The organism is Streptomyces sp. NPDC003248 (genome assembly GCF_055563235.1).
Map to the genome: position 1 here is coordinate 220,017 of NZ_JBVHDT010000011.1, position 93,659 is coordinate 313,675.

Genomic DNA, 93,659 nt, shown 5'->3' on the forward strand with positions numbered 1-93,659 from the left:
AACGCTGCCGGGCCAGCAGGCCGAGGCCGCCCAGACCGGCCACCGCGCTGGTGATCACCAGTGGCAGTGCGCGGTGGGTCAGTCCGTGGAACAGTTCGGGGGCGTCCGCGTGCAGCACCGCGATGCCCGCGAGGGCCACGACCCCCGCGACCAGGCCGCTTGTCACCGCGTCGCGGGTGAACGCCGCGGCCAGCTCCGGCCGGCCCTCGCGGTTCGCGTCGGCGCACAGGTACACCGCCGCCAGGTGCGCGCAGGTCACCACGGCCAGCACCCCGCCCAGCAGCGAGGTCGGGTTGAGCCAGCTGGTGACCACGTCACCTTCGGCGAGCCCTGGCGGCACACGGCCGGAGGCGACACCGCCCGCCACCGTGCCGAGGAAGAACGGCGTCAGCAGCGAGGACAGTGCGAAGCACGCGCCGAACAGCCGCTGCTGCCACAGTTCGGTACTCGCTTTGCGGAAGGCGAAGGCGGCGCCCCGGGCGATGATGCCCAACGCGGCCAGGGTCAAGGGGATGTACAGGGTGGACATGACGGCGGCGAACACGGGCGGGAAGGCCGACCACAGCATCACGACCACGAAGATCAGCCACACATGGTTGGCCTCCCAGACCGGCGCGATACTGTGCTCGATGAGAGCGCGCCGGGCCCGGCCCCGCCCGGCGCCGCCGGCCAGCAGGTCCCAGACCCCGGCGCCGAAGTCGGCTCCTCCGAAGAGGGCGTAGCAGGTCAGACCCACCCACATCACGGCGAGCGCCGCGTCAGCGAGCACGGTCACCTCCAAGGTCTTGGAACGGGCGTTTACGGGTCAAGGGAGCGTCAGACGACGGGATAGCCGGTGACGTCCTCCTCCTGCGGTGCCCGTGGCACAGGGGTGCCGCGGGCGAGGCGTCGCAGGACGTAGACGGTCGCGACCGTCATGGCGGCGTACACCCCGAGCACCAGCCACAGTCCCACCGCCAGGCCCGGTGCGGGGTTGACGGCGTCGCGCACGCTCATCACGCCCCAGACGATCCAGGGCTGCCGGCCCAGCTCCGTGACGGTCCAGCCGCACTCGAGGGCCATCACCGCGGCCGGGCCGCCGATCGCGGCCGACGCCAGGAAGAGGCGGGGGGTGGACAGCGCGCCGCCGGTGCGGCGCCGGCGCCACCACGCCCACAGCAGCCACAGACCCAGGGCGAGCAGGAAGAAGCCGACGGCGACCATGAGGTCGAACGCCCAGTGCACGCCCGTGACCGGCGGTCGCTGGGAGGGCGGTACCCGGTCCAGGCCCTGCACGACGGTGTCCGGGCGGTAACCGACCAGCAGCGACAGCCCGTTGGGGATCTCCAGGCCGTACTTGAGCCCGTTGCCGTCCCAGATGCCGCCGATCGTCAGCGGGACGTGCGAGCCGGTGCGGTAGACGCCCTCGACGGCCGCGAGCTTGGCCGGCTGGTAGTCGGCGAGGAAGCGTGCCGCCCAGTCGCCCACGACGATCTGGAACGGGGTCACGATCGCGCCCAGCGTGAACGGGATGAAGAACCCCACTCGGTGGTAGGTGTCGCGGCGCCCGCGCAGCATGGCCACGGCGTACACGGAGGCGGTCAGGAACGACGCGACCATGAAGGCGGCCAGGATCATGTGCACGGTCTGGGGCGGGCTGGCCGGGTTCAGCATCGCCGCCCATGGATCGACGTCGACGACCTTGCCGTCGCGCAGGGTGAAGCCGCGCGGCTGGTTCATCCAGGCGTTCGCGCACACGACGAAGAACGCCGACGCGGTGCCCGCGATCACAATGGGGAGGCCGGTCAGCAGATGGCGGCGGGGCGGCAGCCGGTCCCAGGCGTACAGGTAGATACCGAGGAAGATCGCCTCGAGGAAGAAGGCGATGCCTTCCAGCGCGAAGGGAAGTCCGATCACCTGGCCGAACGTTCCCATCAGGCCGGGCCACAGCAGCCCCATCTCGAAACTGAGGATCGTGCCGGACACGGCGCCGACGGCGAAGAGCACGCCCATGGCGCGTGCCCACCGGCGGGCCAGCAGACGGACCGCCGGGTTGCCGGTGCGGATGCCGTACCACTCGGCGAGCAGGGTCAGCGCCGGGAGTCCGACCCCCAGACAGGCCACGACGATGTGCCAGGCGAGGGAGAAACCCATCTGTGCACGCGCCGCCGCGAGATCGCCCTCCGACACATGGTCGGCCGCGTATCCGGCAAGCACCCACGGATCGGTGAGCAGAGTGTGCTTCATGACACCGGTTGGTACCCGGTTCGGGCGGTGGGAACCGGTGTCCGCCGAAGAAGCAACCCGAAGGCATCACAGGCGCCGAGACGCACGCAGCAGCGTTCTCGTGGACGCGGGAGCCCGCAGGGAGAACGCAGCCGCGCGGCGCTGACGTGCTGGGCGCGCCGTCGGGGATCCGGCCGGACGACCGCAGCCGTCTTTCTTCTCCTGGGGAGCTTGTCGGCTCCGGCGAAGGCGCCGAGGACGAAGGCCTGACCGCCGGCGCACCCAACGGCGGTACTCCGACGGTGTCCACCCCGGCCACCGCCCGCTGCCGGGCAGCGCGGGCGACGCGGACCGCCGGAACGGCTGACCGAGCCACCACCGCCTCCCGCCCAGGCCGAGGCCGGCCGATGCGGCGCCTGGGAGCTCGATCAGGTTCCGGACCGGGGAGGGAGCGCCGGTGGACGCCGCGCCGCGGCGACGCGCCCGTCCCGACGCTCACGGGCGGTGTACCAACCGATACCGAGTACCGAGGCCAGGGCCACTTCGGCCGCGTCGCCGCCGTAGTACATCAGGCGGGCGGCGCTGTGCAGGTCGCCGACGGTGAAGGCGGTGCCGGGCGGCGGTGAGCTGTAGAGGGTCCTGGCGAGGACGGCGTGTGCGGCACCGGCGGCGAGCAGCGTGCCTCCGCGGACGGCGGGGCTCCAGCGGCGGCGCAGCGGATCGAGCTGGCACACGGCGAAGGCGAACAGCAGCCCGGCGGCCACCACATGCACGTGGACCAGGGCGTGCAGGAAGCAGCTGTGCTGCGTGGCGGTGAACAGCCGGGTGCGGTACTGCAGCCACAGGCCGCCGACGTCCAGCAGCGCCGCCAGCGGCGGGAAGACGAGGCACCTCACGGGCCGGGAGTGCGCGAGGGCGAGCAGGCCCCGGCGGGCCGGGCCGGCGGGAAGCGCGCGCAGGGCCAGGGTGAGGGGCCGGGCCAGGCAGATCAGAAAGGGGCCGGCCATGCCGGCGAGGAGGTGCTCGGCCATATGCCCGCTGAAGGAGCCTCGCGGCGTCGGTCCCGCCGTCGCCCAGGCAAGGGCGAGGACGCCCGCGGCGAAGGACGCGTCCCGCCCGCGGGGCCAGGCGTCTCCCCGGCGCCGCAGCCGCGCTGCTCCCGCCCCGTAGGCGGCGGCCACCAGCAGCCCCGCCACCATGCACAGCCCGGCCGCACCGGGACCGATGGCCGCGTCCGGGTGGACATGCGCGAGCCTCACGCCGCCGTACCGGCCCTGTCGCGGCGGACCGCACGCAGGACGAGGACCACTCCGACGAGCAGCAGGGCGAGGCCGGCGAGGTTCCACGCCCAGTCGTACGGGGTGACGTCCACGCCGTAGCGGATCTGGTGCACGCGCAGCAGCTTGTGGTCCACGATCCCGTCGAACAACTGGAACACCCCCAGCCCGAGGAAGAACCCGGCCCATGCGTGGGCCGGGGCCCGCGCCCGGCGGCGGCGCAGGTCGGCGTAGAGGAAGAACCCGGCGACGAGCCCGAGCAACTCGGCCGTGTGCAGCAGCCCGTCGGACAGCAGGCCGACACCGGTGGTGGACCGGTCGTAGAAGTGGTGCCAGCCCAGCAGCTGATGGAAGACGATCTCGTCGAGCGCCGCCATCACCGCCGCCCCGATCAGCGCGCACACGACCGTCGACCTCGCACGTTCGACGGGCGCCTGCGGGGCAGGGGAGGGGCGGACCGGCTCGCTCATGGCTGGCTGTGCCTTCCTGATCGCTGGGGAACCTCGTCGGGTCGTCGGCTACGCCTACCCGCCGGCCGCTGTGGACCTGCCCGAGCGCGGCGGGCGGGTGAGCCGTCTGTCCGACGACGCGACGCGGGGTCTGCGACCGGGCGCGCGTGAAGGGAGCCACCGCCGGGTACCCGGCTGCGCATGATCGGACGTGCGCTGAGGCAGGGGCTGGTCGCCGGCACCGTCGGGGGCGTCGTGATGACCCTCGGCGAGAAGATCGAGCAGGCCGTCACCGGCCGGCCCGACTCCCATGTACCCGCGCGGGTCCTCCAACGCCTGACCGGGCGGCCCGAGCGCCCGGGCGCACAGCCGCTGCCGGCCAACTGGGCCATGCACTTCGGCCAGGCCGCCCTGCTCGGCGTCCTGCGCTCGCTCATGGCCCAGGTCGGCCTGCGCGGGCCGCTCGCCTCCGCCGAGTTCACCGTCGTCCGCCTCACCAACGACCAGATCCTGGAGAACGCGACCGGCGTGGGGGCACCTCCGACCACGTGGCCGCGCGCGGAACTCGTCGTCGACGTCCTGCACAAGGCCGTCTACGCCTTCACCACCGGCGCCGTCGCCGACGCGCTCGCCGCCCGGGGCGGACCCGGCCCCGGACAGGCCCACGCCGCACTGCGCGACGGCCGCCGCAGCGACATCGGCCCGCTGCCCCGCGGTGACGCCCACACGCGGTGACCGCCCAGGCCGGGCGGACCTCGCGCCGCCGATCGGAGCGCGGGCGACGCACCCCGCCCGCTCTTTCGCCTGTAGGCCGGGTGCTGCGCAGCCAAACGGCGATCCAGCCCATCTGCATGACGGCGTCGTAGAGGTACGTCAGGCGGATCCGTCCCTTGGGCACGTAGACCAGATCGACGGCCAGCAGGGTCAGCGCGGTGCCCACGCCGATGCGCCGGGCATGGGCCCGGCCCTGTGGGTTTGATGGCGCCGCGAGCTGGGAGAGCCCCGCGGAGACCAGCAGTGCCGCCCGTCGCCATCTGCCGCCAGCCGTCGGTCTTCCGCCCGAAGACCCACTCGAAGCTGCGCAGACGGACCAGCGGCCGCGGCCCGCCGACGACATCGGATGCGCCGTGCGCGACCACGATGCCCTTGGATTCCCGCGCTGTCGTCCAGCCAGTCCACGGCGCCGCCCTTCGCGACCATGGCCCGCCGGGTATGCCGGGTCGTACCCCTCACTCGGGGCCGAGGGCCACCGTCGTCGTCACCCGGGTGAGCGCGGGTTTCCTCGGCACCGAACCGAAGCCGAAGCGGACGGGAGGTTCGACGGGGGCCGTCACCCCCAGATCGACGCCTTCGAAGAACGCGGACACGACGCGGATCGGCCGCAGGTCCCGGGCGCCGTACCACTCACGGCGGCCCGCACGCGCACTGCCCCGGGTCCGCACTCCGGGCAGCAGCAACCGGGCCGGCCGGTCCGTGAACGCGCTCCACGCCGGACGGCGGGCGAGCGCGCCGGGCACGGCGCACAACAGCAGGCCCAGAGGCCCGCGCCGTCCGGTGACGAAGCGCACCTCGAGTGAGCCCGCCGTCACGGTCCACGTGTGGGCCGCGACGCCGACGCGCACCGGCACGACGCGCACGGTGTCGAAGACGTACGTGGCGCCGATGAAGTCCGCCGTCTCCCGGGTCGGGGCCAGCAGCAGCCGCTCACCGTCGGCCCGCTCCAGCATCACGTCGCTGAACGCGCCGAACGGTGACCGCTGCCAGTGTCCGAGCACGACGCGGGTTCCGCAGGAGGTGCCGATGCCCGCGATCCAGCCCTCGAAGCGCAGCCTGCGGCGGCGCGCGGCCGACATGTCACCTCGATTCATCGGCTCCGTCCCTCCGAGGCGGACCCGCACCGGGCCCCGCTCTCAGGTAGCGGTGGCCGTCGGCGGGCAGGGCAGCGAGGCCCCCAGCCGCACATGCCTGACACCTTCTGAGAAGTGCACGACCGGATCGCCGGTGGGGGCCGGAAGACCCGCCGAGGCAGTGAGCGTCTCCTCCAGCACGTCGACGCCGGCACTGGCCAGCGGCCACGGTTCGTGCTCCACGGGCGTCTGCCAGAGCATGCCGAGCCGACGCGTGTACGCCCGCCAGCGCGACGTCAGCCACACGTCCCGCTCCGTCGGCCGCTCGATGGGGACGCCGGGGCGCACGACCAGACGGTAGGAGGCTCCGCCCGCCCCTCTGCGCCCGGAGTAGACGAGGGCATCCCCCCGCCTGGTGACGTCGAGGGCGCCGGGACGGTACGGCGCGCCGATCCCGCGCGCCGCCAGCATCAGCGGGCAGGCGACCTCCAGGGAGAAGAACCACAGCCCGTCCCGGCCGCTGGGGTGGCGCACGTAAGTCCTCAAGTTGGTCTCCGGGAACGTGGGCAGCCCGGTCACCCCGGCCGGTACGCCGGGCAGGCGTACGTCCGCCATCACGAACGGCGTGAGCCCCACCCAGGCCACGCCCTCGTACTCGTCCACGACCAGGGGCTCGGGCATCAGCGCCTGGACCGCCTCCACCGGGAACGACCAGTGGACGAACGTCTGCGTCAGCCAGCCCGCCCGCAGCACCGGCAGCCGCACCCGCTGTTCCGCCCCGTAGGCCACCACGCACCGCGAGTCCCCTCGCCCGACCGGTGGAAACGCAGCGTGCGAGCACGGGGCCTGCGGACCCGTGCTCGCGAGGGTGCTCGCTCCGGTGCCCGCCAGACCGATCGGCGTGCGGCCTCGCGTCCGAACGGCGGACATCTGCGGCCGTCCCGGCGCGTGCGGTGGCCGCGGTCTCCGGATGGCTGAAACCTGGTCGCGGTGCCCTGGTACCCGACATGCAGTACGGCGTCGGGGGTACTGCGCCCGCCCGTCCTGCCACAAGGAGTGCCTTCCATGACCTTCAACCCCCTGGAACAGCGGGGCATCCCGCTGGACCGCCAACTGCGCAACTGGCGCGAGCTGAACGTGCAGCCCATCGACCCCGACCGCTGCGATCCGTACACCCGCTGCCGCATCATCACGATGAACGGCATCGAGGTGGAGGCGATCCTCTTCAGCCACCAGCTCGCCCGCAACACCGTCGACCCGGAGGTGAAGCGGCAGCTCGCCCGGACCCGCTACATCGAGGCGCAGCAGCAGAAGGTCGTGAACTGGCTGCTGCCCGGCGTGTCCTCCGTGCTGGAGACCACCATCGCCTATGAGCAGGTCGCGGTGGACCTGACGGCGTGGGTGGCGCGGATGGAGCCGGACCCGTACCTGAAGCAGGCGTACCAGTTCGGCGTGCTGGAGGACTTCGACCACCTGTACCGGTACGCCAATCTGTACGAGATGATCGAGCACCGCAAGGCGGAGTCGATCGTCGACAACCTCACCGAGGTCATGCCCGGCCGGCCGACGAAGTTCCACCACCGCGACCCGGTCGACAACGTCCGCGACCCCTATGCCAAGGACGGGACGGACCCGCTGTCGAAACTGCACGCGCTGACGATCATGTCGGCGGAGCAGCAGACCATGAACTTCTACATGAACACCGGCCCCACCTACATGGAGCCGATCGCCCGCCGGCTCTACCAGGAGATCGGGCTCATCGAGGAGGAGCACGTCACCCACTACGAGTCCCTCGTCGACCCGGGCGAGACCTGGTGGGAGCAGCTCGTCAACCACGAGTACAACGAGTGCTACCTCTACTACTCCTTCATGGAGCAGGAGAGCGACCCCAGGGTCAAGGCGATCTGGGAGCTGCACCTGAACATGGAGCTGGAGCACCTGCACACCGCCTGCGACCTCATGCGCCGCCACGACGGGCGCGAGCCGCAGGAGGTGCTGGCGCCGGAGTTGCCGAACGTGCTCACCTTCGAGCCGAACAAGCAGTACCTGCGGGAGCTGCTGGACACCCAGATGGACCTGACCACGCTCGGCGCCGGCTATGTGCGCGAGGCGCACGAGCGGTTCGAGAAGATGCAGGAGCGGATCCACGGCGGGGAGGAACCGCCCAGCGAGCAGGTCATGGCGGAGCACGGCGAGATGTTCGGCCGTGAGTACCGCGTCGAGTCCGAGGGCGAGCACCCCGACCCCGCGATGCGCGAGAAGTGAGGGGATCGGGTATGTCCGAGTTGCGCACCCCGCAGGCCGGGGACGACCAAGCCGCGGACACGGACGTGGTGGCACTGCTGATGCGCCAGCACGGGGACATCCGCAACCTCTTCGACGAGGTCGAGCAGCGCGAGGGCGAGGAGCGCCGCGAGGCGTTCCGCCATCTCGTCCGCCTGCTGGCCGTGCACGAGACCGCCGAGGAGGAGGTCGTGCACCCGTTCGTGCGGCGGGCGGTGGACGGCGGCCGGCAGGTCGTCGAGGACCGTCTTGCCGAGGAGAAGGCCGCCAAGGAGACGCTGACGGCCCTGGACCGGATGGACACCGACGATCCGCAGTTCATGCCACTGCTGAGGCAGCTGCGCACGGACGTGCAGGAGCACGCGCGGGCGGAGGAACGCTACGAGTTCTCCCACATCCGCCGCAGCACCGACCTGACGAACCTCGCCGCCATGGCCAAGGCGGTCAAGGCCGCCGAGGCCGTGGCTCCGACCCGGCCCCACCCCGGGGTCGAGTCCGGCGCGGCCAACGTGGCCCTCGGGCCGGTGGCCGCCCTGATGGACCGCACCAAGGACGCCGTCCGCAAGGCCATGGGCAACGGCTGACACAGGCCGGCACAGCGCAGCATCCACGCCTGGGGGTGCACCGTCCTCGTGCGGTGCGCCCCCGGGCCGACGTCATCGAGGTCGTCCAGCCGGGCCGGGAGAAGCGATGCCGAAGTCCCTCAAGGATCAGACGCTCCAGGAACTGGGCGGTCAGAGCAGTGTGCTGGCGCGACAGCGCCGTGATCACGCGGAGATCGACCGTCTGATGGAGCTGTACCGGCGCAGCGCCGGCCAGGAACGGGAGAGGGCGTTGAAGAACGTCGTCCAGCTGGTCTTCAGCCACGCCTTCGCGGAGGAGACCGTGCTGTGGCCCGCCGTACGGCGCTCCGTCCCGGACGGAGAGGAGCTGACCGCCCGGGTCGAGGAGGAACACCAGCAGATCAACGATCTCGTGGCCGACATCGAACGGCTGTCCGTCGGCGATCCGGAACGCGAGGACAAGGTGGAGCGGGCCTTCGCGCTGATCCGGCAGGACATCAGAGACGAGGAGGACCTCCTGCTCCCACGGTTGCAGGACGCGGTGGGCACAGCCCGGCTGCGGCGCCTCGGCTCCCTCTGGGAAACAGTACGCCGCACCGCCCCCACGCATCCCCACCCGGTCGTCCCCCGCCGCCCACCGGGCAACGCCCTGCTGGGCGTGCCGCTGAGTCTCTACGACCGCGTACGGGACACGCTCGGTGGCACGCGCTCGGACCGGGGAGGCGGCGGGGCGTCCAGCCCTGACAGCTGACCCGGTTGGCCAGCTCCCGCTCTCTGGTGCTACGGGCGGCCTTGGCCCACAACGTCCCGGGCTGCGGTGAAGTCGCCCAGCGGCAGCCCGTACAGCTCCTCGGCGACAGCGTCCGGATCCGCCCTTCCCTCCCGCCCGCCACCACAGGGCCACCGGCAGCTGCGGCGGATCGGCGCGCCGCCTGGGCAGCGGTACGGGCCACCGCACCTGGGCGACGGACCTTCCGTATGCCTCGCCGATCTCGGCGAGCAGCGGGTTGCTGAACAGGTCGTTCTTCCCTTCGGCGAAGCCGTCCCAGGACTGGTTCCGCACCCGTGGTCGCGCATAGGTCCTGGTGGTCGACGCGCTGGAAGAAGGGGTGGGTCTCGATCTGGTTGACCTGCGGGGTGGTCTCGTTCTTGAGGATCAGGTCGATCAGGCGGTCGGGGGAGAAGGTGGCGACGGCGATCGCCTTCGCCGCGCCCTCGCGGTTGAGGGCTTCCATGGCGCGCCACTGGCCGTACACGTCGCCGAAGGGCTGGTGCATCAGGTACAGGCCGAGGTGGTCCAGGCCCAGCTTGGCCAGGGAGTCTCGAACGCGCGGCGGGTGTTGTCCTGGGCGGGAGCGCCCTTGACCCACAGCTTGGTGGTGACGAACAGTTCCTCGCGCGGGATGCCGCTGGACTTGATGGCGCGGGCCTCATCCCCGGCGGGGATCCGGTAGACGCCGAAGCCGAGGAGCGGCATCTCGACGCCGTTGTCGCGGGTGACGGTCTGCATGAGCGGGATGTCCTTCGCTGTGCGGGTGGAGGCGGTTGGTCAGGGGCCGGATGAGGGCCTTGAGGACCTGGCGGTCGGCCATCGCCCGGTAGGCGTCCGCGGCCGTCCGTGGTCAGGATCGCGCCAGCCGGTCGGGGTGGGTGCGGCAGTCGGCGACGAAGCCGAGGCCGCCTTGGGGCAGGGCCCGCTGCACCTGGAGGCCGTCGGAGACGGCGAGGATCTCACGTGCCACCTGGCCGGGATCCGTCCCGGGCCTGAGCCGGCCGGCGGCGAGCGCTCCGCGCAGGCCCGCGGCCAGGGCGCGGGAGGCTCCTTCGCAGCGGGTGGTGAAGCACGCGTGGGCCGGTGGGCGGCGTCGGTCGCCTCCGCCGAGAGCCTGGCGAAGAGTTCGATGAGGCCCGGTTCGGTGAGGTTGTGCGCGGTCGGCGCCGGGACGGCGCGGAACTGCTCGCGGACGTCGTCGTGCGGCACCGCGCCGCGCCCCGTGGGCCTTGAGGTGGTTGCGCTCCTCGCGTGCCTGGAGCACCGCCATCAGCAGTTTTCTCCTTGCTGCCGAAGTGGTGCGGGAGCACGGTCACAGGGGGGTGTGCGGCCGTCGCTGCCGCCGGTGCGAGCCGGGCCCGTCACCTCACGCCGCCGGCGCGCTGCTGTGCCGGGCGCTGTGCCCTGACGGGTCCCCGCGCGGATCGCCCGGCGGCCCCGGCTTCCTGCCCCGGCCTGGCGCGGCCCTGCCCCGGCCTGGTGCGGGGCTCCGGCTCCTCCGGTGTGGCGCGGGCGCGTTCTCCGGTGCCCGTCCCTGCTCCGGCCCCGGGCGCGGCCGGGCTCTCGGAGTGGCGGGGGCCCGGTTCCGGGTCCGGCCTGGCGTGGGGGCGGTCCCGGCGCCTGGGGGTGGTGCGGCCTGGCCGCCGCCTTGCCGTGCATCCGTCCGTCGCCCGCCCGCGGCGTCGGATCGAGAGGAGCGGGTGATGCAGTGTCATGTTTCGGATGGTGTGTCCGGGCCCGGCGGCGGGGGTGAGGCGGGGCGCGCCTGGGGGCCGGCGGCCCGCGGAGAGGGGGAGCGGGTGAAGGAACTCGCCCGGTGCTTGGGCCGGCCTGCGGTGTGTCCCGGCTGCGGGATCCGGCCGGTGGCGTTCACCGTGCCCCGTGTGGATGCCTGCTTCACCTGTCTGGCCGGGGGAGCGCACGCGCTGCTTCTGTGCATGGTGTGCGGCAGGAGCGGGTTCTTCTGCCGTCAGCCCCTGTGCACCGGCGGCCCCCCGCACTCCGCCCCCGACACCCGGGCCGGGTGCGTCGGCGGCCGCTGGACGGCCTGCCGCTGGTGCCGCGGCAGGCAACGTCCGCCCGCCACTCGTTCTCTCATGCCGGGGTGGTCGTGGACAGCCGGGCGGTGATCTCGTCGGCGGTCAGCACGAGGGCGAAACCCTTGCGCAGGACTGCGAGTTCAGGTTCCTGCCGGGACTCGTCGTCGGTGGCCGTGACGTCGGATCCGAAGACGACCCGGTAGCCGCGTTCGTATGCCTGCCGAGCTGTGGTGCCGCAGCAGTAGTTGGTGAGCGTGCCCGTGACGATGACCGTGTCGCGGTCCAGGTTGCGCAGCATCGTGTCGAGCGGGGTGTCGTAGAACGCCCCGTAGGACGGCTTGCGGATGACGGCCTCGTCGGGGCGGCGGCCCATCGGGGCCCACACCTCGGCAGGGCCCGGTCGGCGCCAGTCGGTGTCGGCATGCGGGAGGAACCGCAAGGCGTGCGGCCGGTCCAGTCCGAGATGGGTGTCGTCGAAGACGGTCCACAGCACCGGGACAGAGGCCGTCCGGCATTCTTCGACCAGTTGGTGCAACCGGGGCGCCATCCGGGTGGCCGCGGGCACCCAGTAGGGGCTCCAGCCGGGCCGGACGAATTCGTCCTGCATGTCGATCACCAGCAGCGCCGCCCGTTCGGGCTGTACGTCGAACGACGCCCGGCCACGCTCGTAAGCGTTGCGCGCCCGTGTGGTCACCCATTCCTCGGTGTACGCCATTCCCGCTCCTGCCTCGATTCGAGGTACCTCGCTTCGATGTGCGAGAGTAGCAGCATGCTCGAACTCGCGATCCTGGGATTCCTGGCCGAGGGACCGCTGCACGGCTATCAACTGCGCCACCGGATAGAGCACTTGTCCGGCCACGCCCGGCCGGTCAGCGACGGCAGCCTCTACCCGGCGATCAACCGGCTGGTCAGTGCCGGGATGCTCGACCGGCGGACCGAACCGGGCTCCTCGGCCGCTCGGCGGCACACCCTGATCCTGACCGACGCCGGCCACTGCGAGCTGCTGCGCCGACTGCGGGATGCCAACGGTCTGGACATCAGCGACAGCACCCGATACTTCACGGTCTTGGCCTTCCTGTCCCACCTGCCCGACACCGCTGACCAGCACGTGGTACTGCGTCGGCGACTGGATTTCCTGGAACAGCCCGCAAGCTTCTTCCACGCCGGTGACCGCCGACTGGGCGCCGACGACACCGACGACCCCTACCGGCGCGGCATGCTCACCATCGCCCGCGCCACCAGCCGCGCCGAAAGGGCCTGGCTTCGGGAAGTGTTGGCCTGAACACCGCACCCGCAGACCCCTCGCCCGTTCTGCACCCGGACGCCTCTTCTCCCCGAAAAACTGTGCCGGCGGCCGGGCCAGGCACAGAACCGTTCGAAGCGATCCGTCGCGACCACCGCGCGGGCGACGGGCTGCCCCGCTCCCTGGCTGCCCGGCACGGTGTGGCCAGAGCGACGGTCAAGGAGGGATATCGACTGTGCTGCCCCTGCCGCATCCCCTCCCGGCCGACGAAGAGGGCCTGGGTGAGGCCCGTGAGTTCCTGGATACGCTGCTGGAAGAGAAACCAACGAGAGGCATGGCCTCGGCGGGTTTTGCCGCCCGACTTCACCGGCTACCACGACGGGGCCGAGGTCTCCCTTCCGGTCGCGCTGGAGCTGGTCCGGGCCATGCTCCGCGATGAGGGTGCCTGGTGCCGGCTGGAGGTGGGAGATGTGTTCACCGTGCATGCCGAGCACTCGGGCCAGTTCGTGTGCTGCGGCCCCGGGCGGTGACGACCTCGAACGTCTGAAGCCACGGCCGGGGGGCAGGTCGATGCTCGGCCGGTCGGCCCGTTCGAGCAGGTGTTGCCGATGGCCACCGTCGACCCGGATCTTCCGCAGTCGCCGGTGCTTTCGGGATGCCCGTTTGATCGGAGGCATCCCGGAGGTGGGGGGCCTGCACGCTGGCGGTGGTGACCAGAACGAACAGCAGCGGGCCGAACGCGGTGATCGGACCGTCACCGGGGCCGGCGCCCTCACCCGCGACGCCGAAGGGACGGCCTGCACCGAGGACGTCACCAAGGCACTTGTCGATGCCGTGAACGACTGAGACGAGGCATGGCTGCCGGCCCGGCGTTCGGAACGGCCGGAGCGGTCAGGACGCGGCCATGACCGCTTGGTGCTGGCTGCCCAGTCCGTCGCTGCCGGAGGTGAGCGTGTCACCGGGAGAGAGGTAGCGGGGCGTGTCGAGGTCTTTGCCCGCGCCCGCCGCACGGGTTGAAGGTGGGCGCGGATTTGCCCTTGAGTCACTGTCCGCCGCGTTCCTTGTGGAACGTCCGCTCGCTGAGGTCGTTGACGAGGAGTTTCCGGCGATGGCGGCGGTGGCGGCGTCGTCGGCGAGGTAGTGGCTGCGCGTGCCGGCGACGACGCCCAGTTCCACCTCCCAGTCGGTGTGGAGCGAGCACCGGGGGATGAGGACGGGGTCGTACGGGCCGCAGAGGGAGTTGGGTGTCTTGGAGAAGACGAGCGGGTCGGCGGGGACGGGGGCGTCGGTGCCGGGGGTGCGGTAGTTGGCGCCGATGCCGAGGATCTGGTGGGGCCGGGCGATGGGGGCGCCGATCCGTTCCCCGGCGAAGCGGCGGCCGGGGCCGGCGGTGGTTCAGTGGAACTGCCCCACCTCGTAGTCCCCGGCCGGCTGCCGGGTGATGACGTTCAGCCGGTTCACCGTGTTCATGAACGAGATCAGGATCACCAGCGCGGTGAGCTGTTCCTCGTCGTAGTGCTCGGCGGCCCGTGCCCACACCTCGTCGCTGACGCCGTCGGCCGCGTCCGCAACCCGGGTCCCCTGCTCCGCCAGCTCCAGCGCGGCACGCTCGGCCTCGGTGAAGACCGTGGCCTCCCGCCACGCCGAGACCAGGTTCAGCCGCACCGACGCCTCGCCCGCGGCGGCAGCCTCCTTGGTGTGCATGTCGAGGCAGACGGCGCAGCCGTTGATCTGGCTCACCCGCAATGCCACGGGTTCCTGCGTGGTGGACGACAGGGGTGATTCTTTGAGCTCCCGGCCTGCCGTCAGGAAGTATTTGAGGGTCTTGCCGGCGGTCGGGCTGGCGAAGTAGTCGAGTCGCGTGTCCATCGTGTGCTCCTCCGTGCTCGTCGGTGTTTTCACTCCCCGAGGCGAGACGGCCCGCGTCCCTGTGACACGGGGAGGTGTGACCCACGTCTCCTCACGGGCCGGTTGCGGACATGTCACAGGCCGAGTCGCCGTCCCGTCTCCTGGTCGCGGCCGGCCTGGCCCTTCCCGAAGTGTGGTTTTCGTCGACTGCGGGGTGAAGGGTCCACGACGTGTTCTCCGGCCTGCGTACCGGGACCACACGGGCTCCGGCGGGCGTCTGCCGGCGTTCGTGGAGACGTCCGATGACCTCCTGGCCGTCGGGGAGGACCACGGTGATGGGCGGCGGCTCGGGCGGGGTGTCCGCCACGGCTACGCCGCCTCCTGGGCTTCGCTGTCCCCGCTGCGAGGGCGGGCTCGAGCTGGGAGCGGGCATCAGGCCGTTCGGGTCCGGAGGCCTCGTTCCGGACGCCACGGCCCAAACGGTAGTTCGACCCGCAATCGTGCCGACTGAGGCGCGGTCTCTGCAGGGGTGTGGGGCCCGGTTCAGCGCGCTGGGACGGGAAGGATCCCGTGAACGACCAACTGTCGGCTACGGGGTGGGCATCGGCTGCATCTGGACGCCGGTGCGCAGCGGCTTCACGGAGAACTTGCAGCCCTTGAGCGGGCCGTGGCAGATGAACCCGGCCGGGTGGGGATGCCGATGCCGTCGGGGGAGAGGGTGAAGCCGAGCCCGGCGTTTCTCGTTGCTGGGTGGTGAGCCGGTCGAGGGCCTCCAGGACGGTCTGAGACGTGAGGATGCGGTCGACGGCGTCGTGCACCGGCAGGTTGATGTAGTCGGTGGCGCAGGCCTCGGGCGGGCGGATGGTGCGGGCGCGGTGGTCGTCGATGACCAGGTTGCGTACCACGGTGAACAGCCAGGGGCGGATGGCGACGGGGTCGTGGCCGTGGTCGTGGTCGTCGGTGGTGAAGTGTTTCCGGGCGCGGGCGGTCGCTTCCTGCAGCAGGTCCTTGCCTGGTGCCAGTCGCCGTCCAGGAGGCGGGTGGCTGTGTCGGTCTTCACCGATGTCGTTCCGAGGCGGAAGCGGGAGTCACCGGTGGACGCCGTCCAAGACCAATGACACTGGGGGCGGGAGTCACCTTGGCATTGCCGCAGGCGACTTTGCCTCTCCGGGTGGCATCCGGTCTCGTCGTGGTTCGTGGTTGCCGCACTCAAGCGACATCCGCTGAGGCCTCGGAACGACTCCCGCTGCGAGATGCGTAGCCAAGCATCGCGCCGCTCACACCTGCTGCCGTCCGGAGCGGGCGGGGGGCACGGTCACCCGCTCGTGCAGCGGGGCATCCAGCGGAGCCGACAGGGAACCGCTCCAGAGCGCATGCACGACCACAGGGAGGACCTCGGCCAGATCCCCGGGTTCGCCCACCCCTTCGATCAGTTACCCAGCCAGGCACAGAACTGTTCGAAGCTATCCGCTACGACCACCGCTCGGACGACAGGCTGCCCCGCTCCCTGGCTGCCCGGCACGGTGTGGCCAGAGCGACGGTCAAGGAGGTGATAGCGACCGTGTCGAAGCGCTTGAGCAGGTCCGGGTGATCGCCGCAGGTTTCCGCGGCCCAGTCGAGTGCCTCGTGCAGAAAATCGCCAGGACGCTTCCACAGAGCGCGGGCGGTATCCAGGCCGATGACCGGGCGGCGGCGCAGCGTGTTGGTGTCGCAGAGTTCGCGTAGTTCCGGCTGGCGGCCCAGTCAGCGCGGCTACCAGGCGGATCATCTCCTCGTGCGGAGCACCCAGCTCCGCGGCCGGCACACCGGGCAAGCCGTAGCGTTCGCACGCGGCCTCGGTGAGCACCAGCAGCGGGTCGGTGTCCTTGCCCGAGCCGTGCAGCCTCTCCGCCCCGAGCAGCGCCTCGGCCAGCGTCCACTCGATCAGTGCGGGCAGGGACTTGGCAGCCACGTCCAGGATCAGACCGCCGACGCCGTAGCCGGTCACGTTCCGGTCGGCGTCCGCGTCGAGGACGAGCAGCGGGCCGTGCGCGTACCCGCCGACGGTCGCCCGCCGCACATTCAGCGCGGCAGCCACCTCGCGAGGGTGAGCGCGTGCGCCTGCCGCAACCGCCTGCGCTCCGTCGGCGGCGGCAGCGGGGACCGGGACGCGACCAGCGCGTCGACCGCATCGAACGACTCGGACATGGCACACCTTCACCTCCCGCTATCCCATGACCGTACCTATCACGCAGGGAACGCCTGCATGTCTCGTACGGATGGCGTTCGTGGGCGGTAGCGGTGCCCGATCGAAGGAAGCCCTCGGGCGTTGCAGGCGCCCTGTCTCTGTGATGTGTAGGTAGTCGCGCTCTTCTGCAGACATGCACGGCACGGACCAGCGTCCTCGACTGGTCACGCTGCCTCCGATTGGGTGGGAGACGATCGGGGGCAGACGGAGCTCTTGGTTGACCTTCACCTTGGGGGAGCCCACAGCATCAGTGGGGCCAGGCGACGTGCCTGGCATGAGGAGGAACGAGCATGGAGTTGCTGACCATCGGGATGTTCGCGAAGGCGTCCCGGCTGTCGCCGAAGGCGCTGCGTCTTTACGACGAGCTCGGCCTGCTGACTCCCGCTCGCGTCGACCCGGTGACCGGCTACCGCCTCTACGCACCGGAGCAACTGGATCAGGCCCGGCTGGTTGCCTGGCTCCGACGGCTCGGGATGCCTCTCGCCCGCGTCCAGCAGGTCTGCACCCTGGCGGCAGGTCCGGCGGCCGAAGAGATCCGTGCGTTCTGGGCCCAGGTCGAAGCCGACACGGCCGCACGGCGGGACTTGGCCACCTTCCTCATCGACCACCTCTCCTGGAAGGACCCTGCCATGTCCCCCACCGCCAGGCCCCTGGGCATCCGTTACGCCGCCCTTTCCGACACCGGCCTTGTCCGCGAGAGCAACCAGGACACCGCCTACGCGGGGTCCCGCCTGCTCGCCGTCGCCGACGGCTACGGCAGCGCTGGTGCCCCCGCGAGCGCCGCCGCTGTGGACGCGCTCAAGGGTCTCGAAACCGGCAGCATCCCGGCGGGCGATCTCCTCAATGTCCTCCAAGACGCGATCGACCAGGCCAAGCAGGCCGTGCACGGCATCTCCGGACCCGGCCCTTCCGCCGAGAACGCCGGGACCACGCTCACCGCGATGCTCTGGACCGGCTCGCAGCTGGCCCTCGTCCACATCGGCGACTCCCGCGCCTATTTCCTGCGAGAGGGAGAGCTGTTCCGGATCACCCACGACCACACCCTGGTGCAGTCGATGGTCGACGAAGGGCGCCTCAGCCCGGAGGAAGCCGCCTCCCACCCCCAGCGGTCACTGCTGATCCGCGCCCTGGGCCAGGGAGCCGACTCCACACCCGACATGCGTCTGCACGACGCCCAGCAGGGAGACCGCTACCTGCTCTGCTCGGACGGCCTGTCCACCGTCGTGTCGACCGGAGAAATCCGCCGAGTGCTCTCCGGCATCAGCGAGCCTGAGCAGGCGGCCGGCGAACTCATCGCTCTCGCCAACGGCTTCGGCGGTCCCGACAACGTCAGCTGCGTGGTCGCCGACGTCATGGAGCTCCAGCAGTAGGAGCGAGCGGCATGCACTTCGAGTTGCACCAGGTCCGCTCTCACGAACTCATCCGCGAGGCGGACGAATACCGACTCGCCCAGCAAGTCGGGAAAGCCCAATCGGCCCCCCGATCCACGCCGGCCGGCACATGGCGACCAACTCTGCGGCGCCTACTGGCTCGGCTCCGCGGGTGAACCATCATGCTGCCTACGGTCGAGCGGAAAACCGACCGCCGACTTGTTCCACTCGACCGTAGGCACCGCAGGCCAGAGCCCCGACCTGCCCACACTTATCTGGGACCGGACAGCAGGCTGATGTCGGAGGCGGTGGCCAGGGTGCGCTGCCATGGACGCTGCTGATCTTGGCTACCGGACCCGGACGTTGTCCGGCTGTATTCCTCCGCCCCTGGTCTCCCGGCTTCTTGAGCTCGATCACGGCAAGGAGGTGGAGTTCCAGGCCCGCCGTGGGGAACGGTTCTGCGCACGGGAGTGGGCGCGGCTGCTGGGTGGCCAGGGCCGCGAGGCCGAGGCGTTGGACGTGCTTGCTCCGTCGCCACGGGCTGGTGGCCGGCCGCCCGGACCCGGGCCGAGCTGCTGGAGAGCCGGGGGCGGGCAGAGGAGGCGATGGCACTGGCCCGGCCGTACTACGCACAGACTGGAGGGCTCGCGCTGGAGAGGACATCGCCGTCATGCGGTCCGCCGTCGTGCGGCTGCTGCCCGTCACCCGCCAGTGGGGCGAAGAGGCACTCACCGCGCACTGCGCCTTCCACCAGGCGCTGTACCGGGCCTCGCACAACGATGTCCTCGTCCGTCTGCTGGACGACCTGTGGGACAAGTCCGACCGCTACCGGCGCCTCGGTCTCGACCTCCCGCCCGGCGACGAGCCCCGCACCCGCGACCTCCGGGAACACCACCGGCTCGTCGACCTCGTCGAGGACGGCCGGGCCGCCGAGGCCGCTCAGCTGATGCGCGACCACATCACCCACAGCCTCACTGCCACCGCCATCAGCGCTCTGGAGGGCCGCGAAGGCGCCCGCACGGGCTGAGGCGCCGATGGACATCCGCCGGCTGGAGTACTTCCTGGCAATCGTCGACTCGGGCGGCTTCGACCGGGCCGCCGCCTGTACGTCTGGCAGCCGTCCGCGTCCCAGGCGGTGCGGGTGCTGGAGCACGACCTGGGCTCCGAGCTCTTCCACCGGTTCGGCCGGCGGGCGGTGCTCACCGGGGCGGGCCGGGCGCTGGCCGGACCGGCCCGGGCTGCTGTCCGCTGCCTGGAGACCGGACCGCGTGGGCGAGCGTCGCCTCCGTCCACGAACTGCGTACCGGCCGTCTGGTCGTGGCGTCCGTGCCGTCCCAGGCGGTGGAGCCGCTCACCATGCTCATCGGTGCCTTCTGCGGCCGTCACCCCGGTGTGGTCGTCGCCGTGAAGGCGGTCTTCACCACGCGGGACGTCATCGACGCGGTGCGCACCGGCGTCGTGGAGGTGGGTCTGCTGGCCGTGTCGGGGCGGCTGCCGGAGAAGGAGGTCGCCACCGTCGCGCTCGGGGAGCAGCGCTTCGTGTTCCTCGTCCTGCCCGGCTCCCCCGCTCGCGGGGCGGGGGAGCGTGGCGTGCGAGGAGCTGTCCGGACGGCGGCTGATCGTGGGCCGGCCCGGGACGGGGATGCGTGCCTGCGTCGACTCGCTGCGGGAGCGGGGTGTCGCCTACGACGTGGCGGCGGAGACCGGGCACCGGGTGGCCCTGCTGCCCCTGGTGCTCGCCGGGGTCGGCCTCGCGGTGGTCACGGAGTCCTGGTGCCGGCTGGCCCGGCAGGCGGGCGCCCGCGTCCTGGACATCGAGCCGGCCACCGCCCTCGACGTCGGCCTGGCCAGTCGCCGGGGTCCGCTGTGCCCGGCCGCGGCGGCGTTCCTGGCCGTGGCGGGCGGAGCCCTGACAGACGCTGGTGAGCGCGGCTTGTGAGCGAGATCCGATCTGCGTCTTGGACGCACGGTCCTCGTTGCTGCAATCGACGCCGTGACGGACCACCGCATCGCCCTGATTCCCGGCGGCGGTATCGGCGCCGGGGTACTGCCCCCTGCCCAGCAGGTCCTCGACGTCCTCGGCCGCCGCCACGGCTTCACCCTCAGCTGCACCTCCTACGACGACTGGTCGTGCGAGCGGTGCCTGCGCGAAGGCGCGATGACGCCGGAGGACGGCATCGACCAGCTCCGCGACGAGGACGCCGTCCTGCTGGGCGCGGTGGGCTGCCCCGGAGTTCCCGACCACGTCTCGCTGTGGGGCCTGCTCATCCCGATCCGCCGCGGCTTTCCGCCAGTACGTCAGCCTCCGGCCCATCCGGGTCTTCGACGGCATCGACGGCCCGGTGCGCGGCGCGGTGGCGGGCGACGTCGGCTTCGTCGTGGTCCGCGAGGACGTCGAGGGCGAGTACAGCGAGGTCGGCGGCCGGCTCAACCGGGGCTTCGAGGACGAGATGGCCGTACAGGAGGCCGTGTTCACCCGGGCCGGTGTCACCCGTGTACTGGACTACGCCTTCGACCTCGCCGCCCGGCGCGGGGGCCGGCTGACCTCCGCCACCAAGTCGGACGGCATCGTGCACACCATGCCGTTCTGGGGCCGGCCGGTCGCCGAACGCGGCGCGTGCTTCCCCGACGTGACCTGGCCACCAGGAGCACATCGACGCCCTCGCGGCCGAGTTCGTCCTGGAGCCCGCCCGCTTCGACGTCGTCGGCTCCAGCCTCTTCGGCGACATCCTCAGCGACCTCGCCGCCGCCGTCGCCGGCTCCATCGGCGTCGCCCCGGCCGCCAACCTCAACCCGGAGCGGGAGTTCCCCTCCATGTTCGAGCCGGTGCACGGCTCCGCGCCCGGCATCGCGGGTCAGGGCATCGCCAACCCGCTGGGCGCGATCCGGTCGGCGGCCATGATTGCTCGACCACCTCGGACACCCCCAGGCTCGGACACCCCCAGGCGGCCGAGGACATCACCGACGCGATCGCCGCCGTGCTGGCCAGGACCGACGTACGCACCCGCGACCTCGGCGGCACCGCCACCACCGCGGAGTTCACCGACAAACTGCTCGAACTGCTCTGGAGCGTCGGTCCGACGGCAGGGTCCGACCGCCACCGCGGACCGGTGGCCGCGGTGGCACGGACGATGCCGCCGCGGCCCCCGGGCGCCCGCCGCCCCACCCTTCTGCGAGCCGCGCGTCCCCCACCGCCGCTCCCGCTCAGGGAGCCGGCCCGCGTCCCGGCTGCGCCCCGTTCCTCGATGAGGAGAAACGACATGGCAGCACCCGCGACCCCCGCACCACCGTCCCCCACCGACGAGCCGAAGAAGCCCTGGTGCCGGCAGCTGTACTCCTGGGTCCTGACCGCCATCGTCACCGGTGTCCTCACCGGCTGGCTGTGGCCCTCGGCCGGCACCGCCCTGGAGCCGGCCGGCACCACCTTCGTCGCCGCCGTCAAAATGCTGGTCACGCCGATCGTCTTCCTGACCATCGTGGCCGGCATCGGCGGCGTGGACAGCCTCGGCAGGGTCGGCCGCGTCGGCCTCAGATCCCTGCTCTCCTTCCAGGCCGGCACCCTGGCCGCCCTGCTGGCCGGCCTCCTCGCCGTCAACCTCTTCCAGCCCGGCGCCGGCGTCCGCGCCCACCCCGGCGCCCTCCACCGGGAGGGCGACGCGAGCCAGTACGTCAAGGACGGGCAGGACCAGGACGGGTGGCTTTCCCTCACCGACCTCGTCCCCACCAGCGCGGTCGGAGCCCTCGCCGAGGGCGACCTCCTCCAGGCCGTCTTCTTCTCGGTCCTCTTCGGCATCGCCCTCAAAGCCGTAGGCCCCGCCGGCGAACCGATCGCCGACGCCGTCCGACGCCTCAGCACCGTCGTCTTCCAAGATCGTGCACTACGTCATGCTCGCCGCCCCCGTGGGAGCCTTCGGCGCCATGGCCTGCACCATCGGCGAGTACGGGATCTCCACCCTCACCAGCCTGGGCCGGCTCATCGGACTCTTCTACGGCACGTCCGCGTTCGTCGCCGTCGTCGTCCTGGGCGCCGTCACCGCCGCCCTGCGCATCAACATCTTCCGGCTGCTGCGCTACCTGCGCGAGGAATCCGTCCTGGTGCTGGGCACCTCGTCCTCCGCGAGCGCCCTGCCGCGCCTGATGGCCAAGCTCGAAGGACTCGGCATCCGAGGCGACATCGTCGGCCTGACCGTCCCCACCGGGTACCCCTTCAACCTTGACGGCAGTTCCCTCTACCTCTCCCTGGCAGCCGTCTACATCGCCCAGGCCACCGACACCCCGCTCGGCATCGGCCAGCAGCTCGGCCTTCTGGCCGTCATGATCCTCACCTCCAAGGGCTCGGGCGGCATCACCGGCGCCGGGTTCATCGCGCTGGCCGCCACGCTCTCCACCGTCGGCACCGTTCCCGCCGCCGGCATCATGCTGAACTTCGGAATCGACAAGTTCATGTCCGAGTGCCGCGCCCTGGCCAACCTGGCCGGCAACGGTGTCGCGACGCTGGTCGTCGCCGGCTGGGAGAAGGCCCTCGACACCGCGCACGTCAACGAGGTCCTGCACGCCCGCAAGAAGTCACCGCCGGCCGAGGAGGAACGGCACCCCGGTCCTGGTGACGTGGCGGACCGGCTGCCCACGGGAGCCTGACCGCAACCGAATGTCTCCCGGGCCTCCGTCGCGCCGCTCCGGGAGGGGCATGCGCCAAACGCGCATGCGGGTCCGGGCCCGGCGGTCTTCCCGCCGGGCCCGGAGAGACAGCCGGGCCCGGAGTCCGGCGCCCGTCAGCCGAGCGGCAGCCGGACGTCCACCTCACCCGGGCCGACGGTGATGCCCCGAGCGTCCTCACAGCGCAGGCGGACGGCGACGAGACCGGTGTCGGTGTCGGCGGCGGTCCCGCGGACGGTCACGGTAGTGCCCACCAGGTTGCAGCGGCCCGTGCGCAAGCCGCGCCCGGAAGTGTGCAGGCCGCCCGGCTGGGCGGACCCGCGCGCCCCGACGTACTTCCTCCGCTCCGGCCCGGCCGCTGCCTGGCTCCAGGCCGGCGGGCGCTGGAGCGCGCGCACGCCAACCAGGAGGCGGCGGCCGGCACCGGCCCGCCCGGCACCGCTGAGCGCGCCGCGGCACTCGCCGGCCTGGAGCTGGAGGAGACGGTCGCCCGGCAGACGGCCGGCCTGCCCGGCCACGACGTGGCGGGTCTGCTGCGGGAGTTGGCGGTGACCGTCCATGGCGCCGCCTGCGGCCCGTTCCGCTGGGCCCGCGCCGTGCGCGGGGCACTGGCGGGCCTGCTGTACGCCGCGGCGGCGAGGCGGCCGCGCCCGCCGCGCGGCACCTGCTCTTCGGCGTCACCTGGACGAGGTCCGCCTCGGTGACCCGGCGGCCTTCGTCGGGCCGCTGCCGGCCCGCGCGGTTCCCGGCCTCGCCGCGGGCGGACGCCGCGGCCGGCCTCCGCGACCTGGCTGGGGTGGTGCAGCGTCCCGTCCGGGTTCGCGCTCAGGTCGACCAGCAGGCTGCGGTCGACGAACCGCCGCACCACGAAGGCCGTGACGTTCGCCTTCTCGCCGATCACGTTCGGGGTGCCGAGCGCGTCGGCGATCCGGTCCGCCGCCGCGCCGCCGCCAGGGGATGCCGGTGCCGGCGGCTGCACGATCGTGCTGCACCGCCTCGCCGCGGCCGCCCCGGCCGCCTGGACCGCCGGCGTTCCCCGAGTGCTCGCCGCCCTGGTCCGGGCGGAGTCCGGCGCGCTCCACCTCCCCGCCGCCGCGGCCGCCGCGCACCGTACCGGCGCCCTCCCGGCCGGCCCGGCCCCGGCGGCACTGGCCGCCCTCGCGCTGCGCCGACCTTTGCCCGCCCCGCCCCGCCCCGCCCCGCCCCGCGGCCGGCCGACCGGCCCCCACCGCGGTCCCCGTTCGCCGGCCAGGCGCTGTTCGACTGCTGACCCCGGTGCGGCGCACCGGCGCCGGCCTCGCCGACGATCTGCCGGCCGTCCTGGACCACCTGCACCGTCCCGCCCGGGCCCCTCACCCCGCCCCGCCGCCCCGCCGCCTCGCCGCCTCGCCGGCCCGCCGTGCCCGCCCGGCCCGGGCACCGCCGCCTCGGCGCCCGTGGTTGAGGCGCGGTCCGATGCCCCGGTCGCCGGCGAGGAACACGGCCCGGCGGGGGTCCTGCTGGGCCCGGCCCCGGCGGTGCGCGCTGCAATGCCTGCTGGGGTACGCCGCCGCCCCGGCCCGCACGGGCGGCGCGATGCCCGACGACGTCCTCCACCTGGTCGCCGGCGCGCTGGCCGCGTCCCGCCGGCGACGAGGCGGTCGCCACCGCGACCGGCGTGCGCCTGCCGGTCCTGCACCGCCACGCCGGCGAGTTCACTGCTGCGCGCCCTGAGCTGTACGCCCTCACCCCCGGCCGGCCGTCGCCGGCCGCCGCGCGTGGCTGCGCCGGGCCGCCCTCCTGGAGGCGGTTCGCCGCATCACTGCTCCCCGCGCCGGTGCACAGCGGGACGATACGGACGCGTGACGAGGGGCGGGCGGTCGTGGCGCCGGCCTGCCGGCTGAGCGTGGAAGCGCCGTATCCGGCGGCCCTGGAGGACTCCTGCGAGATCCTGGTTCGGCTCAAGCAGTGCCGGACTGGCGTACGCAGTGACCAGATCGCCGTCAGCGGCGGCAGTGCGGCGAGGTGCGCGTTCCGGGGGCCGAGGTACCCGATGATCTACGACCGCAGGACACCATCGTGGTGGGACAGCAGCCGGATGCCGTACGTGGCGCTGGCGGCCGTGGTGGAGGTCACGGCCCAGAAGCCGAGGGTGAAGGGCAGCCGCAGGTGGACGGGAACGAAGGAAAAAGTGGGGCAGCAGCAGGGCGGCCATCGTGCCGAGCAGCATCCGGTCGACTGCGCCGGGCTGTCCCGCGGTCACCGCCCACCAGGCGTTTCCCGCGACGGCGGGCGGCGCGGAGAAGACGGCGAGGGCCGGCAGCAGCGGCGGGGCAGTGGTGGGCCCCATGACGAAGCGGGTCAGGAGGACCGCGGGACCGCGCCGATGAGCAGCCAAGAGAGCAGGTCGGCGGGAGAGCGCTCGGCGGCGGCGCGGTGGCCGGGGTGATCGCCGGCGACTGGGCGAGATCGGCGAGGCGGCGACGGCGGGCAGCACGTGTCCGCCGCGCAGGGCGGCCGGTTCACGGGGGAGGGTCAGCAGTCCGGCTACGAACCATGCGCCGAAGGCGACGCTGAGGGTGAACATGCACCAGACGAGGACTTCGCCCGAGGCCAACGAGTTCCTGGACCGCTGACGGGCGTGCCGGGTACCCGCGACCGCGGGTACCCGTCAGGTGATCTCGTCCATGTGGTCCTCCACCCAGCCGCGCAGCTGCGCCAAGGGCTCCGCCACACTGCGTCCGAGGTCCGTCAGTTCGTACTCGACGTGCAGCGGTACCGCGGGGTAGACGGTCCGCTCCACGAAGCCCCGGTCCTGAAGGCGGCGCAGTGTCGCGGTCAGCACCTTGGGGCTCACCCCCTCCAGCCGCCTCTGCAGGGCTCCGAAGCGCTGCGGTCCGTCCTCCATGGCTCCGATGGCCAGCGCCGACCACTTGTTGGCCAGGAGGTCGAGCACGTCCCGGCACGGGCATTGGGCGGCGTACACGTCGTGATGGTCGTGCCGCTGGGACTCGCAGAGCGTCACCATGTGGTCTCCCCTTCCTACTTCACCTCTCCCACCAGGTTACTTCCCCATAGATAGCAGTGTCCCTTGCGGGTTACTACCTCCTCAGAACTACGTTGGTGGCACATCGGAAGCCCGCCGCGCCACCCTCAGGAGGAACAGTCATGAGCCAGCTCCCGCAGACCATGCCCGCCGTCGCCTACCGCAAGAGCCTGCCGGTGGACGACGCGGAGAGTCTCGTGGACACGACCCTGCCGCTACCGCAGCCAGGGCCACGCGACCTGCTCGTGCGGGTCGAGGCGATCGCGGTCAACCCGGTCGACTACAAGATCCGGCAGAGCAACGACCCGGGCGGCGAGCCCAAGGTCCTCGGCTGGGACGCGGCGGGGAGCGTCGTCGCCGTCGGCGAGGACGTCGAGTCGTTCCAGGTGGGCGACGAGGTCTTCTACGCCGGAGCCCTCGACCGGCCGGGCGCCAACTCACTCTTCCACGCGGTGGACGAGCGGATCGTCGGCCACAAGCCCGCCTCGCTCTCCTTCACCGGGGCTGCGGCGCTGCCGCTCACGTCGCTGACCGCCTGGGAAGGCCTCTTCGAGCACCTCGGTCTGCACACCGACGCCCTCAGGCAGACGGGCACTCTGCTGGTCACCGCCGCCGCTGGTGGTGTCGGTGCGATGGTCTCCCAGCTGGCCCGCGCCCTGACCAGCCTCACGGTGATCGGCACCGCGTCCCGCCCCGAGACCGCCGAGTTCGCCCGGCGCTTCGGCGCCGCACACACCGTCGACCACCGCAAGCCCCTCGTCCCGCAGGTGCGCGAAGTCGCCCCCGGCGGAATCGACTTCGTCTTCGGCACCGCCGCCACCGACCGGAACCTGGCCGCCTACGCCGACCTCGTCAAGCCCTTCGGCCACATCGTGGCCATCGACGACTTCGGTCCGCTCGAGATCGGCCTGCTGAAGTCCAAGAGCATCTCCTTCCACTGGGAGTTCATGTTCACCCGCTCCCTGCACCGGACCGCCGACCTGGCGGAACAGGGGCGCATCCTCGACCAGGTCGCCCGGCTGGTGGACGCCGGGATCCTCACCACCACGGCCACCACCGACCTCGGGAAGATCAACGCGGAGCACCTGCGCGAGGCACACCGCGTCCTGGAGTCGGGCAAGGCCATCGGCAAGATCACGATGGCCGGTTTCTGACCGGCACCCGTCCGGGACGGCGCAGGAAGCGCGAAGGACTCCGCAGGCCTTCCGCTTCCCGCACCTGCACGGTCGCGGCGCACCGTCGGGCGGGAGCGGGCGACCCTCGCGGACGGAGCCGACGTGCCGCCGACATCCTGGAGCCGCCATGACCCGCGGCACACAGAGGCAGAGGCTTCCTCGCGGGGAGGAACTGCGTGCGGCCATCCGTACAGGCGGCACCCCCGAGGGGAGGGGCGCAAGCCCGCCGACACCGACCGAACTCAAAGCCGCCGGGCCCGCCCGGGCATCGCTCCCCCCGCCGCCTACGGTCGTGGGTGCCGCCGGCGGCGAGGTAGCCCCGCCCAGCCGTTGCCGGCGAGCCGGGACCAGCGAAGGGCGGTCGCGGGACTGATGCCGAACAGGTCGGCAACGACGACGGGCGGCAGGTCGAGGACCGCCTCCATCCGCGCGGTGTTTGCGTGCCGCGCGCATGGGGAGCCCGTGGTGCCTCATCCGGTCCGCCACTCCGGCCGGGTTTGCGGTGGCGGCCGGTCACGGCTCCCGGGAGGAGAAGGCAGCGGGCGCCGTGGTGCTGTGAGCCGCGGAGTTCGTCGATCTGCCCGTCCAACAAGGAGGCCGGCGCCGGCGGAAGCAGAACAGGGCGGCGGCCGAGGGTGAGGGTCGAGGATGAGGCAGGCGGCCGTTTGACGATGCCCCATCGGCGAAGAGCCGGATGAGGATGACGTGATGGGGCGGAAGCCGGACGAGTCTGCCAGCGGCGAAGCCTGCGGAGGCCGCCTCGGCGTCCGGCACACGACCAAGCGGGCGAAGCAGTTCGAGACGCCGTTCGAAACGCCGTTCGAAAGACGAGAGAGGATCAGTCTGGCAGCGCGACGGTAAGATCCACCTCGACCAGTTGTCCCGCGAAGCCCAGCTGCGCAACACCCAGCAGCGTGCTGGCGGATGCGAAAGCCGGCCCCAGAGCAGAGTCTGTGAGCCGACGCCACGCGATGCCCAGGACATCTCTGTCGTCGCTGAGCACGTAGATCACCGAACGCACCACGTGACGGGGCTGGGCATTCACCGCCGCGAGAGCAGCGAGCGCGTTCACGACGACCTGATCGACCTGCTCCTCAACGGAATCCGGTCCGACAAGAGAACCGTTGCGATCGAGCGGACACTGTCCCGCCAGGTAGGCCGTCCGGCCGGCCTCCACCACGGTGATGTGGTGGTAGCCAGGCGTTTCATGCAACTGCTCGGGGTTGATCCGCGTGATCTCCGCTGCCATGCCCGCAAGTCTGACCAGCCAGCCACCCGCGCGCATCGCAATTTGCCTCATCGCGCGACCGACCGGCACAGCACGAGGTCGAAGAACAAGCTGACCCAGGACGCGGCAACGGGCGGTCGGCCGGTGGCGAGAATGCGGCCGCCCTGCCACAGACCGGCCCACGCACGGGCCTCCGCCCGCTGCGCCTCCGCACGCGCCTGCACCAGTTCGTCCACCACGCCCGTCTCTCCGGCAAGCAGCCGGCGGGCCACGGTGAGCGCGGTCTGCCTCAAGCGTCCGGGGCGAGGGGTTGTCGGCGCGGCGCGCCGGCGGATGGATGGACGGGCGGCGCGGCTCTCCACGGTCGAGCGGGGCAGCCGGACCACCCTGACCCGGCGGCGGGACACGACCCCCATGACGGCCGGCGTGCGGCGTTCCTCGTCGGCAGACTGGGATCTCCACGCGGCCGTCGGTTCCGCGACGGCGTATGGCCGTGCATCCAGTGGGCCCGGACCGACGGCGCGCCCTGCGCGAGGATCCACCGCTGAAGCAGCCCCGGAACACGTCCCAGTGGGGGCAGCGCGTCCCCCGCGGATCCGTCCGGCAGCTATCCCCAGGAGCGTCGGGCAGACTGCCGCCATGAGCACTCCCCGCCGCCCGCTCGGCACCGGACCGATGAGCACCAGGACCACGACGGAGGCAGGCCGGCCGCCCCGGCTGCTGCCCATTGAGCGGGCGGAGCACGACGACGACCAGGACCATGCCATCGGCAGCCACCAGATGCTGAAAGAGCCGGCCCCCCGGCACCAGCGCCGGACGCTGGGCACCCGGGAGTAAGAGGCCCTAACAGAAGTTGTTGATCAAGTAACCATCGGCTTGTCTGCTCGTTGGTCGGGTCGTGGGGAAGCGTCAGTCGCGGCCGTGGATCGTGTCGGACGAACTGTGGTCGCTCATCGAGCCGTTGCTGCCGGAGCCGGGTCCGAAGCTGGTGGCGGGCCGGCTGCGGGTGCCGGACCGGCAGGCCCTGTGCGGGATCCTGTGCGTGCTGCATACCGGGATCCAGTGGGAGTACCTGCCGCAGGAGCTGGGCTTCGGCTCGGGGATGACCTGCTGGCGGCGCCCGGCCGCCTGGAACGAGGCCGGCGTGTGGGAGAAGCTGCATCTGGTGCTGCTGAAGAAGCTGCGGTCGGCGAAGAAGCTGGACTGGTCGCGGGCGGTGATCGATTCCTCCCACGTGCGGGCGGCCCGGCGGGGCCCAAAAGCGGTCCCGGTCCGGTCGATCGAGCGCGGCCGGGCAGCAAGCACCACGTCCTGGTCGACGGGCAGGGCGTCCCGCTCGCGGTGTCGCTGACCGGCGGAAACCGCAATGACGTCACTCAGTTGGTCCCGCTGCTGGACAAGGTCCCCACGGTGGCCGGCGCGGTCGGGCGGCCCCGCAGACGGCCGGACATGCTGTTCGCGGACCGCGGCTACGACCACGACAAGTACCGGCGCCTGCTGTGGCAGCGAGGCATCCGGCCCGTGATCGCCGAGCGCGGTCAGCCGCACGGTTCCGGCCTGGGCATCTTCCGCTGGGTCGTCGAGCGGACGATCTCCTGGCTGCACGGCTTCCGCCGCCTGCGGATCCGCTGGGAACGGCGCGACGACATCCACAAGGCCTTCCTCGGCCTCGCCACCTGCCTCATCACCCACCGAAACGTCCAACGCCTTTGTTAGGACCTCTTAAGAGCGGACCACGGACAAGGGAAGGCCGCCCCGGTGGCGAGGTCGACACCAAGCAGGCGGTCGGTCAGCCTTCCTGCCCTTCGAGGTGTTTTCTCTTGGCCCGCGGTACCTCCAAGTGCTGAACGCGTGCCTGCCAACCGCAACTGCATTTCAGCTGCACTGTGCCTGACGGGATGATGTTCCTCGATCCGTCAGCGTCGGTGGGCAGTTCCATCCACTCGGTCGTCTCTGTGACGCGATGGCTGCTGGACACACGGCAAGGGTATGGACAGAGCGGGCCGCCGCCTACCCACCCCAAGCTGGCCCGCCTCACCGCCCCTCCCGGCCGCCACGCAGTCCACAGGGGAGCGCCCCGGAACCCAGTGCCTACACGCCTCCAGTGCGATGCCGCAGACCCGGGACAGCGAAGGACCCCCAGCCGTGCACAGCGCCCCGGATCCGCCCGTGTGATTCCGGGGTTCGTAGTTGGTGTGGTGAGGGTGGCTTGAGCTGGGATGTTGTGGATTCTCTGATAACGATTCCGGCGCTCACGGGACGCTGAAGAGAGTGGTGATGGGGCGTCTGGCCTTTGGTTGTTGGGGGTTCGTTGATAACGGCGGTGTGGTGTTGGTGATGATGTCCGGCATCTAAAGGGCTGACGCGGGTTTGTGCTGGTCAGCGGCTTGTTGCGTGGTCAGGGCTTGTGCGGGTGGGCCTACACCGGTGTCGGCTGGAGTGGGCTGCCGCCGGTCCAGTAGAGGGCGGTGTCGATGTCGCGTGCGGTCCAGTCATCAGCGTGCGCTGGGCCGTGGTGGAGGAGGTCGTCGAGGAGCTGGAGGTAGCGGCCGTAGCGTCCCGGTGCGGGTGTCAGGGTGAGGCTGAGGGCGTCGAGGGCGTGTTGGACGCGGCGGTCGTAGACGGCCATCCGTGTGGGTGCTGCTGCGGTCAGGATGGCTGAGGCGAGGGCGTCGCCGGTGCGGAAGCCTGGCAGTTCGGCAATGATGCCGCGTCCGGTGCGGGCGGCTTCGCTGCGGGTGAGGGTGGTGTCGCGGACGGCGGCGGTGGCCCGCTCGGTGACGGCTCGTACGTGGGTGTCGGGCAGGGACATAAGGGCTGTCACCCAGCGGGTTTGTGCGGAGAGCCGTTTCCAGACGACGAGGGCTGCGATGTCCGTCTTGCCGAGACTGCCGGTGTGCTCGGTGCGCTGCGCGACGTCGTGGAGGACCTCGTCGTAGTGGGGTGAGACGTCGGAGAGGTAGCTGGCGCGGGCGGGGATCAGGGTGTCCCAGGCCTGCCGGCAGAGGGCGGCGAACTCGTCGCCCGGCGTCTGGGTGGTTGTCTTCATGTCCGCATCATGCCGTTCTGGCGGGTTCGGGGGCGGCTTGCTTCTTCGGCGAGGTGGTCGAGCTGGATGGCTTCGAGTGATTTTTTGGTGATGCGTTCGGTGCCGTCGCAGATGGCGGTGATGGCGGCTTGGCGGATGAGGCGGGCGAGGCTTCCGATGCGGCCGGCGGTGCGCTGGTGGAGGTAGGCGGAGTGGCGGGGGAGTGTGCCGGGTGTGTGCTGGGTCAGGTCGAGGGCGGCTTCCATGTCGGTGATGAGGTCGGTGAAGGGGCGGGTGTTTCCGTGGCGGGCGGGGAGGGGGCCGCAGGTGATGAGGCTGGCGCGGCCGGCGAGTTGGGCGCCGCGTATTCCGGCGAACAGGGGGGTGGCGGCGACGTCGATGCCGGTGTAGACGAAGGTCGCTCTGATGCGTTCGGTGAGGTCTTTGAGCAGGTCGGTGGCCTCCGCGCCGGTGGTCGTACGCGGGTTGAGGCGGTGGATCTCGTCGATGAGGATCAGGCGGACGCCGGCTTGGGTGTAGGTGTGGCAGACGGCTTCGGTGATCTGGGTCTGGGTCATGCGGGTGGTGACGGGGATACCGAGGTAGCGGGCGAATTCGGTGGCGAGGGTCTTGGCGGTGGCGCCGGGCGGCACGAGCAGGTACGCGACCGGCACCTGCTCGTGGGCGCGTCCGGGCGGGGCCGGGTTCTTGCGGATGTGGGCAAGGTGGCAGGTGCGCCCGACCTCGAGGAGTGCGGTGGTTTTCCCGGCTGCGGCGGGGCCGGTGACGATCAGCGAGGGGCGGGCGGTGGTCTGCTGGTGGCGGCCGAGAAGCATCAGGGTGCGGACCTGGGTGGCAAGGGTGGTGATGGCAGGGGTGCGGACGGTGACGAACGCGGAGTGGTAGGCGAGGCGTTCTTCCATGCTGCGGGGCGCATCGCCGGCCTTGGGCGGGGTTGGGGGCGGGGTGGTGGCGGGGTGGTGGCGAAGTGCTGCCAGCCCTGCCAAGTGGTGATCGGCCACTGCGGTTCGGTCTCGTGGACGTCGGGCCACGGGGCATCGGCGGCGGTGCGGGCAGGCTGGCCTGCCGGGCTGGGGGAGTGGCTGGCCGTGGTGTGCGGGCGGGTAGTCACCAGTTGAGGGCTTCCTGGGCGGGGTCGTAGAGGCCGAGTCCGGTGTACGGGACGGGGGCGCCGGTGTTGTCGTCGCCGGGTTCGTCCTCGCCGTCGGCCTGCTCCTGGCCGCCGTCCAGGTCGTCGAGGCTGTCGTCGTCCGAGCCGTCGGCCTGCTGCGGGTCCGGAGGGCGGGTGGCGGTCGGGGGCGGGGGTGTTTTCAGTGGTGCGGTGCGGGTGATCAGGCGCTGTTCGGCGGGTGTGGCGGTGCCGGTGTGGGCGCGGCGCATGAGCTGGTCGAGGGCGTCGGCGAGGTCGGCTTCGTGGGTGTCGCGGTCGCCGTGGCGGGCGGTGATGGTTTTGATGTGCTGCCAGGTTGCGCTGTTGAAGGGCTGGTGGATGTGGTCGCGGTGGATCCACGGGATCTCTGTCAGGTGTCCGTCGGGCAGGCGGATCCAGACCTGGCGGGCGTCGTGGGGGTTGGTGTGGACTTCCCATTTCCCGCCGCGCGCGGTGACGGGGGAGGGCTGGCCGCGGTAGGGGGCGAGGACATCGTGGTCGTAGGTGCGGTGGTCGACGCGGATGCCGCGTTCGGTGATGGCCTGCCAGCGCACCGGCAGCAGTTCGAGGTAGTCGCTGCCGCTCAAGGGGAGAGGCACGTAGCCGGCCACGGCGACCAGCGCGGCCCACATCTGGTTCGGGGTGAGCGCCTTTTTCGGGAGGGTGGGGTGGCGGAGGCCTTCGTGGGGGCGGTGATGGTAGTGGATCAGCCATTCGTCGAGCAGGTCCTGCAGCTGGGGGACGCTGAAGCAGGCCTCGGTTTCGGCGGCGGGTCCGCGGCGGGTGACGTCGGATCCGGTGTAGCCGGGCAGGTGCTGGCAGAGCAGGGCGTTGATGGTGCCGAAGGTGCGCTCGACGATGCCTTTGGCGGCGGGGGCGTGGGGCGGGGTGGGCTGGACGCTGATGCCGAGGGTTTCGCAGGCGGCGCTGAAGGCCGTGGACAGGTAGACCTTGCCCCGGTCCACGACGATCGTCTCGGGCACCACGACCGGCCGGGCGGCTGCGCCCTGAAGGCGTTCGTCCAGGCCCATCATCCGCTGTAGCTGGGGGAGTTGGGTGTGGGTGAGGCGCAGTGCGTCGGGCCAGGTGGGGCGGGCGGGGTGCGGGACGGCCATTTCGGCGAGTAGTAGGGCGGCGTCGACGGCCTTGGTGCCGGCGGGGCGCAGGACGGCGGCGAGGATGGCGCGGGTGGCGACGTCGACGGCGATGGTGAGTTCGGGCCGGCCGGTGGTGCCGTCGTCGAAGACGGCCAGGACGTCGAGGCGGGTGGTGTCGACCTGTACCTGTTCGCCCGGCCGCAGCGCCACGGTCGGGGTGAACGCCCGTCTGCCGGTGGGGGAGGGGAGGGTTCGGGCGGGGCGGTGGGGGTGTTCGGCGGGACCGGCGAGCTGGTGGACGAGCCGGTAGAAGGTGGCCTGGGAGGGTATCGGCACGGTGCCGCGCCCGTGCCGGTCGGTAAGGATCTGCGCGACCAGGGGCGTCAGGCCTTTGACGGTGCCCTTGGAACGGCCGCGCTGGCGGCGCAGCGCTTCCTCGATGGCGGCGATGACGCGTTCGTCGGTGCGCCCGGTAGGCACGGGCCGACGGGTGGTGCGGTGGTCGACCAGCCCCCACAGCCCCTGCTTGCGGTAGGCCAGGCGCATGCGCTGCACCGTGGTCCGGGAGACAGGTCCGAAGCCGATCGCGGTCAGCTCCGCCGCCTTGGCCTCCTCGCGCTGCGCGAGCGTGAACCGGTCGGGGTCGTACTCGGCCCGGGGCACCCCGCCGCTGTCCGTCCCGCCGGGCAGCCCGGACTCCACCTCGCGGATGTGCCGCTGCCAGGCCAGTGCCTTGCGCCGCGCGTCCTCGGGCGCAGTCTCGAACAGCCCCCACTGCGTCACGGCCTGGGGCATCTCGGCGCCCACGATGGCGAAGGACGGGTCCGCGAACAGATGCCCGGCCACGACCGTCTCGTCTTCGCCTGTCTCACCGGCGAGGTGGACCTGCTGCCCCGCCACAGCGATGACCTGCCAGGTGCTCTCACGGAAGCGGACGTGCGCTCCGACCTGCAGCACCGGCCGCCCGCCACGCCGCACGCTCACCACCCATCCCCGCTGCCCGGGCCGCCACGGCCGTTCACCCTGCAGGTGCCGGTGCTGACGAGGACCCGCTCGTTAAGCGGCGTCGCCAGGTCGGTCGTCAGGCTTCCGTGCCACAGGGCGTGGAAGACAGCGGGCATGACTTCGATCGGGTCGCCCACCGCTTCGGCGCCCTCGATCAGCGGCCGCGGCTGTGTGAACGCCTCACGGACGGCGGCCGAGAGAGAGGGACGGCCGGCGTTGCGGGGGTGGCGGTAGCCGGCCAGCCATTTCAGGTTCGCCGAAAGCGTCTTCTCCAGCGGCTCGAGGCGCCGGTAGCTCCAGCCGGCCTGCACGCACGCCGCCTCCAGGACCGTCGCAGCCCGCTGCGCCCGCTCGCCGCCGGCCTCCGGGTGGCTGGGGCAGTCGGCCAGCACAGCGGTGCCGTCGCGGTGGCGGGCGAAGAGCTGCGGCACCCACGAGCGCACCTGGCCACGCGCGTCCCGCCACAGCAGACGGACCGGCCGCCCGGCCAGGCCGACCACCTCAGGGTCGCGGTCCAGCACCATCAGCTGCGCCCGCATCCCAGCCGACCCGCAGGCCACATGCCGGCCGGTCGTGGCCGACCACCACTGGCCGGGCCCCCACCGCCGCCCCGGCACTACCGGGAACGCCGACACCGGCTCCAGCTCTTCGAAGGCCACCGCGAGGACCGCGTCCGCCCACCGCTGCTGCACCACCTGCCCGATGGGGTCGACGAAGACCGCCTCCCACTCGGATCCGGTGTCCGTCTGCATGTGCTGTGAGCGGCCACCTGCTGCGGCCGCTGCGTCCTTGCTGCCCACGCGCCCCAGTCAAGCCCGTCCCGCCTCGCTGGCGGGCGGCTTCACGGATTTTGATCACGAGTGCCGGGCGATGCGGTATGCCCTGCGGATCACGGTCCTTGCACACCCTGCCTGCCTCCTGGCACTTGCTCACCGCTCCTTTCCCGGCCGCCCGTTGCGGTGGGCCGCGAGTGCCTCGGCCAGGACATCGGCCGGCAGGCGGGCCCAGCGCGCCAGATCCTCCAGGGCCATCCCGGCCCCGAGGGCTGACGCTGCGGTCTCCTGTACGGCTTGCTCGATCAGTGTGGCGGCATGGCCGAGGTTGCCCAGCAACTGCTGTGTGGCGTCGGCGGTCTTGCCGTACTGGGCACCGCGCAGCTGGGTCAGCTGCTCTTCGGCGTCGTTGACCAGGCTGGTGATCCGTGCTCGCTGCTCGGCCGGCACCGCAGAGCGCCACGTGGTGCCCGAGCCGGGCGCGCTGCGTTCCTTGGACAGGACACGCAGCTGGGCGGCCATGGACGCGGTCTGGTGCTCCTGCCTCAGCCACCACGGATCGTTGCCGTAACCAGGAGGCCCGCCGGCGCCACGGCGCAGGCGGATGACGGCGCCCATCCACGAGGTCAGCGGGCCGCCGTAGTCGGTGGCGGCCAGCGGCCCCAGCCACCCCCCGCCCGACCCGCTCGCCCAGCCGGCGGCAGAACGCCCCGTCGGCGGGCAGCGGCCGCGGCCGCCCGGCCCCGCTGTCGGTCCATGCCAGCTCGGCCATGGCCGGGTCCAGCAGCGCGTCGGCCACGGCCACCACCTCGGGGAAGACGACCGCGTCCCGGCCCACGATCCGCCACCGCTCCAGCTCTGTCCCGGCGTTGCCGCCCGCGACCTGGTGCAGCCGCCGCGGCCAGAGCGCCTCGCGCTCCCAGTGCAGGGCCTGCTCCCACCACCGGGCCACCATCGCGTGCGCCAGAGCGAACACTCTCTCCGGTTCGACTCCGGCCCGTGCTGCCCGCCGCGCCACCTTGGCCCACCGCCGCTGCGCCGCAGCCACTTCCGGCACACCCCGCACGTCCAGATACTCAAGAGGCTGGTCGGCGTCCGCGTCCAGGAGCCACCGCCCGTGCCGGGCGCACACCCGCTCCCATCGCGGCGCGTACCGCACCACCCGCACGACCGCCCCTGTACGCCGGGCGGTGCACAGGCGGCAGCCGAAGGCGACCGGCCCGGCGACCGCGCCGCCGGTCCGCCACGCCGCCGCCGGTACCCCGTTTCTTCCGGCCGACAGCTTGGAGTCCTCCTGTCCCCAGGACGGCAACGCGCGCGCCAGGATGTCCTCCTCGACACCGCAGAGGTCTGCCAGGAGCTGCCGTCCGGCCGCGTTCAGCAGCACCTCGGCGTCGGCCCGCGCGCCCCCGCCGTCGTACCCCGGCGGGTAGTTGCGCCACTGCCAGCACGACCGCAACACCTTCGCTTCCATCCCGTAGTGGCTCGCGATGCGGCAGATCAGTGACGAGGTCGTCTCCCTCGGCAGGGGAGCGGTCCGCAGCAGGCCGGGGTGATGGGTCACTCCATTACGGTCTCGTGCTCGCCGTGCCGGGCGGGCGCTTTCGCAACGGATGCCCGGCGGATCAGGCAGAGCGGCGGTCGTGGTGCCGGTTCGTTCTCATAAACGTCCCGGCTCCGCCTCCTTCCCGGGGCCGTGCTCCCATTCGACGGAGCCTTTCCGGACTTCCCGCCCGACCGATTTCCCTGTCCGTCTGCTACCCCTGTGACCTGCGAAGACGATGCGACAGGCGGGGAAGCGGGGGAAGTTGGGAAAAAATCTTGGTCTCCGGCATCCGGATCCGGGCCCCCGGCGGCGTGTAAGGGGATGAAGGCCCTTGGGCCTTCATCAACGAGTTCGTCTCTACTGGGAGGCCTGGTCGATGACTTGGTCGTACTGGGTGGGAGCGGGCGGGGTTCCCCTGCTGTTCCTGCTGGTCTCCGTGATGCGCCGCACCCGCGGCATCACGGAGATGCTTGTGAAGGCGCATATCGAGACCCGTGTGGAGCGCGAGCAGCGCGCCACCATGGTCGCGATGGCGCAGGCCCTGCCCGACGGCGGCGCTGCCGCCCGTTTCGAGGAGGGCCGGCCTGCCTGGCTGTTCCGCAAGGACACGGCCGGCCCGGCGGGTCACCGGGCCATCACCACGCGGGAGGCCGCGTGAGTGAGGCCGCTCCGGGAGCGGACTTCGAGTCCTTCGTCCTTGAGACCATCGAGGCGTTCTCCCGACTGGCCCGGGCCCAGGCCGGCGATCTGCACAGCGCGGAAGATGCTGTGCAGGACGCCTACCTGAAGATGTACCGGCGATGGGATCAGCTCATCGCCGGCCACGGTTCGCTGACCGCCTACGGCCGCACCGTGGTGAAGCGGGCGGTCATCGACCAGTTCCGCCGCAACGAGCGGATGGTCCTGGTCCCGGTCCGTGAACTGCCCGAGACGGAATCTGGCATCGGCATCCCCGAGGCCGCCTACGAAATGATTAAGGAAGGTATCGACGAACTCGTCGCCAGCCTTCCTGAACGGCAGCGCGAGGTCATCACCCTGTGTGTTCTGCAGGACCTCAGCCCTGCCGTGGTTGCGCAGCGCCTCCAGATAAAGGAGGAGTCGGTGAAGCGCTACATCAAAGCCGCCGCCAACAGCCTGAAGAAGTCCATCAACGAGCACAGCGAGGAGGCCACCGCATGACATACCTGTCCGCTTGGACGCACCAGCCCGAGGAGCGGGGAGCCATCCGGCTCCTCGCCCTGTGGCTCCTGCTCGAAGGCTCTGAGCAGGCGTTTTCCAAGGGTTCTCGGATCGGCGAGGACTCTGTCCAGGCGGAGGGGGGCCAGCCTTCGGGCTGGCCCCCGGCCCCCGCCCCCTGCCTGGAAATCGTGGACGGAAACCATCGAATCGGCGCGGTCCGTGAACTACGCACTCTCCTGAAAAAGGAAATCGATGATTCCGCGACACCACAGGAAACACGACGCGTAGCAGAAATCCTTGAGTTCCTGGACAGGGATGATGTGGCGCGAAGCTGGTGGGAAAAAGCAGCACTCAAGGGTGACGAGGACGCGCGGGACTATCTTCATATCCTTGATGCCGAGAGGGAAGAAAACCTATCGGCATGCTGCGGACACGGGAAAGAACACGCTGAGGAGTCTTTCAGATCATTCGTGAGTGGCTTTGTGTGCCGGTCAGCCGGTACTCGCGTGGCTGCAGACAGGGTCGACTGGGCATTGGGGGAAGCCGGAGTCGACCTGTCTGAAGCAACACAAGCTCTCGTGTCTGAGATTGAGGACTTCCTGGCGCACCTGGACCACACCACTGGCGGGCCACGGTGCTGACACGACAGCGCGTCACGCGCCCACAGACGGGAGAGTCTTTGTAGACCAGCCTTCATGAGGCCTTCACGTGAGAAGGCCGGACGACTCGTTGAAGTGGCGGCCCATCCCCGCGCCCGCGGGGATGGGCCGCCACTGCATTACCCAAAGTTCCGTGAGTCGACTTACGGAGCCCCTCCGGCAACTCGCACTGCATACGGGGGACCACCACCCCCGGTCCCCGATTGATGCGACGTCAACTGGCGCTGGACGCCGTTTACACTCGCCGGCATCGAAGCGTGCTGGCCGTCTGCGCGAGTCTTGCCCACTCCGCTTCCACACTGCTGCCGGGCCGGGAGATCGCCCAGCAGCAAGCGCCGTCAAGCCGCGAGGACACAGGTGGGCTCTTGGCGAGTCGCCCCTGGTCCTGGTCGATGCCCAGCCATGCGAGATCAACACGCGTACGCCATCCGTACGTATTTGGTACGCGAAACATGCGCTTCACGCTAGGATCGGGGCTGGAGGTGCTGCATGTCCGAGCTGTTCGACGCGGTCGACGCACTCATCGCGTCCCGTTCCCCGTTGCCGCCGCCGGCGGAGCGCAGGCGGCTGCGCCAGGCGCACGGCCTGACGCTGGATGAGGTGGCTGCTGCCTTGCAGGTGCGGCGGGCGACGGTCAGCGGCTGGGAGGCCGGCAAGACCGAGCCGAGGCCGCCGGAGCGCGACGCATACGCTCGCATGCTCAAGCAGCTCGCACAGCTCTACCCCGCCGACCCCAATGCCGCGGCGGCCGCGACGGACACGGCGGTCCCCGAGACGCTTGCCGTCCCAATTGCTCCTGCGCCAACGAGAGCTGAACCGGCCAAAGCCCGCACCGAACACACAGACTCAATCCCGGAGCCTGCTTCCGAGAACACCGCACTCCGCCCCGCCGCTGTGCCGCATCCGGCGGCCACGACCAAGCCGACGTCGCACCGCCCGCCCGCGCGGAAGGCGGCCCAGGCCAACACCCCCGCAGGCGGCACTGATGCGCGGTTCGAGAACGGTCCGCTCGCCGTCGTCGAGGTCGACGAGGACGGCCAGGTGCTGGCGTACTGCACCGGCGCCCTGGTCCTGGACGTACCGGCGAAGTCGCTTCCGGCGCTGGTGGAGTGGGCGCTGCGCGAAGGGCGGTACGGTCAGCCCAAGCTGTCCGGGTCGGGCAAGGACGCCGACCCGTTGCTCGTGCTCACCGAGTCGGCGCTGGAGCGCTACGGACTGCCCGTCGCCCTTACGGACGAAGAGCGGCTCGCCGGACGGATCCCGGAGGGCCACAAGGTCATCAAGCAGCTGGCCCGCGCGGAGTGGAAGCTGACGAAACGCGGGTTCGGGCCGTGGGCGCGGATCTACCGTCCCGCGCAGGGTTCGGAGCGCGCCTGCGTGCAGCTGTGCATTCCGTCGTGGAACGCGCTGGACACCCGGCACTGGGGCGAGGCCGGGCAGCTGGCGCCGGCGGACCTCGCCCGTGTGCTGGGCGTGTACGCGTCCCGGGTGATGGCGCCGCGCGGCTCGACCGCCGTGACCGGCCTGGAGCTCATGACAGCGTTGCACCCGCCGACCCGCGCGTCCGAGCCCGACGCCGACGGCAAGCGGCACTCCGAGCACAACCCCGGCAGCCTGGGCAAGGACCCGGTGGACTGCGCGCCGTGCGAGGCCCCCGACGGACACCCGCTCCTCAAGGATCTGCCGCGCTTCCACACGCGAACCCCGGCGGAGAAGTTGTTCGAGGAGGCGTTCGACTGGGCGCGGCCGATGACGGATGCTGAGTGCACTCTGCGGCACCTGGTCGGCATCGACGTGAACATGGCTTTCGCCGCCGGCGCCAACGGCCTGGTCGTCGGCCTCGGCGCGCCGACACACATCAAGGCGCCGGTGTTCGACCCGAAGCTGCCTGGCTCCTGGCTGGTCGACCTCGCCCACGTCGACCTCTCCCGGGTAAAGGTCGCCAAGGACAAGTGGGCGGACCTGGACGCGAGTCTGCTGCCCAGCCCGTTCACGCCGAAGGGCGAGCGCCCCGAGGGCCCGGCCTGGTACGCGACCCCGACGGTGGCGTACGCGGTGGAGCTCGGCTACGACGTCCGCCCGATCGAGGCGTACGTGCGGTACGACAACGGCCGCTACCTGGACGGCTGGTACAATCGGCTGCGCGACGCCTACCTCGCCACGATGGCCGACCTCGGCGTGCACGCGGACATGCCGCCGGCCGACTTCCTCGCGGCGATGGACGGCTACCGGCAGCGTGACCCTCAGCTGGCGATCGTGGTGTCCGCGATCAAGGCGACCGTGAAGGGCGGCATCGGCAAGCTGCGCGAACGCCCGCGCGGCGAGGGCTGGAAGCCCGGGCAGCCGTGGCGGGCCCTCGCCCGGCCCACCTGGCGCCCGGACATCCGCGCGGCCGTCATCTCCCGCACGCGGATCAACATGCACCGCAAGATCGTCAAGCACGCCGCCTTCACCGGGCAGTACCCGGTCGCGATCCTGTCGGACTGCGCCGTCTACGCCTCCGACGGGCCCTCCCCGCTGGACTTCCTGCCCTACCGGGACGGCAAGCCGCTGCCGGGCGGCTTCAAGCTCGGCGTGAACCCGGGCCTGGTGAAGTGGGAGGGCACCCAGAGCGTGCTGTGGGGTGAGGGCGTGCGCGAGCAGTTCGACGCTCCCGAGCTCAACCTCGCCCGGTACATCAAGGACGGCACCGTCACCGACCAGGACACCGGGGAGTAGGTAGAGCGCGATGAGCCTGTTCGGCGACGGCCTGGACGCCGCGGTGCACAAGGCGTTCACCCGCCCGGCGCCCAAGAGCGCGCCCGCGCAGATGCGGTACCTGGTCAAGCAGCTCAAGAGCACCAAGGCGGTCGCCCAGATGCTGCGCATCTCCCAGCGCACCGTCGAACGGTACGTCAAAGGCCAGATTAAAAGGCCCCGTCCGGACCTCGCCGCCCGCCTGGAGGCTGAGGTGAAGAAGCGATGGCAGCCGCAGATCCGGGCCAAGGCGCGACAGAAGGCGGCGACCATCGGCGGCATCGTCATCGACACCCGCGCCCGGATTGGCTACACCGCGCCGATCGGCTCGACGGACGAAGACCGGCTCCGTCACCTCACCGTCGCGCTGCCGCCGCAGTACGCCGCCCGCCTGTTCGAAGCCCAGGAAGCCGGCGCAACGGAGCAACAGCTCAAGGAGATCGCGGCCGAAGCCCTCAAGGAGGTGTACTTCCAGGACAACGGCCGCCGTGCCGGCCAACTGGAGGAAGTGCGCTTCACCGACATCGAGCACCTCGAGTTCGACCTGTAGATCCCGAACAGCGCGTCCCGGCAGTCACAAGGCTCCGCCGGGACCGGGCAACGGCGGTCTACCTCTTGCCCGCCGTTTTGAAGCGGAATCCGAAGAGGCCGCCGGTTTCGTGTTCGTCGGTGAGGCGGGGGCTGCGGATGTATGGCTCGGGATCGAAGCCGCGTTGGGAGGCCATGCCGAGGCTGTCGGTGTTGATCGTGACGATGTACTGCAGGTTCTCTTCCTCGGTGACTTCGGCGGCGAGTTTCAGGGCAGCGGCGACTTGCCGGTCGTCGACACCGTCGTAGAGGTGGCTGTCATGGATGAGGAAGTCGGGGCCACGGCCGTGGCGGTGTGCCAGGACCGCAAGGGTCAGGTCGAAGCAGAAGATGACCATGTTGCTGATGCCACGGCTGCCGTCACTGTCGATGCGCGGAGTGATGGTCAGGCTGTTGCGGCCGGCCTCGATGGCGAGATAGGCCTCGCGCCCTTCCCCATAGAGGCGCTGGGCGTAGTGAGAGAACAGCAGGATGGCTTCGTCGGTCTGTCGGCGGCGCTCCTGGAGGTCGGTGTCGACTGCCTGCTGCAGTTCCACGCTTTTCGCGGTGATCTGCCGGGCGCTCGCTTCGAGGGTCTGCGCGGCTTCGAAACGGTGACGCAGCGCCTGGAGTGCGGCCTCATCGCGTCCAAGGGCCGTCTGTAGGGCTGTCAGAGCCTCCAGGGCGCCTCCCTCGGCAAGATCTCGAAGGAGGCGGGCTTGGTCCTCGCCCAAGCGTGCTCGCTCCAAGCGGCGTGACTGGAGCCGTTCGGTGAGTTCGGCGATCTCTTCTTCCAGGAAACGCCGACGGTTGCGGACCACTGAGTGGTGGAACGTCCTCACATCTTCGAACCGTCGGCGGACCTGATCGTTGAGGACGACGCCGAGCTCGCGGTAGACCGGCTCGAGGTAGTCGACCTCGACGTCGGTGGTCTCGGTGACGGCTGCCTGGAGCTCTTCGAGGTTGTGCTGGTCGATCACATCTTCCTGCGCCAGTTGCTTGATGCGCCGGCTGACCTGGTCCGCTCTGTCCTTGAGCCGCTCGTACTCGGGGACAACCTGAAAGGCTGCAACCTGTGCACGGAGCCGTTCCACCTGCGCCTCGGCCAGCGTGATCTGGCCCCTGAGGTCTGCGGTAGACCCCACGATGCGCCCCCACACGGGGTCATCGACCGCTTTCTTCAGCTGGGCACGCGTCGCCTTGCGGGCGGCCAGTTGTCTGTACTCGTCGACGAGCTGCCAGTCCAGGCCCAGAAGGTAGGCGAGGTTGGAGGCGGCTTCCGGGGCGAACTGTCGGGAGAAGGTACGGGTCGGCTCGTTGAAGCCGTGCGACGAAATGCGCCGGGCGAGGAAGGAGAGCAGTACCCGTCCGCTGACGCCCGGGTGGTCACCGCGCAGATCGAAGAGATCCCGCTCGATCAGCTGTGTCCACCGCTCCACGGGCAGCTCCACAGCACCTGCGCGGGGAAACATGGCACCGTCGTCTGTCCCGGTCACGTCCTCGTTGAGCGTCACGAATCCGGCACGCTGTCCGCTGCGGCGGACACCAAGCGGAATCATAGACGGCTGCCTCGCCGAGACAGGACTGACCATCAACCCCTGAACCCGGACGGCGACATCACGAGTTCAAGTTCAGCAGGCGCGATGCCCTTCGTAGGGGTGATCACGTAGATATCCCGATCCCGGGCTGCCAGCCAGTGGGAGGCGCTTCGAAAATGTCGCACCGTCCGAAGAAATGCGCGAGTACGACGAGGGCTGCGCGCAACACCTTAGGTCGCGGCTGTGCGTTGCCCAGCACGTACATCTGGAGCTGCCACAGCACGTCTTCAGGATCGGCCCAGTGCCTGCGAACCTGCTCGTAGTACACGCGGAAGCCCTGCGCGACCTCATCGTGTTCCAGCTCCCGCATATTGCCCGCGTAGAACGCGTCCACGAGGTGGGCCTGCCGCATCCCACGGAGCAGGTCCTCGCGTACTTCGCCTTCGAGCCGGTTGAAGTCCAGTTTCTCGATGCGCACGTCTGGCAGAGGCATGAGCGGGTCAGAGGAAGTCCGGAGTTCCTGAAGCTGTTTCAGGAGCGGTTCGAGATCGTCCATCCCGATTCCGAAGGTCATCTCCTTGATCGGGATCTCGCACCGGAGGACGTCTTCCGCCGTCACCTGGTCCAGTTGCATGCACTCGTGCCACAAGCGCCGGCTGCCCATCTGCTCAAACAGCAGGGCCGGCGTGCTGGTGGCCGCCTCGGACAGCATTGCTGTCACTTCGGGGTGAACGCCGCGTCGGTCGTTGTGCACGAACACGAACGTGTCGAACTGCCCACTGCGTTTGGCGAGCGCGCCGGCCAGGTCGCCGTTGAACTTCTCGCGGATTTTGCTCGGCTTCACCGTCTGCGGGGCGTAGCAGGCATACAGCTTGCGGGAGTGCAAGGTGAGACCGTCTGCCGACATATCGCCCAGGCTGCCCGCGGTGCGCACGTCCAGGAAGTCTGGGTACCTCGAGCACATGAGCCGGTGGAAGAAGTCTTCGAACTCGTTCTCGTACAACTCCGCCATGAGCTCAAGGAACTTAACCCGTGCATAGGCACGCTGCTCGTACCGCATATACCCCCCTCACCTACAAGGAGGAAAGAGTAGCTCTAAGTGATCACTCTCGGAAGTCCTGCCGTCACGCTCCAGACAGGGTGCCTTGCCCACTTGGGACCTCAGGGCGGATATCGATGGTGCTCAGCAGCGCCTGTTGGTGGGGGTGCAGTTGGGGCCAGAGGGTGGTCTGTTTGCGGGCCCAGCGCTGGAGTTCGGGCGGGAGGGGCTGGCCTGTGGTGTGGAGGGTGCGGTGCTGGTGGTACTTGCGTTGCCAGGCGAAGGGCCAGGACGGGTTCCACCAGGGGTCGAGGAGGGTGAGTTCTTGCAGGGTGCGGGCGGACAGGAGGCCTGCGCGGGCTTTGCGTCGCTGCTGGATGAGCCAATGCCCCAGGGCGAAGCCGTGGTGCTGGGTCTGTTTGAACACGGCGAGGTGCCCGTGGGCGGCGGCGTAGGAGCGGGCGTGGGGGAGGCCGTCGCCCGGTGGGTAGCTGCGTGTCGTCGTGGGAGTCAGCACGGATTCGGTGGCGGGCGCGGCGCCGATGCCGGCCAGGAGTTCTTGCTGGGTGGGGTGGAGGCTGTCCCATAGCCGTGTCTGGGTGGTGATCCAGCGGCGCTGCGTCGTGGTCAGGTTGCCGCTGGTCGTGGCAGCGCGTGCCCGATGGTAGGTGCGCTGCCATGCGAGGGGCCAAGGCGGGTTCCAGTGCGGGTCGAGGGCGTTCAGCGCGGCGATCCGGGCGGGGTCGGTGCGCCCGTCAGCGACGCGGTGTCGCTGGCGTAGGAGCCAGCTGCCCAGGGGGTAGTCGTTGTGGCGGGTCTGTTCGGCCACGGCCAGGTGCCCGTGTTCGGCTGCATAGCTACGTGCGTGGGCGAGCCCTGTGTCCACGGGGGCGGGGCTTCGGCCGGCTTCGGTCACGGTGCGGGCGACGGCAGGGTTGATGCCGATGTCCGCGAGGAGGTCCTGCTGCTCGGGCTGCAGTACGTCGTGCCGGGCACACTGACGGCGCAGCCACACTGTCACCTCGTCCTCGTCCCCGCCGCGATGAGGGCCGGGCACCTTCAACCGTCCCCTCTGCCATCGCTTACGGGCCTGCTGGTAGCGCCGCTGCCAGGAGTAGGGCCAGGGCGGGGTTCCACCAGGGATCGAGTTCGGCCAGCAGCCGGCCCCGCGGTCATGCGCCTCCGGTGGTTTGAGTGTGCCGGCGGTCCTGGCGGCGCTGCTCCACGAGCCAACGGCCCAGGGCAAACCCGTCGTGCACGTAGCCGAGGGCACTGCCAGGTGCCCGTGTGCCGCGGCGAAGGAACGAGCGCTGGTCATGCCGTCCAAGGCCCACAGACCGGCAGTAGCAGCCTGCCCGTTCTCGGTCTCGACCTCGGGTGCCCCTGCCCTGCCCTGCACTTTCGCGGCTTCCTCGGCTGTGATGCCGATGTCGGCCAGCAGACGCTGCTGATCGGGGTCCAGCCGCCGATATACGGCGCACTGCCGCGACAGCCACAAGGCGAGATCTGCTTCGGCCCCGGGAAATCCGTCCCTCACATCGAGCCCGCCTCCGCTCTCCGCCAGCCGCCGCGCCTGTGCGTAGGAGCGCTGCCAGGCTGGCCCCCAGGGCGGGTTCCACCGGGGATCGATGGCGTCGAGTGCGCGGGAGCGCTCCGTGGGCTCCGGGCTCTGGCGCGCTCTGCGACGCTGGCGTGCGAGCCACGGCCCCAGCGGATACCCCTGGTACAGCGTGTCTTTGTCCGCGGCGGCCAGGCAACCGTGTTCGGCGGCGTAGGACCTGGCGTGCGCCAGCCCCGTCTCGAAGCTGGCCTGGATGGGGATCCGCCGCGGCAGAGCGGTGCGGGCCGCCTCGGCCGTGATGCCGATGTCCGCCAGCAGACGCTGCTGTTCAGGATTATGTCGTCTCAGTTGTATTGCAGCCTGATGGCCTTCTAGCAGGTCTCTGACCTGCAACGCTGCAAAAGAATGAGAATGCGATCAGATGGGATCTGACCGGCTAAACAGTGCTCTGATCTGCAAGGCTGCATGGATTGATACAAGCCTGCAATCCCATTGAGAGGGCTATAAGTAGGGCAGTGAGTCGGATGTGCTGTGATCATATCTGGCGGGCCCCTGGGCGGGAGGCGCCAAGGTTCCTCTTCGTTTCGGTAGTTGACTGTGCCGAGCCCGGGTCGACGCCGCTGGGTCCGTTGGGTCTGCGGGCCAGCCCGTGGCCGGGGGGAAACCAGGGTGATGCGGCGCCTCGCCCGGCAGAATCGGACCGGCGCTGCGGGGATGGCAGCGCTGCTGACCGTGGGGGAGATCCGGCGTCGATCCTGGAGAGTCAGACGGGCGCTGGAGTGGGTTCGGGAGAACGTCACCTGGGACAACCCCGGATCGAGGAAGCCAGCCAGCCAGTGCAACCAGACCGAGCGGTGGTGGCGAATCCAGGACGCCCTGTACAGCCAGACCTGCGGCGCCCTGCACAACGACGCGGTCACCAAGGACTTCAAGCACGACCGGCCCCAGGCGGAGACACTGCTGGCGATGACCTCCGCACTGCTGCGGAACGTGCCCGGAACCAGCGCGTGACGGGCGGCCCGCGCCCGCCCCGCGACCGAAACGAGGACCGCATGGCAATCGAGCACAACGGCATTGCAGGCCCCTACTTCGAGTATGACGGACTGCCCGCCCTGCACGCGGTGGACAAGGATCTGCCGCTGCTCCACCCGTACGCCCCGGTGACACCGGGCCGCTACGTCACGCCCGGCGGCGGCCGCCTCACCATCCGCCCGGCCGAGATGCGCGCCCACATCCGGATCACGCTGGATCACCTGGGCTGTCCAGCCCAGCTCACCGACGAGAAGAATGCCGCCTTCAAACGGCTCGCCCTGGCCGCCGAGGGCTACTGCGTGCAGTCCGGGTGCCGACACCGCGCCGCGTATGCGGAGGGGGTGTTCCGCATCTTCGAGGTGCGCAACGGGAGCATCGCGCTCGCCGCGTTCGTGCGCGCCGCGCTCGCGGTCGAGCTGGGGGACTTCGCTCCAGCAGACCGGCTCGTGCAGGAGGTCGAAGCACTGGCGGGGCCTGTCCGCCGGGAGGGCGAGGGGGACCGGGCCAGCGGCGGCTAGACGCCCCATGTCCGTCTGCCGCAGCGATATGGGCGAGCCCCTGGAAGCGGGTCGGTGCGGCGCCACGGGGGGAGCGCCGCACCTGCGACCAGCGTAGCCATCCGCTCTTCTGCCCGGGCCCGTATGTGCGACCGGACGGTAGTCCTGCACCCTTGGCTCGCCTCTTGAGCACGGCATGCGCCTCCTCCACCCACTCTCCGGTGTCGCAGTGGTCGTTGAGGTTCTGGGGAGTCCGGAGCGGGCGCTTTGGAGGGGAGCTGTGGGTGCGGGGACGCGGGCGTCGCGGGGTGTTCTCAGTCCTCGTCGTCGGGGATGTCGTCGTCCTTGGCTGCTGTCATGTGGCGGACGTTGATACCTGCCTGGCAGCGGGAGGGGCCGATGGTGGCGTGCAGGCGGGTGAACAGGTCTGGGCGGATGAGCAGGTCCGCTCCCGCGATCACGGGCAGGAGGGGTTCAAAGCTTCCGTCGTGGACGAGGTGGCCTCGCCACTGGCGGCAGATGAGTGCTTCCCCTGCCGGGTCGCTGAGGCTGAACCCGCAGATGCCGCCTGTGGGTTGAAGTCCAAGTGCCGCCACGACGCTGGTGGCGGGTGCGAGGACGTACGGGGGCAGGCCGGGACCGCTGCGGCGCGGGGGCGCGTCGCCCGTGGGCGTGGCGCTGGCGTCGGTGAGGGCCACCAGGGCCTGGTCCGTGGTGCTGATGTGCTCGGCTGCCGCTCCCGCCCGGGTGAGGGCAGGTGCCAGGCGCTGCAACGGGCGGGTCCACAGCTGCCAGGGAGCCAGGGAGACGGGCAACGTACCGGTTGGTGGATCGTCGTCGGCAGCTTCGAGACCGACGATGATCAGTACTTGGCGGGCGGGCTGGTCGGGGTAGCGGCGTGCGGGAGTGCGTTGCCGCTCGATCAGTCCGATCTGTACCCAGCCCGCGTGTGGCCCGTCGTCCACCCGGTCGAAGGTCCGGGCTGCTTCCGGCAGGGACCGCAGGCCCGCGACCGAAGCGAGCCCTGGCGGCGGCCAGGGCTCTTGCTTTTGGTGGCTGTCGCTGAACCAGGGCGCGGGATCGAGTGACCAGCCCAGCGCCCCGGGGCGGGTCAGGGGCCGGGGAACGCGGGAGAGTTCGCCGCGCAGGGCTGGTCGGGCATCATCGCGCAGGCGTGCGGCCGCGCCGCGTTCGAAGGCCTGGGCGTTGACCAGGTGTCCGGCTTGGGCGAGCGCGGCACGCAGGCCTGCCGCGGCCCTCTGCAGGGCGTCTTCGACGGTGGCCCGATCAGCGAGATAGGCGTCGGGGAACTGGTCGCTGCTGGGGTGGGTCAGCAGGTCCAGCTGGGTGCGCATCAGCGGCTCGACATGGCCGGGGACGGCTGCGGCCACGAGGTCGATGACGGTCTCACGCAGCCCGGGAGCGTGGCCGGCGGCGTCGATGCGGGCGCCCAGGTAGTGGTCGACGAGGCGGGCCGCATAACGTCGGGGGTCTTTCATGCGCTGTCCTCGCTGCTGAGATCGGCGATGATGGCGCGGGCGAGTGTCGGATGGGCCGCGGTTGCCGGCGGGGAGGGCGGCTGATGTCCAGCCCGGGTGAGGACGGCGGAGGCCTCCACCCGCACCGACAGCATGCCGCTGGTGCACAGGGCGACGAGCTGCTCATGCAGAGCGGCATCCAGGGGCCCGTCCGGCAGGTGACTGTGCAGGACGGTCAGGAGCCAGGTCAGGGGCCCGGCGCCGAGGCCGAAGGACAAGACGTGCGCCAGCGCGGCCTGTGCCTGGAGGGGGCGGGCGGCCAGCAGGACCGTCGCCGCGAGCAGGGCGCGGCGCTTGTCGCCGCGTTCGGGCAGGGCGATGGTGGCCACGGCAAGGCGGCACAAGGCGGTGTCGATGTCGTGCTGTGTGGCCGGCTCCGGCACCGGGTGGTAGGCGCAGTCGCCGAGGCGGGCATCGCCCGGCAGACGGTGGGCGATGACGTCATACGCGGCGTCCCAGCAGGCGAGCGCGTCGGCAGCCGGGGGCCGGGAGACGTCCGGGCGCTGGACGGCGAACGCCGAGACCAGGGCCTGGCTGACGCCGACGGTGCGGCCGTAGGACGGGTTGGCGACAGAGTTGGCCACCTGGTCCGCGAGGTCCTGGGCCGCGATCGCGGCATCCGCGGTGTGCGCCTGCTGCCATAGCTCCAGGCGGTCGTTGCCGGCGAAAGAGCGCCATCCGCCGCCGCCTCGGATCGTGGTGTAGGCGAGCATGCCCGCCGTCGCGGCGAGCGGGCCGAAGACGTCGGGGGCGATGCCGTGGCGCAGATAAAGCCCGGCGGCCACATCGGCGAGGACATCGACGGGGCCGGAGGCGTTCATCTCCTGGGCGATCCGGTGCAACAACTGGGCGGCCACGCCGGGACCCTGGCGTTCGCTGATCTCCACCAGCCGCCATCCGACCGCGTTGGCCAGCGCATCGGCCGACCACCGCGGCCCCGGCGGATCGTCGTACGCCTTGCTGCCGCAGTCACGGACTGCGGCGAGAACACCGGCCGCGCCCTCTGGCAGCACGGGGCGCTGCTGGGCGTGCAGAAAGGCGCCGGTGGGGTAATGCCCTTTGGGGCCGGACCAGTTGCGGGAGGATGTGCTGGTCACGGGCCTGGGCGTCCAGGGCGGGCCGCCCTCACCGCCCAGACGCTGTGCCGCCGCACGCAGGGCAGGACTCGGCGTGTCCCCGGCCAGGTGCGATGCGTGGATCAGCGTCTGGTCGTCATAGGTGGAGGTGATCGCGTTGGCGAGCACCGGCATCAGACGCAGAGCGTGGGCCGCGTCGTCGCCGGGCAGGTCTGAGAGCTGGCCGAACAGGGCGATATCGGCGTCGAGATTGCGGCCACGGGAGCCGGCGGCGATACGGAGCGCTGCCAGGACGACGGGGTCGGCCGTGTTGGCCTGCATGGCCAGCAGCTGCTGGTGGGCGGCGTCCACCCGGGCATCGGGCAGTCCCGGCTCGGTCAACAGCACCTGGGCGGCCAGCTGCGCGGCGGCTCGCGGATCCAGGCCTGCGAGAAGACGCCACCACTCCTGTGGTGTTCCTGCCGTGCCCCGCCCGTCGGTGCACTGCGCAACGAGATACACAAGCGGCTGCGTACGCGCCAGCCGCACCCGGGCCTGGACCGGGTCGGCCTGCACCAGCTGGGGGAGGGGTTCCAGCAGTTCCTCGATGGTGATGTCCTTGTGGCCGCCGTAAGCGCCCATATAGCGGGCGGCACGTTCCCAGCAGCGCTGCGCCTCGTCCCGGTCGCCGCAGGCGAGACTCACGCGGGCCGTCTCGAGTTCGAAGTCGGCGTCCTCCGCATACATGGACCGGCTGTCGGCCTGTGCCGTGCGCAGCGTGCGCATCAGCTCGTTGATGACGCCGGCCCCGGCCTGGCCCACGCTGTGGGCCAGCAGGGACAGCAGCTCCGTGGTGATCAAAGGACCCGATCCGGCCATGCCCATCAGGGATGTGGTGGTGCCTCGGCTGACGGTCTGCAAGGACGTGATGCCCAGGGCGACGTCGTTACCGCGCAGCAGGGCGACTGCCTCGTGCAGCACCTGCCGCACGAGCCGGTGGATGTCCCCGAGCTCGCTGGCATTGGGCCGGCCCGTGAACGCGGCCGCGTGCCAGGAGAGTTGCTCAAGCGCCACACGGGCGGCAGTGGACGCGCGAGCGGCGGGGATGCGGCCCGCATCGACGTCGCGGCCCAGACCGAGCGTGGTGACGGTGAACCGCAGCCAGGCACGGTAGAAACCCTCGCCGTCCAGGAGGGGCAGCAACCGGGCGAGCGCCTGCGGATCAGCTGCCTGGGCCACCGCCAGCAGTTCCAGCCACCTGCTGACCGGCCCCGACAGGTCGCCGTAACGGCCGGTCAGCACCGCGTGGGTTGCTTCCTGAAGCACCGTGGTGACGTCCCCGTCAAAGACCTCCTCGGTCAGATCCTCCGCCGGCACGCCGTGGTCCAGCAGGCGCCGCGGGTTGCACGGGGCGCTGGCCCAGGCCGCCGCGGCCAGCGTGCGCGCCGACGGCAGCATGTTGCCCGTAGTGTCGCGGGCGTCGGCGAGATGCAGCAAAAGCGCCGCACGCCGCTCGGGACGCTCGATGAGCGCCGCGCTCTCCAGCAGCGGCTCGACGCCGAGGCAGTCCAGCAGCACACCGAGCGCCGGTTCGGGGGAGTCCAACGCCTCCTGATCAAGGAAGCGGGCCACCCGCTGAGCGAGCGTGAGCGGGTGGTCTTCCGGCGATTCCCGCTGGTCGGTGCCATGGCCAGGCAGCCTGATCCGTCCCCGCAACTCCGCCAGGAACACCGCCTCATGGTCCGCGGAGCCGTCGTGGCCGGGCTTACCACCGCGATCTTTGTCCCGGGCCGTCAGATACGCCTCCCACGGGGCGGCGAACCCGGCCCGGTCGACCGCCGCGCACAACTGCAGGCCCCACCGCGCCGACAGCGTCGGCACCCCCTCATACAGCAGGCTCGCCGCCACATGGTCGGCTTCCGACAGCGCCACCAGCACATCCGCATACGGCACCAGGGAACCCGGCAGGCCTTCTTCCTCATAGGTCGACCGCGCCCGGCTCAGTTCGATGCAGCGCACCAGCGTCGGCCAGTCACAGCGTGCCGCCGCCCGCCGGGCGACGACGGCCAGGGTGTGGACGATGGCCTGCGGCGGCTGCAGACCGGCGATCGCACGGGAGAGGAAGTCGGGCCCGATCAGCAGGGCCAGGTCCTCGTCACGGCCCAGCGCGGACAGGAGTTCGGGCAGGTGCCGGAAGGCACGCGCGTCCGTGAAAAACCCGCGCTTCGAAAGCCACTGGGCGGCCTGGGTCCGGACCTGGTCCACCCACCGGGAGTCACCCTCGGTCCGACGCACGAAACGGCTGAAGCTCTCGTGGTGGATCTTCAGCCCGCCGATCCCCGGCTGCTGCGCGATGATCGGTGCCACCCGGCTCAGGGCGGCACCGATCATCATCGCCGGCATCGGGAAGATCTCCCCGAGCTCGTCCGCGCTGACAGCGAAGTCGCAGACCGCCAGCGTGCTGACCGCGTAACGCTGCTCGACCGTCAACGCCCGCAGCAGATAGGCGTAGTAGTCGTCCAGGTCGTGCGCCGATGACGGAACCGCGCGCAGCCGCTCAAGCGGATCACCCACGGCGCCCGGCGCAAGCGGCGTCCCAAGGCCGGGAGCCGGCCCCACGGCCTGACGGCACAGATACGTGGCGTACAGAGCGTTCCCTCGTGAGCGCTCCTCGATCAAGGTGACAGCGGCCTCAGTATCCGTGGCAGCCCCCAGACCGGCAGCCGACGGCGCCAGCGCCGACAGCACACCCAGACGCTCCGCCAACGCACCCAGCTCGGCGCGGTCGAGAGGGGGAACAGTCAAACGGGCGGCTTGGGCGTCGACCGCCTCCAGATGAGGCCCGGGCTGACTGGCCAGAACAAGAACGACGCCGGGCGGCAGGCTGAGCGAAGTGAGTTCCTCGACCAAGCAGGCCGCCGGATCCACCGGCCCGCCGAAGGCGCCGCCACTGCTGTGCCCAAGGACCCGGCTGACGTGATCGATCCCGTCCACGACCAACGCGACGGGCCGATCCGGGGCCAGGCCCCGCACAGCCGTGACCGCCGCCACGAGCGTCTCCTTGGTGGCCGCGTAGCGGGGCCTGACCTGCGCCACCGCCTCCGGTGCGGCGCTCTCCAGCTGCCGCAGCAGGCTGCCGATCACCACCTCGGTCAGCACGCGCTCACCGCGGTCGGCATCCGCAGCGCCGAGCCAGCAGTGATGCCGTACCGCCAGCCAGGTGTCGTGCAGTGCGTCGCCGAGCTGCTCGCACAACCACGACTTGCCGATGCCGGGAGCGCCGGTGACCACCACGACACCGCCCTGCTGCACGGTGTCCTCCACGGCCGCGACCACTTCTGCGAGCACGGCGGGCCGGGTCACCTCGGTGGCACGGTCCACGGGATGGCCCTCACGCACGGCTCCGAAGTCGGTCTTCAAACCGAGGCGGGGAAGCAGGTCCTCGACCGTCACGGTGCCCGTCCGGCTGCGGGCCGCTTTGGCCGTCTCGATGAGAGCCAGCGCCACGTCCTCGGCCGTACGGGTCCGGTTCGGCGGCCGTCCGGCACCGAGTTCCTCGGTGATGCGGTGCAGCAGGGCCGTCTCGGCCGGCCCGGGCTCGCGGATGTTGAGTGAGCACGCTGCAACACCCGTGTCGACGATCAGGCAGGCACAGGCACGCTGGAGCACCTCGTCGCGGACAGCGGCGAGCATGGTTTTCCACGGATCGTGGGCCCGCAGCGCAGCGGCGTCGAACCGGAACCGCTTGCTGCCCAGGCCGTGCAGCGCCGGCCCCGGGTCGATGCCGCTGCTGACCGGCTGCAGCACCCGCATCAGATCAGGTTCGTCCGGCTCCGTGTCGCGGACCACGAGACGGTGTGAGGTAGCGGGCTGTGAGGTGAGGTCACGGTCGATGGAGGAGAACAGGAGATCCAGGCGCAGACCCCGGCTGTCCTTGATGAAACTGTCCGCCGACAACGCGCGGTCGTGATCCGTGTGCTTGATCTGCAATCGCTCGCGGCTGCCGGTGCCCCACTCGCACGTCAGGCCGTAGTTGGCCATCAACGTGGGCAGTTTGGGCCAGAGCGCTTGCCAGTTGCGCCGCCTCCCAGGACTCCTGGGCGCCGAAGGACGGCTGACGCAGCACGTCCTCGACGATGCGGACCCACTGCCCGGTGCGCTCGGACACTGGGACATCCCGCGCCCAGTAACTGATGCGCAGCAGCACATGGCGGTCCTGCCCTGCCCTGGCGATCTGCTGCAGCACCCCACACGCCGTCATGCCCGCCTCGGCCACCAGGCCCACCACCATGCCGACCGCACCCGGGCCGCGCGCCTCGATCGCGGCCAGATGCTGCTCCACCCACGCGCCCACCTGCGGTGGATCGGCGGCCAGTTGCCGCCGCAGGTAGGGCAGGGCCGGCCAGCGGGACGCCTCCGGCAGCAGCCGGTCCAGCGGCAGCAGGCCAAGCCAGTGCCGGCTCACCGCGGCACGGAAGAAGTAGCTGCCGGCACGTGGATCCGACATCGAGGCGATCTCGGCAGCATCCTGCGGCGAGGGCTGTTCACTCAACGCCAGCTGCCGCAGCCGCTCGGCACGCTCCGGAAGCCCCAGGAACAGCTGCTCGAAGGCCGCCACCACGCCCTCGAACCGCTCACGGGATTCCTCGGGCGTGGCGCCCGATCCATGCAGGACGCCGGAAGTGTCCCGGTAGAACCGGGTCCAGGAGTTACGCACGGCCTCGGCTTCGGCCAGCCCCATCTCCTGCCGCGTCAGCTCCTGCACCAGGTGCCCGATCTGGCGCACGCGCCGCCCGCCCGGATTGTCCTCCTCCGCCCGCAGCGCATCGACCGCGCCGGCGAGGGCGTCCAGCAGCCCTTGGGGGATCTGGTCGCCTGCGCGCCAAGCCTCGACGGTCGCCTTGGCGGCGTCTGTGACGGCGCTCTTCGCCGCCTCAATGCCCTCGATGTCCTGCGGCGCCAGGTTGAGAATGCTGTCGATCGCCCCCCGGCAGCAGGACTGGGCGACCTCGTACGGGGCGTTCCACCGGGCCGGATCGGACAAGACCACCGCCGCATCCCGCAGGAGGTTCAACGCCCGCTCACCGTGAGGCCCTTGAGCGGTCAGCGCCAGGGACAGTTCGGCAGAGACGGTGAAGGCGGTGCGGCCGGCAGCGCCGCCCGTTGGGTCGCTCGCGACAGTCACCCGACCACCGTAGCGGTCCCGGCCGCGGCAACAGCGACGCCCAACGGGCGGAATGCAGCAGCCACCGGGACTTCGTCGCTCACCAGAGAGCGACCTACCGCCCCTCGCGACAGGGCGATGAGCGATTCATGAATCGTGTCGCAAGAAGGCTTGGAGCCACAGCGCCAGGCGCACGCACCCGGTGATCGGCAACCCGTACCGGGCGGAGCTGACGCGGTGTTCGCCTCGGCGGGCGGGCACGGGGGCCTGGCGGCCGGTCGGGCGGCCACACCGCGTATGCGCCGCGCACGGGTTGGAAGCGCAGAGATCACAGGCCAGTGCGCGCGGCAGACGGCTTGCGGTAACGCGGTGCCTTCTTCCCGAGCCGCCATTCCATGACTGTCCGGTCGCCCTTGGCCAAGTTGCAGTCGGGGCAGGCGGGCACCAGGTTGCCGATCCCGTCCGCTCCGCCCCGGGAGATGGGCAGGACGTGCTCCTGGTGCAGAGACGCCGAGGACTCGCCGCAGTAGGCGCACGCGTTTGCGTACCGGCCCCACAGCCGGGCCAGATCACGTGCGGTCACGAGGTGACGGCGAGCGGCGGCCAGCATTGCCCGCCGCTGGTGGTTCCCTCGTCTCTTCGCAGCGCGCACCTTTTCCGGATCGGCTTCGAAGGAGGCACGCCTGGAACACCTGCCCGAGCAGAACATCCGGTGCGCGGTACTGAGCGGCATACGCGCGCCGCACTGAGTGCACGGACGTGACCGCAGGGCCGTCCCGACTTTTCGCTTGTACTGGGCTTTCAGATAACACTCCTGCCCGCAGTACTTGGCGGTGGCTCGACGATGCGACAGATGGCTGCCGCACCAGCCGCAAGTCTGGACCCTGGTAACTGGCGTGTAGTTGGCGCGATACCAGCAGCCGTGGCTGCAGTACTTGCGCAGACCGTGGGCACCGGCTTCGAGCGCCATCCCGCAGACGGCGCACTCCCGCCCCTGCTTGGCTTCGATGCGTTGAACTTTGCGTCGTCCCGCCTGAGCCCGGTTGTTGCTGTCGACCTGGCACTCGACTGAGCAGTAGAGCGCCAGCACACCTCTGCGCGATGGGACAGGCCGCTCGCAGCCCTTGCAGGACCTCACGCCCGAGGGGCGCGAGGGTTCCCGGCAGTCCGGACAGCGCGTCGGCTTGCGTCCCGGCTTGTTGCCAGGAACGTCGAAACCGCCCCCGCAGGTGTTGCACCACAGCGTCATCAAGGCAGGCCTGAGGGCGGCTCGACGCGCTCGACGCCTGCGCAGTATCTCCTCGTGCGGTAGCTCGGTCGGCTGACGAGGGACATGACCGAGAGATGCATAGCTGCATTCCCCACTGCAGTAGCGGGCGTTGGCATTGCGGTGAGCGATGTCAGCTCCACACTCCAGGCACCATCTGTCGCCGCGGTCCGCGCGCAGCTTCTCGCGCCGCGCCGAGTGGTAGGCCGCGGCTGCGCGGGTCTTGGCGGCGACGCGATGTTCCTCGCAGCAGTAGCGGGGCGGAGCCCCGACCCGCTCCGGACGAGTGAACGGGGAACCACATTCCTGGCAGACCAGCACTGTGGGTCGGCGGGCCGCTCGGACGCAGGCGTCCGAGCAGTACTTCGCCAGTCCGTGCCGGTGGCTGATGTTCACGCCGCACACCGCGCATCTCCGCATGGTGCTGTTTCACCCCTTCATGCCAGCGGGAACGACCACAGTCTGGCTGATGACGAGTTCTCCACGTCTGGACCGCAGGGAGATCACCCGAAGCCGGCGTGAATCAGGAGTGACGAAAAGCAAAGCCTCCAGGGCGGAATGTCCGCTGCTAAGCGGCTTCTCGACGCTGCCCGTCACCTGGTTGAGCAGTCGCGCAGCTCGCGGGACAGACCGGCCACGGTCCGCTGCCACTGACGAGCCTGGGCACGGGACAGGAACCACGCCTGAACACTTCGCGTATCGAGATCGCCGAGCTTTTCCAGCGTGGTGGCGAGGTCTTCTCGGCCTGCGGACCGGTGCCGCACCGTGACACGGACACGCTGTGCGAGGTCGTGCAGCTGATGCGCGGCCCGGTAGTAGGCGACCTGGGGATCGGTGAGGCGGCGCACCGCGTACCCGCCGCACTTGCTGCACGGGTCGAACTCCTTGTTGCCCAGCAGTTCCTCGATGATCACCATCTCGTCGTGACGATCGACTCCGCCATAGGGGCGCCGATGCGCGCAGCCGGGGGAGTGAGCCCGGCCCTGGTAGCGGCCGGCCGCGTCCGTGGTGTACGCCTGCACCGACGCCAGGACACCCAGGGGAAGGCCCGAGCCGGGCCAGTCGCTGTCCGAGTCGGACTCGAAAGGCTCCAGATCCAGCTGCTCCATCGCCAGCAGACCGTTCCAGACGGCCGGAGTGAAAGGGCTGCGCGGATGTCCCCGGTTGTCGTATCCGCCTGCCTCAAGATCGCGCAGATCGGTCACCGAGCGGGCCAGAGCCAGAGACTTCAGCGCCTGGCCGACGTTCCGGCGGCCCTCGCACAGCCGCACCAGCAGCCGCTCGCCCTCCGCCGCGCTCAGCGTGCGCCCGAACGCCGCATCGTGCGGGTCGTGTACACGGGCAGCCCACACGCCTGCGCTCTCAGGATCGTCTTCGGAGGTGGCCTGCAGGCGGGTCTCGAAGAGCGCGTCGGGCAGGTCACTGGCGCCGGCGAGGATCACGCCCTGCCATCCGGCAGCGCACCGCTGCTCCAGCACGCTCAGCGCCACCACCTCCACGCCGGTGCCGACACCAACCACCGCATACAACTGTTCCGGATCCGGCATGGTGCTGCGCAGCGCCCGCAGATGCTGCGCGGTCAACAGGTGGCGGCCATTGACCGGCGTGTCGTCGAACACCCCTGGCAACAGCCCCACGTCCGCTCCGGGCGGTAGATCCGTTACGGCCCCGCATGCCGGCGCTTCTTGGACCGGCACCTCGTAGTCGAACACGGAACGCCGCGACAGCAGACACGCCGCTACCGGCTCGGGCACCCGCACCGTGAGCGCCAGCCGCGCCGCCGACTGCTCCCAGTCCAGGGCGACCGTGAACGAGGCGAGCACCCCCCGCTCCCACTCACTCAGCCCGTCGACGAACACCTCACGGCTGCCGCGCTCCGCCACAACAGCGCCCGCGACGCGTGCGACCAGCACGCGCTCTTCACCCTGGCCGATCACGACAGACCGTGCAGCCTCCTCCCACGTGCCAAGCAGCACCCGGGCTCTCTCCAGCACGGGGTGATATCCCTTGTGCCGACTGCTCATTGTGCTCGTCAGGTCGTGGACGAGGTGCTCCTGCTCGCGCGGGTGATCCCAGCTGTCCTCCACCTTGCTGCGCCAGCGCCGCCACAACGACGTCAACTTCGCCGCCGCCTCGGCAGGGGCGCCCAGCGGGGCAAAGGCCAGGTCATCACCGGGCACGCCAGGCTCCTCCACGGCCGACACCGCTGCTGCCAGCACGAGAGAGTCCCGGGCGACCAGTTGCGCGGCCCGGGCGCGCAGCACCTCCAGGTGACTGGCCTTGCGCTGCACCCCTGCCTCAGCCCAGGACCTCAGCCAGGGGAACAGGCCCAAGACCTGGTACACGCGGGTCAGACTGGTCAGAGCGCCGAGCCATTCAGCGAAGACAGCCTCACGGACATGCCGGGCGTCCCGCCACTCTTCCCAGCGCTCGTCCTCCGCCTCGTCTTCAGCGCCCGCGGGGGCATCCTCCGCATTACCCGCAGAGGCCCGCAGGAGCACGGAGGCCGCCTGTCCCACTTCCTCGTCACCGTATGTGTCCTCGTCCGCCTCGTGATAGCGGCCCAGTTCATACAGCAGCCCCAAACCGGTCACCGCATCCAGGAAAACGGCCAGAGCCGTGCCGGGACGCGCCCAGGAGCCGTCTGCCGCGCACTGGGGGCAGAACCGCCCCACCATCGCAGCGTCCAGACGCACCTGCCGATCGGTGACGCGTGCCGAACGCAGATAGGAGCAGGAAGATTTGGTGTGCAGTTTCGATTGCTTGCCCTGCGCCGACCACACGGTGACGTCAACGCCCTCGAACGGACCGAGCGGCACATCAGGCGTCAGTAGACCCGGTGTCATACAACCTCCCCCATAGCGTTGGTACTTGAGCCTAGCCGTGCCCACTGACACCGCTCCGCGAATGCCGACCGACCAGCCTGAGGACGTGTCCGAGCCTTCGAGGACGAATCGCGGTTCGAGGCTGGACCAGGCACGGCAACCCTCCTCGCTCAGCCGGCAAGAAGAACCCAGGAGGCCCGGCACCGGACGGGCGGCCGAACGGAACGATCGCCGATCGGCGCGCATCGAGGTCTGTGATGCTGACCTGGTACGTAACCGACGCATAGGCCGGCAAGGGGACGCTTGGGCCTGCACATCTCACGCATCGAGATCAAGAACTTCCGCAACTTCCAGCATCTGGTCATCGATAACTTCCCGGCCCACGCGGCGATCGTCGGCGAGAACGGGGTGGGCAAGTCGATTCTGCTGGAGGCGATCCGCCTGGTTCTTGATCCCTCGCTTCCCGACGCGCCCAGAGGAAGCGAACACGCCTTGCTCAGTTCCAGCCTCAACGATCTGGAAGCGCAGCTGAACCAGCTCAGTGTCTTCCCAGGAGGAGTGGACTGACGCATGCCGTGGCACCGCCGCGCGCCACGCTGCACGGTCGGGAGGTAAAGAGCCGGACGTACCGAGACAGGGACTATCGGCTGTCGCCGCGGCCGATGCGGATGTCGTCGAGGAGCCGCTTGGTGATGGCTTCCGGTTCGGTCTCCGTGGCGGTTTCGATGGCTTCCTGAGCGGCCTGGCAGATCAGATCGCTGAGGGAGGCGATGTAGCCGCCGGTGCGCTGGTGCAAGTACTTGGAGAGTTTCAGCAGGGTGCCGGGCTTGTGGTCGTACAGGCACAGGTCTTCCTCGAAGCCCTGGACGACGCTGTGCCAGTCGTTGCCGTAGGGGATGACCCCGGCCCCCACAGCATCGGCAGGTCGCTGAAGTAGGTCTTGCCCTTGACCACGTCGGGCAGGTTCTTGCGCCGCTTGTCGTAGCGGGCTTCGTGGACGATTTCGCGGGCACCGGTGCCGCAGAAGATGAACGTGACGTTGGTGCGGTCCTGCAGGTTCTCGAAGTAGCTGAAGGCGGCCGCGATCTCGTTGTCCTGGATGCGGTTGATGCCGTCGATGAGGACCAGCCGCGTCTTCGCCTGGCGCATCACGTGGGCGACGGGCTCGGTCATGTCGGCGGTGCGGCGGTTGCGGTCGTCGGGGTTGAGGGTGTGGTTGAGGCCCAGGAACTCTGCAAGAGGCAGTGACCAGTGCAGATTGCTCTCCCGCTCCGGTGGGACGGTGATGTAGATGACCGGGATGCGGTTGGGGTCGGGACCCAGGTCCGATTCGATCAGGCCCTGGAAGCCGCGGCCGATCTGAACCAGCAGCGTGGTTTTGCCGGTACCCCGGTCCCCGTCGATGACCATGTCCGTGGCGCGGCCGATGCTGCGGAAGCGGTTCTTGCGCAGCTGGCGCCGAGCATCCAGCAGGCCCCGCCACAGGGCCGGGGTGACCACGGGCAGCATCTCGGCGTGGTACATCAGGCGCGGATCCCGGGGCCCGACCTTGGTGCCTTTGGGCGCCCAGTCGGCGCGCTCGAGCGGGGCCAGACGGCGGGAGGCCGAAAGGTTCCAGCCCTCCCGGGTGGTCAGCAGCGGCGGGTCGACGGGCTGCGTCACGGCCTCGGCCACGCCGGGCCCGAAGACGCTGATCAGCTTCTCTCGGCTCATGATTCTCCTTGGTCGTCTTCTTCGTCACCGGACTCGCCCGCGCGGCGGGACAGGGGCCGGGGGGCGGGCGGGTGCGTGATGCCGAATACATCGGCTGCGCCGCCGCGCAGGCTCAGTACGCCCGTCCTGTACGCCCGGGTAGGTTCCTGGACACGGCTGCCGCCGGTGTCCGCGGGCTGGCCGGCGCCGGCCGGCTCGAAGTCCCTCTCCGTGTCCGTGTCGTCGGGCCCTGGGGGAGGGGCGGGGCGGGGCGCGTGCAGGATGTGTTCGGTGGCCATGGTCAGCGCCGGCGCCCGCACCACGGTGGCGGGATCGGGGTCGGGGATCCCCTCGTACGGGTCGGCCACCGGCACGTCCAGATCCAGCGTGGGCCCGATGAACAGCTGCGGTACCCGCGGGGTATCAGGATCGGGGCCGCGCCGGGCCCGCTCGCGCAGTTTGGACACCTCGCGGGCGATGCGCCGCTGATCCTCCTTGTGGCCGCCGTCCTCGAGCACGTTGAGGGTGGCCTGCTCCCAGGTCCACTCGGTCCAGTCGTCGCCGATGAGCCGCTGGTGGACGAACTCCGCCTCCACCCAGTCGTCCTTGTTGTGATCCCACAGCCACACGAACCGCGGCGCGTAGGGGCTGTAGCGGATTTGCCAGCGCCTGCCCTGTCCGGGGATCCCGGTGTGCCGGTTCTTGTACTCCTGCAGGGCCTGGCTGTTGTAGGTGCGGTTGCCGATCCTGACGCCCTTGTCGGTCACCTTCAGGTGGAGAAACGGCAGGAGTTTGCGGTTCTGGTGCGGGGTGAGCACCAGCGGCACATGGCCCTCGGCGGCCACCAGCGTGGCGTACATGCGGTTTGGGCTGATCGTCAGGCCGGGCAGGAACGGGCTGCGCAGCCCGTCATGCGGTTTTTGCTGCCAGTCCAGGGCGATCCACTCATTGAGCAGGTCCTGCAGCTCGTTCAGGCTCCACAGCGGCCCGTCGGTGACGTGCTTCCCGCGCCGTCTCAGGTCGGAGCCGGTGTAGCCGGCGACGTACTGCGAGAACCGGCGTTTGATCGCGTTGAAGGTGCTCTCGATGACAGCCTTGTCGGTGGCGGTGCGCTCCCTCGCTGGGCGGACCTTGATATCCAGCATCCGGCACACGTCGTCGAAGTGCTCGCTGTTGAAGATCTTGCCGTGGTCGACGACGACCATCCGCGGGCGGATCACCGGCCGGGCGGCCGCACCGGCCATCCGCGGATCACACGCCACCAGATCCGCGTACGGCATCTCGGACTGCTCCGCCAGCGCCCGCGCAGACCAGCCCGGCCGGGCCGGCATCGGTGCCAGGGCCTGGGCCAGCATGAGCACCGCGTCGAAGGAGCGGGTGGCACGTCCGCCCAGCCGCCGCCCTCTCGGTCCGCGGCCCCGCACCTTCGGCACGATCATCGCCCCGATGATGGTCCGGGAGGCCACATCGATCGCCGCGGTCAACTCCACCTGCACCGGCCGCCCGTCGTCACCGATCGCGATGACGTCCAGGCCGGTGGAGTCGATCTGCACCTGCTCACCCAACCGCTGTGCCCGGGTCGGCGTGTAAGGAGGCACGGCGCCGTTGGCCTCGTCCAGGCGGCGGTCGGTGGGCCAGTGCAGCGAGGCCACCTTGATGCCCAGCCGCCCCAGCAGCCGGTAGAACGTGGCCCGGGAGATCATCAACGTGTCGTAGTCGTCCTTGTGTGCGCGCCGCACGGCGGCCTGCAGGCGCTCATACAGGCGGCTGGCGTCCCCGTCGGATTCCCCCAGCCCCGCCTTGATCTCCGCCAGCAGCAGCCGTACCACCCGCTCGTCGGTGCGCCCCCAGGGCGAGCCCGGCACGATCTCGCGGGTCAGCCCGAACGCACCGCGCGCCTGGTACGCGCGCCGGCGGCGCTCGATCGTGCCGGCCGAGGCATGCCTGAAGCCCAGCGCTTTCAGCTCCGCGGCCTTGGCGGCAATGCGCTGGCGCACGGTGAACAGGGCGGGGTCGTAGCCGGGGCGGGGCACGGCGCCCTCCCCGGCGTCCGGGGGGACACCGTCGTCGATCTCGCGGAGATGACGCTCCCAGTCCCGCACCAGCTTCAACTCAGTTTCCGGCAAGAGGGACAGGCCGCTGGTGTCCGTCACCTGCTCCTGCTCGAGTTCCTGCAGGTCCTCATCCAGGAGGGCGAAGTCGTCGGCGCCGACCACGACGGACAGCAGGGCACGGGCGTCGGCCCCTTCCTCATCCAGGCAGCCCAGCTGTACTTCTGCGCCCTGCAGCACCAGCACCCGGTAGGTGCCGCCCTGCCAGCGCAGCCGGGCCCCGGGCCGCAGCCGGTCCTCTTGTGCTGTTTCTGTCTGCGCCACGGCCGTCGCCATCTCTTTATGCCTCCTCGCCAGCAGCCGCCTGGCTGGCCCACACCGGCGAGGTCGGCAGCAGCGGCTTGGTCCAGTCACACGTCAGCTCGCCCGTCCACACAAGATGCCAGGCATAGCCGGGCGCCTTCAGCCCCAGGCCCGAGGCGGCCGCGCCCGCCTGCAGCGGGCGCGGCCGGGCGAATACCTCCAGCAGCACCTGGCGGGCGTCATCGTCGGCGGCGAACTCCGGTCCGCTGAAGTGCGCGGCGCTTGCCAGCGAGGACCGCAGCACCCCCTGGGGCACCCGCAGCGGGCGTATCTCCCAGCCGGCCCCGTCGGCCGCCTCGCGCAGAGCCCGCTCCTCCAGACCCGCCTCGTCGCGGGGCGGGTGCGCAAAGACCAGCCTGCGCTCATCGCGGGTGCGGGCGATGAACGCCGGCTCCACGGTGCCGCGCCGGCCCTCCAGCTCCCAGTGCACCTGCACCACACGGGACTGGAAGCACACGATGTCCGCATCGAAGTCGAGGAGCATGGCCGCGTCCATCTGCGCCGTGCTCGCGCACCACACCGCCTGCCCGGTGGTGGCCGCAGTCCACTTGGTCAGGATGGAGGTACGGCCCTTGTAGGCGCGCGGCTCGGACAACGGCTGCCGCTCCTCAAGCGGTACGCCCCGCACCGCAGCGGGTTCGTCGCGGCACGTGCGCCCTGCCGCGCTGCGGTATTGCACCTGTATGTCCATCGGCCCAGGACAACCCTTCCGCACCTGCCCTCCCGCAGGCCACGGCGGGAACGGTGCGGGATTGATGCTAGGCGACAGGCAGGACGCCCTGGCAGTTCGCCTGTGCGATGCCGCCTGCGAGCGGCCGCTTTCGGGCGGAGGGGACAGGGGCTCCCGACCGGGCAGTGGCCGCTGCATCCCCTGCATTCCGCCGACCGCGGCCGCGCAGAAGGCGCAGGTGCACGATGTCTGTACGTCTCGCGTTCCGTCAGCCGTAGGGGCGGGGGCCGTGGGCCAGGGTCTCCCAGGAGACACAGGTGAGTTTGTCGACGGGGGTCATCTCGGGCATCGCGGGCTGGTGGGGGAGACCGGGCTGCCGGTAACACCGGGAGGGCGCGCGCGCCGCACGGGTGAACGGCAGCGGAGAACGCTGCAGCGGCGGATGCCGCTCGCTCCACACGCCCAGGACCATGCCGAGCTGCCAGCCCAGATCGCTGCGGGCCTCCTCGCACCAGCGGCGGTAGTCGTCGTGTACCAGCCGGCGATCCAGCCGCAGCCGCTCGAGCCTGGCCATGCGGCATGCGACGGTGATTGCGGTGGGCAGCAGACGCAGCGGCGTGGTCCGGTTGCTGCCCAGCCGTGGCAGGTGCACAGCAGGGTGCGCCAGGACCGCGAAGGCGTCGGCGACCAGCAGCCGCCCCACCGGGCCCAGCTGCCTCACCAGCTGGAGTCTGCGCAGCTCGGCTCGCAGGACGTGCGGACCGGGCGACAGGTCGATGAAAGGCGACCGGTCGTCGCCAAAAATGTCATAGAAACGCCCGTGCTGTACGCATATGTGCCACGGGTCTGGACGGATGAGCCACACTGGATCCAGCACACCTCGACGGGCCGCGCACAGCACGCACCCGCGCACCACATAGCCGCTGTTCGGCCGCCACGGCCACTTGTACGCCGGCACCCCCGACCCGTCGGGCAGCAGATGCTCATCCCGCAGGCTCGCCAGCGCCCCCGTCAGCTGCGTCAACGGACGCCTGGCGAGAGCCGCCAGCCGCTGCCGTGCTGCGGCGTTGAGATACAGCTCGCTCTGCCAGGGAGCGATGTCGGCGGCGGAGCGGCCCTCGCCCACCGTGGCCAGAAGGTGGGAAACGGACTGCCCGTGACGGGCGGCCAGCCGCGTCACGAAAGAACCGGTCGACTCGCCGTGCACCAGCGGCATCCGGTAGGGCAGCGGCCGTATGCGCTCCACCACTCACCTCCACCGCACATCGTGCCCGCCCGGATGTCCTGCCCCCGGCGGATGTTCGCTGTGATCTCCGTAACGACTTTCCGAATCAGCTTTGAACAGCCAACGCAGCTGACGCAAGGTCGATCCAGCGCCCGCCGCACCGGCGCTACAGGAGTGCGCCCGGAGCGTGCTGCCTGCTCTGTCCCCCCGGAGGGAGCCCAGGCCGTGGCCGAGGCACGGGTCAAACAACTACGAGTCCACCAGCGCGAAGCGTATGACGCCGCCGTGCGGGCCCTGTCCCGCATGCCCCGGGCCACGATCATCTCCGCCACCGGCACCGGCAAGACGATCACCGCCATCCGGATCGCCGAGCACTTCGCCGGACAGGGAAACATCCTCGTCGTCGTCCCCTCCCTGAACCTGGCCGGCCAGACCGCCAGGCACTGGCACGCCGACAGCCGCATCGCCCGCATGCTCGCCGTCTGCACCCTCAAAGGCGCCACGGTGAGCTTTGCCGGGGACCGTCTCACCGCGACCACCGACCCGGCCCGTATCGTGCGCACCCTGGCCGCCGCATCCGGCCCAGCCGTCGTGTTCGCCACCTACCAGTCGCTACCCGCGATCGCCCGCGCCCACCGGCACCACCGGCTGCCTCCCTGGGAGATCGTGATCATCGACGAGGCGCACCGCAGCAGCGGCAGCAGCACAAAGCAATGGGCGCTCATCCACCACGACCACGAGATCCCCGCCGCCCGCCGCCTCTACATGACCGCCACCCCCCGCGTCTGGAAGCCCGAAGACCCCAAGAAACCGCGCCGCCGCCGCACCTCGCAGGCCGACGAGCCGCCCGAACCGCTGGCCTCGATGGACGACCCCTCCATCTACGGGCCCGTCGTCTACAACCTCAGCCTCGCCGACGCCATCGACCGCGGCATCCTCGCCGACTACCGCATCGTGGCGCCGGTCATCACCGACGACGACCTGCGCGACATCCTCAACACCGACGACGCCACCCGCCGCCCCAACGGCCTGCGGCTGGCCGCCCTGCAGGTCTGCCTGCTCCACGCGATGCGAACCCACAGCATCCGCCGCGTCATCAGCTTCCACAGCCGCATCGCCTACGCCCGCCAGTTCAGCGAGACACTGCCCCGCACCGTCGAGGCCGCCGCCGCCACGACCCGCATCCACCGCCTGTGGACCCGCGCCCTGTACAGCGAGCAACCACAACGCCTGCGCGCCCAGTTCCTCGCCGAGTTCGAAGGCATCCCTCTGCTGCGCCGCCGCTCCGGCCCCGCCGACCACGTCGATGGGGCCGTGCTGTCCAACGTCCGCATCCTGGGCGAGGGCGTCGACGTGCCCGACGCGGACGCCGTCCTGTTCGCCGACCCCAAACGCAGCGCCTCCGACATCATCCAGGCCCTCGGCCGTGCCCTGCGCCAGCCTCCCGGAGCCGGCAAGATCGCCGTACTGATCATCCCCGTCTACATCGGCCCCCGCCAAAGCACCAAGAAGGCCATGCTCTCCTCGGAGTTCGCCATCCTGTGGGAAGTCCTCAACGGGCTGCGCACCCACGACTCCCGCTACTGGCGCCGCCTGGGCGGCGGCCACACCGACGTGAAGCGCATCATCCCCCGCCCCCCGCCCCCCGAACGCGCGGGGGAGGTCGCCTCCGTCACCCGGCTGCGCACCCACCTCGTCGACACCGGACTGTGGGAGATCGGCTGGGAGGCCGCCGTCCGCTTCTTCGAACGCCGCGGGCACCTCGACGTACCCAGCGAATACACCGACCGCACCGGATACCCCCTGGGGCTCTGGCTCGGCCAACAACGCTCGCTCTACGCGCACGGAAGCCTCGACACCCAGCGCGCCCTCGCCCTGACCAGCCTCAACATCTCCTGGCCGCACCCCGAGAACAGCTTCGAAGGCCGCCTGGAACAGGCCATCACTTTCGCGGCCCGCCACGGCACCCTGACCGTCACCCGCGCCCCCACCCCGAACGAGCGGCCCCTGCTGCGCTGGCTGGCCCGACAACGCCAGCTGGCCGCCGACAACAACCTGCACAGCGACCGCATCCACGCCCTCAACGCCGTCGACCCCTGGTGGAACCCACCCTGGGGCGTGGCCTGGCAGCACGACTACACCCACCTCACCGTCACCCCCACCCCGACCCCGCCACCCCCCTGCCGGCCGCCGGCCACGAAGCCGGCACCTGGCTGGACCACCAGCTCACCCAGCTGCACACCCTGCACCCCCAGCAGATGCGACTGCTGGCCCAACTAGCCGCCCAACACCCACACTTGCACCCACACGCCATGCTGCTGCTGCCCGACCCCGCACCGCGCGCCCGCGCCTTCAGCCGCGGCCTGGCAGCGGCCCGCCAATACCAGCGACGCGAAGGTCACCTGAACGTCCCCCTCGCTCACCGCGAAGACCTCCACGGAGACGAAGTCCTCCTCGGCCAGTGGCTGCGCAAATGCCGTACCAACACCGCACAGATGACCGCGCCCCAGATCACCGCGCTCACCTCGCTCGGCATCGACCTGGCCCCCGTCTTCCAGCCCGCCCCTCTCACCGTGGAGCCCGCGCAGGACCCCCTGGACGACGACGCCTGGTGGCCGGGACCGGACATGTCGTGGACGCAGCCACCTCCGTTTGCCCTTCGTTGACTCCTCCCCCTAGTGAACGAGGGGGATTCCTAGCTCACGTTGCCTGCCCTTCGGCGGGGGCGCAGGTCTTACACGATCAGCACTAGCCGGGTTGAAGACCAGCCCGGACCAGCATCACGCGGGCGCTATTTCTGTCCCTCGGGGACACGGCGCCGCACGCGGTGCAGGCATACGTTCGCATCGAAAGAGGTAGTGCGTGCTTGGTTCTCGCTCCGCACTGCGCACAGTCCATGGTGGTGTGCGCGGGGTGTACCAGGTGCACGGCGCGGCCGTGCTTGCGTCCCACCTCGACCAGGGCGGCTTTGGTGGCGCTGATCGCGGCATCGGCAGCCTTGCGGGCCATGGTCGCCTTCGCCAGGAACTTGGGGCGGAATATCGACGCCTTCGTGGTCCGCCTGACGATCGTGCCCGCCGCGCTCAGTCTCCTCGGTCGCTACGCCTGGGCACTGCCCAAGTGGCTGGACCGGGCCGGTGCCGAACGTGGACATCGAAGGTGAGTCCCTGCCGCCGCGCTCCGCGGGTGGTCACGGGTTGAGGCGGGCGCACGAACGAATTCGAACGCGCACTCGGAATCCTTCTATTGGGAATGCGTGTTCGAGTTGTAGTGGTGTGAGGCGGCTCCTCGGTTCTGAACAATGACTTGATTTTGCCTGATCTCGACATGGGTGGCTGACGTTGTTCGCTGGGCCCGGAATCTCAGCGCGGCGGGAGCCGATCGTCTCTCTAAACGGCTCGTTGTTGCAGGTGAGAGGTGTTTCTTGGAACTTGTGTTCCCCCGTGGGGTATTGAGGCTGGGCGCGCTCGTCCTCCGACTTGCGTCCACCTGCCTGACGAGGTGTCAAGGGTGCGAATTCGAGTCATTGACGAGCAGTGAGACCCCTCGAAATCCCGGGTTCCCGGCAGGTGTTGTCAGTGGCGACGTCTAGCTTTCAAAAGCGGCTTGGCAAAGCGGTTCAGTGCAGTCTCTCTCGCTGGTCTGCAATGCCGACGCCTCATGGTGTCGTCGTCTGCACTGGGGAGATGATGTTGCGTTCGCGGATGTGGTGGCAGGAGGTCGTACCGGGGGACTGGTATGTGTTCGGGACACCCGAGGGACTCGTGAAGGACCGCTATCTTGCGCTGCTGGCTGCCCTGGAGGAACTGTCCACCCGGGGGCCGATGGCGACGTTGTCCGACATCACCGTCCAGTTGAAGAGGGTCGGCTATCACGACCCACTACCGGAAGCTGAACTGCGCGACCTGCTGGACCAGTTGATGCAGTGGCAGTTCGCCGAACCGTTCCATGACTACGCGGCCCCGCTGCGCAGCCTGCAAGGCCTGTCGGCGCGCGAGGAGGCGTGGGCACTGACCCAACGAGGACGCGGAGTGGTGGCCGCCGTGCGTACCGCGGTCGTCGACGTCGTACGCGCCCTTCAGCTGCCCAGCCGTCTTCTGGACGGAGTCCAGGACACGCTGCGCGAGATCCTCGACCACCTGAAGGAGGACCACGGCCGGCTGCCGGGCGACCTGGAGAACGTGCGCACCCGCATCGACGAACTGCAGCGGGTGACCGCCGACTTCTACGCTGCACTGGCGAAGATGGTGCAGTCCGACGTCACGGACAACGACGTGTTCGGCGAGAACCGCGACCGCGTCGTGGAAGCCCTGCGCCAGTTCCCCCGCGAATACGGGCGCGGCCTCCCACGCGTCGAGAGGGCCCTCGCCGAGCTACGCACGGCCGGGTTCGCCCGCACGGTGGAATCCGCCGTCGAGCACGCCGGTCTCCTGGACGCCGCGGACCAGCAGCACTGGGTCGACGAACGCATCCGCCGCCTGAACGATCTGGAGGCCTGGTTCGAACCGGACGGCACGGTGCACCGGCTGATCGACTCGGCCAGCGGCGCCGTGCACACTCTGCTGGTCGCCATCGACCGCCGCTACATGGCCCGCCGGCGTGGCAGCGACCTGGGTGTCGATTTCAGAGCCCTCGCCTACAGCCTGTACCGCCAGCCGGACGACACCGAGGCCCGCCGCGTGTACGCGGCCGCCTTTGGGGACTGGCCCGCCTGGCACGCGGTCATCGGCGCCGCCGAGGAGGACGTCGCCCACGGCACTCCCGCCCAGTCCGGCGCCGGCCGTCACCAGGTCGAGGTGACCTTGCGGGAACACGAGCGGCACGGGCGCACCACGGGGCGCCCCCGCAAAGTGCCCGACACCACCGCCGACCGGACCGCGGCCCACGCCCAGGCACAAGCAGCCGCACAGCGTCGCCGCCATTTGGCCGCGCTGCTGGCCACCGACGGCGAGGTCGGCCTCGAATACCTTGGCCGACTGCCGTTCGAGGCGGCGCTGATTCTGCTCAACGCCGTCGAGGTCGCGCTCAACCAGTACCACCCGCAGGACGACGTGGGGCGGGCCACCGTCGACGAGGCCGGCCTGGACGTCACGGTCAGGCCCGGCCGGCCCGACACCACGGTCACCGTCGAACTGGCCGAAGGACGCCTGTCCGGGCCCGACCTTCGACTGTCGGTCACCCCCCAAAACCACACATCCTCTCCCCGCCGCCCAGCCGAGCAGACGGCAGGGCCCAACTGGAGCGTGGCATGAACGACACCCTGCTGCTCGACGCCGACCTGCGCGCGAGCGCCCGCCTCCTCAACGCGACCGGCCGCCTCACCATCGAAGACGATCCCGAGCACTACCGGGTGGCCCTGCAGGGCCACCCGGCCCTGGCGGAGTTCTTCCGCACCGAACTGAACTGGACCCTGGAGGTCCACAAGGTCGCCGGTCTGATCCGCCTGCACAAACGCCGCCACGATGTACCGGCCGACCGAGGCCCGAGGCTGGTGCGGGAGAAGCAGCCGCTGGCCGGCACCCTGGTCATGATCCTCGTCTGCCTGGCCTGCGAACAGCTGTGGCGCCGCCCGCGCATGAGCGTGCGCGAACTCATGCAGGCCATCGCCCAGGTCTGCGCGGCCGACACCACCGACGGGCGCCTGCCTCGATTCCCGGTCGTCGCCACCGACGACGTCAGCAAGAAAGAAGCGCGCCACAACCGCCAAAGCCTGGCCGACGCCCTGAAGATCCTCGTCGCGGAAGGCACCATCACCGTCGACGCCGACCTCGACCGCGCCCTTGCCGACGAAAACGGCGACCTCGTCGTCACAGCCTCCCGAGACCGCCTCGCCACCAAATTCTCCTCCCTGTCACCCACCCTCCTGCAACTCGACGACGTGCCGCCGGACCAGCACGCCGCCGCCCTGTCCGCCGAATCTCTCCTGGACCACACCGCCCACACCGCAGGTGATGCCCCCACGCTGGAGCAAAGGCGCCTGAACGCAATCCGCCGCCTGGTCGACGATCCCGCCACCGACCCTCTCGACGACGACACCGACACCACCCCCTACCTGCACACGCTGACCGGACGCGAACGCGCCCTCAACGCCGTCGCCGCCCTCGGACTCACCGCAACCGTGCGCCGCGACTGGTGGCAGGTCACCGACCCCAGCGGCCAGTCCAGCAGCATCGACTTTCCCAACGGCCGCCGCACCGAACGCCAGGCAGCCCTCGCCCTGTTGGCCACCCTCCCCGTCCGCGAAGACCCCACCGCACCGCTGCCCCTCACCGACATCGCGGAACTGTTCACCCAGCTACGCGCCAACCAGCCCCGCTGGGCAGCCACCTACGACCGCATGCCCGCACTGGCCCGCGCCGCGGCCGCCGAACTGACCAGCGTCGGCCTACTCACCCCCGACCCCGCCCACCCCGATACCTGGCTGCCCACACCCGGCGTCCACCTGTGGCGCATCCGCGTCCGCCAGCCCACCCCGCCCCCCTCACCAGCCGCCACCCCGGACTCCGGCCCGGCGCCATCCCTGTTCCCGCCGCCCGAGACGGCCCAGGCCGCCCCCACCCCCGATGCCGCGCACCAGGCTCGCCGAGGAGACGACGGATGAAACCCACCGAGCACCCCACCTCACACCTGAGCCTGACAGCCGACGAGCCGATCATCGGCACCCCCACCGCCGAGGGCCGCTGGCAGCCCACACGCGCCGGCATCGTCAACTCCTGGGCCTGGGCCAGCGAGCAGCTGTATTTCTCCGGCGGCTGGCTCGCCCTGGTCGGCCCCAACGGCTCCGGCAAGTCCCTGACCGCCTCCATGCTGATCACCGTCCTGCTGGACGCCGACACCTCCCAGACCGCCCTGTCGGTGTCCGGCAAAGCCGCAGGCACCCTCACCAGCCGCCACACCGACTTCAACGACCGCGAAGACCGCACCGGCATCTGGTGGCTGGAGTACGGGCTGCACGACCCGGCCGACGGCAGCACCCGGTACATGACCACCGGCCTGTGGCTGCGGGCCACCGCGGGCCACCTGCACCGCGCCTTCTTCCTCGCTCCCGGCCGAGTGGGCAGCGACCTGACCCTGGAACAGGAACGCGAGCCCGTCGCCTTGGACGCGCTCGCCGGACAACTGTCTGCCTGCCAGGGCCAGATGTTCACCGACTCCAAAGCCCTGCGCGGCTCTCTGAAACAACTCACCCCTCAAGACGAGCGCTCTTACCGCCACACGGTGCGCACCCGTCTGTTCGCCCCGCTCAACGAGGTCCAGTTCGAGGCACTGCTCGCCGTCCTGCGCTCCCTGCGCAGCGTGCGCACAGCCGAAGCCATTTCCCCCACCCGGATGCGGCAGGTCCTCACCGACGCCCTGCCCGCCCTCGACACCGACAACCTCACCCAGGTCGCCGAGGCGATGGAACGCATCTCCGAACTCGAAAACAAACTGGAGCGCACCCGCCAGGAAGCCAAACTCCTGGACGGCACCGACCGCAGCTACCGCCGCTATCTGCGCACCGTGGCCCAGGTGGAAGCCGCCGCCCTGACCGCAGCCAACACCGAGTTCGACGACCATGCCCGCAGCCTCAAGAAGGCCACCGACCAGCTGGCCACGGCCCGGCAGGCATCCCAGGACGCAGCTGAGGAGCATGCCCGCGCGCAGGGCGACATCTCCCGCACCCGGGGGCAGCTGTCCGCGGACGATGCACTGCTGAGTGAACACGCCGGGGCCGAACTGCCCCACCACGAGGAACGTGCCCGCGACCTCGCCGCCCAGGCCCACGCCGCCGCCAAGCGCGCGCAAACGGCCGGCACCGACACCGGCGAGGCCGACCGCAAGGCCGTCGACAGCCGAAACGACGCCCGGGCCGCCCAGGCCCAACTCACCCGTCTCGCCGGGGACCTGCGTACCACTGCCACCGCTCTGGGAGCGCAGGCCGCTTGCGAGCAGCTCATGGCGACATCCGAAGCCCTCGCGCAAGCCCGCCACGCTGCCGACACCGCGCTCGACGCAGCGTGGTTGTGCAGCCACCCGCTGGCCTGGGCGGAAGACCACCAGCGCCAGATCCAGGCCGTCGACCGGGCCCTGCGCACCTACCAGCACATGCAGGACAACCAGCGCACCGCCACAGACGAACAGCGTGCCGCTGAGGATGCAGAACACGCACACCGTGAGGCGGCCGGTCAGGCCTCCAGCGACCGCCGGCACGCGGAGGAGGAGCTCTCCGCCCGCCTCGGCGCCTGGCAGGTGGCGGCGCAGCTGCTCGGACCGCTGCCGTCGTACCTGACCGAACCGGCGGAGGCCGAGGAACGCACCGACACCCGCCGGCTCACCGCCTGGCTTGCGTCCGCCTCTGCCGCGGCCCGCACCCGCATCGACCTGTCCGGGCACCAGCAGCAAGCGGCCGCCGACGCCGCTCTCGCCCACGCCACAGCCCGCACCGCAGGCCAGGCCCGCACCGACCACGCCGCAGCCAAAGAGACCGCAGACGAGGCCGGTGCCGGGCACGAAGCCGCCGTGCAACAGGCACGCGCCGAGGCGGAAGCCGACGAGGCCCGCCGGACCCAGGCCCGCCGAGCCCACCAGCAGACCCGCCGCGACGCCCGGGCAGCGCTCGATGCAGCCGAACGGGCCCACGCCGAGGCCGATGCGGCAGCCCTTCAGGCGGTTCGCGACTGGCTGGGCCGCGTGCACGGATGGCGAGACGACCTCACTCATCTGTCCGCCGCCGACCTTCCCCTGCCCCAGGTGACCGCACCGGCAGCCGACCTGAACCTGCTGCGGCCCGCCGACCTCACCCTGGCGGTGGTGCGTGCACACGCCCAGGCCACACCGCGCCTCCAACGCCAGGCAGAGCAAGCGGCCCGGCAGGTCCAGGCCGCGACCGAAACCGTCACCGCCCTCACCGAAGACCTGCACGAGGCGCAGCAGGCCGCACCCGTCCCGGCCCCTCCGGCCTGGCGCACCCGCACCGAGGGGGACGGCGTCCCGCTGTGGGCACTCGTCGACTTCGCCCCCGGCCTGAGCGCCGCCGACGCCGACCGCATCGAAGGCGCCCTCCTCGTTTCAGGCCTCCTGGACGCCCTGGTCACCTCGGACGGCCGGGTGTGCGACGGCGATCTCACCTTCACCCCCACCACCCCTGCCCAGGGACACACCCTGGCCAACCTGCTGGTCGTCGAGGACACCCCCGCCATCGACACCACCCGAGTACGCGAAACCCTCGCCGCCATCCCGCTGGACGCCCCCGGCAGCGACCCGGCAACCGGCCGGCTGGCCAACGGCGTCCTCACCGCCAGCGCCCCAGCCGGATACCGAGCCGCCTTCATCGGCCGCACCACCCGGGAGAGGACACGGCAACAGCGTGTCAGGCGCCTCGAAGCCGACCTGGCCGCCGCCCACCGCACCCTCCAAGAAGCCGAAGAACACCTGGCGCGCCGCCACCAGGAAATCGCCGACGCCGCCGCCGAACGCGACAGCCTCCCGCCTGCCGACCGTGTCGACGCCGCCCGCGACCAGGCCGCCGACCAGCGCGCGGCCGCCGAAGCCGCCAAGCACAGCACCACCGCGGCGCTGACCGAAGCCGACCGGGCTCTGGAACGCGTCCTGGTCGAACTCGAGGCAACCGAGGACGCTCGCACCGCCGCCGTCGCCACTGCTGCCCTCACCCACGAACACGCCCGGCACAATGAGGCCCGCGCCGCCGAAGCCGCCCAAGCCGCCGCAGATGCCGCAGCCGAGCAGGAGGCTGCCGCCCAGGCCAGCGCAGACGCACGGGCCCGCGCCGCAGCGGACCAGCAGGCCGCCGACACCGAACACGAAAACTTCCCGCACCAGGCCATCGAAGCCGTCGAGGCAGCGCACATGGCGGAGAACGCAGCCGAGCAGGACCTGAACCGAGCACGCGCCGAAGCCGTCAAGGCCGCAGCCCGCCACGAGGACGCCTCCAAAGCCGTCAGCGAGGCACTGCGCGTACTCAACCGCGCAGCAGCCCTTCCCACAGGCGACATGCTGCGCACCGAAGCAGACCATCTCGACGCCCGCCGGGAAACGGTCGCTCAACTCGTGGGCCACATCCAGGCCTGGGCTCCGGCCGCCCAGCGGGTCGCCGAACTGCTCGCACGGGCCGATGGCGACCACCAGGAAGCCGCCGAGCGCCGCACACGCCACGCCCAGGCCGAACAGGAAGCCGCCCAGGCCCAGCGCCGCGCCGAGGAGGAAGCCGCAACGGTTGCCGAAATGCGCGCTCTGCACGGCGCCCAGTACCAAGAGCTCCTGGCCCACCGGGACGCCACCGCCGAGAGGCTACGGCAGGCCGAAGAGCGTGCCGAGCAATGCCGCATCCGCCAGCAGGAAGCCGACGGGCAAGCCATCGCAGCCGAGGCCACACTGACGATGATCGCCCCGCAGCGGGAAGCCGCCGAGAAGAACCGCGACGCCTGCACGGCCCGCCTCGCCCGCCTGGCCGAGGAGCGTCTCGCCGTCGTCCCCGACGACCTGCCCACCACCGGCCCCGGCCTCCCCGCCAACCTCACCGCGGGCCTGGCCTGGGCCAGGCGCCTGCTGGCTGACGCCCCCGGCGGCACCGACCGCCGCACCGTCCTGGAACGGCAGCGCGACCGCGACCTGGCCCTGCTGGAAACCGCCGCCCGCAAGGCCAGCACCGACTTGGCCGGCTTCGACCGGCAGGTCACGCTGGTGGGCATCGAAGACACCCCCTGGCGGCGTGCCGTCGTCGCCGACCCCGCCGCGGTGCGAGGCCAAGACGTCCCCACCACCGTCCAGGACCTCAAAGCCACCGCCGCCCAGCTCGAGGACGACCTGCGCGCCGACATCAAGCAGGTCCTCAAGACAAGCCTGTTCACCCGCCTGCAGCGCGACATCCAGCTGCGCCGGCAAGCAGCCGCCGACCTGGTCGCCCAAATCCACGACACCCTCAAAGACGTCCGCACGGGCGTGGCCCACGTCGGCGTCCAAGTCGAATGGGACGTCCGCGACACCCCCGAGGCCCACCGCATGGTGGACCTCATCGGCAAGCCGCCCTCCGACGACACCTTCGAGCAGATGTACGACGCGCTGCGCCAGCGCATGAACGAAAAGGCCGGCGAGCCCTGGGCCGAACGCGTCGCCCACACCTTCGACTACCGCAGCTGGTACGACTGGACCATCTCCGTCACCCACGCCTCCTTCGAGGCCGCCGGCAAGGAGAAGTTCCGCGAAATCACCGCCCGCTCCAACCCGCTGGAAGCCCTCTCCACCGGTGAGAGGCGCCTGGCCACCATGCTGCCCCTGCTCGCGGCCGCCTGGTCGATGTACTCCGCCCCCGGCTACGCCGGCCCCCGCCTGCTATCCATCGACGAGATCGACGCAGCCTTCGACGAACGCAACCTGCGCCAGGTCCTGGCCCTGCTGCGATCCTGGGACTTCGACGTCCTGGCCACCGCCCCGTTCATGACCCCCATGATCAAACGGGAGACCCAGCGCGCCATGGTCCACGAGGTCGTCACCGCCGGCCGACGCCGCATCACCGTCCCCTGGCTATGGCACGGCCACGGCGAACCCCAGCCCCTCACTCTCGACGTGACGGCTGCGCAGCCCCAGGACACTCCATGACCGCCGATCACGCCCTCCTCGCCGCCGACCCGGAACTCGCCCCGCTGTGGCAGGCCATCCACGACCGCCTTAGCGCCGGCAGCACCCCGGCCGACATCGCCACCGTCACCGTGCCCGGCCTGACGCCCGGCGCGGTGGCCGCCCTGAAGGCATGGCTCGACACATCCGCCCAGCGCCGACGAGGCCGCACGCGCGTCCCTCACACCGACCGCGGCGTCAAAGTGCCGCTGCCCCCGCTCCTGGACACTCTCGGCCTCACCCCGGACACCCTGCAGTCCTTGGTCGAGAAGGCCGTGGGCCGCGCAGTCGTCAACCGCAGGCACGACCGCCTCGCCACCGCCGAACTGCGCCAAGAACTGATCCGCTATGCCCAGGAGCAACTGCCGCACCTGCCCCGGCTACGGGCCCGGCTCACCTCAGGAGCCGCTGAAGAAACCGTTCCCGAGATGCGCCGTCTCATCGACGCCCTCGCCTCCCTCACCCGCCGCCTTCCCCACACGCCGCCCCGGGCCCTGGCCAAACTCGCCCACGACCACGCCGGCGACCCGCACTACTTCGATCCCGTAACCGGGCCCGGACAGCGCCTCATTACCGCTCTCGCCGAGCTCGCAGACCGCCCGGAACCCACCCGCCCCGACCACATACGCGCCCTGCTGGCCAGCCACGGCATCATCGCCGACCGTCTCTCCGCCACCGTCCTGCTCCACCAGGTCAGAGCTCTCGGCGACGGCCCCATCGACCGCCGCCTCAACGAGGCCACCACCCCCGTCGCCCTCAACCTCCTGGATCTCACCCGCACTCCGCCCCGGCTGGCTCCGCATCCGTTGACCGTCGTCGAGAACCCCTCCGTCCTCGAGGCCGCGATGGAGTGCGTCAGCCCCCAGCCCATGGCCTGCACCAGCGGCCAGCTCCGGGCCGTCGACCACGCCCTGCTCCAACTGGCATTCGACCAGGGCATACCCCTGCGTTACGCAGGAGACCTGGATGCCGCAGGCCTGCACATCGCCGCCACCGTGCAGCAGACCTACGGAGCCGTGCTTGTCGCCATGGACACCGCACTCGTGCGTGCAGCAGGCGACCGGCCGTCTGTCATCCCGCTCGGCCCTCTCCCGAGCAGTTGTGATCCCGAGCTGGCCGCCCAGCTGCAGGAAACAGGACGCGTCCTCTATCAGGAGCACGACGAAGTACTCACGCGCCTCCTTGACCTGACTTCTTCAGAACGGGGAGCCTGGCAGTCCGTCTCCCGAGAGGCGGGGGAGTGAGGCCGGTGCGCTGATGACAGAGAGTGCCAGCCTTTGTGGCACGCAGTGCCACCGAGGAAGCCGCGACGCGTCCGCCACAGCCGTCGGACGCATATGTTTGGCACAAGGTTCACCTATTTTGAGTCATTCTGATGGCTAGCCGCATATCTCCCTGGCAAACGCCCCTCTCGCCGTGCACAGACCGTTACGATGGTCGCATCATTTCCCTGACGCCGAGTCAGCATTGCAACTCGGTAGAGGCGTTCACGCCGCAGGAACAACACACGCCCGTCGGATCCGACGCGGCGCGGACATGCGGTTGACGCTCAGTTGCTGGGCGTCTGCTTAAGGATCTACGGGGTGGGGTATGTCGGGCGAATTCGCTCAACTCGTGGTTGACGAGACCATCTTTCACCTGGTCCCGACGCGCAGGCGGAACGACCCGGTACCAGCGCAAATTCAGCTCAGCGAAGCTGTGTGCCAGCTCAGCGAGGACGTGCGCGGCAAGATCCAGGCCAACTTCCGCGGCGCGCTCGCATCCCACGGGCGCCCGGTCGTAGAAGAGCTCGAAGCCAAGAAGTCGAACCTGCCGGACCGCGTCTACGAGTACCTCGCCGAGCAGCGTGACCTGGTCAGCGTCTCCACCGACCTGGCCGAGCTCCTCTTCGAGAGCCAGCGCGGCAACAGCCCCGCCGGGCTGCTCCTCGTGGCCTCAGCGAGGCTTGCCGGCAAGAGGGCACTGCTCATCGTGAAACTGGAGCAGGAGGGCGGGTTCCGGGTCGAGGAGGTCCTCGTCGACGGCAAACGCACCTTCGACATGAACTACTTCGCCAACCTCCTGATGACCGAGCATAACAAGATCTACAAGGCCGCCTTGTTCTGCGTCGACGGCATCCCCGAAGACGGCCCCATCGAGGGGTGGGCAGCCGACAAGCAGCTGGGCGGCAAGATGGCACAGTTCTGGCTGCAGGCCTTCCTCGGCTGCCGGCAGAAGGAAGACCCCAAGCGCGTCACCCAGAAATTCCACGAGGCGGCAGTCGACTGGGTCGACCAAAAGGTCGACGACCCCGAGAAGAGCGTCGCCTATCTGATGGCCGTCCTGGTCGAGCTCCGCTCCAACACCCCCGCCCTCAACCCGACCACCTTCGCTGCCAATCATCTCGACCTGCATGACCAGGACAGCTTCCTCACCTACCTGGCCAGCAAGGACGTCCCCACGGGCAGCTTCGACAAGGACACCGAACGGGTTGCTCCGCGCCTCAGCGAGCTGCAAATCGGCTTCAAGAGCGGCATCTCCATCGTCGCACCCGTTAACCGGGTACGCGAGGACATCAGGATCGAAGATCACTCCGACGGCACCTCCACGGTCACCGTCAAAGGCAAGATCACCTCCACGCGCAGCCACTACAGCCCCCGCAGACCCGACGTCCCGCACACAGACGGCCAAGCACCCGGGGCGGACAAAACCGGGTGAGCGCAGTCAACGAAGCATTCCACCGATACCAGGATGAACTACCCAGCATCCGCAAAGCAGCACAGCTCACCGCCGCCCTCTTGCGACGCAAGGCCGCCCGCGCCCACATCACCTGCGAAGTAACCCACCGGGCCAAGGAGATCGGCAGCTTCGTCACCAAGGCATACCACAAGAAATACGCCGACCCCTGGACGCAAATCACAGATAAAGCAGGCGTCCGCATCACCGTCCAGCACCACGGCTTCCTTGACCAGGCCCTCAGGGTCGTCAAGGACAACCTGACACTGGTCGAAGACCCCCAGGACTACCGAGAACAAGACGACGTTGAAGGCCAGTACACGCTGCAGTACCCCCGCCTGCACGCCCAAGTCCTCGCCGCCGGCGACCTCACCGACGGCGACGGCCAACCCTACGAGTGCGAGATCCAAATCCGCACCGAAGCAACCGACTTGTGGGCTCGCATGTCCCACCGGCTGCTCTACAAAACAGGCACCACCGACGTACCTCGCGATGTCAGTAGGTCGCTGTACCGTTTGATCGCCCTGGTCGAACTGTACGACCTCGAGGTCGAACGGGGGGTAGACGTCTTGGCACAGCACCCTGACTTCACCCGCACCAACCGACTCCTGGACAAAGCAGAGTTCCTGTACCGCACGTTCACCGAGCACGAGTACCGGCGCGACCTGTCCGAAGACATCATCGACGTCCTGATCGAGACCGTCGAGAACGAGCCCGACTATCCCAACAGGCTGGCCCAGTTCACCGAACAGTACCGGCAACAGCTCGAAGCGGCCTACCGCGACTACGGTCCTACCAGCGCGCTCTTCCTCAAACACGGCCGCTACATACTGGCCAGCCAACCGGAAAGCCTCATCATTTTCGAACGCCTCACCGCCGCCAAAATGTTGTTACGCGGCGTGTGGTACGACGAACTACCCGAAACCATGCTCAGCGACATGGCAGAGATCTGGAGCGTCCATCTGTGACCCGACCGCCGCAGCCCGAAACCTCCGCGGTCGTAGCCGCCACCGCCATGTTCGTCGAAGTCCTCGTCATCGGCATCGGCTTCCTCACCGGCCTGGGCATCCTCGCCGCAGCCCTCGCCGGCCCCGACAACAGCCGCCAGCTCGCACCTGCAGCAGGCACCCCTCTCGCAGCCGGCGCAGCCCTCGCCTTCGCCTACGCGCTAGGCATCCTCATCGACCGCGCCGCCGACACCGCCCTCGCCCCAGCACGCCGACGACTGCGGACCCAGTCCTTCCCAACCTCAACCGCCTACGCCCAGGCCCGCCTCAAGCTCACCGAAATCCCCGCGCTAGCCGCACGCGCCGACTACGCCCGCTCCCGCCTGAGAATCTGCCGCGGCTGGATCCTCGACAGCATCCTGCTCACCCTGGCCACCGACCTCGCCCTGTGGCGCTACCCGGTCGAACACCAGCCCCTGCTCCTCAGCGCGACCACCATCCTCGGCGCCCTCGCCACCTTCGGCTTCTACCTGTCGTGGCACAGCATCACCGCAACCGGCTACCGCAAACTGGCCATCCAGACCACGCATACCCCCACGCCGACCGTGCCCCCCCAGCCCCCGACCCCTGCACCACAGAGCCACTGACCGGCACACACAAGTGCACGCCATACGCCAGGCGAATGCAGAGACCGCCGTGACAGCGGGGGAGAACTGACAGAATCGGACAACGCTTCCGCTCCCCTGGCCGGCCGCGCACGCCCGGAGAACCCATGCCCACGCCCACCCCCCAGGCGCCCGACCCCCAGCCGCTGACGGCACGCCGCAGACAGCGCAAACCGCTTGCACTACACGAGGACCAGGAAGAGGCCCTCTGCAGCATCCTGAAACACCTGCGCCGGCCTGGCACCCGCGGGCTGTACGTGGCGGCCACCGGCACCGGCAAGACCCTCGTCGCCAGCCGCGCAGCCCATCAGCTGGCACGCCGCCTGCTGTTCGTAGTTCCCACCCTCGACCTTGCCGCACAGACCGCGCTCGCCCTGCGCGACGACGACCACCGCGAGCCCGTCGTTATCGTCTCCTCCATGGATGCGGCCGCCCACGACACCCTGGTCGAAGCACACGTCGCCTCCGTCACCGACTACCACCTCCTAGCCTCCCTGCTCGCAGCAGTCGGCACCGGCCCAAACGAACTGCCCGGCCTGGCAGTGGTGTGCACCTACGACTCCCTAAACAAGATCGAACAAACCCAGAAGACGCGCTACGACGTCCCGCCGTTCGACCTGGCGGTTATGGACGAGGCGCACCGGATCGCGGGCCGCTCGGACAAGAAGTGGGCGATCGTCAACGACGCGCAGCGCATCCACGCCGACCGCCGCCTCTACATGACCGCCACGCCCCGCATCTTCGCCGCGCCGGAGCTGGCGGAGTCCGCCGACCTTACCCGCCCGCGCCGCCGCCCGCAGGGGCCGGAGGTGGATGCGTTCGCCAATTCCATGGACAACGAGCAGGTGTACGGCAAGAAGGTCGTCGAATATCCCCTCGCGACCGCGGTCGCCGACGGGCGGGCTGCGGACTACCGCATCGTGGTCCCGACCCTGACCGACACCGACCTGCGCCGCCGTCTGAACCTGCCCACCCCCGGCACCACCACCGGCGGCACCGCTGGCGAGGAGGCGAAGGACGACGGTGCGCTGCGCACCACGGCCCTGCACCTGTCCGTGCTGCGCGCCATGACCGAGCACGGCCTGAAGAAGGTGCTGGTCTACTTCAACCTGGTCTCCGACGCCCGCCGCTTCGCCCGCGAACTGCCCCATACCCTGCGCCTGCTGGCCAAGACCGACCCCGGCCTCGTCCCCGGCGTCGACCCGCAGCTGTTCTTCGCCCACGGCGAGCACACCCCTGCCCAGCGCGCCGGCATCTTCGCCGCCTTCGCCGCCGCCGACGTCGCGATCCTCGCGAACTCGCGTCTGATCGCGGAAGGCGTCGACATCCCATCCGTCGACGCGGTCGTCTTCGCCGACCCCACCCGCAGCGTGATTCGCTGCGTCCAGGCCCTCGGCCGCGCCCTGCGCCTGGACGTCTCCGGCAAGACCGCCAGCCTCATCGTCCCCGTCTACATCCCGCCCGGCGCCGAGGCGGAGAACATCCTCGGCAGCGCGTATGAGCCGGTGTGGGCGATCGCCTGCGCGCTGGCCAGCCACGACCACCGCATCCTCGAACGCCTCCCCGACAAGGCCAACCGCCTGCCGAAGGAGACCAGCCAGGTCATCGCCCGGCGCTGGCACTTCGACTTCACCGTCCACCCCGAGCGCATCGCCCAGGCGATGGACCTCACCTCCTTCGACCCCCGCGACCCGGCCGTCTCCCGCTCCCGCCGCCTAGGGCTGGCCGCCGCCCGCTCCTTCCGCGACGAGTACGGCCACCTCGACGTCCCCGCCGACCACACCGACCCCACCGGCTACCGGCTCGGCACCTTCATCACCACCATGCGCGACGCCCGCACCGCCGGCCGCCTCGAAGCCGACTGGATCGCCGAACTCGACGCGCTCGGCATGATCTGGGACAAGCACGACGCCGCCTGGCGCGCCCGCCTCGCCGCGGCCGCCGACTACCACCGCGCCCACGGCCACCTCGCCGCCCCCGCCACCACCCCCGTCGGCGCCTGGCTCGCCGAACAACGCCACCTCGCCACCAAGGGCGAACTCGACACCGCCCGCGCCGAGGCTCTCACCGCCCTTGCCCCCGACTGGCGCCTGCCGCACGGAGCGGACTGGCACCGCAAGTACCACCTGCTGCGCGCCCACCTCGCCTCCGGCGCCGACCCCGCCGCCCTGACCCGCGACACCGTCCTCGCCGGCGTGAAGATCGGCTCCTGGCTGGGGCGCCAGCTCGCCGCCTGGTCGGCTCTCGCCGACGGCCAGCGGCAGCTGATGACCGCGCTCGGCCTCACCCCGGAGGCGAACCCGCTGGCTCACGCCCGCCGTACCCGCCGCACCTTCGAGGAGACCGTCCAGCTGCTGGAGCTTTTCCTGCATCGCGAGGGCCGCATTCCTTCCGCCCGGGAGACGGTCCGCGTGGACGGCGACACCGTCAAGCTCGGCGCCTGGCTGGCCAAGGCCCGCCACCGGCACCGCGCCGACCAGCTCCCGGACCATCACGTACGCCTGGTCGCCGCCCTGTTCGAGGGGGACTGGACGGCCGAGGACGCCGTCCCCGCCGTCCTGGTGTAGGTCCTGTCCCCGCTGGTGTGCGGGAAGTCTTCTGCGGCGTCTCGGCCGCTCGCAGTTGCGTCGACGTCGTGGGCGGACACCGTCATCGACCGCTGCGAAATGTGGCCTGAAAGCGCTGTGCCGATCAGCTTTCCAGTCGTGTACTACTGGGCATCAATAGTGCTGTAGCTAGGTACAGCACTTGAGTTGATGGGGGAGAGCACGTTGGTCTACGACATTCGTCCGCTCGCTAACGGGCTGCGGACGGACCACCCGGTCCCCGGTCTGCCGTTCGTCGACGACTCGCACCTGCCGCTCGACGACGGCCCCGAAGCCATCGAGGCGGTCGGCCGCAACAAGGGCGAAGGCATGTGGGGCCGCTGCGACACCTCCCACGAGGGAGGCTGGCTGGCCTTCACCACCGACCCGATCGCCCACCACCTGGGCTGGGCCGTGCGCCACCACCCCGAGCACGGCCGCACCGTCCTCCTGCTCCGCGACGAGGACACCGCAAGCCTGCACACCTACTGGTCCGGCGCACCGCTGCTGTTCCGGGCCGGCGGATACTGGTGGGACGGCGACACCTGGTACCGGCCCGGCCAGATCTGGGACCCGGTCACCGAGGACTACGCACGCCACACGGCACGCGCCACCGCCACCGTCCACGCCGCCGACATGCTCGACGGCCACGCCCACCCCGACCGCGCCCACCTGCACAAGGTCGCCACCTTCGACCCGGCCACCGCCACGCCGCAGAACTGGATCGACGACCTGACCCGGTGGGCGCAGCGCCACCAAAAGCAGGACGATCCCCTGCCGCTGGAGAAGTGCGTCGTCGACCTGGCCAGTCCCGAACTCGCCGGAGACCGGCTGCTCGGCGTGCCCGAGATGGCCGCACTCGGCGGCATCACGGCCTCCACCCTGCGCGGCTACATCTCCCGCGGCGAGAACGACATCCCCCTGCCCCAGGCGATTGTCGGCGGCCGCGCCCAGTGGTCCCGCCCGGTCGCCGAAGACTGGACCGAAGCCCGGCGCCGCTCCTCCGAAGGGCTGAAGGAGGCCATGTCGGCCGGCGACCGCCACCATCTCGCTCCAGGAGCGGCCCAGATCCGCGACCGGCTCAGCGAGACATTCTTCCGCTACCTGTGGAAGCGCCCCGACATCCGCAAACGCTGGTCCCTGCGCCACCGCAACGAGCCGAACGTGCGGGAAGTGGCCGACCAACTCGCCTTCGACGTCGCCGACAACCTCCGGCAGATCATCCCCACCGACGCCCTCGGCCCGACCATCCGCCACGCCGTCCTGGAGGACTTCACCACCTCGCTGCGCACCGCCAAACGCCGGGGCGGTGAACTCAAGGGCTTCGACCTCATGCTGTCGCTGCCCCTGGCGAAGATGGTCAGCTGGTTCATCCAGCACTTCCCGACCTCGGCCCAGTGGTACCTCGGCGAGATCATGAGCGAGGCGGACCGGCAACTCGACATCCCTGCTCCGGTGTCCGGCGAAGCGCTACGGCGGTCCGCGATCACGAACGGGGACCTCGACGCCCAGGCCGCGAAAGAGTTCTTCTCCCGTCTGGAGCCGAGGGAACCGGAGAGCTGAGACCACCAGCGGACACCGGGGGAGAGGTGTGGCAGTTAGGGCGCAGGAGCGTCCCGAGCCTGCACGGCCCGCCCTGTGAGGTGTCCGTGTACCGCACGGGGGATGGACGCCATGCGTTCGTTCCGGTGCGGCAGCAACGTCCGAGAGGCCCTCCAGACGGAGCCCCGCCCGCTCGCGGGCGGGGCTCCGTCTGGAGAGCCGAGGCGGTAACACCCCTCAGCCACACCCCTCGGGACCGCCCGATCCGCTCCTCACCCCTGCCGGTCATCGCGGATCCAGAACACGGACAACCCGCCACCTCCATCCCCGCCGGGTGGTCCACAACAGCCCACGCCCTGCGGCGAGCCGGGGAGGCCATAACTCCCCTTCGACCAATTGGCGTTGTCAGTGCCGCGCCGTAGGGTGCCGGGCATGGCCCGTTCCTGGACACGACTGCATGAGCACCTCGGGGCTGCGCCCGGCCCGTTGGACTTCGACATGGTCGCCAAGGCTGCTGCCGACCGGCTGGCTGAGTCCGACGACCTGGACTGGAAGGAACAGCTTCCCCGGTCCCCGGTCGAGGGACGCTGGAACGAACTGGCCAAGGACGTCGCCGCGATGGCCAACACCCGCGGCGGCCTGATCATCTGCGGCGTGCGGGACGCCACGTGCGAGCTGGTCGGCATCGACCCGGAGAAGGTGAACGTCGAGCAGTACGCCCAGTGGGTCCGCAACCACGTCCAGCCCTACCTGCCCGACCTCACGTTCACGGTCCTCACCTCGGCCGACGGCGCCACGAGCGTGCTCGTGGCCGACGCCCCAGCCAGCCCCATGGCCCCGCACCTCGTCTACGGCACCGCCGCCAAGGACAAGGACCAGCAGGCCGCCGTCGCCCCCTACCGCGACCGCGACCACACCGCCTGGATGACCGAGCACCAACTCGAACGCGTCTACCGCGACCGTTTCACCCGCGCCCAGCGCGCCGAGGACGAAGCACACCGCCTGCTCGCCCACGCCCAAGAGACGGTATCCGACCAGCACATCGAGCCGGCCGCCTACTTCGTCGCCCTGGCCCGCCCCGAGCGCCCGCTGCCGCGCACCGTCCCCGCCTGACCCGCGAAGAGACCACCGCCGTCGCCGAGGCCGCCCGCCGCCGGGGCCGTGACCCGATACGGCCCGGCCCCCTGACCAGTCTGGAGGTCGTCACGGGCAACCCGCGGCCCGGACTGCGCCGCTGGGTCCTCAGCACTCTCCTTCTGCCGGGTGCCCGCGAGGTCCACGCCGAGCTGCACCACGACGGGACCGTGCTGCTGGCCGCCAACGTCTCCTGGAACGCCGCACGCAACCTCGCCACCGACGCCATACCCGACGCGCGCGTCGCGGTGTCCGAGGACTTCATCGGCGCCTGCTGCCGCGACCTGTGCACCCTCGCCTGGGAACTGGCCCGCCGGCTGCGGGTGGACAGCGCGCTGCAGCTGACCGCAACCCTCACCGCCGTCGCTCCCTCTCCCACGACGCCGCCGCCCGCCCTGGTCCCGGTCGTCACCGGCTTCGGCGGCTTCACCGAGGTCCCAGACCACGCCCGCCACCCCCGCCGGATTCAGCCCGTCACCGCCACACTGACCCCGCTCGACGAGGCCGAAGCCCTGCAGGAGACCGCACAAGAACTGTTCACCGACGTGATGAACCAGTTCGGCCTCGACCCGCAGCTCTGAGCCCCCAGACGCTCGCCCCCACCCCTGACGAAATGAGCAGGCCCCACCGTGTTCCAGGACACCCCCATCTACAGCCGCCTCATCACCGAGCACGGCGACGTCCCCGCCCAGGTGCGTGGTGAAGCCGACCGCATACACCGTCACCTGACACAGGTCATGCGCCTGCCCGCCCCGCACGGCGTACCCAGCCCGGGGCCGGCCCTGTCGCAGGCCGCCCCGGCACCGGGACCCGGCAGGCCGGCCGCCGCGCCGTGACCCCGGCAGGCCGCCCGTCGTTGTCCCGGCTGGTGCCGCCCCTTGCCCGCGCTGTGACGGTGCCCGGCTGAGTGCCGCGTCAGCCCACGACTGACGCGGACGGGTAGGCCCCAGACGCGCCGGTCACTCACAGCGCCCCGCCCGTGGTGGCGTACGCCACCCAGCAGGCGCCGGATCGTGGGACCGGCCATAAGGGACGGCACGGCCATGACCTCCACCCACCCGCGCAAGCGGCCCTAGCGGCGCAGCGAGATCCCCCACGGCCCGCACCAGGACGCGGGCCTGCAGCAGATCCGCGACACCCTGCCGCCCGCGCCCGGTGGGCGACGATGCCACCGGAACTCCTGGCGCTGGTCACCCATCACTGCCGTCGCATCAACGCCTACCTCGCTCGCGCCCAGCACCTGCAGACCCTGCACGGCGACAGCATGAAGCAGTGGCAGCGCCTGGTCCTGTACGCCCTGACCGACGCCCTCGCCGCCTACCTCCAGCGCCAGGACCTCGACGCCGACCTGCTGCGCCGCTACCTGCAATCCCCAGACCCCGACCGCTACATCACCCGCGAGGCCGTCCAGCACCTCGACGGCCTCACCGGCGCCGTACCCGAAGAAGCGGCCGAGCCGGTCTGGACCACCGTCGGCCGGCACATCGCCCGCGACGGCAGCTGACGCCGGACCGGGCCGCCCAGGCTTGTTCCGGGCGAGGGATTCACTGCTGCCCGCGGTTGGTACGCGAGACGTTCGCTCGGGGACGGGGCCTGCAGCGCCTGGGCGGTGCCGCAGGACGTCAGGTGGCGCGATGTGCGAGTGCTGGGGGTGGCGGTAAGGGGACGCTGAGGAACTCGGCGTCGTCGGCGTCGTCGGCGTCGTCGGCGGCGAAGAGCAGGCTGGAAGAGAACCAGACGGGATCCACGCCCGCGGGCAGGGCGGCGCCGTTGCGCCGGACGCGTTCAGCGAGAACATAGGTGAGGCCGATGGTGAGGGCGGTCTCGACGCTGCCGGCGGACAGGGAGTCGAGCAGGTTCCTGAACCGGGGGCTGATCTTGTCGGTGTAGTGGGCCATCCGGGGCGGGGGCGCAGGGGTCACGCGTGCACCCCGGACGGCGGTGAAGAGGTTGTAGGCCTCCGCGTACAGCCGCTGCTCGGCCGGGCTGACGCCGCAGGCAGTCAGAAACGTCACGAGTTGCTCGAGGCTGGCCGGCAGGCCCTTGCGGTGCACGATCCGCCAGGCGGTGGTGGGCGGCAGCGGCGGCCGGTGGGGGACTCTGCGGCTGAGTTCCCGCAGGGAGGGGGCACCGGCCCGCTCGTACGCAGCGGCCAGCGCGGCGCCGAGGTCGTCCTTGGTGTGGATGAGCGCGGGTTTGGGTGCGTTGAGAGAGGGGAGCCGCCCGCGCAGCCCGGTGCGGCCGCGGTTGCGCAGCAGCCGGGCCCGGGTCTGGTCGGGCGCGCTGGCCCGGCACGCTCGCAGGTAGGCGTCGAGGACGGTGGGGGAGGGCGCAGCAGAGCCGGACTCGGCGCGCTGGACGGTGCCGCGGGAGATGTTGGCGGACTCGGCTAGGGCGCGCTGGGTCAGCCGCGCGGCCTTGCGTAGGCGGACGAGGTGCTCGGCGAGGGCCGCGAAGGGGTCGTCCGGGATGCTGGCGGGGGCAGAACGGGTCACGGCTTCCCCCTACCTGCCCGCGGAGGACCGCACCGCGGCCTCGATGAGGATCGTCATCAGTCGGCGGCCGCCGCCGGCCGCGGTGAGAGTGGCCGCGCCGATCGCCCCCAAGCCGCCCAACAGCGTAAAGATGATGCTGAGCTGTTTGCCGGCGAGGAACAGGCCAGTGCCCAGTACCAGGACGGCGACCAGCAGGATCAGCGCGTGCGTAGGGCCGAAGCGTCCGGCGGCGCCACAGCTGCACGCCGGAGCCGGAGCCGGAGCCGGGGCCGGGCCGGCCGGGCGGGGAACAGGGAGGTCGCTCATGGTGCGGGGGTGTCCATCCTGACGGGGCCCGCCGACGAACACGTCGGGGACCGGGCTACTGGTCGCAAGGTGGCGCAGTCCAGGGGCAGTTGGCCCTGCCCCAGAGTGTGGGCTGCGCGGGCTCACAGCCTTCCACGCCCGAGCTGCGCGCCGCTCACCCTCGTGAGGGCTTTGCCGGATATGCGGCATCCTGGCCCCGGTGGTGTTCCGCATCCGCCGAACAATCCGTAAAGCACCTGTCCCGCGAAAGCGGGCCTGTTGACCACGACGTGAACGGCTGCTGCGCCCGCGGCGGCCCACTGTTTGTTCCAGCGGACTTGCGGCCAAGACCCCTTCAACAAGACGCTGCTCCTCGTACGCCACCAACAGCTACAGGTGGCCTCCTGACGGCTCCCGGTCGCAAGCCCAAACCCGCTTCAGGACCTCGGCAGACGCGTTGGCCCGCGCCCGCCGACACAGAAGCCGGCACCCTCCACGGTGCCGGCTTCCGCGCTACCCCCTGGGACTCGCCGCTCCTGGACCAGGCACGCACGGCCAGCACCCACGCGGCCTCCTACCCGCCGACAGCTCCGGTCGACTGCGTACGCCCGCCCCACCCTCCCGCAGGCGCGGTGGACCGAAAGCGGCATGTCGACCGACTAATGGTGCAGGCCCGGGCCCGAACGCCAGTGCCGCAAGTCCTGAATGTCAGTGCTGCGCCGTACGGTTGTGACTCATGAACTTTCAGTACATACCTCCGGTTCCGGCGGAGCAGGTCCGGCTGCTGCCCACGCGGGATGTCGCCCTCCTTCTTCTGCAGCACCTCGCCAGTGGTGCCGGATATCTCCAGTACGCGAGCGTCATGAACTCCGCGCGGCAGGCGTTCCTGGAAGAGCCGGATGTGAACGCGCTCGTGAACCGGCTGTCCGATGCCTGGTGCTGGCTGGAGGGGCAGGCGCTGCTGACGCGCGAGCCCAGCCAGTCCGAGGCGTTCCGTCGGATCTCCCGCGACGGTATGGACCTGGCGAAGGATCCGCAGGGCATCAAGCGGTTCGAGGCCCGCGAACGACTGTCGGGTCCCCTCCACCCGGCTCTGGAAGACACGGTACGCACCAACTTCGACCTGGGTGACTACGAGACGGCGTGCTTCGCAGCGGTGAAAGCGGTCGAGGTCGCCGTCCGCGACGCCTCCGGACTCGACAACTCCCTGGTCGGCGTGAAGCTGATGCGGGAAGCGTTCCGACCGCACGAGAACGGCAAGACCGGCGGCGCCCTTGCCGACGCGGAAGCCGAAGGCGGCGAACAGACGGCCACCGCCAACCTGTTCGCCGGCGCCATGGGCGCCTACAAGAACCCCGCCAGCCACCGCACCGTCGACTTCGACGACCCCATCGAGGCAGCAGAGATCATCCAGTTCGCCGACCTGCTGCTGCGCCAGGTCGAACGCGCCAAGCGCCGCCAGCTTGCGGCAACGACATAAAAATCCGTACGTGATGCCCGAGCGAGGCTGGGCCTCCTGGTCAGGTGCCGGGTCGCACGGGAATTCCCGTGCCGGGACGTTCGGCGCGCAGACCCACCCCGGTCCGCCTGCTACCCCCGGTCCGCCTGCTACCCCCGGCCCGCACTCGCGCCGGCCCGGACCTGGCCTCCTGATGCCGGGTCCGGGCTGGCGGGTGCGGTATTCCCTGTCTCTTCCGGGTACGCCGCACCGAGGTCGCGGCCGCGTTCGAGGCGACGGCCACCAGCTGGGTCGGACGCGCGTGGTCAAGACCCAGCATCCCGAGCTGTCGGGCCAGAGTGCGGCAGGCGCGGGGTGGGCCGCACTCACCCAGGCCGAGAAGAACCTGGAGGCTGTCCGGCAGCGCGGTCGCCCGGTGCGGTGGGCAGGGCACGGAGTGCGATGTCGTACGCCATCGTGCCGAGGGCGAGGACTACGAGCGGCCACACGAGCGGGGACCCGGCCGGGACGGTGCCGTAGACCAGAGCCGTGCCGACGCTGCCGGTGCCAAGGACCGCGGTGCAGGCTGGAAGGCGCGGCAGGGCGAACCGCAGCACCACCTCCCGTCGCCGGACCGGGCGGGCTGAGATGAGGTGGCGGGCGCTCATCGCCCGCTCACAGTGCCCGTCTCGGCCTGTGAAGAGCGGCCGGTGATGCGCGCAGCGAGCTTCTTCACCTTCCGGCGGACCTTATTGCCCTGACGCTCCGGCTCCGCAGCACCGGCGACCATGGCCGCTTCGGCCCAGGTGACGACCCCGGGACAGCCGAGGGCGAGCATCACCGTCCGCTCGTCCGGGGAGAGGGCCTCCAGGATCTCGGCCAGGCGCGGGTTGTCGAGGACGGCCTCGATCCCGGTGTCGGCGGCGGCCTGTGCGGGGATCAGGTCGTACAGGGTCAGTCCGTCGCCGAGCGGGGTGTCGAGCAGCAGCAGCCGCTCCTGGGCGGTCTTGCGGCGCCATACCGGGGTGAGCTGCCGGTGGATGACGCTGGCCTCTGACTTCAGCTTGCGCAGGGCGTCAGGGGTGAGGCGGCCCTGGTCGAAGAGAGAATCCGCCCAGTTGCCGAGCAAGGCGGTGGAGACCGGCTCATTCCATCCGCTCCACCTCCCCAGCACATCCGATGTGAAGGAGCGGATGGTGGATCCGTCGCCGCCGAGGGCGGCCTCGCGGGCGCTCAGTGCCTGGATCACGTCGGGGACTGGGATGTTCAAAGTCCGGAACCCGGACTCGATGGTCTGGTTGGCCGGGTGGCCGGCCTTGAGTACCGCCATGCCGGTGGTGGTGGTGATCATCATGGGAGGGGCGACACGGTCGAACGGCTCCGGCAGCCCGAACGTGCCGTCCACGTCGAGAGCGACGCTTCCGTCCTCCCGGAGGGTCGCGGTATCGCCGTTGTTCTCGCTCCAGTGGGCCGGGAACAAGGCCGTGACCCCCGCGCCGCGATTCGAGAAGTAGTTGAACTGGCTGATCCGCTCCGCCAGATCGGTGTGGACGGAGTCGTCGTCCTCGACCATGGTGTAACTGGGTGTCTGGTCTTCGGTGGCCATGGGCGTCTCCTTGTCGGGAACAATCCTTCTCCTCTCGGTCCCGGCACGGACCCGATCCGACACCGCGTCCCCGATCTATTTTGTGATCTGAATCACAGCGCCCGAGATGCTCAAGGCCCGGTACATCTCCAGTACCCGGGGCGTTGGCCCGTTCCCGGCGACGGGTGCCCGGTGGACGCGGAAGGCCCCCTCCCGGCCGGCACGAGACCGTCCCGGCACGCCGCGGCATTTAGCCCGCCCGCGGTACGACCCCATGAGCCGCCCGGCGGCCGCGTACCACGCGTCCTGCCCTTCCTCGCCCGCCCCGGCCGCGCTGCGCGCGAACTCCACCAGCCGCTGCGACGCCGAGCGCTGCAGCGCCCACACCAGGGGCTCACGCACGGCGGCCACCGGCGGCTCCGGCACCCGGGCCGTCCCCGGCCGCACCGGCGGCGTCCCGGCCTCGGCGAACCACGCCAGCATGGCCGGCCGCTGGTCACGCCCCTGCCGAAGATGCCGGGCCAGCGCCGCCGCCTCACGACCAGGGTGCGCCTGCTCCCGCCTCGTGGCGGCGCCTCGTCTCCGCAGCGCTCCTCGCCGGGGCCGTCCGCCACCTCGGGGCCTTCTGGCCGGCCTCGCAGTGACCTGGCAGCACGACTGGCATCCCCGATACCCGCCTGACACACACACGCTGAGGTGATGTCAGGCGGGTACGGCTGCACAGAGATTGAGCACCCCTCCGTGCTCCCACCCGACACACCACAGACCCGTCCACCGCAATCTCCCGCTCAGGGAGGCACATACCCAAACCCGGATTCATCCAAAGTTCTGAGACGAAGGAAACAACCAATCGACCAACCCAGATCTACCCTTGTAGCCAGCCGCCCGCGCATGCGGGCCAAGTCCGGGAGCGCAGCGGACGGACTCTCAAGAGTCCTTCCAGGAGCGCAGCGACGAAGGAGTCGCCGGCTCGGAGCGTAAGCGGAGAGCCGGAAGACCATCACCCCAACGTGCGGATCCAGCGAAAATTCTCACGGAAGGAAACACGGCTCGGAGCGCAGCGCAGAGCCCACTCCTCGCAACGCGAGGAGCGGCATCACTCCGAACTCCCGCGCGCAGCGCGGGAGTTCTTTTGGAGCCTGCGAAGCAGGCTCTTACCCGCTCCGCGGG

General features: G+C 70.6%; 72 protein-coding genes and 7 pseudogenes (1 of these 79 only partly in view). 42 read left to right on the forward strand and 37 right to left on the reverse strand.

Features of this window, described 5'->3' with window-relative positions; genetic code table 11:
- The 4 genes from ACZ3KJ_RS25095 to ACZ3KJ_RS25110 form a co-directional block, all read right to left on the reverse strand.
- Positions 1 to 769, reverse strand: the 5' portion of a protein-coding gene (locus ACZ3KJ_RS25095; protein ID WP_467530306.1) for a cytochrome d ubiquinol oxidase subunit II. It extends 242 nt beyond the left edge of the window; the window shows 769 of its 1,011 coding nt (coding positions 1-769); the start codon lies at positions 767 to 769; the stop codon falls past the left edge of the window.
- A gap of 47 nt (positions 770 to 816) precedes the next feature.
- Positions 817 to 2,226 carry a cytochrome ubiquinol oxidase subunit I gene (locus tag ACZ3KJ_RS25100; protein ID WP_467530204.1) on the reverse strand — a complete coding sequence of 470 codons (1,410 nt, stop codon included), beginning with the start codon at positions 2,224 to 2,226 and terminating at the stop codon, positions 817 to 819.
- 407 nt (positions 2,227 to 2,633) lie between these two features.
- A complete protein-coding gene (locus ACZ3KJ_RS25105; protein ID WP_467530205.1) occupies positions 2,634 to 3,464 on the reverse strand; it encodes a cytochrome c oxidase assembly protein in 831 nt (276 codons plus the stop codon).
- Complete coding sequence (locus ACZ3KJ_RS25110) at positions 3,461 to 3,952, reverse strand: DUF2243 domain-containing protein (protein WP_467530207.1); 492 nt, start codon at positions 3,950 to 3,952, stop codon at positions 3,461 to 3,463. The genes ACZ3KJ_RS25105 and ACZ3KJ_RS25110 overlap by 4 nt, the downstream gene beginning before the upstream one ends.
- Positions 3,953 to 4,132: 180 nt before the next feature.
- On the opposite strand from ACZ3KJ_RS25110, the gene ACZ3KJ_RS25115 reads away from it, so the two are divergent.
- On the forward strand, positions 4,133 to 4,666 hold the full coding sequence (locus tag ACZ3KJ_RS25115; RefSeq protein ID WP_467530208.1) for a hypothetical protein: 534 nt from the start codon (positions 4,133 to 4,135) through the stop codon (positions 4,664 to 4,666).
- A gap of 494 nt (positions 4,667 to 5,160) precedes the next feature.
- Here ACZ3KJ_RS25115 and ACZ3KJ_RS25120 read toward each other — a convergent pair whose 3' ends face one another.
- Together ACZ3KJ_RS25120 and ACZ3KJ_RS25125 are read right to left on the reverse strand one after the other, a co-directional pair.
- A complete protein-coding gene (locus ACZ3KJ_RS25120) occupies positions 5,161 to 5,799 on the reverse strand; it encodes a hypothetical protein (protein WP_467530210.1) in 639 nt (212 codons plus the stop codon).
- Between the two features lie 42 nt (positions 5,800 to 5,841).
- Positions 5,842 to 6,570, reverse strand: a complete 729-nt coding sequence (locus tag ACZ3KJ_RS25125; protein WP_467530211.1) for a YqjF family protein — start codon at positions 6,568 to 6,570, stop codon at positions 5,842 to 5,844.
- Positions 6,571 to 6,843: 273 nt separating this feature from the next.
- Between ACZ3KJ_RS25125 and ACZ3KJ_RS25130 the strand changes: the two genes are divergently transcribed.
- The 3 genes from ACZ3KJ_RS25130 (at position 6,844) to ACZ3KJ_RS25140 (ending at position 9,375) form a co-directional block, all read left to right on the forward strand.
- Complete coding sequence (locus ACZ3KJ_RS25130) at positions 6,844 to 8,043, forward strand: hypothetical protein (protein ID WP_467530213.1); 1,200 nt, start codon at positions 6,844 to 6,846, stop codon at positions 8,041 to 8,043.
- Between the two features lie 11 nt (positions 8,044 to 8,054).
- Positions 8,055 to 8,645 (forward strand): hemerythrin domain-containing protein, encoded by a 591-nt coding sequence (locus tag ACZ3KJ_RS25135; protein WP_467530215.1) that lies wholly within the window; start codon positions 8,055 to 8,057, stop codon positions 8,643 to 8,645.
- 106 nt (positions 8,646 to 8,751) lie between these two features.
- The gene (locus ACZ3KJ_RS25140) at positions 8,752 to 9,375 is read left to right on the forward strand and encodes a hemerythrin domain-containing protein (RefSeq protein ID WP_467530216.1); all 624 of its coding nucleotides are present in this window, start codon (positions 8,752 to 8,754) and stop codon (positions 9,373 to 9,375) included.
- A 198-nt stretch (positions 9,376 to 9,573) separates the two neighbouring features.
- Here the strand turns inward: ACZ3KJ_RS25140 and ACZ3KJ_RS25145 are convergent.
- A pseudogene (locus ACZ3KJ_RS25145) lies at positions 9,574 to 10,134 on the reverse strand (aldo/keto reductase); the annotation flags it as partial.
- 1,356 nt (positions 10,135 to 11,490) lie between these two features.
- Positions 11,491 to 12,150 (reverse strand): cysteine hydrolase family protein, encoded by a 660-nt coding sequence (locus tag ACZ3KJ_RS25150; RefSeq protein WP_467530218.1) that lies wholly within the window; start codon positions 12,148 to 12,150, stop codon positions 11,491 to 11,493.
- Between the two features lie 54 nt (positions 12,151 to 12,204).
- Between ACZ3KJ_RS25150 and ACZ3KJ_RS25155 the strand changes: the two genes are divergently transcribed.
- From ACZ3KJ_RS25155 to ACZ3KJ_RS25165, 3 genes are all read left to right on the forward strand, one after another.
- The gene (locus tag ACZ3KJ_RS25155) at positions 12,205 to 12,717 is read left to right on the forward strand and encodes a PadR family transcriptional regulator (protein ID WP_467530219.1); all 513 of its coding nucleotides are present in this window, start codon (positions 12,205 to 12,207) and stop codon (positions 12,715 to 12,717) included.
- 311 nt (positions 12,718 to 13,028) lie between these two features.
- Complete coding sequence (locus ACZ3KJ_RS25160; protein WP_467530220.1) at positions 13,029 to 13,208, forward strand: hypothetical protein; 180 nt, start codon at positions 13,029 to 13,031, stop codon at positions 13,206 to 13,208.
- Between the two features lie 133 nt (positions 13,209 to 13,341).
- A complete protein-coding gene (locus tag ACZ3KJ_RS25165) occupies positions 13,342 to 13,524 on the forward strand; it encodes a hypothetical protein (protein WP_467530222.1) in 183 nt (60 codons plus the stop codon).
- Between the two features lie 45 nt (positions 13,525 to 13,569).
- Here the strand turns inward: ACZ3KJ_RS25165 and ACZ3KJ_RS25170 are convergent, their stop codons facing one another.
- From ACZ3KJ_RS25170 to ACZ3KJ_RS25180, 3 genes and pseudogenes are all read right to left on the reverse strand, one after another.
- Complete coding sequence (locus ACZ3KJ_RS25170; RefSeq protein WP_467530307.1) at positions 13,570 to 14,034, reverse strand: fumarylacetoacetate hydrolase family protein; 465 nt, start codon at positions 14,032 to 14,034, stop codon at positions 13,570 to 13,572.
- Positions 14,035 to 14,073: 39 nt separating this feature from the next.
- Positions 14,074 to 14,547 (reverse strand): carboxymuconolactone decarboxylase family protein, encoded by a 474-nt coding sequence (locus ACZ3KJ_RS25175; RefSeq protein ID WP_467530223.1) that lies wholly within the window; start codon positions 14,545 to 14,547, stop codon positions 14,074 to 14,076.
- Positions 14,548 to 16,333: 1,786 nt separating this feature from the next.
- Positions 16,334 to 16,713, reverse strand: a pseudogene (locus ACZ3KJ_RS25180) (telomere-associated protein Tap); the annotation flags it as partial.
- Between the two features lie 330 nt (positions 16,714 to 17,043).
- On the opposite strand from ACZ3KJ_RS25180, the gene ACZ3KJ_RS25185 reads away from it, so the two are divergent.
- The 6 genes and pseudogenes from ACZ3KJ_RS25185 to ACZ3KJ_RS25210 all read left to right on the forward strand — a co-directional run bounded on the left by ACZ3KJ_RS25185 (position 17,044) and on the right by ACZ3KJ_RS25210 (position 22,761).
- Complete coding sequence (locus tag ACZ3KJ_RS25185; protein ID WP_467530225.1) at positions 17,044 to 18,123, forward strand: MerR family transcriptional regulator; 1,080 nt, start codon at positions 17,044 to 17,046, stop codon at positions 18,121 to 18,123.
- Positions 18,124 to 18,793: 670 nt separating this feature from the next.
- Positions 18,794 to 19,150 carry an FCD domain-containing protein gene (locus ACZ3KJ_RS25190; RefSeq protein WP_467530226.1) on the forward strand — a complete coding sequence of 119 codons (357 nt, stop codon included), beginning with the start codon at positions 18,794 to 18,796 and terminating at the stop codon, positions 19,148 to 19,150.
- Positions 19,151 to 19,157: 7 nt separating this feature from the next.
- Positions 19,158 to 20,062: pseudogene (locus tag ACZ3KJ_RS25195) on the forward strand (LysR family transcriptional regulator).
- A 54-nt stretch (positions 20,063 to 20,116) separates the two neighbouring features.
- Positions 20,117 to 21,188, forward strand: a pseudogene (locus ACZ3KJ_RS25200) (isocitrate/isopropylmalate family dehydrogenase); the annotation flags it as partial.
- A gap of 324 nt (positions 21,189 to 21,512) precedes the next feature.
- Positions 21,513 to 21,929, forward strand: a pseudogene (locus ACZ3KJ_RS25205) (cation:dicarboxylate symporter family transporter); the annotation flags it as partial.
- A 67-nt stretch (positions 21,930 to 21,996) separates the two neighbouring features.
- Positions 21,997 to 22,761, forward strand: coding sequence for a cation:dicarboxylate symporter family transporter (locus tag ACZ3KJ_RS25210; RefSeq protein ID WP_467530227.1), 765 nt, complete (start codon positions 21,997 to 21,999; stop codon positions 22,759 to 22,761).
- A gap of 134 nt (positions 22,762 to 22,895) precedes the next feature.
- Here ACZ3KJ_RS25210 and ACZ3KJ_RS25215 read toward each other — a convergent pair whose 3' ends face one another.
- A complete protein-coding gene (locus ACZ3KJ_RS25215) occupies positions 22,896 to 23,339 on the reverse strand; it encodes a hypothetical protein (protein ID WP_467530228.1) in 444 nt (147 codons plus the stop codon).
- 1,097 nt (positions 23,340 to 24,436) lie between these two features.
- On the opposite strand from ACZ3KJ_RS25215, the gene ACZ3KJ_RS25220 reads away from it, so the two are divergent.
- Entirely contained in the window at positions 24,437 to 25,207 is a 771-nt protein-coding gene (locus ACZ3KJ_RS25220; RefSeq protein WP_467530230.1) for a hypothetical protein, read from the forward strand.
- A gap of 222 nt (positions 25,208 to 25,429) precedes the next feature.
- Here ACZ3KJ_RS25220 and ACZ3KJ_RS25225 read toward each other — a convergent pair whose 3' ends face one another.
- Positions 25,430 to 25,786, reverse strand: coding sequence for a winged helix-turn-helix transcriptional regulator (locus tag ACZ3KJ_RS25225; protein ID WP_467530232.1), 357 nt, complete (start codon positions 25,784 to 25,786; stop codon positions 25,430 to 25,432).
- 140 nt (positions 25,787 to 25,926) lie between these two features.
- Between ACZ3KJ_RS25225 and ACZ3KJ_RS25230 the strand changes: the two genes are divergently transcribed.
- Positions 25,927 to 26,958, forward strand: a complete 1,032-nt coding sequence (locus tag ACZ3KJ_RS25230; RefSeq protein ID WP_467530234.1) for a zinc-binding alcohol dehydrogenase family protein — start codon at positions 25,927 to 25,929, stop codon at positions 26,956 to 26,958.
- An 859-nt stretch (positions 26,959 to 27,817) separates the two neighbouring features.
- Here ACZ3KJ_RS25230 and ACZ3KJ_RS25235 read toward each other — a convergent pair.
- Positions 27,818 to 28,228: a Rid family hydrolase gene (locus ACZ3KJ_RS25235; RefSeq protein ID WP_467530235.1), complete on the reverse strand. Its 411-nt coding sequence runs from the start codon at positions 28,226 to 28,228 to the stop codon at positions 27,818 to 27,820.
- Positions 28,229 to 28,275: 47 nt separating this feature from the next.
- Positions 28,276 to 28,446: a hypothetical protein gene (locus ACZ3KJ_RS25240; protein WP_467530236.1), complete on the reverse strand. Its 171-nt coding sequence runs from the start codon at positions 28,444 to 28,446 to the stop codon at positions 28,276 to 28,278.
- A 400-nt stretch (positions 28,447 to 28,846) separates the two neighbouring features.
- On the opposite strand from ACZ3KJ_RS25240, the gene ACZ3KJ_RS25245 reads away from it, so the two are divergent.
- A complete protein-coding gene (locus ACZ3KJ_RS25245) occupies positions 28,847 to 29,044 on the forward strand; it encodes a hypothetical protein (RefSeq protein ID WP_467530237.1) in 198 nt (65 codons plus the stop codon).
- A 61-nt stretch (positions 29,045 to 29,105) separates the two neighbouring features.
- Positions 29,106 to 29,923, forward strand: a protein-coding gene (locus ACZ3KJ_RS25250) for an IS5 family transposase (RefSeq protein WP_467530238.1) whose coding sequence is annotated in 2 segments (ribosomal slippage) — positions 29,106 to 29,435 and positions 29,438 to 29,923 — 816 coding nt in all. Because the reading frame shifts where the segments join, the coding sequence is not laid out codon by codon here.
- Positions 29,924 to 30,626: 703 nt separating this feature from the next.
- Here the strand turns inward: ACZ3KJ_RS25250 and ACZ3KJ_RS25255 are convergent.
- The 5 genes from ACZ3KJ_RS25255 to ACZ3KJ_RS25275 all read right to left on the reverse strand — a co-directional run bounded on the left by ACZ3KJ_RS25255 (position 30,627) and on the right by ACZ3KJ_RS25275 (position 35,803).
- Complete coding sequence (locus tag ACZ3KJ_RS25255; RefSeq protein ID WP_467530239.1) at positions 30,627 to 31,256, reverse strand: hypothetical protein; 630 nt, start codon at positions 31,254 to 31,256, stop codon at positions 30,627 to 30,629.
- Positions 31,253 to 32,158 carry a TniB family NTP-binding protein gene (locus tag ACZ3KJ_RS25260; RefSeq protein WP_467530240.1) on the reverse strand — a complete coding sequence of 302 codons (906 nt, stop codon included), beginning with the start codon at positions 32,156 to 32,158 and terminating at the stop codon, positions 31,253 to 31,255. The genes ACZ3KJ_RS25255 and ACZ3KJ_RS25260 overlap by 4 nt, the downstream gene beginning before the upstream one ends.
- A 205-nt stretch (positions 32,159 to 32,363) precedes the next feature.
- Positions 32,364 to 34,487, reverse strand: coding sequence for a Mu transposase C-terminal domain-containing protein (locus ACZ3KJ_RS25265; RefSeq protein ID WP_467530241.1), 2,124 nt, complete (start codon positions 34,485 to 34,487; stop codon positions 32,364 to 32,366).
- Positions 34,484 to 35,308, reverse strand: a complete 825-nt coding sequence (locus ACZ3KJ_RS25270; RefSeq protein WP_467530243.1) for a TnsA-like heteromeric transposase endonuclease subunit — start codon at positions 35,306 to 35,308, stop codon at positions 34,484 to 34,486. The genes ACZ3KJ_RS25265 and ACZ3KJ_RS25270 overlap by 4 nt, the downstream gene beginning before the upstream one ends.
- A 129-nt stretch (positions 35,309 to 35,437) precedes the next feature.
- The gene (locus tag ACZ3KJ_RS25275) at positions 35,438 to 35,803 is read right to left on the reverse strand and encodes a hypothetical protein (protein ID WP_467530244.1); all 366 of its coding nucleotides are present in this window, start codon (positions 35,801 to 35,803) and stop codon (positions 35,438 to 35,440) included.
- A gap of 1,400 nt (positions 35,804 to 37,203) precedes the next feature.
- On the opposite strand from ACZ3KJ_RS25275, the gene ACZ3KJ_RS25280 reads away from it, so the two are divergent.
- From ACZ3KJ_RS25280 to tpg, 5 genes are all read left to right on the forward strand, one after another.
- Positions 37,204 to 37,485, forward strand: coding sequence for a hypothetical protein (locus ACZ3KJ_RS25280; protein ID WP_376538790.1), 282 nt, complete (start codon positions 37,204 to 37,206; stop codon positions 37,483 to 37,485).
- Positions 37,482 to 38,006 carry an RNA polymerase sigma factor gene (locus ACZ3KJ_RS25285; RefSeq protein ID WP_467530246.1) on the forward strand — a complete coding sequence of 175 codons (525 nt, stop codon included), beginning with the start codon at positions 37,482 to 37,484 and terminating at the stop codon, positions 38,004 to 38,006. The genes ACZ3KJ_RS25280 and ACZ3KJ_RS25285 overlap by 4 nt, the downstream gene beginning before the upstream one ends.
- On the forward strand, positions 38,003 to 38,647 hold the full coding sequence (locus ACZ3KJ_RS25290) for a hypothetical protein (RefSeq protein ID WP_467530247.1): 645 nt from the start codon (positions 38,003 to 38,005) through the stop codon (positions 38,645 to 38,647). The genes ACZ3KJ_RS25285 and ACZ3KJ_RS25290 overlap by 4 nt, the downstream gene beginning before the upstream one ends.
- A 507-nt stretch (positions 38,648 to 39,154) precedes the next feature.
- Positions 39,155 to 41,383 carry a telomere-associated protein Tap gene (gene tap, locus ACZ3KJ_RS25295; RefSeq protein ID WP_467530249.1) on the forward strand — a complete coding sequence of 743 codons (2,229 nt, stop codon included), beginning with the start codon at positions 39,155 to 39,157 and terminating at the stop codon, positions 41,381 to 41,383.
- A 10-nt stretch (positions 41,384 to 41,393) separates the two neighbouring features.
- Complete coding sequence (gene tpg / locus ACZ3KJ_RS25300; protein WP_467530251.1) at positions 41,394 to 41,951, forward strand: telomere-protecting terminal protein Tpg; 558 nt, start codon at positions 41,394 to 41,396, stop codon at positions 41,949 to 41,951.
- A gap of 58 nt (positions 41,952 to 42,009) precedes the next feature.
- On the opposite strand, the gene ACZ3KJ_RS25305 is transcribed toward tpg, so the two are convergent.
- From ACZ3KJ_RS25305 to ACZ3KJ_RS25315, 3 genes are all read right to left on the reverse strand, one after another.
- Positions 42,010 to 43,482, reverse strand: coding sequence for an ABC-three component system protein (locus ACZ3KJ_RS25305; protein ID WP_467530252.1), 1,473 nt, complete (start codon positions 43,480 to 43,482; stop codon positions 42,010 to 42,012).
- Between the two features lie 148 nt (positions 43,483 to 43,630).
- Positions 43,631 to 44,518: an ABC-three component system protein gene (locus ACZ3KJ_RS25310; RefSeq protein ID WP_467530254.1), complete on the reverse strand. Its 888-nt coding sequence runs from the start codon at positions 44,516 to 44,518 to the stop codon at positions 43,631 to 43,633.
- A 112-nt stretch (positions 44,519 to 44,630) separates the two neighbouring features.
- Positions 44,631 to 46,499, reverse strand: coding sequence for a helicase associated domain-containing protein (locus ACZ3KJ_RS25315; RefSeq protein WP_467530256.1), 1,869 nt, complete (start codon positions 46,497 to 46,499; stop codon positions 44,631 to 44,633).
- Positions 46,500 to 46,820: 321 nt separating this feature from the next.
- On the opposite strand from ACZ3KJ_RS25315, the gene ACZ3KJ_RS25320 reads away from it, so the two are divergent.
- Positions 46,821 to 47,117 (forward strand): hypothetical protein, encoded by a 297-nt coding sequence (locus ACZ3KJ_RS25320; protein WP_467530257.1) that lies wholly within the window; start codon positions 46,821 to 46,823, stop codon positions 47,115 to 47,117.
- 41 nt (positions 47,118 to 47,158) lie between these two features.
- Positions 47,159 to 47,656 (forward strand): DUF6420 family protein, encoded by a 498-nt coding sequence (locus ACZ3KJ_RS25325; RefSeq protein WP_193467148.1) that lies wholly within the window; start codon positions 47,159 to 47,161, stop codon positions 47,654 to 47,656.
- 293 nt (positions 47,657 to 47,949) lie between these two features.
- Here ACZ3KJ_RS25325 and ACZ3KJ_RS25330 read toward each other — a convergent pair whose 3' ends face one another.
- The 5 genes from ACZ3KJ_RS25330 to ACZ3KJ_RS25350 all read right to left on the reverse strand — a co-directional run bounded on the left by ACZ3KJ_RS25330 (position 47,950) and on the right by ACZ3KJ_RS25350 (position 59,505).
- Positions 47,950 to 49,134, reverse strand: a complete 1,185-nt coding sequence (locus tag ACZ3KJ_RS25330) for a hypothetical protein (RefSeq protein WP_467530259.1) — start codon at positions 49,132 to 49,134, stop codon at positions 47,950 to 47,952.
- On the reverse strand, positions 49,131 to 54,041 hold the full coding sequence (locus ACZ3KJ_RS25335) for an AAA family ATPase (RefSeq protein WP_467530309.1): 4,911 nt from the start codon (positions 54,039 to 54,041) through the stop codon (positions 49,131 to 49,133). The genes ACZ3KJ_RS25330 and ACZ3KJ_RS25335 overlap by 4 nt, the downstream gene beginning before the upstream one ends.
- A 70-nt stretch (positions 54,042 to 54,111) precedes the next feature.
- A complete protein-coding gene (locus ACZ3KJ_RS25340) occupies positions 54,112 to 55,413 on the reverse strand; it encodes a hypothetical protein (RefSeq protein ID WP_467530261.1) in 1,302 nt (433 codons plus the stop codon).
- Positions 55,414 to 55,720: 307 nt separating this feature from the next.
- Complete coding sequence (locus ACZ3KJ_RS25345; RefSeq protein ID WP_467530262.1) at positions 55,721 to 56,482, reverse strand: HNH endonuclease; 762 nt, start codon at positions 56,480 to 56,482, stop codon at positions 55,721 to 55,723.
- 770 nt (positions 56,483 to 57,252) lie between these two features.
- Positions 57,253 to 59,505, reverse strand: coding sequence for a hypothetical protein (locus ACZ3KJ_RS25350; RefSeq protein WP_467530263.1), 2,253 nt, complete (start codon positions 59,503 to 59,505; stop codon positions 57,253 to 57,255).
- A gap of 282 nt (positions 59,506 to 59,787) precedes the next feature.
- Here ACZ3KJ_RS25350 and ACZ3KJ_RS25355 point away from each other — a divergent pair, with 282 nt between their 5' ends.
- On the forward strand, positions 59,788 to 60,051 hold the full coding sequence (locus ACZ3KJ_RS25355; RefSeq protein ID WP_467530265.1) for an AAA family ATPase: 264 nt from the start codon (positions 59,788 to 59,790) through the stop codon (positions 60,049 to 60,051).
- A 73-nt stretch (positions 60,052 to 60,124) separates the two neighbouring features.
- Here the strand turns inward: ACZ3KJ_RS25355 and ACZ3KJ_RS25360 are convergent, their stop codons facing one another.
- From ACZ3KJ_RS25360 to ACZ3KJ_RS25380, 5 genes are all read right to left on the reverse strand, one after another.
- Positions 60,125 to 60,280 (reverse strand): hypothetical protein, encoded by a 156-nt coding sequence (locus ACZ3KJ_RS25360; RefSeq protein WP_467530266.1) that lies wholly within the window; start codon positions 60,278 to 60,280, stop codon positions 60,125 to 60,127.
- 14 nt (positions 60,281 to 60,294) lie between these two features.
- Complete coding sequence (locus ACZ3KJ_RS25365) at positions 60,295 to 61,197, reverse strand: ATP-binding protein (RefSeq protein ID WP_467530267.1); 903 nt, start codon at positions 61,195 to 61,197, stop codon at positions 60,295 to 60,297.
- Positions 61,194 to 63,563, reverse strand: coding sequence for a Mu transposase C-terminal domain-containing protein (locus tag ACZ3KJ_RS25370; protein ID WP_467530269.1), 2,370 nt, complete (start codon positions 63,561 to 63,563; stop codon positions 61,194 to 61,196). The genes ACZ3KJ_RS25365 and ACZ3KJ_RS25370 overlap by 4 nt, the downstream gene beginning before the upstream one ends.
- Positions 63,564 to 63,567: 4 nt before the next feature.
- Positions 63,568 to 64,185 (reverse strand): hypothetical protein, encoded by a 618-nt coding sequence (locus tag ACZ3KJ_RS25375; RefSeq protein ID WP_467530270.1) that lies wholly within the window; start codon positions 64,183 to 64,185, stop codon positions 63,568 to 63,570.
- Positions 64,186 to 64,528: 343 nt separating this feature from the next.
- The gene (locus ACZ3KJ_RS25380) at positions 64,529 to 65,506 is read right to left on the reverse strand and encodes a TniQ family protein (RefSeq protein ID WP_467530271.1); all 978 of its coding nucleotides are present in this window, start codon (positions 65,504 to 65,506) and stop codon (positions 64,529 to 64,531) included.
- A 204-nt stretch (positions 65,507 to 65,710) separates the two neighbouring features.
- Here ACZ3KJ_RS25380 and ACZ3KJ_RS25385 point away from each other — a divergent pair, with 204 nt between their 5' ends.
- Both ACZ3KJ_RS25385 and ACZ3KJ_RS25390 read left to right on the forward strand, forming a co-directional pair.
- Positions 65,711 to 67,765, forward strand: a complete 2,055-nt coding sequence (locus ACZ3KJ_RS25385) for a helicase associated domain-containing protein (protein ID WP_467530272.1) — start codon at positions 65,711 to 65,713, stop codon at positions 67,763 to 67,765.
- Positions 67,766 to 67,797: 32 nt separating this feature from the next.
- Positions 67,798 to 68,151, forward strand: a complete 354-nt coding sequence (locus ACZ3KJ_RS25390) for a helicase associated domain-containing protein (protein ID WP_467530274.1) — start codon at positions 67,798 to 67,800, stop codon at positions 68,149 to 68,151.
- 9 nt (positions 68,152 to 68,160) lie between these two features.
- On the opposite strand, the pseudogene ACZ3KJ_RS25395 reads toward ACZ3KJ_RS25390, so the two are convergent.
- Positions 68,161 to 68,524, reverse strand: a pseudogene (locus ACZ3KJ_RS25395) (zinc ribbon domain-containing protein); the annotation flags it as partial.
- Position 68,525: 1 nt separating this feature from the next.
- Between ACZ3KJ_RS25395 and ACZ3KJ_RS25400 the strand changes: the two are divergent.
- The 14 genes and pseudogenes from ACZ3KJ_RS25400 to ACZ3KJ_RS25465 form a co-directional block, all read left to right on the forward strand.
- Positions 68,526 to 68,790 (forward strand): annotated as a pseudogene (locus ACZ3KJ_RS25400) (hypothetical protein); the annotation flags it as partial.
- A gap of 381 nt (positions 68,791 to 69,171) precedes the next feature.
- Entirely contained in the window at positions 69,172 to 70,737 is a 1,566-nt protein-coding gene (locus tag ACZ3KJ_RS25405; protein ID WP_467530275.1) for a DUF2397 family protein, read from the forward strand.
- Complete coding sequence (locus ACZ3KJ_RS25410; RefSeq protein WP_467530277.1) at positions 70,734 to 72,086, forward strand: DUF2398 family protein; 1,353 nt, start codon at positions 70,734 to 70,736, stop codon at positions 72,084 to 72,086. The genes ACZ3KJ_RS25405 and ACZ3KJ_RS25410 overlap by 4 nt, the downstream gene beginning before the upstream one ends.
- Positions 72,083 to 77,080, forward strand: a complete 4,998-nt coding sequence (locus tag ACZ3KJ_RS25415) for an SbcC/MukB-like Walker B domain-containing protein (RefSeq protein WP_467530278.1) — start codon at positions 72,083 to 72,085, stop codon at positions 77,078 to 77,080. The genes ACZ3KJ_RS25410 and ACZ3KJ_RS25415 overlap by 4 nt, the downstream gene beginning before the upstream one ends.
- Positions 77,077 to 78,342 (forward strand): DUF2399 domain-containing protein, encoded by a 1,266-nt coding sequence (locus ACZ3KJ_RS25420; RefSeq protein WP_467530280.1) that lies wholly within the window; start codon positions 77,077 to 77,079, stop codon positions 78,340 to 78,342. The genes ACZ3KJ_RS25415 and ACZ3KJ_RS25420 overlap by 4 nt, the downstream gene beginning before the upstream one ends.
- Positions 78,343 to 78,712: 370 nt before the next feature.
- Positions 78,713 to 79,795: a nucleoid-associated protein gene (locus ACZ3KJ_RS25425; protein ID WP_467530281.1), complete on the forward strand. Its 1,083-nt coding sequence runs from the start codon at positions 78,713 to 78,715 to the stop codon at positions 79,793 to 79,795.
- Positions 79,792 to 80,781, forward strand: coding sequence for a hypothetical protein (locus ACZ3KJ_RS25430; protein WP_467530282.1), 990 nt, complete (start codon positions 79,792 to 79,794; stop codon positions 80,779 to 80,781). The genes ACZ3KJ_RS25425 and ACZ3KJ_RS25430 overlap by 4 nt, the downstream gene beginning before the upstream one ends.
- Positions 80,778 to 81,407: a hypothetical protein gene (locus ACZ3KJ_RS25435; RefSeq protein WP_467530283.1), complete on the forward strand. Its 630-nt coding sequence runs from the start codon at positions 80,778 to 80,780 to the stop codon at positions 81,405 to 81,407. Before ACZ3KJ_RS25430 ends, ACZ3KJ_RS25435 begins: the two co-directional genes overlap by 4 nt.
- 125 nt (positions 81,408 to 81,532) lie before the next feature.
- A complete protein-coding gene (locus tag ACZ3KJ_RS25440; protein WP_467530285.1) occupies positions 81,533 to 83,992 on the forward strand; it encodes a helicase associated domain-containing protein in 2,460 nt (819 codons plus the stop codon).
- Between the two features lie 204 nt (positions 83,993 to 84,196).
- On the forward strand, positions 84,197 to 85,573 hold the full coding sequence (locus ACZ3KJ_RS25445) for a helix-turn-helix transcriptional regulator (RefSeq protein WP_467530286.1): 1,377 nt from the start codon (positions 84,197 to 84,199) through the stop codon (positions 85,571 to 85,573).
- A 411-nt stretch (positions 85,574 to 85,984) separates the two neighbouring features.
- Positions 85,985 to 86,665: an AlbA family DNA-binding domain-containing protein gene (locus ACZ3KJ_RS25450; protein WP_467530288.1), complete on the forward strand. Its 681-nt coding sequence runs from the start codon at positions 85,985 to 85,987 to the stop codon at positions 86,663 to 86,665.
- A 191-nt stretch (positions 86,666 to 86,856) separates the two neighbouring features.
- Positions 86,857 to 87,267 (forward strand): hypothetical protein, encoded by a 411-nt coding sequence (locus tag ACZ3KJ_RS25455; protein WP_467530289.1) that lies wholly within the window; start codon positions 86,857 to 86,859, stop codon positions 87,265 to 87,267.
- A gap of 48 nt (positions 87,268 to 87,315) precedes the next feature.
- A complete protein-coding gene (locus ACZ3KJ_RS25460) occupies positions 87,316 to 87,522 on the forward strand; it encodes a hypothetical protein (protein ID WP_467530290.1) in 207 nt (68 codons plus the stop codon).
- 329 nt (positions 87,523 to 87,851) lie between these two features.
- Entirely contained in the window at positions 87,852 to 88,190 is a 339-nt protein-coding gene (locus ACZ3KJ_RS25465) for a hypothetical protein (RefSeq protein WP_467530291.1), read from the forward strand.
- Positions 88,191 to 88,308: 118 nt separating this feature from the next.
- Here ACZ3KJ_RS25465 and ACZ3KJ_RS25470 read toward each other — a convergent pair whose 3' ends face one another.
- Positions 88,309 to 89,181, reverse strand: coding sequence for a helix-turn-helix domain-containing protein (locus ACZ3KJ_RS25470; RefSeq protein WP_467530292.1), 873 nt, complete (start codon positions 89,179 to 89,181; stop codon positions 88,309 to 88,311).
- 9 nt (positions 89,182 to 89,190) lie between these two features.
- Positions 89,191 to 89,487, reverse strand: coding sequence for a hypothetical protein (locus tag ACZ3KJ_RS25475; RefSeq protein ID WP_467530293.1), 297 nt, complete (start codon positions 89,485 to 89,487; stop codon positions 89,191 to 89,193).
- A 715-nt stretch (positions 89,488 to 90,202) separates the two neighbouring features.
- Between ACZ3KJ_RS25475 and ACZ3KJ_RS25480 the strand changes: the two genes are divergently transcribed.
- The gene (locus ACZ3KJ_RS25480; protein WP_467530294.1) at positions 90,203 to 90,946 is read left to right on the forward strand and encodes a TIGR02391 family protein; all 744 of its coding nucleotides are present in this window, start codon (positions 90,203 to 90,205) and stop codon (positions 90,944 to 90,946) included.
- Between the two features lie 622 nt (positions 90,947 to 91,568).
- Here ACZ3KJ_RS25480 and ACZ3KJ_RS25485 read toward each other — a convergent pair.
- Positions 91,569 to 92,510, reverse strand: a complete 942-nt coding sequence (locus tag ACZ3KJ_RS25485; RefSeq protein WP_467530295.1) for a hypothetical protein — start codon at positions 92,508 to 92,510, stop codon at positions 91,569 to 91,571.
- Positions 92,511 to 93,659 lie beyond the last annotated feature (1,149 nt).

Excerpts from the sequence above, each read along its gene's own strand:
- ACZ3KJ_RS25100 (WP_467530204.1), bottom strand. The coding sequence starts at position 2,226 with ATGAAGCACACTCTGCTCACCGATCCGTGGGTGCTTGCCGGATACGCG.
- ACZ3KJ_RS25110 (WP_467530207.1), bottom strand. The coding sequence starts at position 3,952 with ATGAGCGAGCCGGTCCGCCCCTCCCCTGCCCCGCAGGCGCCCGTCGAA.
- ACZ3KJ_RS25115 (WP_467530208.1), top strand. The coding sequence starts at position 4,133 with ATGATCGGACGTGCGCTGAGGCAGGGGCTGGTCGCCGGCACCGTCGGG.
- ACZ3KJ_RS25120 (WP_467530210.1), bottom strand. The coding sequence starts at position 5,799 with ATGAATCGAGGTGACATGTCGGCCGCGCGCCGCCGCAGGCTGCGCTTC.
- ACZ3KJ_RS25130 (WP_467530213.1), top strand. The coding sequence starts at position 6,844 with ATGACCTTCAACCCCCTGGAACAGCGGGGCATCCCGCTGGACCGCCAA.
- ACZ3KJ_RS25135 (WP_467530215.1), top strand. The coding sequence starts at position 8,055 with ATGTCCGAGTTGCGCACCCCGCAGGCCGGGGACGACCAAGCCGCGGAC.
- ACZ3KJ_RS25140 (WP_467530216.1), top strand. The coding sequence starts at position 8,752 with ATGCCGAAGTCCCTCAAGGATCAGACGCTCCAGGAACTGGGCGGTCAG.
- ACZ3KJ_RS25150 (WP_467530218.1), bottom strand. The coding sequence starts at position 12,150 with ATGGCGTACACCGAGGAATGGGTGACCACACGGGCGCGCAACGCTTAC.
- ACZ3KJ_RS25155 (WP_467530219.1), top strand. The coding sequence starts at position 12,205 with ATGCTCGAACTCGCGATCCTGGGATTCCTGGCCGAGGGACCGCTGCAC.
- ACZ3KJ_RS25175 (WP_467530223.1), bottom strand. The coding sequence starts at position 14,547 with ATGGACACGCGACTCGACTACTTCGCCAGCCCGACCGCCGGCAAGACC.
- ACZ3KJ_RS25185 (WP_467530225.1), top strand. The coding sequence starts at position 17,044 with ATGGAGTTGCTGACCATCGGGATGTTCGCGAAGGCGTCCCGGCTGTCG.
- ACZ3KJ_RS25190 (WP_467530226.1), top strand. The coding sequence starts at position 18,794 with ATGCGGTCCGCCGTCGTGCGGCTGCTGCCCGTCACCCGCCAGTGGGGC.
- ACZ3KJ_RS25215 (WP_467530228.1), bottom strand. The coding sequence starts at position 23,339 with ATGGACGGTCACCGCCAACTCCCGCAGCAGACCCGCCACGTCGTGGCC.
- ACZ3KJ_RS25225 (WP_467530232.1), bottom strand. The coding sequence starts at position 25,786 with ATGGTGACGCTCTGCGAGTCCCAGCGGCACGACCATCACGACGTGTAC.
- ACZ3KJ_RS25230 (WP_467530234.1), top strand. The coding sequence starts at position 25,927 with ATGAGCCAGCTCCCGCAGACCATGCCCGCCGTCGCCTACCGCAAGAGC.
- ACZ3KJ_RS25235 (WP_467530235.1), bottom strand. The coding sequence starts at position 28,228 with ATGGCAGCGGAGATCACGCGGATCAACCCCGAGCAGTTGCATGAAACG.
- ACZ3KJ_RS25245 (WP_467530237.1), top strand. The coding sequence starts at position 28,847 with ATGAGCACTCCCCGCCGCCCGCTCGGCACCGGACCGATGAGCACCAGG.
- ACZ3KJ_RS25255 (WP_467530239.1), bottom strand. The coding sequence starts at position 31,256 with ATGAAGACAACCACCCAGACGCCGGGCGACGAGTTCGCCGCCCTCTGC.
- ACZ3KJ_RS25260 (WP_467530240.1), bottom strand. The coding sequence starts at position 32,158 with ATGGAAGAACGCCTCGCCTACCACTCCGCGTTCGTCACCGTCCGCACC.
- ACZ3KJ_RS25275 (WP_467530244.1), bottom strand. The coding sequence starts at position 35,803 with ATGGCCGCCCAGCTGCGTGTCCTGTCCAAGGAACGCAGCGCGCCCGGC.
- ACZ3KJ_RS25280 (WP_376538790.1), top strand. The coding sequence starts at position 37,204 with ATGACTTGGTCGTACTGGGTGGGAGCGGGCGGGGTTCCCCTGCTGTTC.
- ACZ3KJ_RS25290 (WP_467530247.1), top strand. The coding sequence starts at position 38,003 with ATGACATACCTGTCCGCTTGGACGCACCAGCCCGAGGAGCGGGGAGCC.
- tap (WP_467530249.1), top strand. The coding sequence starts at position 39,155 with ATGTCCGAGCTGTTCGACGCGGTCGACGCACTCATCGCGTCCCGTTCC.
- tpg (WP_467530251.1), top strand. The coding sequence starts at position 41,394 with ATGAGCCTGTTCGGCGACGGCCTGGACGCCGCGGTGCACAAGGCGTTC.
- ACZ3KJ_RS25310 (WP_467530254.1), bottom strand. The coding sequence starts at position 44,518 with ATGGCGGAGTTGTACGAGAACGAGTTCGAAGACTTCTTCCACCGGCTC.
- ACZ3KJ_RS25320 (WP_467530257.1), top strand. The coding sequence starts at position 46,821 with ATGGCAGCGCTGCTGACCGTGGGGGAGATCCGGCGTCGATCCTGGAGA.
- ACZ3KJ_RS25325 (WP_193467148.1), top strand. The coding sequence starts at position 47,159 with ATGGCAATCGAGCACAACGGCATTGCAGGCCCCTACTTCGAGTATGAC.
- ACZ3KJ_RS25330 (WP_467530259.1), bottom strand. The coding sequence starts at position 49,134 with ATGAAAGACCCCCGACGTTATGCGGCCCGCCTCGTCGACCACTACCTG.
- ACZ3KJ_RS25335 (WP_467530309.1), bottom strand. The coding sequence starts at position 54,041 with ATGCGGGTGCTGCAGCCGGTCAGCAGCGGCATCGACCCGGGGCCGGCG.
- ACZ3KJ_RS25350 (WP_467530263.1), bottom strand. The coding sequence starts at position 59,505 with ATGACACCGGGTCTACTGACGCCTGATGTGCCGCTCGGTCCGTTCGAG.
- ACZ3KJ_RS25365 (WP_467530267.1), bottom strand. The coding sequence starts at position 61,197 with ATGAGCCGAGAGAAGCTGATCAGCGTCTTCGGGCCCGGCGTGGCCGAG.
- ACZ3KJ_RS25370 (WP_467530269.1), bottom strand. The coding sequence starts at position 63,563 with ATGGCGACGGCCGTGGCGCAGACAGAAACAGCACAAGAGGACCGGCTG.
- ACZ3KJ_RS25390 (WP_467530274.1), top strand. The coding sequence starts at position 67,798 with ATGCTGCTGCTGCCCGACCCCGCACCGCGCGCCCGCGCCTTCAGCCGC.
- ACZ3KJ_RS25405 (WP_467530275.1), top strand. The coding sequence starts at position 69,172 with ATGATGTTGCGTTCGCGGATGTGGTGGCAGGAGGTCGTACCGGGGGAC.
- ACZ3KJ_RS25410 (WP_467530277.1), top strand. The coding sequence starts at position 70,734 with ATGAACGACACCCTGCTGCTCGACGCCGACCTGCGCGCGAGCGCCCGC.
- ACZ3KJ_RS25415 (WP_467530278.1), top strand. The coding sequence starts at position 72,083 with ATGAAACCCACCGAGCACCCCACCTCACACCTGAGCCTGACAGCCGAC.
- ACZ3KJ_RS25420 (WP_467530280.1), top strand. The coding sequence starts at position 77,077 with ATGACCGCCGATCACGCCCTCCTCGCCGCCGACCCGGAACTCGCCCCG.
- ACZ3KJ_RS25440 (WP_467530285.1), top strand. The coding sequence starts at position 81,533 with ATGCCCACGCCCACCCCCCAGGCGCCCGACCCCCAGCCGCTGACGGCA.
- ACZ3KJ_RS25450 (WP_467530288.1), top strand. The coding sequence starts at position 85,985 with ATGGCCCGTTCCTGGACACGACTGCATGAGCACCTCGGGGCTGCGCCC.
- ACZ3KJ_RS25465 (WP_467530291.1), top strand. The coding sequence starts at position 87,852 with ATGCCACCGGAACTCCTGGCGCTGGTCACCCATCACTGCCGTCGCATC.
- ACZ3KJ_RS25475 (WP_467530293.1), bottom strand. The coding sequence starts at position 89,487 with ATGAGCGACCTCCCTGTTCCCCGCCCGGCCGGCCCGGCCCCGGCTCCG.
- ACZ3KJ_RS25480 (WP_467530294.1), top strand. The coding sequence starts at position 90,203 with ATGAACTTTCAGTACATACCTCCGGTTCCGGCGGAGCAGGTCCGGCTG.
- ACZ3KJ_RS25485 (WP_467530295.1), bottom strand. The coding sequence starts at position 92,510 with ATGGCCACCGAAGACCAGACACCCAGTTACACCATGGTCGAGGACGAC.